Origin of the sequence: Marisediminitalea alba (genome assembly GCF_002993365.1) — a bacterium.
Classification (GTDB): Bacteria; Pseudomonadota; Gammaproteobacteria; order Enterobacterales; family Alteromonadaceae; genus Alteromonas; species Alteromonas alba.
Window position 1 is genome coordinate 1 of the sequence record NZ_PVNP01000053.1, and the last position, 85,954, is coordinate 85,954.

Consider the following 85,954-nt stretch of genomic DNA (forward strand, 5'->3'; position numbering starts at 1 on the left):
CCTAAACCGCTTCCTGTTCGTCAGGCCAGCATTTTGCCTTCGGCTTCCTTCAGATTTCACCTCACGATGAACACCCTTGCCGTTCGGCTAGCACTTCCCCTTGCCGGGTGTGCAGAGGACTTCCACCTCCAAGTCATCAACTCACCACCACAGTGAGTCGAACAGTGCTAAAGCACTACGCGCCATGCCCGGCGCACCATTAAAAAAGGGTACGTCCAAAAACGTACCCTTTTTATATTCTCTGCAAAATATTACTTGCTGGCGTTAGCTACCGCTTCTTTAGCCAGATCGGTAATGCGGTCCCAGTCACCATTCTTGATAGCGTCGTCTGGTGCCAACCACGAACCACCTACGCAGCGTACGTTAGGTAACGCCAGGTACTCGTTGTAGTTATTCGGGCCGATACCGCCAGTAGGACAAAATACCGTTTCAGGGAACGGACCGCTGATAGATTTAATGGCTTTCACACCACCAGACGCTTCAGCCGGGAAAAACTTCAGGTAGGTATAACCTGCATCTTTCGCTTTCATCAGATCAGAGGTTGATGAAATACCCGGAATAAGTGGGATTTCAAAATCGTGACCCGCTTTTAACAGGTCATCAGTCATACCAGGACTGATTGCAAACTTAGCGCCTGCCTCAACAACCTGCTTTAACTGCTGAGCGTTAGTCACAGTGCCGGCGCCAATTAACGCATCAGGAACTTCATCTGCAATTCGCTTAATCACATCCAGCGCAGCCGGGGTACGTAAGGTCACTTCCAGTACTTTAATGCCACCTGCCATCAGAGCATGAGCCAGCGGCACCGCTTTTTCCACATCTTCAATAACCAGTACCGGCACTACCGGGCCTGCGGCAAAGATGTCTGCAGGTGAACTTTTCCAATTAGTCATAAAATCAACTCGCAATCTGTTGTTGTAAATACGCTGATGCGCCTAATAAACCATGGTCCGGTTCATTAATCAGGTATGTCGGAACATCTTTAACGTAATGTTTCATGCGTCCTTTGGCTTCAAAACGGGCTCTGAAATCGCTGTTAGTCAGAAACTCCGTGAAGCGGGTAGCGATTCCGCCACCAATGAATACGCCGCCGGTTGTGGCCAGATTCAGTGCCAGATTACCGGCGAAACTTCCCATGATCCGACAGAACTGGGTCAGTGCAGATAAACACACTTCGCACTGGCCATTTAATGCCTGTTCGGTCACCTGAGCCGGATCGGTAATTGCCGGCTCTACACCCTGATGCAAAGCCAGAGCACGATAGATATTGAGTAATCCACGACCAGACAACACGTCTTCGGCAGATACCCGGTCGAGTTCGTTTTGCAGATGACGCCACACCACGATGTCTGTTTCATCAACCGGCGCAAAATCCACATGACCACCTTCACCGTCGAGTGTTTTCCACCCTTCAGCAGTGTGCATCATGTGCTCAACGCCTAAGCCGGTGCCGGCACCAAAAACGGCAACGTTACCTTTATCAACCGATTGACCGGTGCCTATCTGGATAAGCTGTTCTGCGCTTAATACCGGCAGTGAATGAGCAACTGCGGTAAAGTCGTTAATTACAAACAAATCGTTAAGATTGAGCTGCTGCTTCAACGCACGCTGCGAAAAAGTCCAGCTGTGGTTAGTCATTGCTACTTCGTCACCGGTAACCGGACAGGCTATGGCGATACAGCCCGCACTGAAGGTTTCACCGGTATCAGAAAAATACTGTTTCAGAGCAACATCAATGCTGGCAAAGTCATTACACAGATACTTCTTAATATTGCTCAGGCCGCTTTCGGTTATGGTGGCAACACGAATGTTCGTGCCGCCTACATCTGCGACAAACCAGGCGCTCATACATTTTGCTCCTGCGTGTAAAACAGCGTACAGGCACCTTCTTCTGCGCCGGAGATCACACCGCGCATACCGCCAAATAATTCGCGGCCCATGCCTTCATGCTGCATGGTCAGGTCGGCAACCGCTGCAGTACGTTGCGCCAGTGTTGCTTCGTCAACGTGCAGAGTTAATGAACCGGTTTTGGTATCCAGCTCAATAATGTCGCCACTTTCCACTTTTGCCAGCAAGCCGCCTAAGAATGCTTCCGGGGTAACATGGATAGCGGCCGGTACTTTACCGGATGCGCCAGACATGCGGCCATCGGTAACCAGCGCTACGTTGTAACCACGGTCCTGCAGCACACCCAAAGGTGGCGTTAAACGGTGCAGTTCCGGCATACCAATCGCAGCAGGCCCCTGGAAACGAACAACCACAATACAGTCTTTATCCAGTTCACCTGATTTAAACGCAGCGTCGAGCTGATACTGATCTTCAAATACCACAGCGGGAGCTTTAAGTGTGCAATGCGGGTTACGCAGAGCAGAGGTCTTGATCACTGCCCGGCCCAGATTACCTGACAGCACATTCAGGCCACCGTCTGGCTTGAAGGGTTCTTCAACACTGGCAAAAACTTCTGTGTCGTGAGATTTAACCGGACCGTCACGCCAGGTAACTTCGCCGTCTTCCAGGGCGGGTTCCTTGGTGTACAGATCCAGTCCGTCACCGACGATGGTTTTGACATCGTTATGGATAAGCCCGGCATCGAGTAATTGTTTGAACAACAGCGCCATGCCGCCAGCTGCCACAAAATGGTTGATGTCAGCTGAACCATTCGGGTAGATACGGGTTAACAGTGGTACCGCATTCGAAAGCTCTGAGAAGTCATCCCAGGTAACGATAATGCCGGCAGCACGTGCTACAGCAATTAGGTGCATGGTGTGGTTTGTTGAACCACCAGTAGCCAGCAAGGCTACAATACCGTTTACGATCGCTTTTTCGTCAACGATATGGCCGATTGGCGTGTAGTTGTCACCCAGTGCAGTCAGACGTGTAACCTGACGAGAAGCCGCTTTGGTTAACGCATCACGTAATTCTGTGCCCGGATTAACAAAAGACGAACCCGGTAAATGCAGACCCATCATTTCAACCACTAACTGGTTACTGTTTGCCGTACCATAAAACGTACAGGTACCAGCTGAGTGATAAGACTGAGATTCTGCTTCAAGTAGTTTATCGCGGCCAACCTTGCCTTCAGCAAAAGCCTGACGAACCCGGGCTTTTTCTTTATTTGGCAAGCCACTTGGCATCGGACCGGCTGGTACAAATACCGTTGGCAGGTGACCAAAGCTCAGCGATCCTATCAGTAATCCCGGGACAATTTTGTCACAGATACCGAGCATCATGGCGCCGTCGAACATGTTATGAGACAGAGCAACTGCCGCCGACTGAGCAATGACATCACGGCTCATCAGGCTCAGTTCCATGCCCGGGTTACCCTGAGTAACACCATCACACATGGCTGGCACACCGCCGGCAAACTGAGCCACACTACCCACTTCCTTCACCGCGTCCTTGATAATTTGCGGATAGGTTTCGTAAGGCTGGTGAGCTGACAGCATATCGTTGTATGACGAGACAATCGCAATGTTGGCTTTCGTCATGCTGCGCAGATCTGATTTATCACTGCTGCTACAGGCGGCAAATCCGTGCGCTAAGTTACCGCAAGACAACACGCCTCGGTGTGGACCCTGTCCACGGGCGCGCTCGATTTTTGCCAGATAGGCCTGACGGCTGGCTTTACTGCGCTCAATAATGCGCTGCGTAACTTCGTTTACCTGTGTATTCATTACTGACTCCTACGGTGCCCATTTCAAGGTCACTTGTGCTGCGTTAATCACAGCAACAATTGGCTTTTCAGTGGCCGTGGCATTGGCAACTGCGTCTTCAAGTACCTGACGTTTCTTATCACCGGTCAGGTGTAGATAGATATTTCGGCTGGCGACAATCGCCGGCAGCGTCAGCGACATCCGCTGATGCGGGGCCGTGGTCGGCTGCGTAGCAATGCATACACGGCCGCGGTTCATGGCCAGACCATCTTCGAGTTGTTCACAGCACGGGAACAATGAAGCGGTATGACCGTCTTCGCCCATACCCAGGATCAGCACATCAAATGGCTGTGACATGGCCGATAAACGGCTTTCGCAAGCTAACGCTGCATCGGTGGCATCAGCCTCGGCTGATTTTATTTCGATAAAGCGCGCCGCGCTGGCTTTGCCAACCAGCAGGTTTTCTTTCACCAGGCGGGTATTACTCGCGTCACTGCTTTCTTCTACCCATCGCTCGTCAACCAGTGAAACATCCACACTGGCCCAGTCGATATCGGTTTCGCTTAATGTTTTAAACAAAGGTAACGGTGTACGACCACCGCTGACCATCAGACTTGCCCGCCCGCGCTGAGCAATGCCCTCGGCAAGCTTTTCAGCAATCTCCGCGGCAAACTCTTCGTTCAGCGCCTCAGCACTTTCATATAATGATTGTGTTAATGGCATAATTACTTTTTCTTCGTGATTTTGCTTTCGTACCAGCTGCGGTCTTCACGCGCCAGCAATCCAATCGAAGCCACCGGGCCCCAGGTACCTGCCTGATAAGGCTCTGGCGGTTCGTTACTGGTGCGCCATGCTGCCAGTATTGAGTCGACCCAGGTCCACGCCTGTTCAATTTCGTCACGACGTACGAACAGCGCCTGGTTACCAAGCATCACTTCGAGTAACAGCTTCTCGTAGGCGTCCGGGATACGGTCGTCGGAGAACTCTTCAGAGAAACTCAGGTTCAATTTGGATTTTTGCAGATCCATAGAGCCTGAACTGGTCAGCCCCGGCACCTTGTTCATTACGGTGATTTCGACACCTTCATCAGGCTGCAGACGAATTACCAGCTTGTTAGGTGGTAGTGCACTGAAGCTTTCGGTAAACAGATTGTGCGGCTGGCGTTTAAAGTAAATAACAACCTCTGATACCTTGGTAGGCAGACGCTTACCGGTTCTCAGATAAAACGGCACACCGGCCCAGCGCCAGTTGTCGATTTCAGCTTTAATTGCTACGAAAGTCTCGGTTTTACTAACCGTGTTGGCGTCATCTTCCTCAAGATAACCGGGGACTTCCTTACCTTTAACAAAACCAGCGGTGTACTGACCACGTACGGTCACGTCATTAACGTTACTGGCATTGATTGGGCGCAGCGCTTTCAGTACTTTTAGCTTTTCGTCTCGAATGCTGTCGGCGTTTAGGTTCGCTGGCGGCTCCATGGCAACCAGCGACAAAATTTGCAACAGGTGGTTTTGCACCATGTCACGCATCTGGCCGGCATCGTCGAAGTAACCCCAGCGGCCTTCAATGCCCACTGACTCCGCTACTGAAATCTGCACATGGTCGATGCAGTTATGGTCCCAGTTAGTGGTGAAGATAGAGTTAGCGAAACGCAGTGCAATCAGGTTAAGTACCGTTTCTTTACCCAGGTAATGGTCGATACGGTAAATCTGGCTCTCGTTGAAGTATTCAGCCACCTGTTCGTTGATAACTTTCGATGATTTCAAATCGTGACCGATTGGTTTTTCAAGCACCAGGCGCACACTTGAATCAATAATATTACAGCCGTGTAAACCGCGGCAGATGTCACCATATATAGCTGGCGGAGTCGCCAGATAACAAACCATGGTGCGATCCGGATTAACATGGGGCTCCAGCGCTGCGTAGCTGGCGATATCTTTCATATCGATTTGCGCATACGCCAGTCTTTCTTTAAATTTGCTCCAGGTATCTTCGCAAACCGTTTCACCGGCAAACTCAGCCAGCGCATTCTTTACTTCTTCAACGTAATCTTCAGAGGTCAGCTCCTGACGAGCCACACCTACGATAGTTGTATCCGGATGCAACAACCCTGCTTTTTCGAGTTGGTATAAAGACGGCAATAACTTGCGTCGAGAAAGGTCACCTTTGGTACCAAACAACACAAAATCGCAGGCTTCAAAAGAACTATCCATCACCATGAATTTGGCCTTATTTCAATTTATACAGTGGGCTGCTGTGATACAGCATGCCATCGTGGTAATTTGTTGCCATATAGTTAACAACAAATGTAGTAAAATTACAACTTTTGTTTCGCATTTGAATTTACAAAAAACTTTCTTCGCAGATTCGCACCTCAACCCATGCTTGGTGCGGACTTAATCGTGTAAGTTTAGCCTAAATACGACCAAAGTAGTAATCAATAAAAAGGGCCGGAAACCGCCTTTTTACCCGGCCAGTGACCTCACACCCCGACACCATTGTTTGTTAGCAGCATCAGTCTCTTTTGCTCTATATATACAGCAAGTAAGCCAATTTACTTTGCCATTGGTCATACAATATTAATTTTAAGGCGTTCACTAAAAACCGCCATTTTTTGAATTTGATCATCCTGAAGTTTAATTTCGAGATGAAATACCGCAAATCATGTTAATAAATTACATTTTTCTTGTACGATCTTTCATATTCAGTAGTATAGCGCTTGGGAGAACACACTTTTCACACTCAGTGTTATTGAAAATAATATGAATATTTTAGAAAAAATCACACAGCACAAATCTGCGTTCAGTAAATCGGAGCGAAAGGTGGCAGAAGTGATACTGGCGAATCCTCAATCGGCGATCCATTCCAGTATAGCAACTCTGGCAAAAATGTCAGATGTCAGCGAGCCAACGGTTAACCGTTTTTGTCGTCGTCTTGATACCAAAGGCTTTCCGGATTTTAAACTGCACCTCGCGCAGAGCCTGGCCAACGGTACGCCTTATGTTAACCGGCATGTAGACGAAAACGACGGCCCGGACGAATATACCAATAAGATATTCGAGTCGACCATGGCGTCGCTGGAAGTGGCCCGTCAGTCTGTTTGTGTAAACACCGTCAACCGCGTGGTAGACCTGTTAACCCAGGCACAGCGTATTTCGTTTTTTGGCCTGGGTGCCTCAGCATCTGTAGCTCATGATGCATTGAACAAGTTTTTCCGTTTTAATGTACCAGTGGTGTATTTCGAAGATATTCTGATGCAGCGCATGAGCTGTATGAACTGTAACTCAGGCGACGTCGTCATGTTGTTTTCACACACCGGCCGCACCAAAAGCCTGGTAGAAATCGCCCAGATTGCTAAAACGAACGATGCAACAGTGGTTGGCATTACATCGGCTGACAGCCCATTGGCTAATGAATGTACCTATGTATTATCGCTGGAAGTCCCGGAAGATACCGACATGTATATGCCCATGGCCTCAAGGATTGCCCAGTTAACCCTGATAGATGTACTTGCCACCGGGTTTACACTGCGTCGTGGCAATAAGTTCCGTGAAAATCTTAAGCGTGTTAAAGATACGCTGCGTGGCTCCCGCTACGAAAAACGCGGCAACGAAGCCTAATCCTCTCCAAGAGGGCGGATTCTTCTGCCCGCTTTTTTACATCGCGTAAAAATTTTTTTTGATATCAGTTACCACCTTCCAATCCCTTCACCCACTCGCTAGCGCAGGGGTTAGCGGTTCATTTGTGTTACTTTTTATTGCCACCGCTGTTCAGACCATCATAAAGAATCTTTAATCAACCATTCACAATTTGGTCAAATTCGTCTACTATTTTGTAATTAAATTACGAAATAGATTTTCAGCTATACTTAATCACTGGTTGTCCCACATAAACTATTAACAAGCGATAACACACATGACTAGAAGAACGAAAATCCTGGCTACTTTAGGGCCTGCTACAGACACGCAAGAAAAAATTGAAGCGATTATTGCCGCCGGAGCAAACGTAGTACGCATGAATTTTTCCCATGGCCAGGCCGAAGATCATATTGAGCGCGCCAAGCGTGTACGCGCAGCTGCTGCCAAGCTGGGCAAATACGTAGCGATTTTAGGCGACCTGCAAGGGCCAAAAATCCGGGTTTCACGCTTTGCCAACGATAAAGTTTTCCTTAACGAAGGCGACCCGTTTGTGCTGGACGCAGAGCTGGACCGCGATGCAGGTAACGAGCAACAGGTTGGTATCGATTATAAGGCGCTGCCTGATGACGTTAGCACCGGCGATATCCTGTTACTCGACGATGGCCGTATTCAATTAGAAGTGACCGGCGTTGATGGCCGTAAAGTACTGACTAAAGTAACCGTAGGCGGCAAACTGTCTAATAATAAAGGCATCAACCGTCTGGGTGGCGGTTTATCTGCTGAAGCGCTGACTGAAAAAGATAAGCGTGACATCCTTACTGCCGCTGAAATTGGTGTTGATTACCTTGCTGTCTCTTTCCCACGCAGCGGTGCAGACCTGAACTATGCCCGCGAACTGGCCGAAGCAGCCGGCTGTAAAGCGAAAATCTGCGCCAAGGTAGAACGCGCTGAAGCCGTTGCTACTGATGAAGCCATTGATGACATTATCAGCGCATCAGACGCAGTAATGGTTGCCCGTGGCGATTTGGGTGTGGAAATTGGTGATGCCGAGCTGGTTGGTGTTCAGAAAAAACTGATCGCCCGCTCTCGCCAGTTAAATAAGGTGGTTATCACGGCAACTCAGATGATGGAGTCGATGATTGAAAGCCCAATGCCTACCCGTGCAGAAGTAATGGACGTGGCTAACGCCGTACTGGACGGTACCGATGCGGTTATGCTGTCAGCAGAAACTGCAGCAGGTAGCTATCCGGTTGAAACGGTAAAAGCCATGGCCCGTGTTTGTGAAGGCGCAGAAACCCACCCAAGTGTAAAAATCTCCAAGCACCGCATGGACGAACTATTTGGTTCAGTGCACGAGACTATCGCTTTATCAGCGGTTTATGCTGCTAACCACTTACCGGGTGTAAAGGCTATTGTAGGCTTAACTGAAAGTGGCAGCACGCCGCGTCTGATGTCGCGTATCACCACTACCCTGCCTATTGTTGCTATGTCACGTCACGAAGAAACGCTTAATCTGATGGCGTTATATCGTGGCGTAAAACCGGTTTTCTTTGACTCTCGCGACAGCGCACCTGGTGAGCTGCGTAAAGATGTTGTAGCTCTGCTGAAAGAGAAAAACCTGGTGGAAGACGGTGATATCGTGATCCTGACCCACGGTGACCGCATGGAAACTATCGGTGCTACTGACGCAATTAAAATTATCGTCGTAGAATAGTACGAGTAATACGCTGAATGCTGATGCCGGAAACGCCAATGGTGTTTCCGGCATCACTGTTTTTAATACGCCATAACCATCTAAGCCTCTGCACCTATAACACTGTTCATCAAGCACCAAAGCTCCCGGCAACTAATTACTCCAAACCGATTAATGCCAATTTTCGATTGAGCAACTTGTTAACGTCTGCCATTTTCAACAAAAGTCACCCGCCACTGACGCTGCCATAGAATATTAGCCCCCTGTAATTTTGCATAACATCCATGCTATCACCGTGAAAAATTGCGACACATTTAGCAAGCGTAACCAGTCTACGCTTATAAAATCAGCTCAATTTTTCAATAAGTGATTGTTTAATATTATGATTTACAACCTGGCATAGCACTCGCTTTATAAGTTATGACATTCCCCGTAATGGGGTCATTCATCAAATTGGAGTGTATATATGACACGACTTGCAAAACTCATTGCCTTAACAACGCTTTCTCTTACCACCGGCGCAGTTTCTTCGGTTTACGCAGCCCAGAAAGTGCAGGACAACGAAAAAGCAATTAATCAAATTCAGACTTCTGTTGAACAACAACAGTTTGATGATTCAACGTTAGAAAAATTTACCGTGGCGATGTATGCGGTACAAGATGTTGCGAAAGAGTTTGAGGTTAAGCTGCAACAAGAGCAATCCACCGAAAAACAGCAGCAACTGCAAACCAACGCGCGTGAAGCGATGGTAGACGAAATAAAACAAGCTGGTCTGGAGGTAAAAACTTATACCACTATCGCTCAGCTGGTGCGTCAGGATGAAGCGCTTCGCCAACGGATAATGAACATCGTTAACGATCAGGATAATAGCTAGCCTTTCCTATCAGCAATGCGCCACCGACAGGTGGCGCTTTTTTTCTCAGTAAAGAGCAGGGTCAGAATAGCCGTTATGCAAAGACAGTAAAGTAGTCTTGCGGTTCAAGTTCTGGCTTGGGTCCTGCGTCTTGTGCTGGCGTACCCAGATATAAAAAGCCAACAATTTCGTTGTCGGCAGATACACCCAGCCCTTCTTTTACAATATTGCAATGGGCATAATCGCCGGTGCGCCACATGCCCTGAAAGCCCTGGGCAACCGCAGCCATTTGCATGGCCATAGCCGCACAACTGGCCGACGCGAACTGTTCTACCTGAGGCACTTTTTCGTGTTCCTGATAGGCCGTGGTGATTACAATAATCATCGGCGCACGGGTAGGTAACTGCGGCGCGCGCTGTATTTCACGTTCCGTTTTATCATTATCAATAGCAGACTGCTCAAACAGTGCACCGAGCTTGTCGAGTCCTTTGCCCTCACACACTATAAATCGCCATGGCTTAAGTGCCGCGTGATCCGGCGCCCGCAAAGCCGCGCGTTTAATATTATGCAACGCCTCGCCAGCCGGTGCCGGCGCGGTTAGTCGGGGCTGTGAGCGACGATTGATAACAAGTTCCAGTGCATCCATGGTGCTCTCCTTCTGGCAAAATAATTAGTTTACCCGTGCTGATACGGGCTATTTCACAAAAAGACCAGCATACTGGCAAGCGATTTTAGTGCAATCCCTGCAATATAATTTATTAGTGATTAAAATGCCGCGCCAGATAATAATCAATACTCACATAACGCCCGCCACCAAAGCAGAACAGCACCATAAGCATAATAAAATAAGTAGCGGCAAACTCTATACCGTTATTCAGGATCACAAAGTTACCACTGGATGTCAGCCAGTCGATATAGCCGTGTTCGTTAAGAATAGCTTTCGCTGCAGAGAGCTTCTCAGGGGCCACCATGACAGATTCATTTGTTAACAGCGTACCATCGGCCAGCCAGCTGCCTGCATCGGCAATAGCCGGCCATCCGTGCTGCCAGTGAACGGTAATCATGGCCACTACCATGGTTATCATTAAAGGGATGGCGGTTAGCCGGGTAGCCAGGCCTAGCACTAAAAACGCAGCCCCAATAAACTCACTCAATGCAGCCAGGCCAGCCAGTAAAAATGGCAGCGGCAACCCCAACCCGTAGTCCGGATTACCAAACCAGTCTACCGTGCTGTCGAAGTTAGCCAGTTTCTGCCAGCCCGCCTGAGCCATAACCGGAGCCAGATATAACCTTGTTAGTAACAGGGGAATACCGTTCAGGGATGCTGCCATCCCATTTAATTTAGTATTTAACTTACGGATAATTGCGCTCACCACGGTTTACCTCAATAATGCCAATTACGATTAAGACCGCGGGGTAACGTTATTTCTTTCAATCGATGAGTCGTTTTTCTCAATTAATGCAAAAGGGTCAGCGCAAGGTGAATTACAGGCAACGTCAGGGACGCCTGCTAATGACACTGTCGGATGACCAGCACAAAGCCATTGCCAGGTTGATTCAGCAATGGCTGGATGATAGTGCAGATCAACCTGCTGCATCCGCTGCCAAAAAGAAACCTCATAGATAAAGGCAATAACATTTCATTACAAAATTAACTCGCGATAATTTTTTGAATCGATAACATTAGGTTGTTTTGTTAATTAGGTAAGTAGTCAGTATGGCCGAAAAAAGTAAAAGCTGGACCAAAGCGCTGTTTGTGGGGTTATGGACCGCCCTGAATTTTTGTCGAAAATTATTTTTCAACGTGGTGTTTCTGGTCATTATCATAGGCATTATCGCCGTGGCCAGCCGTGAAGAAAGCGTCCCACAGGTAACCCCTGGCAGTGCCCTGATGCTTACCCTTAATGGCGCACTGGTCATTCAGAAAACCGCGGTAGACCCGGTTTCTGAGTTTCTTCAGGAAGCGTTTGACGAAGAGCCGGATAACCCCGAAGTACTGGTTCGCGATGTGGTTAAAGTGCTCGAAAACGCCAAGGCTGACAAGCGTATTAAAGCGGTAGTACTTAACCTGCAGGGCTTACGGGGTGGCGGCCTGGATAAGCTACGTACCATTGCAGAAGCCATCGACGATTTTAAAACCTCCGGCAAACCTGTACTGGCCGTTGGCGACTATTACACCCAGTCTCAATATTACCTGGCAGCCCATGCCGACAAAGTGTATCTCAACCCTATCGGCGGAGTCTCAATTGACGGTTATGCCAATTACGGTATGTACGTAAAACGGGCGCTGGAAAAGCTCAAAGTGAATATGCACATTTTCCGTGTAGGTACGTTTAAGTCGGCGGTTGAACCCTATATCCGCGAAGATATGTCTGACGCAGCCAAAGAAATGAATGAGCGCTGGCTGAATCAATACTGGGAGCAATATAAAGCTGATGTTGCGGCTGCGCGCGGTGTTGACATCAATAACTTTGACGAGAGCCTTGAAGTGATGCTGGAAAATTTCGAGCAGGCTGGTGGCAACTCTGCCCAATACGCAATCGAGAAAGGCTGGGTTGATGAAGTCAAAACCCGTGAGGAAGTGCGTCAGGAAATTATTGCCCTGGTCGGCCAGGACGAAAATAACCGTGCCGGTTTTAAACTCACCACCTACCGCAACTACAACCGGGTGATTAATCCGCCTATGCCCATGGTTGCCCGTCAGGGCGATAAAGTGGCAGTGGTAGTGGCTAAAGGTACTATTATGGACGGTGAACAGCGCGCCGGAAACATTGGCGGCAACAGCACCGCACAGTTACTGCGTCAGGCCCGACTTAATGAAGAGGTTAAAGCGGTCGTGCTGCAGGTTGACTCGCCGGGAGGCAGTGCATCGGCGTCTGAGATTATTCGTCAGGAAGTGCTTAATTTACGTAGCGCTGGCAAACCAGTAGTGGTTTCAATGAATACTTACGCCGCTTCCGGGGGTTACTGGATTTCGGCTTCAGCGGATAAAATATTTGCCAGTCCAAGTACCATTACCGGTTCGATTGGTGTGTTTGCTGCATTAGCCACCTTTGAGGATGCCGCTGATTACCTGGGCGTTGATACCGACGGTGTCGCCACTACAGAAATGGCCGGATTCTCTACCCTGCGCGGCATTGACCCGGTGTATAAGCAACTTATTCAGCGTAGTATTGAAAACAAGTACAGTGAATTTTTGACCCTGGTTGCCAGTGAACGCGGTATGGATGTCAGTGCCGTTGATGATATTGCCCAGGGCCGTGTATGGATTGGTACCGACGCGCTGCAGATTGGCTTAGTGGATGAGCTGGGTACGCTGGATGATGCTGTAACGGCGGCTGCCGACCTGGCCGGTGTAGAAGATTACGATACCGTTTATGTTACCCGTAAGCTGTCTGAGAAAGAGTTGTTCTGGAAAGAGTTTTTCGGTCAGGCGGTTATCTACGCCCTGAAGCTCAATCTGATTGATAACAACAATATTCTGACAGGTCTGGTGCGTGAAACCATGGCGCAGGTTGATCTGATTTCATCGCTCAACGATCCACAGAACATTTACACCCTGTGCGTACGCTGCCGGGTGATGGATAACCATTGATATCCGCCAGCGATAAGCAGTTACTCAATGACCGTCTCGAGGAATTATACCTCGGGGCGGATAGCTATTTCAGGCGAACGTTTGTACGCCCTACCCTTACCTTCAGACGCAGTGGCCGCCATGCAGGCACGGCGTTTTTACAGCAGAACAGGATAAACCTACACCCTGTGTTATTTGCTCACAATCAGCAGGCGTACTTTTCCGACGTGTTGCCTCACGAAGTCAGCCACTTGTTGGTTTATCAGTTGTACGGGCGGGTGAAGCCCCACGGTAAGGAATGGCAGGCCATGATGCAGGAGGTGTTTAACTGCGCCCCCGAAACCCGCCATGAATTTGATTTATCGCCGCTGAATATTCCCAGTGTACGCTATCGTTGTGGCTGTGGAGACGTTGAGTTGAGTATCCGCCGGCATAACGCAGTTGTGCGTGGCCAGCGGCAGTATCAGTGCCGCAAGTGCAGGCAGGTGCTATACCAATCTGCTTAGAAGCTTAGCCCCTCAGAGTGATCCCTGAGGGCTAGTCGAAAACGACTTAGATCACGACGCTTTCTCTGCGGCATAGTCATTCTATGTCCAGAGGACGCAACACAGATGTAAGTCGTTTTGGCCACTCCCCTTGGGCAATCCCCTGAGGGTGAGCTATCAGGCTTCCTGGCGTTGTTACGCTTGCTTGATTTGGAACCACCAACCCTGTGCAACCAAGCCTAGCCAGAAAGCCTAACAGAATTGCTGAGTGAGTAAACTTCTATGCAGATTGGTATTAAACCCGCAGCTTAAAACCACTGGCGGGTAAACGCTTTATCCAAATCTTCGAAAGCCGTTTTCAGCAAGCGGGCTAATTCGCGATAACGGGGCTTATGCTGCGGGTTTTGCACCGCACACCCCTGGGCTCGCATTTTGGTGAGGACTTCCTGATACCAGTGACGTAACTGTGGCGGCAGCGTCTGATTAGAGCGCTTGCCCAGCCACAATAATCCCTGCATTGGCATACTCAGAAAAAAAGCGCCTACGGCAAGGGCCTGAGGCAGGTAATCTGTACCAAAGGTATTAAGCATGGTAGCGCAGGCTAGTACAGCCACAGGAGGCATAAAGCGCACCGCAAACCGGGTGGCTGCCACTACACGGCAATCCGGGAACAAGGTGTAAAGCTCGCGCTTTAACGGCCAGGTTTTCATGTATTCCTGTCCGTCTTTAAGCATAGTGGTAACTGACTGGGCCATAGTGAACCTCGTAAGTGATAACCGCAACCTTGGGTGGCTATACCGTAGCAAGAGTAGATGCCTGTTTACTAATAATAGTCCGGAATGTCGAAAATGGTTTATTTAACGATGAATTTCCGGACCGCTTTTAAGATAATATCACAGCCGGGTATTGAAAGTATTCGATTCGACCGCACAATGTCTCATAATAACCTATGATTGCAGGGTGACAGGTAATCTGTAGCATACGCAACTGCGTATAACTGAGCTTATTTCGGTGCAGTGTTATTGCAAATAACCTTTCACCTACCGCATTAACCAATACGATGTGCTTGTCGCGTACTGCTGCGTCAGGCGTTAACTGGAGAAAAACATGGCAGAAAGCAGACACGTTCGTCTACTCATTCTTGGTTCAGGCCCGGCTGGTTACACCGCCGCTGTTTATGCAGCCCGTGCAAACCTGTCCCCTACTCTGATCACCGGTATGCAACAGGGTGGCCAGTTAACCACTACCACCGAAGTAGAGAACTGGCCTGGCGATCCGGAAGGTCTTACCGGACCTGACTTAATGGTTCGTATGCAACAACATGCCGAGAAATTTAATACCGATATCATCTTCGACCACATTAATAAAACGGACTTAAGCAAGCGTCCGTTCACCCTCTACGGTGATAGCGGTACTTATACCTGTGATGCCTTGATAATCGCTACCGGCGCGTCAGCAAAATATCTGGGTATGCCTTCAGAGCAGGCGTTTATGGGTAAAGGTGTTTCTGCTTGTGCAACTTGTGACGGCTTTTTCTACCGTAACCAGAAAGTGGCTGTAATTGGTGGCGGTAACACCGCTGTTGAAGAGGCGCTCTATTTATCTAACATTGCTTCTGAAGTACATGTTATTCACCGTCGTGACAGCTTCCGCAGTGAAAAAATCCTGGCCGACCGTCTGCTTGATAAAGCAGAAAACGGTAATGTGGTGCTGCACCTTAACCGCACCCTGGACGAAGTACTTGGCGACGAGATGGGCGTAACCGGCGTACGGATCAAAGCTACCGACTCTGATGCCACCGAAGAACTGGATGTAATGGGTCTGTTTGTTGCCATTGGCCACAAGCCTAACACCGACATCTTCGACGGTGAGCTGGATATGAAAGACGGCTACATCACAGTAAACAGTGGTACTAACGGTATGGCTACACAAACCAGCGTACCAGGCGTATTTGCTGCCGGTGATGTATCTGATCATATTTATCGTCAGGCGATTACCTCAGCCGGTACAGGCTGTATGGCGGCGCTTGATGCGGAGCGTTTCCTGGACGCACAGGAATAATCCTGACTGGCGGTGGCTGCAACGCCGCCGTCAGCCATGCTTTTAGCATGATTAGCCTGCCCTATTTAGAACCTGATACCCCCTTTCCTCCGGTCGAACATGCACTGGATGATCCCAATGGATTACTCGCCTACGGTGCCGACCTTTCGCCCGGCAGATTGCTGACGGCTTATAGTCAGGGGATATTTCCCTGGTTTAGCGAAGGTGAACCCATTTTATGGTGGAGCCCGTCTCCTCGGGCCATTATTCCACTCGAAGGTTTTCGTGCCAGTACCAGCCTACGCAAACTCATGCGTAAGCAACTTTACCAGGTCACGCTCAACCGGGATTTTGCCGCCGTAATCCACCAATGCGCGAATATCCCGCGTATTCAGTACGGCCAGACATCTACCTGGATAACCGAAAATATGATTGCCGCTTACCAGGCGCTGCATGAATTAGGCCTGGCTCATTCGGTTGAAGTCTGGAAAGATGATAAGCTCGTAGGTGGTCTGTATGGCGTAGCAGTGGGTAAAGTGTTTTGCGGCGAGTCGATGTTTCACTGGTTGCCGAATACCTCCAAACTTGCCCTGGCCTACCTGGTGGATCATATGCAGCAACACGGCGGTGATTTTATCGATTGTCAGATGCCCACAGAACATCTTATGAGTCTGGGGGCAGTGAGTATTGAGCGTGATGCGTTTATTTCCCGCCTGAACAGTAGCAATCAAACCCTTGATCAGGACGGCTATATTTGTTCAGATTATCAGCAAACCTGGTGCGCTCAGGCGTTAAGTGAATAACCTGTATGAAATTTGGCATTACCCAGACATTCGACTGTAGCTATCTGCCTCGTAAAGAAGAGCAGTTGCTGGTGTATGTGGGAAGCCATACAGACTCCGCTACGCATTATCCGCAGCTGATTCAGGCCGGATTTCGCCGCAGTGGCGAACAGGTATACCGCCCCTATTGCCAGCAGTGTACGGCTTGTCATTCTATCCGCCTGCCCGTAAACGACTTTGCGCCATCACGGAGCCAGCGTCGGTTGCTAAATAAAAATAAGGCATTCACCACTCGCACTACTACCCAAACCAGCGAAGCTTACTACCCTTTATACGAGCGTTATATCACCGAACGCCACGCAGACGGCAGCATGTACCCGCCGGACCCGGTGCAGTTTGAAAGCTTTCTGGCCTGTGAATGGAATTCGCCCCTGTTTGTTGAGGCCTATGATGGCGACAAGCTTATTGCAGTGGCCGTAACAGATATTATTGATACCCATGATCATCGCGATGGTTTTTCTGCGATGTATACCTTTTACGACCCGGATTATCACCACCGTTCGCTGGGTACCTGGATGATCCTGCAACAGATCCATCACACCCGGGCACAAAACAGGCATTACCTGTATTTGGGCTACCAGATAGATGACTGCAATAAAATGAACTACAAAAGCCGTTTTTTACCCCATGAGCGCTATTATAATCATCAGTGGCATCGCTTTGAAAATGCGCAACAGGTAAGTGAAATGGCCAGCCGCCGCAACGATTTGGTGATTGATTTACTCCGCTAGCTCAGCAATTCGCCAATTAGCTTATTTAATTCTTTACTTATATCTATGAATTGGTTAATGTCTGCGCGGCGAAAAATTTGTGATTAATTGAGGTTATTGCTTTAGATGGCGAAAGAAGATTGTATTGAAATGGAAGGTACGGTACTGGATACCCTGCCAAATACCATGTTCCGTGTTGAATTAGAAAACGGTCACGTAGTGACTGCGCATATCTCTGGAAAAATGCGTAAAAACTATATCCGCATTCTGACCGGTGACAAAGTGACAGTGGAAATGACACCCTATGACCTGACTAAAGGTCGTATTGTCTATCGCGCGCGTTAATTCATACCGGCCTACGCCAGCTTACGCGATAATGTGATAAGCATAAAAAACCCGAACCAAGTGTTCGGGTTTTTTGTTAGTTGTGTACGGCGTCCGGATTAATCACTGGACTCAGCGGCCGACTCAGTCTGATCCTCAGAGTTGTAAACAAATACCAGTTTGTCGTCTTCTAAGTCGACTCTTACATCACCACCATTGCTCAATTTACCGAACAACAGCTCGTTCGCCAGCTCTTTCTTCAGCGATTCCTGAATCAGGCGTGACATCGGGCGTGCGCCCATAGACTTGTCATAGCCTTTTTCGGCCAGGTGCGCTCTTGCTGCCGGTGACACTTCCAGCGAGACACCTTTAGTATCCAGCTGAGCCTGCAGTTCGATAATAAATTTATCCACCACCTGCAGAATGACATCAGTATCCAGGTGATTAAACCAGATAATCGAATCCAGACGGTTTCTGAACTCTGGTGAAAACACCTTGTTGATTTCACTCATAGCGTCATGACTGTGATCCTGCTGTTTGAAACCAATAGAAGTACGGATAGTTTCCTGTACGCCTGCATTGGTTGTCATTACCAGAACCACGTTTCTGAAGTCCACTTTACGGCCGTTATTGTCGGTTAGCGTACCGTGGTCCATCACCTGCAACAAAATGTTGTAAATATCGCTGTGGGCTTTTTCAATCTCATCAAGCAGGACTACCGAGTACGGGTGTTTGATAACCGCGTCAGTTAACAGACCGCCCTGATCGAAGCCTACGTAACCAGGAGGCGCACCAATCAGGCGACTCACAGCATGACGCTCCATATACTCCGACATATCGAAACGTACCAGCTCAACGCCCATAATTTTGGCCAGTTGCTGAGTTACCTCAGTTTTCCCTACACCGGTAGGACCAGCAAACAGGAATGACCCGATAGGCTTCTCTTCTGTACCAAGACCCGCGCGGGACAGGTGAATGGCATCAGACAGCGACTCAATCGCTTTATCCTGACCGAATACCACCATTTTCAGGTTACGACCCAGATTTTTAAGCACTTCTTTATCTGACGCAGAGACCGATTTTTCCGGAATACGCGCCATCTTGGCAATAATCTGCTCAATCTCGCCTACGTTAATGACCTTCTTACGCTTCGACTGAGGTAACAGGCGCTGACTGGCGCCAGCCTCATCCATTACATCGATAGCTTTATCCGGTAAGTGGCGTTCATTTATATACTTGGCCGACAGTTCTGCTGCCGCCTGCAGTGCTTTTTGCGTAAAGCGTACACTGTGGTGCTCTTCGTAGCGTGACTTCAGGCCCTGCAGAATTTTGGTCGTGTCGGTAACACTTGGTTCCGTCACGTCCACTTTCTGGAAACGGCGTGCCAGAGCTCGGTCTTTTTCAAAGATGCCCTGATATTCCTGGTAGGTAGTTGAACCAATACAACGCAGTTCACCCGAGCTCAATTTTGGTTTGAGCAGGTTAGACGCATCCATTACACCGCCAGATGCCGCACCGGCACCAATAATAGTGTGGATTTCATCGATGAACAGGATAGCGTTCTTATCACGGGATAACTCTTTAAGAATACCTTTTAAGCGTTTCTCAAAGTCGCCGCGATACTTGGTACCAGCCAGCAGTCCACCCAGATCTAACGAGTACACCGTGCACTCTTCAATCACCTCAGGCACCTGGTTTTCTACGATGCGGTAAGCAAGCCCTTCGGCAATTGCGGTTTTACCTACACCAGCCTCACCCACTAACAGCGGGTTATTTTTACGACGGCGACATAAAATTTGGATAGTCCGTTCCAGTTCGGTGTCACGGCCAATAAGCGGGTCGATTTTCCCTTCCTGCGCCTGACGGTTCAGGTTGGTGGCATATTTTGCCAGTGCTGAGCCCGACTCCTCGCCTTCAGCGGTTTCCTCACTGGCTTCATTGGATTCTGGTGCTTCGTCTTCGGCTTTGCTCACGCCGTGACTGATAAAGTTAACAACGTCCAGACGGGTTACGTCTGATTTTTTGAGGATATAAACAGCCTGGCTTTCCTGCTCACTGAAAATGGCAACCAGCACGTTAGCGCCGGTAACTTCTTCTTTACCCGATGACTGGACGTGAAAAACGGCACGCTGTAACACACGCTGAAAACCCAGTGTAGGCTGAGTTTCGCGATCGCTTGCCTGATCATCGAGGATTAACGGTGTGGTATCCTTCACAAATTCTACCAATTCGCCACGGATATTATCGATATCCGCACCGCAGGCTTTGAGGGCTTCCTGAGCAGCCGGGTTATCTAACAAGGCCAACAGCAAGTGCTCAACCGTCATAAATTCATGACGATGCTCTCTTGCGAATACAAAAGCCTCGTTTAACGTCTGCTCTAATTCTTTATTCAGCATATACATTGCCCCTGTTAGGTTTATAACTCACGCCTGTTCCATCGTACACATCAACGGGTGTTGATGTTTACGGGCATATTGATTGACCTGCATGACTTTTGTTTCTGCTATCTCGGCAGTATAAATGCCACATACAGCCTTGCCCCGGTAATGAACAGTCAGCATCAGTTGGTTTGCTTTTTCAGCATCCATCCGGAAAAAACGCATCAAAATTTCTACCACGAAATCCATTGGCGTGTAGTCATCGTTATTCAATAGGACCTTATACATCGGAGGCGGTTCAGTCTTCTTCCTCTCCTGCTCGAGTAAGCGTTCCTTATCGATACTAATGGCGTTACCTTTACTCATAATTTAATCATAGTGCGTCTGCAAGCAATTTATTATCTTTTTTACCATTAATTTGTTCGGAAAAAAATAAAATGCACTTGCATAATGCGGTCAAAATATCTACAGTTTTAGTATGTTTTGTGAGTGACGCACAAGACTAGCTGTCCCATGCCTTAACTGTATTGTGGGGGCAGTTTCCCGTGAGTTCAAGGATTAAGAGGAAGTCGAAGTATGGCGGTTGGCAAAGTTAAATGGTTTAACAACGCGAAAGGGTTTGGATTTATTGTGCCCGAGGAAGGTGGCGAAGACATATTTGCTCACTACTCAACAATACAAATGGAAGGCTATCGATCATTAAAAGCAGGTCAGGAAGTCACTTTTGAAGTACAGCAGGGCCCTAAAGGGCTGCATGCTGAAAACATTGGTATTGTCGAGGACGAAGAGCGATAACGCACCTCCCCAAGAAATAGATTAAGTAACAAGCCTTACCCGGTAATCGAGTAAGGCTTGTTTATGCGACCACCAAAAGGCTGTTTTTTATATATGCCTTATATCTTTTTACGTCTTATTAGTTTTTATTAGTCTTATTGCCTAAGGTTTTGCCTGGCTTTTTAGAGCTACCTCCGCCCGCCCCTCATTTATCATTAGGTTTCTGCTATGGGTGAGTTCAATCACTCAGTGCACAAAGCGATATTATTCAGCTAAGCTGGCAAGAAACATAAATCACTAACTAATCAGTTCCATTTATAGCGATCGCCGGTTGCTTAGCTTTTATCGACAAAGCATTAATAGACAAATCCTGCGCGGTTAAACCCCGGTTAATATCAATGCCTGTATACCACCATTCGTGGGCATCAATACTAATAGGCCCGCGTACACGCTCAAAGAAGTGTGTGGGGAAGGTAAAGCCATCTATTTCAGTGTATTTAAGGTAAGTGGTATCGGCATGTGCACCCTTTGTGGCATCAAATCCATCCAGGGTGATGTGTACCCGATAAGTTAACGCAGATTGTTTATTTACCCATAGCGTAACGAAATCGCGTTCTGACAACCCAAAGCCGGGGGCTAGCCTTGCGTTGATCCGGTAATACCCGTTACCATCTTCAGTTGCATCCGGCAGCCTTTGCCAGTTCTTTACCTGTTCATGTAAGGCTAATGGCCCAAGGGTGAACAAGTAAAACGCATCAGCGGTAAGTGCTGCAGCCGCATTTTTCTGCTCGTCTCTGGTTATTTCCCCGTTGTACGCCACTTTTATCTCGTTCTGCGTTCGATATACCCGCTTGTTTCCACAGTCCCCCTGATAGTTTGCAAAGTATAATTGCTCATTTAACAACAACCTTTCTTCCGATTGTTGCCGATAGTCGGCATCTGCAATTAACGGCTGAATTTGTGTAACCAGAAAGTGCCACTCTCCATCAATTGCCACGTTTAAATCATTCAACTCATCAAGGTTTGCGCCGCCATGTTTCTCAAACGTAAGGGCGAAGATATCATCAGCAGTGCGATTGTCCGGCTGTCGCTGCAGTACCTGCTCAAACTGAGGTGAGGTTTTAGCACAACCGCCACAAGCTATTACCAGCGCCAGCAGCACATATTTATTTTGCAAATTATTTAAAAAACCGGTTAGAGGAAACCCCATTTCGAACCTCTTTAACTGTAATGCGTGGGAGTGTGTCTTATACAGCGAAGCAGTGGTTGTGGATTATTAACGTTAGTTGATGATTACGGCCGTGGTAACGGCAAAACTGACTCAATAGCCTATGCAACAGGCTTTTCTAAATTTCCTGTTGCAAACACAAATGAATAAACTGTTTTTAACCACTCACGTGTAATGGCTGTCACGTGAATTTTCGGGTTCAGACACGCTCGGGTATTGGCTGGTCGATTCCGTGATTATTAACCATCACGCTCGACTTCAACTGTTGCATCTTCAAAAATGGGGACAAAATCATCATCGTTTTGAAGCTTTAAAAGTATTGAAAAGTTAAAACTTTGAATATCGGCTGGTAAATTATCAAAGCCAGAATTAACAGAGAAAACGAAGTTTCCACCATTTGTATTCGTCAACAGTTGCTGGACTTCCTGAAAATTTTGAACAGATTCTGCGCTCAAATTTAAAATATATTCATTTTTGGCTTCGTCAAACGCGAACCAACCTTCTTTGGCAGGAATGGCTCGCCTCTCAAGTAGCGATAGTGGAAACTTAAAAACCCTGTCTCCCTGCTCAGTTTCTACCTCAAGACCTAATTCGACTTTTTCAATATCAATTTCGATTGGTTGGTCGAGTATGATCTTTGCTCTGATATCCGCAGGTTTTATGGCAACAAAATCACTCTTTTGATATGAGCTAAATTTCAACATTGTACTCAGCGGTATACTCGCGCACCCACTAACAATAAATACGATAAAAAAACAAAATAACTTCATTTAAAACATCCTTGTTATGGCTAACGCGATTGCTTGATTGGGTAACTAATAATGGTAGGTGACAGACACATCTTAATACTGGTCTTCCTTGAGGTGAATCGAAACTAATCACACCCCTAAAATTTCAATATAATTTATTGATAACAATACCTTACACCTAATTATAAACTCATTTCCAATGATTTATTTGGATGCGCGAAAACAGACTGTTTATGGTGAGCCAGCCTTTCGAGGTGATCCCTGATACCGCTCGGCGATTCAGGGATGACAAACTTGGGTAGTCTCAGCTAATAGAAAGGGTGCCTATGGTGACGTATTTACTGTAGATATTAATCCTAAGAATTCTGGAAGTGTATGAGTCACTATCCCCAGATTATAACTTCGGTACAGTTAATCGGGCAATTTCCCATCATTACTTACATCAGGAGTAAGTAGCCGAATCATGGTTTGCAATCCGGCCATACTTACCCCTCACACATAAAAGCGCTCCCTGCCCTGTCTGCGCTTAATTGTTTGGGCTGGTTACATTTGGCAGCACAAAAGATTTCACGTTGCTGTGTAAGCGGATCCACAAACCAGGATTAGCATTCAGTAAGCCTGCCAGTTCCTTTTCATCCTGTGGTAATGAGGTTTGCCTTACTTTCGCGTAGGTGCTGATTTTCGCCGGGGCTGTATCTGCATCCACCACCGATTGCACAACTTTTTTAGCGCCCAGTATGGCTGCAGGCCCCAGGGTAAGGATGTATTGCGCAGCGCGGCACTGAGCTTCATCCTCGGCGCTGATTTCGCTGCCGCCGGCTTTGAACTTGCTGATATGGTGCTCAAGTATGGAACTGGAGATGGGAATAATACCAGCCATATGATGAGCTCGTGCGCCGGATAAGGGTTTAATGTATGCCAGGTGAGACGCGTCATTGGCCTCTGGCCCGTGGCCAATAAAGAAAATATCCAGGCCACCTAAACTTTCGAGCTTGTTAAGGTAATCAGTTAATGTCCCCTCCAGATCCGGGGTATCGGTTTGCATAGGCGTAAAGCTTTTAATTTTTGCAAAAAAGGCTTCGCCGAGGATGCGTTCAAAATCACGCACAAAACTCAGTCCGTTACCCATGGCCAGCGGCGCCAGGGCATCCTGGGTAAACACATTGAGCCTGGCTAATAGTTCATCGATTTCGTTGGTAGCGGCTTTCTCACCGAGCAGGCGGTGTAATTGCTGGGCACCACGCCCACCAAGCAAAGCAATGTTAATGTCGCCGGTTTTCGCTTCTGCCGTGCTGAGCAGCTCCTTAAACATGGCTTCGCCCACTTCGGCTTCAGACGGTAACACCATGGGCTCAATGCCATAATCAGTGGTTGAGGCAAGAACCGGCTCATTGAGTGCCAGCCACATGTTGCCATTTTTATCTTCGCGTTGAAAAAGAGACGTTGCTGTGGTCATTATTCACCTGTTGCATTGTTAGCAAAACGTAAAATTAGTCGGTCAAACGGTACCAAGAAGGCATTTAAAAAACCAGTGCCACCGGTAGCATTTTCACCTAACAAAAAACCGGCCGAAGCCGGTTTTTTATATAAATCAAAAACTAATGATTTAATTAAGCGCCAAGAATTTCGTTAAACGTGGCACTTGGGCGCATTGCTGCGGCAGTTTTCGCTTCGTCAGGCAGGTAGTAACCACCGATATCCTGAGGCTTGCCTTCAGTTTCATTGATTTCTTCAATGATCTTATCAATGTTCGCCGCCAGCTTGTCGTAGATTGGGCCAAACTGAGCAGCCAGTTCGGCATTTTCTGTTTGCTTGGCCAGCTCTTCGGCCCAGTACATTGCCAGATACACGTGGCTACCACGGTTATCCAGTTGACCGGCTTTACGCAGCGGCGACTTGCCGTTGTTCAGCAGTGCCTCTGTGGCTTTATCCAGTGCAACGGCCAGTTGTTTGGCTTTTGCATTACCGTGTTTGATAGCCACGTCTTCAAGCGATACCGCCAGTGCCAGGAATTCACCCAGTGAATCCCAACGTAAGTGACCTTCTTCAACAAACTGCTGAACGTGCTTAGGTGCAGAACCACCCGCGCCAGTCTCATACAGGCCACCACCGGCCATCAGCGGCACGATAGACAGCATTTTCGCGCTAGTGCCCAGCTCAAGGATTGGGAACAGGTCGGTCAGGTAGTCACGCAGTACGTTACCGGTAACAGAAATAGTATCCAGGCCACGGATAGCGCGTTCCATGGAGTAACGGATAGCACGAACCGGTGACATGATTGAAATGTCCAGACCATCTGTGTCGTGATCCTGCAGGTATTTCTCTACTTTCTTGATCAGCTGTGCATCGTGCGCACGCTCATCGTCCAGCCAGAATACCGCCGGCATGCCAGATTGACGGGCACGGGTAACAGCCAGTTTCACCCAGTCCTGAATAGGCGCGTCTTTGGCCTGACACATACGCCAGATATCGCCTTCTTCCACTTCATGCTCAATCAGTACGTTGCCGTCCTGATCAACAACCTGAACGGTACCGTCTGCTTCCATTTCGAAAGTTTTGTCGTGTGAACCGTATTCTTCGGCTTTCTGCGCCATCAGACCAACGTTAGGTACTGTACCCATAGTAGTTGGGTCGAAGGCACCGTGGGTCTTACAGAAGTTGATTACTTCCTGATAGATAGTCGCATAGGTACTTTCCGGGATAACCGCTTTAGTATCGTGTGGCTTTCCATCCGGACCCCACATCTGACCAGAGTTACGGATCATCGCTGGCATAGAAGCATCTACGATTACGTCGCTTGGTACGTGCAGGTTAGAAATACCTTTATCTGAGTTTACCATCGCCAGTGGCGGGCGATCGGCGTAACACTTGTTGATGTCGCGCTCAATCTCAGAACGCTGAGACTCAGGCAGAGTTGAAATTTTGTCGTAAACGCTGCCCAGACCGTTGTTCGGGTTAACACCCAGTTCGTCAAACAGGTCGCCATATTTTTCGAACAACTCTTTGTAGAATACTTTAACGCAGTGACCGAATACGATGGGGTGAGACACCTTCATCATGGTCGCTTTTACGTGCAGAGAAAACAAGATGCCAGTGTTTTTAGCATCTTCAATTTGCTCTTCGAAGAACTGACACAGGGCTTTTTTGCTCATGAACATGCCGTCGATGACTTCACCAGCCAGCAAGTCAACTTTTGGCTTCAGGGTCTTTTTGCTACCGTCTTTGCCGGTAAATTCAATGCTTACATAGCCTTCTTTTTCAACGGTTACTGATTTTTCACCTGAGTAGAAGTCACCGCCACGCATGTGCGCAACGTGAGTTTGTGAAGCCTGGCTCCACTCACCCATGCTATGCGGGAATTTTTTCGCATAATTCTTAACTGCAGTTGGCGCACGACGGTCTGAGTTACCTTCGCGCAGAACCGGGTTTACTGCAGAACCCAGCACTTTACCGTAACGCTCACGAACGTCTTTGTCTTCATCAGTTTGCGGATCTTCCGGGAACTGAGGAACGTTAAAGCCCAGGGCATTCAGTTCCTTAATCGCTGCGCGTAACTGAGGAATAGACGCACTGATGTTTGGCAGTTTAATGATATTGGCTTCCGGATCCTGCGTCATTTCGCCCAGCTCGTTCAGGGCATCAACCACTTTTTGGTCGTCAGTCAGATAATCAGGGAAATGGGCCAGGATACGTGCGGCTAGAGAGATATCACTTACTTCAACATCGATATCAGCTTCGGCGGCAAAGCGACGAATAATGGGTAACAACGAGTAGGTGGCCAACATTGGCGCTTCATCGGTTTTGGTATAAATAATTGTAGACTTACGGTTGGTCATTATGTACCTCAATAGTTGCAGTAGCTGGCTGCGTTTTTTCCATTCAACAAATTCCAGCCGCTTATTTCAGACTATTACGTTCTGACAAGAGACCGGATCTCGTGATTTTCCTGCGTACCTACATGTGTCAACCTGAAGGGAGTATCGATTCACGCACGCAAAATACTCAGTATCCACTTTACTGAGTATTTAATTCACTAGTTTTACAGGTTGACGCTGGCCATGTAATGCACATGAATCATAAGGTCTTTAGTATAGGGTCAAGCGAACCAGTTACAAGTCATACCTTTGTCTTAATTACGAAAAAATGGTTAATAAATTAGTTTTCATGGGTAATTATTCAACAAAGTGCACAAAAACCCATCACCAGCAGGTTGCCGGTGTGATTAAACAACAACTTTGATAAACTGTTTACTCAAATCTCACCGGCCAGCAATAGTTGCATGACTTCAACCGTAATTCTGTTTAATAAACCCTACATGGTGCTTTCGCAGTTCACCGATGCTGAAGGCCGTGAAACCCTCAAAGATTACATTCAGGTTCCCGATGTCTATGCAGCAGGACGGCTCGACCGGGATTCAGAGGGGTTACTGGTGCTTACCGATAATGGCGCGTTACAACATAAGCTCGCCCACCCGAAGGCCAAAACCAGCAAAACTTACTGGGTACAGGTGGAGGGCGAAGTATCAGATGAAGCCATTGAAGCGCTACGCAAGGGTGTGGAATTAAAAGATGGTTTGACCCGCCCAGCCAAAGTACAGCGCATGGCAGAGCCAGCTGTGTGGCCTCGCAACCCGCCTATTCGGGAGCGGGCGAATATTCCAACCACCTGGTTATCCATCACCATCAGCGAAGGCCGTAACCGCCAGGTGCGTCGCATGACGGCCCATGTAGGGAATCCTACCCTGCGACTTATCCGCTACCGGGTAGGAAACTGGACGCTGGATGGCATTGCCAATGGTGAGTACGTCAGCCTGCCCGGCCCGCCAATGAAACCGGTCGATAAGGCAAATAAACGCCCTGCCCGACGAAGCCGGCCCAAACAACGGCAAAAAACACGTTGAGCGCCGCAAAAAGGCGCTTTTAGAGGTGCCAAAAGTTGCATTTTCTGGTAAACTCCGCGCCCCGTAAATAACATGAGAGTGCACAGTAAAATAATGTCTCAGCTTGCCACTTCGGCCCCCAATAAACAAAAAGTCATCGTCGGTATGTCCGGTGGTGTGGACTCTTCTGTTTCTGCTTATTTGCTCCAGCAACAAGGCTACGAAGTTGAAGGCCTGTTTATGAAAAACTGGGAAGAAGACGACAACGACGAATACTGCGCCGCGGCTGAAGATCTGGCCGATGCCCAGGCAGTTGCCGATAAGCTGGGTATTTACCTGCACACCATTAATTTTGCGGCCGAGTATTGGGACAATGTGTTTGAGTACTTTCTGGCAGAATACAAAGCCGGCCGCACGCCAAATCCGGATATCATGTGTAACAAGGAAATCAAATTTAAGGCTTTCCTTGAATACGCTGCCGAAGACTTAGGTGCCGACTTTATTGCCACCGGCCATTATGTGCGCCGCCGAGAAGTTGACGGCCACTGGCAGATGTTGCGCGGTCTGGACAACAACAAAGACCAGAGCTATTTCCTCTACACCCTGGGCGAAGAACATGTTGCCAAAACCTTGTTCCCGGTGGGCGACATCGAGAAACCACAGGTCAGGGAGATTGCCGAGCAACAAGGCCTTGTTACCGCTGACAAAAAAGACAGCACCGGCATTTGTTTTATCGGCGAACGTAAGTTTAAAGACTTCTTAAGTCAGTACCTGCCGGCTCAACCCGGTATCATCGAAACCGCCGAAGGTGTTGAAATTGGCCAGCATGAAGGGCTTATGTATCATACCCTGGGGCAGCGTAAAGGCTTGCACATTGGCGGCCTGGCCGAATACGGCGACGATCCCTGGTATGTGGTAGACAAAGACGTTGAACGCAACGTGCTTATCGTTGGTCAGGGCGCTAACCATCCTCGCCTATACTCAGACGGCCTGATTGCCAAGCAATTGCACTGGGTTAACCGTACAGTGCCAACCGAACCATTCCGTGCCGCAGTGAAAACCCGTTACCGTCAGCAGGATATTCCCTGCCTGGTTACGCCCATTGGTGACGATCAGGTAAAGGTAACCTTCGACGAGCCACAAAAGGCGGTTACACCTGGCCAGTCAGCGGTGTTTTATCAGGACGAAGTCTGCCTGGGTGGCGGCATTATTGAGAGTTACCTACGCTAATGTTGGATGCAGCCATCGAAAAACAACTGGGTCTGGCGGGTGTTTGTCAGGCCGCACGACTGGTGCAGTCGATTGCCCGTACCGGTGAAGCCGATAAACAGGCAGTAGAAGCAAGCTTATCCAGTATTCTGGTCACCGATTCAGACACCACACAGCAGGTGTTCGGCCAGTTGGAAAATTTAAAAACCGGTTTTCAGGTGATTGTGGCGCAATTAGGCGATCATAACTCCAAAAAAGATACCGAGCTGACCCGTTATATCGCCAGTGTGCTTGGACTCGAGCGAAAACTGGCACGCAACAGCAAAGCCATGAATGAGCTGGGTGAGCGTATTTCCCACGTGCAACGTCAGCTGGCGCATATGGACTTTGAGAGCCCGCAGATTTTATCGTCGCTGGCGAGTATTTATTCAGACGTGATCAGCCCGTTGGCACCAAAGATTCAGATTGCCGGTAATCCCAGCTGCCTGAGTCAGCCACTCAATCAACACCGGGTTCGAGCCCTGTTGCTGGCTGGTGTGCGCGCCGCCGTCTTGTGGCGACAGCTGGGCGGTCAGCGCCGACAGATTTTATTTAAACGTAAAGCAATTCTACGCAGTGCCCAGCAGGCACTGAGATTAATGAACTAATTGAGGAGCAAAAGGTGGAACTATCCCAATTAACGGCAATTTCTCCGGTCGATGGTCGGTATGCCTCTAAAACAGGCGAGTTACGGTCTATTTTTAGTGAGTACGGCCTGCTTAAATACCGGGTTGAAGTTGAAGTCAGATGGTTACAAAAACTGTCCAAGCTGGACGGTATCACCGAAGTCCCTGACTTTTCTCCTCAGTCGCATAAACTGCTCGACAGCATTGTGGCAGAATTTTCGGTAGACGATGCCCGCCGCATTAAAGAAATCGAACGTACCACCAACCATGACGTAAAAGCAGTAGAGTATTTCCTTAAGGAAAAAGTAGCAGATAACAGCGAACTGAACGCTATCAGTGAGTTTATCCACTTTGCCTGTACCTCAGAAGACATCAATAACCTGTCGCATGCCCTGATGTGCACTGAAGCCCGCGATACCGTTATCCTGCCTTACTGCGATAAGTTAATCGATGCGCTTAAAGATCTGGCTCGCGAATACCGCAGTATTCCAATGATGGCCCGTACGCACGGTCAGCCGGCATCGCCAACGACCATGGGTAAGGAAATGGCTAACGTGGCCGTGCGCTTACAACGTCAGCGCGACCAAATCGCGGCAGTAAGCCTGCTGGGTAAAATTAACGGTGCAGTAGGTAACTACAACGCTCACCTGTCGGCTTATCCAGAGCTTGACTGGCACACCATCTCTGAAGATTTTGTCACCAGCCTGGGCATTACCTGGAATGCATTTACCACGCAAATCGAGCCGCATGATTACATTGCCGAGCTGTTTGACGCCATTGCACGGTTCAACACTATCCTGCTGGACTTCGACCGTGACGTCTGGGGTTACATTGCGCTGGGTCACTTTAAGCAAAAAACGGTTGCCGGCGAAATTGGCTCCTCTACCATGCCGCATAAAGTTAACCCTATCGACTTTGAAAACTCGGAAGGTAACCTGGGCATCGCTAATGCGATTTTCGATCACCTGGCGGCCAAACTGCCGGTATCACGCTGGCAGCGTGATCTGACCGACTCAACGGTACTGCGTAACCTGGGTGTTGGCGTTGGCTATGCCGTTATCGCTTATCAGGCAACACTTAAAGGCATCAGCAAACTGGAAGTTAACGAGCAAAGCCTGCTTAACGAGCTGGACAATAACTGGGAACTGCTGGCAGAGCCTATTCAAACCGTTATGCGTCGTTACGGTATCGAAAAGCCATATGAAAAGCTTAAAGAACTGACCCGCGGTAAGAAAGTGAACGCTGAGGTAATTGCCGAGTTCATCGATAACCTTGAATTACCACAAAGTGCCAAAAACCAGCTGAAACAGCTGTCTCCACAGACCTATATTGGTGACGCAATCCGTCTGGTAGATCAGTTACTGGGCGAATAAGTCTTTGCTACGCTTGGCAACTCCTACATTAAGGAGTTGCCATGTTACCGCTAACTACTTCCCTTACCGCTTCTCAGCGTACTTCTGAACAACTCAGGCAAACACTTAATCTTACTCTGCTGCTATTTACGGTAGCCATGCTGTTACAACTCCCGGCACTGTATTATTTTGCGCGTCCTGACTCATTACAAAGCTACAACTGGCTGGGTCATTTTCTGGCCTTACTCGCACTGTTACTGACTCAGCGACTAGTAAGGCTAAACCACCTTAAAGTAGCTCTGTTTATGCTTTATTACAGTTACCTCACATGGGTATTATTGTTGTGGCCAGGGCTATCTAATACCCACTATTACTACCTGCTCGCTGTGGTGATAAGCGGGTTTGTGTTTACCCGTGCTGAACGACTGGCGCAATGCATTGTGCTAACTGGCGCAGTATTCCTATTCAGTCTGTTTAGTATTCTTCACTATCAGCCACAACTGGAGTTTGGCATCCTGCGCCTGACCAACGACCTAACCCTCGGCGCCCTGAGCCTGGGTATTTACCGGGTGCTTCGCCAACGAACCGTCAACCGCTGGCAGGGCTTACGCGACGCACACAAATCCTCAATGAGTACCCTGAGTCAATTGTTACCCAAGGATCCTGAACAGCCCGCCAGTTTCTGGCAGCCCGGAAAAACCCGGCGCTATCCTTTTGCCTGCGTGTTATTTGCCGATCTCAGCGGCTACACTACCCTTAACAGGCAATACGGTGACCGAGCTATCCTCACCGGCCTGAAACGCCTTTATTCACACATCGATAGTTTGTGCGACCAGTTTTCAGTAGAGAAAATCAAAACCAATGGCGATCAGTATATGGTAGTGAGCAAGTTACAAATCCAGACGGATCAGACTTGTTGTGTGCATATGTATCATTTTGCCAGTGCATTGCACCGCATGATTGCTCGTTACAGTGATAATCACCATCTTAACTGTACGGTGCGCATTGGCATCGCTACAGGCCCTTTAACCGCCGGCATTATCGGTAAAAACCGGACGTACTTTGATGTCTGGGGCGAAACGGTCAATCTGGCTGCCGGCCTGGAGCAGAATGCTGACAGAGAGTACATTGCGGTATGCCCTGTTACCGCGAAACATCTTCCGGCTCACCTGATAGCAGCCGAAGCCAGCCTGGCAAGCAGCAAACACCCTGATACAAATATTTATTACCAACTGAAAATCGCCTGACAACTTTGGGCTGTGGGTTTTAATCCACCGCCAACCCGGGGATAATGGCGCAAATGCAAAACGATAATGATAACTGTGCTTAATTTAGATATTGCCGCTTTTTTACAAACTTACTGGCAGAAAAAACCTTGTGTTATTCGCAATGCCCTGCCTGATTTTACCGACTTCATTGATGAACACGAGTTGGCGGGCCTTGCTATGGAGCCAGAGCTTGATAGCCGGGTAATCAGCAAACAAGCCGAACAATGGTCTGTTCAGCAAGGGCCTTTTGAAGATTTCTCAGCTTGTCAGGGACAATGGACGCTGCTGGTTCAGGGTGTAGACAGATTTTGTGACGACGCCAGCGAGCTTATGCAGAAGTTTAATTTTATTCCCAACTGGCGGGTTGACGATCTGATGATCAGTTTTGCGGTACCTGGTGCCGGTGTGGGCCCCCATGTTGACCAGTACGATGTATTTTTGCTGCAAGGTAAAGGCAGCAGGCGCTGGCGGGTGGGTTCGCCCGAGGGCCTCACCAGCACCCAGCCGGTTAAAGGGCTGTGTCAGGTGGATGACTTCACACCGGTGATTGATTGTGAATTACAGCCCGGCGATGTTCTCTATATCCCGCCTGGCTGGCCCCATGACGGGATAACCCTCAGCGACAGTCTGACTTACTCCATAGGCTTTCGGGCACCGGATCAGGCTCAGCTAGGCAACTATCTGGCCGAGCATTTACAAACACAGTCAACCGGCACGAAGCGCTATACCGACCCGGAACTGGTCCTGTCAGACTCGCCGGCAGAAGTGTCGCGCAAGGAAGTCGATGCACTCAAAGACTTGTTGCACCAGGCCATCGATGATGACAGCTTCAGTCAAAACCTGTTAGCCATGTTAAGCGAGCAAGGTATCGAGCCTGAGATCAATGAACCAGTTGATAGCCAGTCTCTGCAGGAGCACCTCGAATCAGGGGCTACACTGGTTAAATTGCCGGGTTGCCGGCCACTGTTAAACAGGCAATTCCCGGATTGTTTATTTATTAATGGTGAGGTAATTAAGTTTTCTCCCGAAAATTACCCGTTAATGTGCCAGCTTATGAGCAAGGCCGACATTGATCGCACTGATATGGCACCCGCCCCGGATAAACTGGATATTTTTTACACATTCACTACACTGGTTAATATGGGTTACTGGGAACTCTGACCTGAAAAACCGCTGTACAGGTACAGACAACTCACCGGGATTACCTGCTGGCAACTCTGCCAGCAGAGCAACATGGGGGGAAGTATGGCGTATAAAGTCCAACAGGTACTTTGGCAAGAGGCCTGTGATCAATTGAAAACACTTAGAAAAGCAGTGTACGTACTGGAATGGCAACTTCCGGAAACCACCGAATTTGACGATTTAGACAGTAAAGCCGCACACGTTTTACTGTTTAGTGATCAGGACACCCCTATTGCTACCGGTCGTCTGACCCCAAGCGGCGAGCTCGGCAGAATCGCTGTCTTACCCGGCCACCGCACCCTGGCGGTTTATAAGCTATTGTTCGCAGCCCTCCTCAAACACGCCGAATTGCAAAACATCAAACAAATTCAGTTACAGTCCGAACTCGCCAGTGTCAAGTTTCATCAGGCCAAAGGGTTTAAGCCAGTTGGTAAGGTGTTTATGGAAGCCGGCATACCCATGCAAAAGATGGTGTGTAACCGGCAAAACTTTGATATTCCGGATGTACGGCATATTCATTAATGCCGCACGGGCCCGTGATTGAGGCTAAAAGGTTGGGAATTAGTATCAGGTAATAGAGACTAACCCCAAAGCCTTTCGTTTTCTTGCAGCAGGTAGATTTTTTCCGCGCGGTCTGCCAGCAATTGTGCATAGGACGTTTGGCTGGCATCTCCTTTGTCGTTATTCTGCAGTAGATTTTCAGCTTTAATTTGCCAGCGCATCGAAAAATAGCGCAGCGCACCACGAGCATCCTCAGCGTTATCGGCAAGAGTAAAGTCGGTTGGCAAATCACCGGTTACTACCCAGTACATCTTGCTATCCATGGCTTTAATTTTCCACACCGCTACCAGCGGTGCCAGATAACGGCATTCTTCGGTTACCACGGTGTCAAAGAGCACGCCTTCCTTTGCCAGAAACTGGTTTGCTTGCTGAAAGGCTTCGCGGGCCCAGGTCTGGATTTGTTCTTCTGTTAGTTGTTCTGTCATAGCGCTTATGTTCTTTTAGTTAGACACTGCAATAACACTTGCAGCGGGTGTTTTGGTTTAAACTCATCGATTCGGTTTACCTGACTGCGGCAGGAATAGCCGCTGGCCATTATTTGTTGCGGCTGGTAGCGGGCTACTGCTTGCTGCCAGCTCATTTCATAAATGCCCAGCGAGTTGGCTTTATTGACCGCTTCATGACCGTAATTGCCGGCCATACCACAACAGCCCACTTTCACGATGTCAGTTTTTTGTCCGACTCTGGCAAAGAGATCCTGCCAGATTTGTTCGGTTTTCGGTAACGCGGTCTTCTCGGTGCAGTGGGCAAACAATGCCATCACCGGTGCTTCAGATGTGGCATCACCACTCTGCCAGATTGACTCTGGGAGGCTTGCCAGCCATTCATGGACAGTATGCACAACAAAGTCGCCGCGCGCGGCACCAATTGCTTTGTACTCATCCCGATAACACAGTACCAGTGGCGTATCGACCCCAACCATTGGCATATTCAAAGCCGCCACCTGGTTTAAAAAGGCTGCGGTATCCGTTGCGGTGCGGGCAAATTTTTCCAGAAAACCGGTTACGTGCAGGGTTTTGCCATTGGGCTTAAATGGCAGCAATACCGGCGTTTTTCCAAGCGCTTTGATCAGGCGACCAAAGTCGGTGACCACCTCTGCATCATAATAACTGGTGAAAGGATCCTGCACGATTAACACGTAATTTTCGCGCTGTTCGGCATCGAGCTGCTCCAGTTCGGCCAGATCAAATGGTTGCATTATCTCTGCTGACTGTTCGGACAGTGTAGGAACCGACATTGGCGGTGCATCCACATAACCGGCTACCTTTTCAAGCAGCGATTTTGCCACACCGTTATTCATCAGGGCATTACTAACCCTGGGCAATTTGGCCATCAGTGGGGTAAGCGATTCTACATTGGCCACCAAATGATGTTTGAGTGGCCGCAGATAACGCTGATAGTAAACATTTAAAAACCGGGCTCTGAATTCTGGTACATCTACTTTAACCGGGCACTGACTGCTGCAGGACTTGCACGCCAGACAACCATTCATGGCTTCCAGCACCTCGTGGGAAAAATCTTCGGTATCAGCCCGGGAGTTTTGCCAACGTGTCAGCCAGCTACTTTTATACTGACCATTCATCAATGCCTGATGATCCACGCCCTGGTTAGCCAGCAAACGCAGCCATTCACGAATTAAACCGGCCCGGCCCTTAGGGCTATGACGGCGGTCGCGGGTGATCTTGCTTGAAGGACACATAGGCGAGGTCGTGTCGTAATTAAAACACAGGCCGTTACCGTTACAGTCCATAGCGGGCTTAAAGGTTTCTTTAAATGCCACGGGTATGGTGCGGTCGAGGGTCGCCCGTTTCGGATCGCTTACCTTCACCAGCTCATCATCACTGTCGATTGGCGTACAGATTTTTCCCGGGTTCATTTTATTGCCCGGATCAAAAGCGCCCTTTATGCGACGCAGTTCGGCAAATAATGACTCGCCGAAAAACGCCGGGCCATACTCACTGCGGAAGCCCTTGCCGTGTTCGCCCCACATAAGACCACCGTATTTAGCCACCAGAGCAACCACTTCATCGGAGATCTGATGCATCAGCTTTTCCTGCTCCACATCGCACAAGTCGAGTGCCGGGCGAACGTGCAATACGCCGGCATCCACATGGCCAAACATGCCGTACTGGAGGCCGTGACCGTCAAGTAACGCACGGAACTCCATAATAAAGTCAGCGAGGTTCTCAGGCGGTACGCCGGTATCTTCGGCAAAGGCGATCGGTTTTTGGCTACCTTTAGTATTACCCAGCAGTCCCACCGACTTTTTGCGCATCGCGTAAATTTTATTGATATCCGCTTTGTCAAAGGTGAGCTGATAACCAATCACGCCATATTCACCTTTTTCAGCCGACGCCGTAAGTTCTTCCTCTAATCGGGCAATGCGTTTTTTAATTTCATCCAGGTCATTACTGTTGTACTCCACCATATTCAGGCCAAGCATTTCCTTACCCGGAACATCTTCAATCAGATTAGAAATGGAATGCCAGATAATATCAGTGCGGGCCAGATTGAGTACTTTACTGTCGACGGTTTCCACCGACGTCGCTTGCGCAGCAATCATGCGCGGCGCATGGCGTAGGGCAGACTCAAATGAATCGTATTTAATGTTTACCAACGCCGTATGCTTTGGAATTTTGGTCAGCGATAATTTGGCTTCGGCAACAAACACCAAGGATCCTTCAGAACCGGTGATCAGGCGGCTGACGTCAATTAACTGCTTTTCTTCATCAAACGCATGCTCTAAATCGTAGCCGGTTAAAAAGCGGTTCATACGCGGGAATTTAGCCAGAATGTCTTCTCGCTTACCGCAGCAGGTATTTAGCACCTGACGCAGAATACGTCCGTAGGTATCGCTGCGGGTAGCTTGCTGTTCAGCTTCGGCAACCGATAATGGCTGGGTTTGCAGTATTTCACCATTAGCCAATACCGATGTTAAACCTAAAACGTGATCGCTGGTTTTACCGTATACCAGGGAACCTTGCCCTGATGCATCCGTGCTTATCATACCGCCCAGTGTGGCTCGGTTACTGGTAGATAAATCCGGCGAAAAGAAAAAACCATAAGGGCGTAAGGCGTCGTTTAGCGCGTCTTTAACCACCCCGGACTGAACTTTTACCCAGCCTTCTTCAGGATTGATCTCCAGTACTTTGTTCATGTGCCGGGACATGTCCACAACAATTCCATCGGTCAGGCTTTGGCCGTTAGTGCCGGTACCGCCGCCCCGGGCACTGAATTTTACCTGCGGATGCTGGTTAGCCAGCTCACCAATGATCTGTAAATCGTTAATGCCTTTGGGATGAATTACGGCTTGCGGTAACTTCTGATATACCGAGTTATCTGTTGCCACTGCCAGGCGGCTGCCATAACTGTATTCAATGTCGCCGGAAAAAGAGGATTTCTCCAGGCGTTGAAGGTAGGTTCTGTAATCATCAGAAACGGTCGATTCAACTGGTACAACAGGTAAATTCAAAGCTACGCTCTCACTGGTGAATAGGCGGCTAAGTATACCTAGGCTAACGCAGGGTCTCCACCGTTACAGGTTGATTTTTTATCACCTTTTATTTGGCGATATCACCTAACCGCTTGCAAATGAATTTAACCAATTATAATGTCAGGCTATAATGAAGAAAATTTAAGCAGGATTTCATTCATGGCATTTTCATCGAACCTCAACACTTTAGATCGTTCTATTCGAGGCGTTATTGGTATTTGCGTAACCGCCTTCGCGTTGTTTAATGGTGATATGATTGGTGATGTGTTTATTGAGGTCTTGTTGGGGATTTTCGGAATACTTAATCTCATTTCCCTGTTTTCGGGCTGGTGTCCGGTTTACCACCTGGCAGGCATTGACACTCGCAAACACTGAATAACACCGCGGCACCTATGCAGCAAATTGCCAAAATAAAACAGGACAAGTCAATTAGGCCCAGGCTTATCTGGGCGTGTTTGTCTGTAGCTTTGCTGGTGTCAGCCATTTATGTCACGGTGTCTTACCGGCTGACAGCCGATATCACCGTTCGCTCAGAATTAAAGGCGATGGGCCACATCACCAGTTTAGTCAGTAACGAACTTAGTCAGGTAAAAGACACCGATGAGGTAGACAGCACCTTAAATGAGATTCTACTCTCGGCGGTCAACAATCCTGCCTTTATTACCGTAACCACCCCAGCACAACAGTGGCACAAAAACCTACTGATTTCTTCTGCTAAGCGTAGCACTCTATTGCAGTTAGTGGCCGAAGCCGAAGACAATGCCGAACCCATCGAGGTAGATGGCAACACGTTCCTGTGGCAACAGCATAAGATTGGTCAGCATAAGATTGGTCAGTATCAGATAACCTTTGTACAGCAAACTCAGGCGCTGGACATCACCCTGGAATTTGTAGCCAAACGACTGCTGGTTACCTCCATCATCGTATTCTGGATAGCGGTCTGGCTGGCACTTACCCTTGCTTCTTTAATCGCCAGGCGGGCAGAACAGGTAAATGAGTCGCTGGCGTATATTGCCACACATGACTCACTGACCGGACTGCCGAACCGCCTGTACCTGATTGAACTGCTTGAAAACTCACTGGGCCCGACAACTGACGCTACCAACACGCCGGTTGACGAAGGCTGCTTGTTGATTATCGACCTCGACCGCTTTAAAGAGGTTAACGATTCATTTGGTTACGCTGCGGGGGATACTTTATTAAAAGAAATTGCCCGGCGCGTGAGCGTGTTAATCAGGGCACCGGCCGAACTTATCCGCACCGGCGGCGATGAATTTTTTATCTGGGCCCCCGACTACACCATTGAACAAGCTAAAACACTGTCTTTAGAGATCGTCAATTCCTGTAATTATCCAACCCTCATTAACGGACTTACCGTTAATAGTGGCGCCAGCATAGGCATATCTCATTACCCCAGTCAGGCCAATGATACCGCTGGCTTAATTGTCTGCGCGGATACCGCAATGCATAAAGCCAAAGCCATGCGTAGCGGCTGGCAGGTGTATGACAACAAGAAAATCGCCGACTACAAAGACATACTGCAATTGCGCGCTGAACTCAGTGACGCCCTCGCCCAACAACAAATTATTTTGTATTACCAACCCAAGGTAGACTTAGCTACCGGCGAAGTCACCGGTGCCGAAGCACTCTGCCGCTGGCAGCATCCGCGGCTGGGATTACTTGGTCCGGGCGAATTTATCGACCTGATTGAACACTCCGGAAAGGTACAGGAGTTTGGACGTTACATTATTGCCAGCGCAGCGGCTCAGGCTGTGCAGTGGTATTCAGATGGTCTGCTAGTGCCTATCGCCATTAATCTCTCGCCCTACAACCTGCTGGACCCGGGGCTGGCGGATTTTATTGGGGAAACGCTTAACCGCTATCAGATCCCGCCACAGTTTATTGAAATAGAACTTACGGAAAACGAAACCTGCATAAACATTGACTATATCCAGTCTGCTCTGGCTCAAATTCGCGAGTTAGGCGTTAGCCTGGCGATCGATGATTTTGGTACCGGCATGAGCTCGCTGGCGTATTTGTCAGAGCTACGGGTAAACGTGTTAAAAATAGACCGGGCGTTTATCTGTGACCTGACCACTAACCAGGGGCATCGGGCTATTATTGCCGCTGCCGTCACACTCTCACAGTCATTCGGCTGCGATATGGTGGCTGAAGGGGTAGAAACCCAGGAACAGGCGCGTCTACTTTACGAGATGGGCTGTCGGGCTGCCCAGGGCTTTCTGTTTGCCCGCCCAATGCCTGCAAAGGCATTCCGTGGCTTACTATCCCAGCAAAAGCCGCAATTTACCGATGCGTTTTAAGCCTGAACGAAAAAGCGATATATTTTATTACATTTATGATTTTGTACTCTTTGCATAACTGACTAAGATAGTGGGTATATATTAACCATTTTGCATCCAGAAAAATGAAAAAGACCATCCGATTAAGCCTTGGCGCCATACTTTTCCTGACCGGGATTGTGCTTACCCTGTTACCAGGTTCAATTCTGCTGGTGATTGGTGGGTTAGTGCTGCTCAGCTATGACTGGCCAAGAGCCCGTTTGTGGTTGCGCTTTTTCCAGAATCAGATGGCCCGCTCTGCCCGCCGTCTGGACCAGTTATTACTTAACCGCAAACTCAGCAGATCACGTATCAGATAACTACCCTCTGAGGATCCCGGCCAACTATGATTAGCCCTATCCCCCCGACACAAACACGCTAACACATGAAATCTCTAGCCGAATAATTTGTGAGGTCAGTTATTGCCGTACAAAACGGAGAATGTGTCCTTTAAAAACGGTGTCCAGATAAATCGTATTGTCAGGTTTAATTAACGACGATTGGTAACCCAGTCCCATGAGCTTTTTGACGAGCTTATTTTTCCTTCCCCGACCTGGATCAACAAGAATAACTTCACACTGTGGTTTCGCGTGCGCATGAATAAAATCTGACAGCAGCGCTATATGCTCATCTTCGTACAAAAGATCACTACCAATGATTAAATCAAAGAGCCCTAAACTATCGTTATCATCTGCCCACCCCGTCCGCTCAAAAGGAATTGGGGTGTCACCATTGAGGCTGGCGTTTCGCTTTAAAAAGAGTTCAGCTTCAGGATGATAATCCGTGGCAGTAATATCAGCATGTTGTTTGTTCAGGAGCAAACTGCTCAAAGCCATGCCGCAACCCACCTCTAAAATGCGCCTGGAGCCAATTTTGATGGATTGCATATGGTGAGCCAATACTAAGGCAGACGGCCAGATGACACCGAATATAGGCCAGGTAGCAGAGGATATTCCCAACTCACTGGCTACACTTTCGGGATCATAAAACTCTTGTTTATCCCGCAAAGTGCAAAGGTGAATATCAGTTTTCCCAAACTCAATGGTTTGGTAGCGTAAACGCAGATTTGTCATTTGGCTATCTCAATGATTGAGCGCTCAGCCAGCTATCGGAGATAAATGACAAAACGAAGAGGCCTTAGAGTATAGCGATCCCCGAAAATAGCAATGAATATAATTCAAATGCAGGACGTAGAGGCACGTTTCCCAACGGCCGCTCTCTCATCCACCCGGTCAGCATCACCTGCAGTGGAACAGTAACTGGCACAGGCACAAAAAAGCCAGCTTGCGCTTAATGCCAGTCAGTTAAGAACTGACTGGCATTTTTTTCTTTGAGGGGTATTTAGCCGGTCTATTCCTTACCACTCGTGGATAATACCTGTCAGGTCGTTTGTCCGGTAACCTCATCATCCTCAACGATTCCATCAGGTATTCATAGTGAACTGGCAGTTTGGTCACTGTGTCTGGGATAGTGGTCAGGAAGAACACAATGATATGTCTCATGCAGAGTCCGAAGCTAAGTCGAGAGGGAGATAAATCCGGTATGTCTTTTACTGCATCTAGCATCATCATCCTAATCAGGTTGTAGGCGAGCAATAGTCCCCACAGTTCCTGACGCACCATCTCAGGTTTCTTACTACGAAGCGTTAGTTTTGCCTGATGCAGAGTCTGTTTCATTTCCCTGAAGCCCAACTCTATTTCCCAGCGCTGAACATACACATCAACAACGTCTTCATAGGGAAACTGCATCGCATCAACCATTGAACTAAGCACGCGATAGGTCTTTCCGTCGATTTCGTAGCTGGTCAGTCTCGCTTCGATGGTTTCCGGTAAACCATCGAACTTCTTCCTAGCCTGAGGAGAAGTTTTCAGTGTGACAATAGCATCATCTTCACTTAGTTGATGTTTTACTGTGTATTGTAAATCTTTACGTGCAGGGAGCATCCAGTGCGTGTTGACCCCTTTAGTCATCCACAAGTAGAGTAATCCCAGCGAGTAATAGCCTCTGTCGAACAGGGTCAGAGAGTTATCAGGCACCGAAGGGATAAGCCGTTCAGCGAGGGACATCTCTCCTACATTACGACTATCAAATTCACTGGCCAAAAGAAGGTGGCTGGACGTTTCCATCAGGCTGCACATGCGTACCTGCGGGTACGGATTATCACCCTTGGCATTCCGGTCACAACCAAATGCATTAAGGTTCTCCGTAGTATCCTGAGTACGAAACATCACGCCATCAACCGCCAGTACATTTAAACCACACCACTGCTCAAAAGCGTACTCACCAAATGCCCGCTGTGCCATCAGTTTAAAAGTGTGCCCGACGGCATCTTCCCCCAGTCGTTGGCGCGCTTGTACCACCGCACTAGGCGCAACAAAACGATTTTTACCCGGTAGTGAAACATCGAGTTTATTCGCAATGTCCCAGACAGGGTCGTTACGGAAAAGACTCATACCAACAATAGTAAAAACAACCGAATCCAGAGGTAATCGTCGACGCCTGACGGTCGCTACACCCGATAATTCATAAGCTTGCTGGAGAAGTTCGGGGTCAACGAAAGACATCAGTTTATCGATAGCATTCAAATCTTCTGCATGACCAAATGTATCATCGAGGTGTGTAAGTAAAGACATAAAAAAATCCGATACCAGAGACTGATATCGGATTGTGAACCCGTAGAAAGATCGGTCAACCGATCAGTATAAATTTCTTAACTGATCGGCATTAAGCTTGCGCTGGCTTTTTTTATACACGCACTGGTTATCCTAGTTTTTCCGCCAGGTATAACCAGGTTTCAACAACCGTATCCGGGTTAAGAGATACTGAGTCAATGCCCTGCTCTACCAGCCACGCTGCGAAGTCTTCGTGATCTGACGGTCCCTGACCGCAGATACCCACGTACTTGCCACGTTTTTTGGCCGCCTGAATCGCCATAGAAAGCAGTGCTTTAACTGCATCATTGCGTTCTTCAAACAAATGAGCAATCAGGCCTGAGTCACGGTCCAGACCCAGGGTAAGCTGCGTCATATCGTTAGAGCCAATGGAGAAACCATCGAAGATGTCGAGGAACTGATCAGCCAGTAACGCATTGGAAGGCAGCTCACACATCATAATAACGCGTAAACCATTCTCGCCTTGCTTAAGGCCTTGCTCAGCCAGCAGCTCTATAACCTGACGCCCTTCCTCCACGGTGCGAACGAATGGGATCATGATCTCAACATTGGTTAAGCCCATCACATTGCGAACACGCTTAATGGCTTCGCACTCCAGTGCGAAACAATCGCGGAAGTCTTCCGATACATAGCGGCTGGCACCACGGAAACCCAACATTGGGTTTTCTTCGTCCGGCTCGTACTGATAACCGCCCACCAGGTTGAAGTATTCGTTAGACTTAAAGTCAGACATCCGCACAATCACCTTTTCTGGCGAGAATGCCGCACCAATAGTGGAAATACCTTCTACCAGCTTCTGAATGTAAAACTCTTTAGGCGACTCGTAACCGGCAATCATATCGCTGATTTCTTCTTTCAGCTCTTCTGGCTGGGTATCGAAGTTCAGCAGTGCTTTAGGATGCACGCCAATCATTCGGTTAATAATGAATTCCAGACGCGCCAGACCAACCCCTTTGTGAGGAAGACGCGCAAAATCGAACGCGCGATCCGGGTTACCCACGTTCATCATTACCTTGGTAGGTGATTCCGGCATGGAGTCAATCTGTGACGTGGTGACATCAAACTCCAGTTCCTGGTTGTAGATATAACCCGTATCACCTTCTGCACAGGAAACAGTAATGGCGTCGCCGGTTTTAATGCTGTCTGTGGCGTTACCACAACCTACCACTGCAGGAATACCCAGCTCGCGGGCAATAATGGCCGCGTGGCAGGTACGGCCACCGCGATTGGTGACAATCGCCGAGGCTTTCTTCATGATCGGTTCCCAGTCCGGGTCAGTCATGTCGGTAACCAGCACATCACCTGCCTGAATCTTGTCCATCTCATCAATGGAGCCGAGCACTTTGGCTTTACCTGCACCAATCTTGTGACCAATTGCACGACCTTCACACACAATACCCGCTGAGCCTTTAAGCTGGAAGCGTTCGATAGATTGTGCGTCTTCACGACTGCGCACGGTTTCAGGGCGGGCCTGAACGATGTACAGTTGGCCATCGGCGCCATCTTTGGCCCATTCAATGTCCATTGGACGGTCGTAATGTTGTTCGATAATTTGCGCTTGTTTCGCCAGAGCCATCACTTCATCATCGGTTAATGAAAAGGTTTTGCTGTCGGCCGGGTCGATATCAACGATGGTAACCTGGTTACCGTGACTCTGATCTTCAGAGTAAATCATCTTGGTTAATTTGCTGCCCAGGTTACGGCGCACAATGGCTGGCTTGCCGCTGTCCAGGGTAGGTTTGTGAACGTAAAATTCGTCGGGATTAACGGCACCTTGCACTACCATTTCGCCCAGACCAAATGAGCTGGTGATAAATACCACGTCTTCGAAACCTGATTCGGTATCGATGGTAAACATAACACCAGACGAAGAGATATCACTGCGCACCATACGCTGCACGCCGGCAGACAATGCAACGCCTTTGTGGTCGTAACCCTGGTGAACGCGGTAAGAGATAGCGCGGTCATTAAACAGCGAGGCAAACACGTGCTTAACCGCCACGATAACCGCATCGTAACCTTTCACATTAAGAAAGGTTTCCTGCTGACCTGCAAAAGAGGCATCGGGCATATCTTCTGCTGTGGCTGAAGAGCGTACCGCAAATGACGCTTCGTCACCGGCGTCACCCTGCAGGGTAACAAACGCAGTGCGGATTTCTTCTTCGAGTTTGCCCTGGAAAGGGGTATCGATAATCCACTGCCGAATATTTTTGCCTGCTTCGGCCAATGCCGATACATCGTCTACATCTAACGAGTCGAGCACTTCATGAATTTTAGCTTCAAGTCCGCTTTGTTCTAAAAATTCATTAAACGCGTAAGCTGTTGTTGCAAATCCTCCAGGTACTTTTACACCCGCGTTCGCCAGGTTTGAGATCATCTCACCTAACGAGGCATTTTTACCGCCAACACGATTCACATCGTGCATGCCTAACTCTTGATACCAAAGTACGTATTCTTGCACTTTACAGCCTCCAGCTTGTCACTTTTTCTTTACGCTCACTTAAATGTGAACTTGTAGGGTAGAGGTTAAACCACCATTGAAATTAATTCAGGCTGGCTTTTCCATAGGGAAATTCTAAAATGCCGATTATAAGAAAGTAAAATTTTATTTCATTTCGTAATAAATTTACGACAAAGTTAAGGAGTTGTTGTGCGCACAGCATTTTACATTTCGGACGGTACTGCCATTACGGCAGAGGTGTTTGGCCACGCTTTATTGTCACTTTTCCCTACAGAATTCAATCACAAGACAATTCCTTTTGTTGAAACTGAAGAACAGGCTTATGCGGTAATTGAAAAAATATCTGAAAGTTTTCAAGATACCGGGGAGCGCCCGCTCGTTTTTTACACAGTGGTAAACCCAGATGTTCGGCGAGTTATCGCAAGATCCGTAGGAATTAACTACAATTTTCTCGACCAATTTGTGGCGCCGCTGGAAAAAATTATTGGTGTGCCATCCAAACCAGAAAAACATCGTACCCACAGTATTCACGAAAAAACTTACGATATTCGTATTGAGGCAGTTAACTACGCGCTGGCTAATGACGATGGATCAAATCTTAAGGATTATAAAGAAGCAGACATTATTTTGGTGGGTGTATCACGTTCCGGTAAAACACCAACCAGTCTGTATCTGGCCCTGCAATATGGCATTAAAGCGGCCAACTACCCATTTACCGAAGAAGATATGGGTGACATGCTGAAACTGCCGCCGGCCCTGCGCCAGTTTAAACAAAAGCTGTTTGGCCTGACTATTGAGGCGTCAAGGCTCAGCCAGATCCGCTCAGAACGCCGCGCGAACAGCCGCTATGCCTCTATTCAGCAGTGCCGTATGGAACTTCGTGAGGTAGAGAACTTATATCGAAAAGAGAAAATACCATTCTTAAACAGTACCAAATACTCCATCGAGGAGATCTCAGCAAAAATACTCGCTGAGACTGGCCTGCAACGACGTAAATACTAAGCGCGGAAGCGTTTAAGCAGAGGGCCAAGGTGCGCTTCAAAAGGTTGCCAGCGCCCCTGCCCTTTGCGATTAATCGGTTGGCGAACCTGTTCGGCACTGGGCGTTTTGATGAGGCGGTCGGTTTGGTGGAAGTCCAGGCAAGCCTGCTCGAAAGGCACGCCAAGGTAATCCAGCATTCGCTTAACCTGCCCGCCTAAATCATCCAGCACATCTTCGTGCTGAACACGTAATACCGCTCCGGGTAAGATTGCATCCCAGTGGCCCATAAGCTTTTCGTAAGCCTGGTAATAACGCGCCACTTCTTCCAGCCCGTAAGAAAACTCCTGTCCTTCACCAAACAGTTGCTTAAAGTTACTGAAGCAACAATCCATCGGATCACGCCGGGCATCTATAATTTTTGCATTGGGCAGAATGCGTTTAATAAAACCCACATGCATAAAGTTATTCGGCATCTTATCGATAAAAAACGGTGCTGAGCCCCGGTAATAACGGGTTTGCTCAATATACTGCTTACCCAGCTCATAGCATTGTTCAGCTGATAGTTCGGCAAGTGAATAAGGATATGGCTTGCCGCTTTCGCTTAACTGCGCGCCAACTGATGAAGCCAGACTAAGAATATTATGCAGCTCCATGGTGCCGTCGATATCAGAGTGAGATGCCAGGATCTGTTCCAGCAAAGTAGAGCCTGCCCGCGGCATTCCCACAATAAAGATAGGCTCCGGTGACGGAAAGCCGCCATGCATATTTGCAAAACTGTCGCCGCGACAGGCTTCAACCTGCGCAGCAATCGCCTCTTCTGTACGCGCAATATCGTAGCCGGTAGAGATAAGCTTTAAGCGATTACCTTTTTCATAGTAGGTAAATGACTTTTCAAACTGGCCGGCATCCTCAAATCCTTTGCCCAGAGCAAAACACAGATGTATGCGGTCTTCAACGCCGATGGATGACTGTGCTTCAATATCTGCCATATCCTGCAGCGCCTCACCGTCAAACGTATACGACTTCATATTAGCGAGGCTCCAGTAGGCATCGCCAAACTGCTGATGATAGTGGGCCGCTTTGAGATAAGCCTCAACCGCTTGTTGTTTGTTACCGGTGGTTTTGTAGGCGTGGCCTAATGCCAGCCATACGCCGGGCCGGTCTTCGTCAGCGCTCAATAATTCTGTAAATATAGTGATGGCGTCTTCGGTACGGTTAATTCCCAGTAGCGCATTGGCTTTGGCCATCAGAATTTGTAAGTTGTCCGGATAGGCAGAAAGCTGTTCATCGCTGATTTCGACCACTCGCTGATGTTTACCGAGCTTAGCCAGCAGGCCAAGATAGGCAATCACGGCTCTGAGATTATCCGGATAAAGGGCAACGCAACTTTCTAATAAGAATTCGGCATCGTGATAAACCTTGAGCTGAATGCCCAGTTCTGCCAGTAACAGCATGCCTTCGGGGTGATGTTTATGTTGTTGCAAAAACTGACGGCAGACTTTCTCTGCGGTCGCCAGCTGTTTTTCATACATCAGATCGTACGCGCCAAGAATGGGTGGCGGAAGTTGCTCCAGATGAGCAATATGCTGCAAAGCCAGCTGCTCGGCAGTGGTATCCTGATGCTGCTGATAAATTTTAAGTAGTTGTTTCCAACTGGTGATCAGCGCCGGATTATAGTGGGTAGCGCGAAAAAATGCGCTGGCCGCTTTATCCTGCTGATTCAGGGCTAAAAAATTATACGCCTGTTCCTGGTATGCCCGTCCATGTTCGGGCCGCAGATGTAATAACTCGTCGAGTTCCTGCAAAGCCTGGTTGAACTGATTTGCCAAACGCTGTGTTACTGCCGATAAATAAAGTAGCTCAATACGCAGCGCAACCGGAAGTTCCACCGCTTTCAAAGCGCTTATTTTTTCCATTGCTGCGGTAAGGTTTTTGGTTTGCAGCGATTGCTTTATCGCCTGGAACTGGTTTGAAAAATCTTGAGTCATAACGGATGCTGTATTTTTAACTGACGACGAAAAAGGCAGGCTTACGCCTGCCTTTTAGCTCTTATTATGTATTAATATCAGTTATTAATAATAATCGAAAGAGAAACGTACACCCATTGTGCGTGGACGGTTAGTGACCACCTTAGGTGTGAACTGCTGAGTATCGATGTTCAGGATAGCGGATTCATCGAACAGGTTGTCGATAAACAGTTCTACTTTCCAGCTATCATCAGACATGCCCACCGACACGTTACTGATCACGTAGCTTTCCTGTACATAACGACCACCGCGGAACGCATTACCGTCACCATCGGTGAAAGTAGCACCTTCGTATACGGCTGCTTCGTCTTCGATTTTAAGACCAGAGCCCATACCGTAAATGTGACGGGTGGCATCTTCCATTACATAGGCGTCCATTACCATGCCGGCTAAACGGTCACCGGTGTAAGCAACTGAGGCATTAACAAAGCCTTGTTGGCCGCCATCCAGCTCAAAGTAGTAACGCGCATTGATGTTACCAGAGAAGCTTGCAGTGTAAGGCAGTTCGCTACCTACACCAGCAGCAATGCCTTCAAGCTCTGGGTTAACACGAGTCAGCTCGGTATCAATCATGCTGAAGGCTGCGTTAACGACTAAGTCGTCAGTGGCCAGCCAGGTGATATCAGCATCCAAACCTTTAATCTCAGCATCACCTACGTTATCGGTAAATACCAGGAAGCTGATGTTTGTGGGGTCGAAGCGTGAAGTTTGCAGTTCGCCGATTTCAGAGTAGTAAGCCGTGGCGTTGATGCGCACGATACCGTCTAAGAAATCACCTTTCATACCCACTTCGTAGTTATCCAGGGTATCCGTGGTGGAGTACACAGGGATACGGAAGCCTTCAAACGCGCCAGACTGGTTGTTTGACAGACCACCACCTACACGGTTAGTCACCGGCGGACGGAAACCTTCTGAGTAGTTAGTGAATAACAGCACGTCATCACTTACCTTCCAGTCCAGACCAAACTTAAAGATAGTGTCGTCTACGGTTAAAACGCCGTCAGAGCCTAAATCGCCAACTTCAAGCTGGCCGCTGGCTACAGCTGCCGCTACTGCATCCGGGTCAAGACCAACGGCTGCCAGTTCGTCCGGATCCATTGAGCCGAACGCTTTAACACGGCGGGTTACGTCAACGGTAGTGGTTGAACCGGTGTAGATATCGTCAATCTGATACCAGCGTGCGCCTAAGCTCGCAGTTAAGCTGTCGGTGATGTCATATTCCATCTGACCGAATACCGCAATCTGCTCGATTTTGTGGGTAATGTCGTTAGCAAAGCTGATTTCAGACGGGAACGGACCGCCGTCACTGTTGATACCTTCATTGCCCACCAGGGTGCGCTGCAGGTTATCAAAGCCGAAGGTGGTCATTTCGGTGTTAGCAATCTTAAACTGACCGACTGTAGCCACTTCCTGCTCGTCGTAGAACAAACCGGCAGTGATGCGGAATGGCGCGTCGAACTTAGTGTCGATACGGAATTCGTGCGTCATGCGGGTGCTGGTAGTGTCTTCTTTGTAGTATTTAACCGGGTCCAGACAGCGGATATCAGCAGGATTATCCGGCGTGTCGTAGTGGTTACACAGGTAGTAGGCTGAGAACAGACCACCGTTGGTGTAGCCGGTGTAATCGGTAAGGGTATCGATTTCACGATCTAAGTAACCACCGGTGTACACCACATCAAGTTTGTCTAAACGGCCGTCTACGGTCCAGGTGGTTAAACCAAACTCATCTGAGTTTTCATCAGCCTGGAAACGAATTGCCTGGTCTTCAGCGACTGTTGGGTCGTAAGCAAATACGCCTTCTGTATCCAGCGATTGCTGCGTGTGCTGAACCAGTAAATCCCAGTCTGAATTAATGTGGTAAGACAAACCAAAACGCGCACCGGCATACACTGCGTCGTTAAAGTCATCTTCAACATGCTGGCTGTTGCGTGGTGATACCACGGCAGCTGTGCTTGGCGTAATGCCGTTGTTCACGATACGGCGAGAATCCATCTCAGCCGGATCTGCACCGTAACCGGCCAGTACACCGCCAGAAATGCGGTCTACTACCACAGCACTACCGATGTAACCGCCGTTACCCGGATCGTTTTCGATATTATCAATCCAGCCGCCCTGCTTGTCGTTATAAGCAACCACGCGCAGCGCTAAGTCATCGGTAGGCGTTAAGTTAATGTACGCCTCAACCGTATTGCTCATTTCACCGCCTTTGGTGGTGGCGATGGCGGTATCAAAACCAGCCGCAAAACCAGCATGGTCTGGCTTACGGGTAATTAAACGTACAGTACCGGCCTGTGAGCTGGCGCCAAACAGGGTACCTTGTGGCCCCGGCAGGACTTCGACACGCTCAACGTCGGTCGCGAAGATATCCAGGTTACGACCGGCCATGGAAACCGGCATTTCGTCCTGGTAGAACGCAACCGAAGGCTGCAGTGCCTGAACTGACGACAGGGTGATGCTTGACTGAGTAGTCGCAGCACCACGGATGTAGATTTCGTTTTGCCCGGGACCGGTGCCCTGGAACACAACATTAGGTAAGAATTCTACGTAGTCCTGGAAGTTGTCGATACCCATGTTCTCCAGGGCATCGCCACTTAAGGCTGATACGGCTACCGGCACGTCCTGAATAGATTCAGTACGCTTGGTGGCTGTAACTTCGATGGTTTCGATGGAAGCCTTTGATTCGCTTGCCTGAGCAAGCACGCCATTAGATGCTAGCGCAGCAATGACTGCACAACTAAGGTGTGTTTTTCTCATAGAACTATGTTCCTACTTTATTTGAAGTGAGCTGAATTATTTATTATTGATTCATTTTTATTGTGATAAAGCTTAGCAGAAATAACTTTAAATTTCTGTACTAACTAATAATCTGCCAATAATTTAAGTTTTAAAACAGAATCTCTACGAAAATCAATGCAAGCAGGATCACACATTTAATTCCACACTAATTATTTGTAAGAAAGTGTTTTGACAGGTCGGTTTGCTGTATATTGTACGTAAATTGTTTTATTTATCTTTCAATAACAGGATATAACTTGAGTCAGACAACAACGCCCAAGCACGAAAATCCGGCACCAGCCAAGCTAAATAAACCTGTCTTTTACGCAGCCTCCGGCGCAATTCTTATGCTGCTGTTGTTTGCGGTAATCATGCCCGAAACCGCAGAGAGTCTGTTTTCGACCATGCAATCGTCTGTAGTGGAAAACGGCAGTTGGTTTTACGTATTTACCGTAGCGACTATTCTGATTTTTGTTGTTTATATCGGGTTCTCTGAATACGGTGAAATCCGCCTCGGCCCGGATCACGCCAAACCCGAATTTACTATTCTTACCTGGCTTTCCATGTTGTTTGCCGCTGGTATGGGTATCGGTTTGATGTTTTTCGGCGTAGCTGAACCGTTAATGCACTTTATGGCGCCGCCAACCGCAGAAGCGAATTCAGTGGAGGCAGTTAAAGAAGCCATGCGAACCACCTTTTTCCACTGGGGGCTGCATGCCTGGGCAATCTATGCCGTGGTAGCCCTGGTGTTGGGCTATTATGCCTTCAGACACCAGTTACCCCTGACCTTGCGCTCCACCCTTTATCCGCTGATTGGCGATAAGATTTATGGCTGGCAGGGTCATGTGGTAGATGTTCTGGCCGTTACAGCAACCATTTTTGGTATTTCTACATCGCTTGGATTTGGCGCCAGTCAGATTAACGCCGGTTTGAGCTATGCATTTGGTATGCCTAACACCACCTTTACACAAATGGCCCTGATGATGTTTGTAGTAGGCCTGGCCATCATTTCCGTAATGACCGGTCTGGATAAAGGGATTCGCCGCCTTTCAGAAACCAACATGATACTCGCAGTAGTCTTGCTGGTATTCATTTTGGTACTAGGCCCCACCGTATTTCTGTTACAAGCGTATTTACAGAATACCGGTGCTTACGTGTCGGATATTATCCGTAATACATTCAATCTGTTCGCTTACGAAAAGACCGACTGGATTGGCGGCTGGACCATTTTCTACTGGGGTTGGTGGTTAGCCTGGGCGCCGTTTGTAGGATTGTTTATTGCCCGTATTTCGTTTGGCCGAACGCTGCGCGAATTTGTATTGGGTGTATTACTGATCCCCACTGCTTTCACCCTGTTCTGGATGACTATATTCGGCAACGCCGCAATAGATATGGTGTTTAGCGAAGGTTTTGATAAGCTGGCTACCATGGTAAAGGATGATACCTCGGTTGCCCTGTTTGTCTTCTTAGAGCACTTCCCGTTCAGTGGCTTTATCAGTATTATTGCGCTGCTAATGGTGATGGTGTTCTTTGTTACATCCTGTGACTCAGGTGCCATGGTAGTTGATATGCTGTGCTCCCATGGTCGTAACGACACGCCATTATGGCAACGCGTATACTGGGCTGTTGGCGTAGGACTGGTTGGCGCAATCTTGCTTTATGCTGGCGGACTCAACGCCTTACAAACCATGACTATTGTTGCAGCATTACCGTTTTCGATTATTTTGCTGGTAGCGATGTACGGCTTGCTTAAGTCGCTGCGTATCGAGAAGCATAAACGGGATAGTTTGGCTATTACTGCCATGCAGACTGCCGTGGTGGAGCATGATAAGCCCTGGAAAGAACGGTTAGGTGAAATTGTTACCTTCCCGGACGAAAAGAAAGTCTCCGGCTACATGTTACGCGTGGTTTATCCTGCCCTGCACGAAGTGTGCGAGGAGTTTAAACGCCGCCAGTACGATGCCAGCTTACAGTCCAGTGACACACACGTAGAGCTGACGGTATTGGTAAATGGTCAGAATGACTTTACTTATGCGGTATACTTAACCGCTACACAGCAACCCGATTCAACACTGACCAACGAAACGGCAGAAGAAGCCAGCGCGATTCAAACCTACTATCGCGCCGAAGTTCATCTGTCTGAGGGTGGTCAGGATTACGATCTGATGGGCTGGTCGAAAGACGGCGTGATCAATGATGTGCTGGATCAGTTCCAGAAACATCAGCACTTTTTGCATCTGCTTAATTAATGCATTCAGGAGTATTACTATTAATGCGTAAAGAAGAAGAATTACTGGTAGCGTTACGACGTGTGATACGTGCGGTAGACTTACGCAGTAAACAGCTGAGTAAAGATGTGGGCATTACCGGCCCACAGCTACTCGTATTACAAAATATCGCAGCAAAACCAGGCATTATGGTAAAGGAAATTGCTGACGGGATTAATTTGAGTCCGGCAACAATTACCAATATTCTTGACCGCCTTGAATCGCGCGACTTAGCGCATCGTATTCGCAGCACTCAGGATAAGCGTAAAGTAGGTGTATATCTTACCGAAGCGGGTGAACAGGCGGTGTCAACAGCACCGCGTCCGCTGCAGGAACACTTTGTTGAGCGCTTTAATCAGTTAGCCGAGTGGGAACAAAGTCAGATGATAGCCACCATGCAGCGCATTGCGTCGATGATGGATGCCGAATCGATTGACGCCTCTCCGGTTCTGGCGGTTGGTACGCTTACCGAGCGTCACGATTAAACCTGGCCGCTTAGCGGAAAACTTCTACGAAAAAGGCCGATTAATCGGCCTTTTGTTTATCTGCTTTTAACGGATTGGGTCGCCCGCCGGTGACTTTATCGGCTCGCCCTTCCTGAACTGCCTTTTCGGCTCTGCGCTTACGCACTTCTTTGGGATCTGCAATTAGCGGTCGATAAATCTCTATGCGATCACCGTCTTGCAGTTCTACCGAGGGTTTACACACGCGGTTCCACACGCCCACTTTGGCGGTTTTCAATTCGATTTCGGTGTGGATATCTGTAATGCCTGACGCCAGGATCCCCTGCTCTACCGTTGATCCTTTCGGCACTGTCAGTTCAATTAACGACTGCTTTGCAGGCGTGGCATAAGCCACTTCAATATTAATCGGTTCATCCATCAGACGTACACTACTTTAGCGCGTTGGGTAAAGGCGTTAACCATGCTTGCGGCAAGCGAATTAAACACTTTACCAAAGGCGAGTTCGATCATTTTGTTTTTAAACTCAAACTGCAGGCTTAGCTCTATTTTACAGGCCGACTCCGACAACGAAGAAAATGTCCAGCCGCCACTCAATTGCTTAAACGGCCCGTCTACCAGGGTCATACTGATACTCTGAGCAGGTTCCAACACGTTCTGAGTTGTAAACCACTGCTTTATTCCCGCTTTGGAAACCAGCAATGCGGCCTGCATGGCGTTACCCTGCTGGCTCACAATTTTGCTGTCGCTACAGCCGGGCAGAAACTCAGAATAAGACTCAACATCATTAACTAAATCAAACATGGATTGCGCACTGTAAGCAACCAGAGCGCTGCGCTGTATTTTCGGCATACGAATTTTGTACTCCTGCAAGTTGCTGCTGAGTTTACCATAAAATTTATTTTGAAAATAAGCTGTTGTGGATCACATAAAATGCCAGGAAATTTTTATCGGCCAGCGCAGGAAATACGAGACAACATTTATGTAATCAGTATAATAGCCGCCATGAAGAAAAATAAATCCAATACCTCCGGTACCATCGCGCTGAATAAAAAAGCGCGTCACGATTACCACCTCGAAGACAAAATGGAAGCCGGCATTGCACTGCAAGGCTGGGAAATCAAAAGTATTCGTCAGGGCAAAGTGAATATCACCGATAACTACGTGATCATCCAAAATGGTGAAGCGTATCTGGTAGGTGCCCGTATCACGCCGCTTAATCAGGCCTCAACGCATGTTATTTGCGAGCCTGAGCGAGCCCGGAAGCTACTGCTTAATCAGCGCGAGATAGACCGCCTTATTGGTGCGCGAGACCGCCAGGGTTACTCCATTGTAGCCACCGCCATGTACTGGAAAAAGTGCTGGGTAAAACTTGAAATTTACCTGGCGAAAGGTAAGCAGTCTCACGATAAACGCGACACCATTAAAGACCGCGACTGGGAACGTCAGAAAGCCCGGGTGATGAAACACAAAGCGTAAAACAACAACTGAAAACAGGGTGCCAAGGCACCCTGTTTTATTTCTACTTATTGTAATGTTTGTGCAAACCACCGCACGGTTAATCGCAGAAGCTGTTCGTCCTCTCCCGCCTGTTCGTTGAGCACATTAAAAATGTGACTGGCATCTTTGATAATAACGGCCTGCGCGGGGTATGCACTGGTGGCCTCAATCAGCCGTAATGCGTTTTCGGCCGGCACCACTTTATCGGCGCTACCCGCAATCGCCAGCAATGCACCGTTGTAAGTAGCCATATTGGTAAGTGACTTATTGGCTTTTACCTGTTCAAACCATTCAAGGGAAATATCCAGTGGTGCCCGCCAGGTGTATTCCTGGGTAACATAACCTTGCTGTTTGGCCTTTTGGTACATACTGTCGAACATCGGTCTGAAGGCGCTCACGCCGTCGCTGGCCACCGAAGACCATGCCACAAAAGAGTCGAATACCGGCGATTGAGCAATGAGTAGCTGGGCTATCAGACCGCCCTGACTAAAGCCCACAACGCCTAACTTTTCAGCATTTACCCGAGGTTGTGCCTGCATATAGTTTAGTGCCACGGTGGCATCCCGAACGGCGCTTTCGAGCGTGTAATGCCGATAACTTACTTCACTATCACCGGTACCGGCAAAATCGATACGTATTGAGCCAATCCCCACATCTGCCAGCGCTGCTGCCAGGCGCACATAGAGGTTGCCGACTTCATTTTTGTGGGATGCCGTACCGTGTAATAACACCACAGCCGGCACCGCCTGTTCAGAATCAGGTAAGTTTGCGATAGCAGGGATTTCGTACTCGCCGTTATTTAAGCGTAAAGAGACTTCACCCGCATAGGAAACCAGCGGCAGCACACTCAGCATTACGGCAATCAGCCAGACTTTCATGAAAAAGCTCCGAGAAAACAAAGAAGTGAATAACCTACCATGAAATGAGTTCGGTAGGTGGCAATTAATCCGGCTGGCGATACGCGCGGACGATATCTGCCATCACGGCGAGGCCAATCTCCGCGGGCGTTTTACTGCCGATATCCAGGCCAATAGGCATATGAATATGGCTTAGCTGTTCATCAGTGAGCTGCCCTACCCGCTGCAGGCGTTCTGCCCGCTTGGCTGATGTACGTTTAGAACCCATCACGCCAATATAAAAAGCTTCGGTATGCACCGCTTCCATCATAGTGAGATCGTCCACGCGCGGATCGTGTGTTAACGCCACTACAGCTGTGTGACTGTGTACGTTGCCTGACTTCATAATATAGTCGGCGGCAAAATCCGGCACAAACCGGCAACCTTCTATATTGCACAGTGCCTGTTCCGCTTCACGGTGCTCACAAATAATCACTTCAAAACCGAGAGACTGAGCATAACGGGCGCAATATTCTGCGACCGGCGAATAACCAGCAATAACCAAACGCCTGGCCGGACCAACACGAAGTGCAACATGGCTGGCATCAGCCTGCCAGCTAACCGCTGGCGTATGCTCCGTCACCTCACTCAAACGGCTCACACCCGTAGCCGTGTTCACTTCTCGAACTTTCACATCCTTGCCTAACAGACAATTCAGATACGCTGCAAAGTGCGTACTTTGGTTTTCATCCGGCGTGATCTTCTCTACCAGCACATCAAGGATCCCGCCACAGGGTAAACTGATAGCCTGCTGCCCGCCTTCTTCGCCGTAACGTACTATCTGCGCCTGGGCACTAAACTCGTTAGCGCCCAGTCGGGACAAAAAGTCATCTTCCACGCAACCGCCGGACAAGGAGCCCACCCAGTCATCGCTGGCAGCCGCTGCAAACAAACTGCCCGGCTCCCGCGGTGAAGAGCCCCAGGTAGCCAGCACCGTACAAAACCAAAACGGTTTACCCGCTGCCAGCCAATCATTCACCCGGCTTAATACCGAGACATCCATGGGTTGCATAATTAACACTTCTTAAGATTACTTATTGATAATGTAAGCAATTAAGCCCAAAACACCAACATAGATCATATCACTGCGGTAAATCCAGCGATAACCAGCACTTAGCTGCTCAGCAAAGCAGCAACCAGCCGCCATAAAGGCGTTTATATTTGTACTTCCCCCTTGAATAAGTTAGTATCCGCCCAATATTAGACAGTATTCAGAGGGTAAAAACTCTCTGGTTTAATAGTAACGATCTCCGGGGCTGATTAGGATTCGACAGGATCTAGGAAGCTGGAGGTGCATGCAGAGGAGCGGTTTGCCTCTTAAAAAGCCGCATTTAAATAGTCGCAAACGACGAAAACTACGCACTAGCCGCTTAATAACCGGCATAGGCCCTTCCACCTAAGCTCTGTCTGCTAGCCAGGATTTTGGAAGGTCATATAAGTAGACTAGCGAGGGAAACTCTCCTGAGGTTGAACCGCGAAATAGTATCAGGACAGCTACCAGGAACCCTGTTTGTCGGGGTCTAAAGTAGTTAAATAAAAGACAAACTAAGCATGTAGTACCAAAGGTAGACATTTTCTGGACGCGGGTTCAAATCCCGCCAGCTCCACCACTACGATACCACTACAGCCCAACTACGACGCGGGCTGTAGTGGAATCACCCACTACTCACCCACTAGCTGTCAACAACTAACCGCACATCTTCTGCACACCTTGATTTTAAAGGGCTGCGGGTAATTATACTTGTTCAACAGATTGCGATATCGAGAAGGTAAACTACACCGTCTTATAAAATCATTTGTGCCACTCTCAATCGCCACTATCGCACCTCTCGGGGAAATCTATGGACTCCAAAGCGATTATTCCGAATGCTCCAAAGAAATGGATTTTTCGGATTACATGGTTTAGTTTGGGCTTTGAAAAGTTAATCACCCCCTTTTTGATTCTGCTTATCAACCACACAACTGGTCATACCAGATGACCTCATTCCCTATCTTATACTTGGTAAGTGTTTAATATTACAACAACACACTAACTGAGTATTATGAAGAGCTTACTAAATTCAGATGCTGACAATTTATTCCAACGTCGCCTAGAGGAAAAAGAAAGGCAGCGTATGGATAGTTATGCTCAGCGTAAGGCTTCTCCCCGACAGTTTAACTCCAACAATCGCAGAGTGTCTCGCGCTAGTTTTGGTTTTGCGTAATTAACCATTGATAGACCCTTTCGATACCCTCCACGAAGCTGAAAGACTATTATCTAAATTGCCACAAGACTTGGCAGATAGGATTGTATTAATCGGCGGTCAGGCTTTGTTACTCTGGGCTGAGCACTACTTAATTGACCAGTTAACAGGTTTACAAAGTGAATCTCTTAGTAGTGATGACTTAGACTTAATGGGACGAAGGCCTGAAGTCATTGAATGCGCAAGGATATGGGGTGGTGAATACAGAATTCCAGAAATGGACGACCACTCTCCACAATCAGGAATAGTGTTTTTAAATAATAAAGGAACTATCGAGGATTCTGAAGCTGTAGATTTTCTTCCCACAGTATATGGGCTAACCCCAAAAGAAGTACATGCTCATTCTGACAAAATGCGATTTGGAGAAAATGAAGTTGTCGTAAAGGTAATGTCTCCTCCCCTATGTTTGAAAAGCCGCATTGAGAATCTTAATGGTCTTCATTACGGAGAAGAAAAGGCACAACGCGAAATACTGCGAATTACTTCAGCCACATCAATAATATACCACTGGCTAATAGATTTTTGTAACAACACAGAAGACCATAGACCCGTGGCAAAAGCAGTCACATATATAATGGACAATATTCTACTGAGCCCTTCTTCAATAAAGATATGTGCTAAGTATTCAATAGACCTATCATGTTCCTTTCCACTAGAAAGGCTAAAGTCAAAGTATCCACCATTAGTAGATGAATATCTCAACCGAAAACTATCTGAATATGAGTCCAGATTAGCTCGGCGAGCCAAAGCAATAAACCGACACAAACAGCCTGTAAATAACTAACGAGTTTACAATACATTTTGACGATGTCATTGTAACTGTAGAAACGGCTATCGAGCTTTAATCGGACTAACGAGGCATAATATTGAAAGATATGGACATTCGTATATTAGCCAATCAATTAGCTAAAGAGGCCAACTCTGGGAATGAGGAAGCTCGAGCTTTATTGTTGAAACTTATCTCCCAAACCAAGAGCCTGTCTAAGTTAAAAAAGAGAGTTGATAAAAAGCAAGTTAATAAAAAGCGCTTAAAGAAAGGAAAACTCAGGGGAAGTGTAATGTCTGGACTTAAAGGGAAAACAAGCTCTAGAAACTGGAAACATAGCAAATAATAAAGGGTAATTTTTTACACTATAAAAAAGGGTATTTTCAGACATCTACCACGCGCGCGAGAACAGGTAGAACGTGGTTAAAGCACCCTATATAGCACCCCAATACTGCTCCACAAATTAGAAGAATATTTTAAATCAACACATTAAAACCATAATTCAAATCCCGCCAGCTCCAAATAAAAAAAGCTTGCCAATCGGCAGGCTTTTTTATTTGTGGTGATTGTTGGGTGCTGAAAACGATCACGGGTTCACCAAAACGTCCGGAACGTTTTGGGACATGCTTTAGCATGGTCCGCAGGACGCAGACCATGGATGGTCTGCGCAAATCCCGCCGAAATTACCAACCGGCAGGCTTTTTTACTTGTGGTGATTGTTGGGGGCTGAAAACGATCCCGGGTTCACCAGAACGTCCGGAACCTTTTGGGAAATGCTTTAGCATGGTCCGTAGGACGCAGACCATTAATTGTCTGCGCAAATCCCGCCGAAATTACCAACCGTCAAGCTTTTTTTATTTGTGAAGGTTGTTGGGTGCTGAAAACGATCCCGGGTTTACCAAAACGTCCGGAACCTTTTGTGACACGCTTTAGCATGGTCCGTAGGACGCAGACCATGAATGGTCTGCGCCAATCACGCCAGCTTGTTTCAGTTTATAAACCCAGTTCTTTATCCAGCACTTTAGCAAACTCTTCGAAACTCATATTCGACATTAGTTTACCGTTTACCACAAAGCTTGGCGTTGAGCGGATCCCATCGGCTTTGGCGTTTTGCTGATACCAGTTAATCAGCCTTTCAGATTTGGCTTCATCACCTAAACATGCCTGCAGCTGTTCGTCATTCAAGCCCACAGACTTACCCAGTGTTACCAATTCGTTTAGCATGGTATTACCGTCGCGACTGGCCATCCACTGTTGCTGCTGTCCAAACACCTTATCTACAAAGTTAAAGTAATCTTCACTATTGCCGGAACAGCGGCCAATCATCGAAGCAACCAGGCCAAACTGATCGAAATAAACTTCGCGAAATACAAAGCGAATTTTGCCGGTATCAATGTAGTTTTCTTTAAGCGGCTTAAAGGCATTATTATGAAAAGATGCACAGTGCGGGCAGGTAAAAGAGGCATATTCTACTACCTGAACCTGAGCCATGGGATTGCCTAAAGCCATATCTTTGACTGTGGCTTCAGCCGGGTTCACCGGTGAAGTTTGCGACTCAGGGCCCGCCGGGATGGTCGTAACCGGGGCACTGTTATCCTGCTCATACACCATAAAACCAATACCCAGTGCCAATACCAACACGCCTACGGCCAATAATACTACCCGCAAATTCATTTCTACCTCTGAAGTTAAACTAGATACAAAACATAGGTTACCACTTTCCGGCGGCGAATCAGAAGGGAGTTTAACTCGGAGGCGCTTTTATTTACCTCAGGCGGCACGCCTCCCGGTGTCACGCTTGCGTGTTATTGGTCCAATTCCGGGCCGGGCGCGTAACTATCTATGAGACATAAAAGCACCCAAGGAGGCAACTATGTTTACTCAACAACCCGGTATTAACGATTTATTCGTGCAGTTAGGTTTACCGTCTGACGAACCGGCTATCGAAAAATTTATCAGTGAGCATCGCGGACTAAAGTCTGCCCAGCCGCTCGCCGACGCGCCATTCTGGAACGATGCCCAGGCCAGTTTTCTGCGCCAGGCGCTGGCCGAAGATGCCGAATGGGCAGAAGTAATAGACGAACTCAATACCCGATTGCACTAGGTTTTAATTTTATCTCAGGGCGTAGCATCGGATAACGGTGCTGCACCTTCCTACTTTCTTCGCACTACTTTTTTGCATTTATTGTTGCTTGATCTGGCGCTATACATAGGCTTAATAGGTTACTTATACTAAAGTAACAGTACTAAACTATTATAAATGTATAAAAAAGGGCGAAGTTTACGCTATGACACAATGGTTTTGGCACACTTATGATGTAATTGAAAAAACGTTCTTTTACACTCTCACCCGAAAGATAATCGGCAATATCAGCTTTTTGTTTTTGTTCCAGCTGGCAAATTTCTACCTGTTTTACGCCCTAATGAGCAGCCCGGCTGAGTCGCAGGATAGCTATCAGTCTACGCTGATTACACTGTTTATTCTGAGCACACTGAGTTTTGCCTTTACCATTTTTTACATGCATCACCTCATAGTGAAACCAGTAAAAGCTTTGCTGAACACCCTTAACGATATCAACCATACCCAGGGCGACCTCTCTACCCGCCTACCCGCTTTTACCTGTGATGAATTCAGCGAGTTGTCGGCGGCTTATAATAAATTTGCGCACAACCTTAGTGAGCTGATTGAACAGGTTTACAAAGACGCCGAACGTTCCAGCGACGCCAATAAAGAAGTCTGCGCACTGGTTAAAAACGTTGATAGTCAGGCCGCTACTCAAAAGCACCTGAGCGACAATATCAGCCAGTCGTCACAACAGGTGGGTCATAGCATTCACGACATTGTGTCGGCCTCAGAACAGGTTTCCACCACCAACAGCCAGAACCAGGCCAATGCTACCACCGCCAATCAAACGCTGGTTACCTCAAAGCAGCAAATTGAGCGGATCACCCAATTACTTAATCAGTTTTCAGAAACGGTTCGCGGGTTACAGAACAACGCCGATAACGTGCGCAATATTCTGAAAATGGTTGAGGGTTTTGCCGATCAAACCAACCTGCTGGCCCTGAATGCCGCCATTGAGGCAGCACGAGCCGGTGAAGCAGGCCGCGGCTTTGCAGTGGTGGCCGATGAAGTACGCAGCCTGTCGGCTAAAGTGGCCGATGCTACCCAGCAGATCAGCAGCTTCCTGAATGAGATGGAAACCCTGGTGGGCGAAACCCAGCAGGAGTCCAGCCGCCTTATTGATGCGTCTGGTCAGATGCAACAAAGTATCAGTGACACCTCCTCAACGTTTGAGCAAATGATGGACGACTTCAAACAAAACATGGAAGCCTTCCAGTTGATCATGAACTCAGTAAATGTGCTGGAATCTCAGCAGGCCCAGGCTACCGAAATTGCCGGCCAGATCACTCAGCTCAGTATGGATATTCAGCACTCGATGGCGTCGAGTGTGGAACAGGCCGAACATGCCCAGTCACTGGCCAGCTCAACGCGTAAAGGCCTGAGCCAGTTTGTGGTAAATTAAACCAATCCAAACTCCGTAACACCGCGTATTGGTGGCATTAGCAGGAGAGATTGCATGCCATCAAAACATCAGCTTACCGACGCCACCCTGTCTCGTATCATCGAAATGGCCTGGGAGGATCGTACCCCCTTTGAAGCCATTGAAAAGGAATATGGCCTGTCTCAGGACGGCGTGATTAAACTTATGCGCAGTGAACTGAAACCCGCCAGTTTCCGGCTCTGGCGCAAGCGCACAGCCGGGCGCACCACCAAACACCTTAAGCTTCGCTCACCCGATATCAACCGCGGTTACTGCCCTACCCAATACAAACAGCGTTAGTTACTTATGCGGCTATCTGTGATTAACTCAAGCCCTGTTGGCTTGATGGCATAAGGACATCACAGATGATTACATTGTATGGATTTGGCCCGGGGCTGGGCATGTACGACCCAAGCCCTTTTGTACTCAAAGTCGCTGCGTTTTTACGCCTGGCAAACATTGACTACCGTTACAATGGTAACGTTAATTACGTATTTAAGGCGCCCAAGAAAAAGCTGCCCTACCTCGACGATAATGGCACCATCGTGTGCGACTCCACTTTTATTATCTGTCATCTTAAAGACCGCTACGCATCTGATTTCGACAGTCATTTATCGCCGCAGCAACAAGCTGTAGCCACACTTATCAGTAAATCGCTGGATGAGAATTTTTACTGGTGCCTGGTGTATTTTCGCTGGATTGATAGCGCCAGTTGGCCAACCGTGAAAAACGCGCTGTTTGGTAAGCTGCCCTTCCCGCTTAGCACCATTGTGCCGCTGGTCGCTCGTCGGGGCGTTAGCAAGCAGGTTTATCAGCAGGGAACCGGTCGCCATAATTAAGGAAGAAGTGCTGAGTATTGCCCGGCAAACGCTCGATGCGTTGTCGGTACTGATAGGCGATAACCTTTTTTGCCTTGGCGACAAACCTAGTTCACTGGATGCAACGGTTTATGCCTTTTTGGCCGAAGCCATTTTAGTGGATTTAGATAACGACTTTACCCGTCTGGCCCGACAGTACTCAAACCTGAACGACTACTGCCAGCGTATACAACAACAGTATTTTGCCGGCTAAATGCTATTTGCCAACGGGTAACTGCGTGGCCAGACTGCTCACCAGCAAACCAACCGCAATGGTCAAGGCAAAACTGGTGAGTGTACCTAGCATCACATATTCAGTGAGCTTTTTATCTTCACTCTGGCGCAAATCGCCAAAGCGAAACACCGATTTTGCCGCCAGCAAAAAACCAATTGCAGCAAACTGATTCAGCAAAATAAAGGTCAGTACCAGTACTCTTTCCAGATAACCGATGTTCTGCCCGGCGGCCTGCAAAGTGGTTTCACTTTCCTCATCGGGTTTATCGGCTTCTATGGCATTGCTCCAGGGCGCAAGGATCTGCTTGATAACAATCGATACCGGCCGCAGCACTAGCAGGTAACCAGTCATAATCGCCAGTGTTTTGTAGTTAAGTGACTGTTTGAGCCAGGCACTTATCGTAGCTTGTTCGGGCTGCCAAACCAGCAATACTACAAAGCCGATAACCACAATATGCGCCAGCTGGTCGGCCAGAAACGCTTTCATGGATGAGCCGGCGTAAGATTTCAGACCGTCGATAACAATATGTGAGCCGCCTAACAACAGCGCGTAGGCAGCCACTTTTAGCGGATGTAAATCGGTTAACAAGGCCAGAGTAAGCGCAGCTATCAGGCCGTGAACCCCACCATGCCAATACAGACAGGGAGCAGAAAAGTGACGTTGGGTACGCTGTGATATCCAGTGTGAGGGCTGCAGGTAAAAATCGGCCATAATATGGCCGGCAATCAATAATACCAACAGCGTCATGGTAGTCATGGGGCAAAGTCCTTTTTCACCTGGGCGGCAAAATGCGCCAGATAGTCAGTAATTAAATGGTACTGACTGGTATTTAATATCCGTGTTACGTTACTGCGCTTTTTATCCAGCACCCGTGCCAGATGTTCATGGGATTTATTATCCGCCATCAGATAAGCCAGTACAACCTGAGCCTGAGTAGCTGTTAAGCGGTCCAGGTGGCTGTCGAAAAAACGGGTAAGCAGTTCACAGTGCTCCGTAAACGCTTTGTCAGCACTGGCAATAGTCAGCCCACGGCCTTTGAGTTTGTCCAGACCGTGACCGGAAAGTACGTAAGCTTCGCCGGTTGCGGTTTTGACGTTTTGCCCGGGCGCTTCTCCCTTCCCTAGTCCAATGCATTGGCGTACCGCAACTGCGGGTTCACCACTGCGTAAGGATAAATCAATGATGGTGGCTAATCTCGCGGCCAGCGGCGGCGCAACCACCAGCTGAAAACTGTCACCCCGAAAGATATCAAAGGCCGCGTCGTAACGGGCCCGAAAGGATTTTAGCAAGCGCTCCAAGTTTAAAATGACCTGGCTGAATGCCTCGCCAGATAATTTACTGGAACCAACCAGATCGCCGGTAATCACCGCTATTAGTGCTGAATTTTCGGCATTTTCAGTACTTTTCATCGCATTGTCCTCAGCGTTAGCGTATCCCGGTATTTAGTCACTTGCCTTAAAGTTACTATATTTAATCACATAAATCAAAGTGACTATATTTAGTAACAACTAACCCAGCACGCGCTGAGCAAACCAAAAACCGGCGAGCAGCGCGATACATACCGAACCACCGCGGGTAACCATAGCAGTGAGGCGAGAAAAACGCTTGATCAGTTTCATTATCACAAAGGCAAGTATCACGATACCCAGTTGAGCAAACTCTACCCCAAGGTTAAAGCTAACCAATGCTCCAACGTAACCCGACGATGGAATACCCAGTTCCTTTAACGCCTGGGCAAAGCCCAGCCCGTGCACCAGACCAAAACCGAATACCAGCATAAACCGCCAGACCGGGTGAGGCTTAAATAACAGGTTTTCAATCGCAATCCAGGCAATCGACAGCGCAATCACAGGCTCAATAATGTGCCCGCTCACCACAATAGCGCCATAAGTCGCCAGGCCAAGCGTTACTGTATGGGCCAGGGTAAAGCCGGTGATCAGCAATGCCAGTTGGCGCAGTGAAGCCACGCCTAAAAACAGTCCCAGAACAAATAGCGCATGATCCCAACCAAAGGGCACAATATGCAGCATGCCCTGTTTAAGGTAGTTGGCCCATAGCTTTACATCAGCACTGGTAAGACCTTCTGCCGGTGGCTGCGCATCGAAATAAAAGGCCGGACTGGCCTGATTACGCACCAGCCAGCGACTTAAAGTAACCTGCTCACTGTTATAACTAATGTTGAGCGCAATAGGCTCTTCAAATTTAAACGCATCGGTGAACACCGCAACCAGAGCACTCCGGGTAAAATTATCCGGCAGGTCCAGCGTAAATACAAAGCGGGTCATGGGCCAGGCCAGCCCCGAGGTAAAATCCTCCGCTGGCGCATCGGGCCAGCTTACAGCGCTAAACTGCCAGCTGAGCTGTTTGTCGCCCAGGCTAATTTGGCTGGCTTGTTCAAGCCCGGCAAGCAGCTGGGCAAAGCGTGTCGACTGTTGCGGCTCGGTAGTCCGGGTTAAGGCATAGTAAGCTTCCCCGCCCTCCATGGCTTTGGTTAAATCCACATCCATGGTCACCACGGCCTGACCTTCGTCACTAACGGTAACGTTAACCCGGGTCATATTCAGTAGGTGAGCCTGAGCTACTCCGGGCAGGCAGAGCAGCATTAGTAACACCCTTAGCATACCAGTCATAATGGGCCTGGCTTACCAGATGATTTCGTGAGTATTGCCGGTGGTTACGTCCACCAGACCGCCCGGATTCCCCTCATAAGGCGCTACCAGTTGCCACTTCCACGGCGCTGCGGTTAAAAAAGCAAAACGCATTCTTTCCGGTAATCCATTGGCATTAATCCAGGCCATTTTATCGGCCTGATGATGAAGCTTTTCCATTTCTGCTGCGACCTCATTTACCGGCCGGGCTGTCATTAATCCGCCAACGTCCAGGCGCACCGTGGCAACCACCTTGCCATCATTCACCAGCGCCCAGCCGCCGCCCATATTGGCTACGGTGTTAGCCGCCAGCGCCATGGCATAATCGTCGTTACCCATAGTCCAGATATTGTGCAGATCATGAGACTGCGAACTGGCCAGTGCCGAACCCGGTGTTTTAGGCCCCACGTTTTGCCAGATCATTTTCGACACCGCCGCCGTACCATGATACCGGTCGACTACGGCCACCTTAATCAGGCCTGCTTCCGGGTCGGCTTTAACGGTGCCATCCTCAGCCACAGGCAGCTCTTTGGTGATAAACTCCGGCTCAAACCAGAACGGCTCCAACACTGCAGCTTTCACCGTTTCACGACCCTCAGGAGCGGTTATAACAAAATCTGCGGCTATAAGTTCCCGTCCCACATTCATGGTATCAGTTGCCCACTGTGGGTATTCTATTTCGGGGATGGGTAAAAGGTATTCGCCGTTATCAGCTGCCAGCTGACCATTGGCGTAAACCCGCTCAATCGTCACAGTTTGCGGATCGGACAACAATACAACATCGGCATAACGCCCCGGGGCCAGAGCACCAACCAGGTGGTCGATATTGAAATGGCGGGCCGTATTATAACTGCCCAGCTGGTAAGCAATTTCAAGCGGCACGCCCAGTTCAATAGCGCTGCGAATATTATAATCCATCGAGCCCAGCTGCAGGGTGGCAAACACGTCGCGATCGTCGGTAGTTACCGAAACATTGCTCCAGTCTTTCAGGCCAATTTCCAGTAATTTCGGAAACAAAGAGTCCATGCCAGCCTGTTTAATTTCTAAAAATACGCCGCGGCGTAATTTCTCAATTCCTTCATCAGCCAGTCGTACCTCGTGATCAGAGGCCAGCCCTGCCGCGGCGAAGGCACTGATGTCGGTTTGTGAGGTAAGGTTCATGCCATGGCCTTCTACTACACCTCGGTAGTCGTAGGTTGCCTCAATCATTTCCCAGATACGCTGGTGACCACCGTTATCGGCATTGATGACTGCCGACCAGTCCATCACTTCACCCAGCGCTACCACACGCGGATCATAGGTTAAGAAATCGCGCATCTCGTTATAACCGTAATAACCACCGCCCGATTCATAAACCGTTGGCGGCGTGGCCGAACCGATAGCCGGGAAGATTTTCAGCGTGCTGCCTTTGCGTTCTGCCTCAAGCCAGAATTCGGCGTTACGATTACCCACCACATTGGATATCTCGTGAGAGCCTTCCACCGTCCAGGTATTGCCGTGAGGGATCACCAGCGCCGCTTCATACTCCGGCGTCAGGTAAGAGCTTTCTATGTGTTTATGCGACTCGCCAAATCCCGGTACTGCCCACAGCCCGTTTGCATCATAAGAGCTTTGTGTTTCGCCCGGCCAGCTACCGGTATCTCCCACCCAGGCAATACGGTTATGCGCAATAACGATATCCTGTGCGGGTAGCCACTCCTGGGTAAACACATTAAGCAGCGTTACGTTTTGGATCACCAGCTCGGCTGTTTCCCGACCAAGAGCAACCTGCGTTAATGCCTGGCGGGTTTTCACTTCCTCTTTAAATACATGAGTGTCAACCGGTGCATCGGTATCTGACACGGCTTCCTGCTTAGTTTCATTCCGGGGAGTACAGGCACTAAGCAAAACACTAATAAACAGTGTCGCGGCGAGAGGATAACGGGTGGCAGACATAACAATACTCCTGACTGGCAAAGATAATGAGTGGCAACGGGTAACGCCGCAGGCTGGCAATGGTCAGCTTCTTTATCGACTGATTGCAGCGGGCTAACAACTATGGGCAATGTAGTAGCAATTGTGGTGCCAGATACCTGACCAAACAGTCAAGCCCTGAATATGTAGCGGCAGACGTCTGTATTCATCGCAATCGCTATGACAAATGCGAGATACGTGCACCAATTGGTTACATCCTTGCACTGCGCGCTTGCAGATATATTTTTCTGGCAGGCAATCTCTACGGCCTGCTCTCACGTATAGCTCAACATGAAAAACAAGCCCGCCAATAAGCATCTATGACAACATCGGTACCGCCCAAGCTCACTGTGGTGTGGTTTAAGCGTGACCTGCGATTACAGGATCACGAACCGCTTCACCATGCAGTATCTGTTGCTACCGATAAGGGTTATCCGGTGCTACCGCTGTATCTTTTTGAGCCGGATATCATGGCCGACCCGCATCATTCAGAACGCCACTGGCGGTTTGTGTGGCAAAGCCTGCTGGCCATGCAGCGCACGTTACAGGCGGCCGGGGGCGAACTGCATGTCAGCTACGATAACGCTGTGGCGTTTTTTCGCCGGCTGATAGCAGCACACCCACACATCGAAGTGGTGAGTTATGCCGAAACCGGGCTGCATTGTACCTTTGAGCGGGATAAGCAACTCAGTGCGCTGTTTAATAGGCACGACATCAATTGGCGGGAATTTCCCTATGCCGGGGTGCAGCGCGGTATTACTCACCGGCGCACCTGGCATCAGCGGTGGCAACAACTGATGGCCCAACCCGCTTTATCGACTGATCTGCATCACCCACACTGGTACGTTAATAAATCTATGGTTAACCGGGTACCCGGCGACATTGCCGCGCGTTTGCATCAGCCCGACGATAGCAAGCAGCCCGGTGGCGAACACCACGCCCATAAACTGCTGGCAAGTTTTCTGACGGACCGGCACACCCATTATCACCGTAATATCTCCAGCCCGCTGGCCAGTTTTAACAGCTGCTCCCGGCTGTCGCCCTACCTCGCCTGGGGCAATATCAGCCTGCGCCAGGTTTATCAGGCTTTAAATAGTGCTGGCAGCAAACGCCCGCGTTCGTTAAGCGCTTTTGCGTCGCGATTACACTGGCATTGCCATTTTATTCAGAAATTCGAAAGTGAGTGCGAACAGGAATTTCGTGCGGTCAATCATGCCTATAAGCACTTTCCTTATCGCGATGATGACAAGGTTGAAGCCGACCTCGCGGCATGGAAAACAGGCACCACCGGCATACCCATGGTAGATGCCTGTATGCGCTGTGTTAATCACACTGGTTATTTAAACTTTCGCATGCGTGCCATGCTGGTGAGCTTTCTAACCCATTACCTGCTGATCGACTGGCGGCTGGGCGTGCAGCATCTGGCTCGTCAGTTCCTCGATTTTGAGCCGGGAATTCATTACCCGCAATTTCAGATGCAGGCAGGCGTAACCGGCACCAATACCCTGCGAATTTATAACCCGGTAAAACAGGCTGAAGACAACGATCCCGACGGCAGTTTTATTCGCCAGTGGGTACCGGAAATTGCCCATCTGCCAAACGAGGAACTCTTTGCGCCCTGGCTAATTCCGCCACTCACCCATATGGCAATGGAGCAACCGGTACCAGAGCGTTACCTGCACCCTGTTGCACAGCCGGATGAGGCCATTACCCGGCACCGGGGTTTATTATGGAATTGGCGAAAAAGAGATGATGTTAAACGGGAGGCGAGACGGATCCTGCATCGCCACTCTATACCTGCCAGCCAGGTAAAGCCTAATCGCTGACTGAAACGCTGGCGTGGAGCTGCGACTGGTCACACTGGCTCAGGGTAAGTCTGGCTGGCGCCAACTCAATACCCAGCGGTGCGGCACGACTAAGCAGTTCCATGCCCAGAATGTTGTGCTCATTGTTCATCACCGCCACGCTGACATTAGTAAACTGGCAATCGTTGCTCAGGCTTAGCAGCGGCACATTATACAGCTTCACCTTATGCTGACGGCCATTCGCCAGCCTGGCGATAACCAGACCATCTTCGGTGACCTGCTGAGTTTGTTTGATGCGGGCAAAGGTTGCCTTATTAAGTACGGTAAGCGAGGAGCCTGTATCAATTAAAAACAGCGTATCAGACTCGTTATCCACCTGACTCTGCAGATAAAGCGTGCCGCCTTCACTGGTAGTCAGTGCAAAGCTGTTGGCCTGAGCTGTAGTGAGCAGAGCAAGATTGGTGCTTACCAGCACTGCCATGGCGGCAAACAGGGTTTTGACTGGTTTAACAAACATACGCATTCTCACTCACTGACTGATTCAGGACTTACCGGGGTGAGTTCATCTTTTGAGACTCAGTGAGTAGTCAGCAAGTTAAGCACCAAAACGTAGGTGATTGTTTTCAATGGTATGCGCTCAGCAGATCCGCCGCCAACGCACAAAATAAGTGCCACACCGCACCAAAACATAACAAACCAAACCAATCCTTATCACCAAATGAAGCGTAACACTTAATATTGATAGTTAATTACTATCACGAGATGGTATTACTTTTTATGAAGAGCTTAATTACACTCGTATTGCCTATAAAAAATGCTAAAACTGTTTTAAATCTTCAAGGACACTACAATGAAATTATCACTTTTGCCTTTATTAGCTGTTTCCTGCTTGTCATTTGCCCATACTTCAGCCCAGGCTGCACCAGAAATTAACAACACCGATACCACCATGGTTGTTGAACGCTCTGGTAAACCGCCTTTTAAGCGTACCTTTGTACAAGCCCGCACTGTTGATGTGGCCCAGTTTGAAACCAGCACGCAATGTGAAGACGTAAAAACCGTAACCCTGCGCGGCAAACCACCGTTTAAACGCTCTACCGAATGTGTTCGGGTTGTTGACGTTGCACAGTTTGAGGTCGGCTCAGAACAGTCAACCACTGACTTTAGCGGTAAACCACCGTTTAAGCGTCACTAATCCGCTCTGTGCTTCTTCCCCGGGGCCTGCCAGTCGGTTACCCGGGGATACTCTAAAAACACTTTTGATCCCCGCCCGCCCCGTCATTCGTTTATACCGATTAATCAATAAAATTTATTTCATCAATGGTTGTTGTTCCGGTACGGTAAATTAACGGTGACAGCAAAATAAACGGAATTGCATTATGAAGCGTGCCCTCGTTGTAGAAGGAGGCGCCATGCGTGGGATCTTTGCCGCCGGCGTCCTCGACAGTTTTCAGCAGCAACAGTATAACCCTTTTGATCTGGTGGTAGGCGTTTCTGCCGGCGCTACCAGTGCAGCAGGCTACCTGACAGGTAATGCCGAACGTAATCGCCGCATTATCTTACGCATGGCAACCCAGCGGGACTTTTTTAATCCACTGCGATTTGTCATGAAAGGCCATATGACCGACGTAAAATGGCTGTGGTGTGAATCCCGTGATCGCTACCCTCTCAACGTGGACGCACTGAGCCAGCAGGTACCGCTGCAGGTGGCGATTACCAATATGCATACTGGCCGAGCCGAGTATCATCAGGCGACTGCAGAAAACATTGATGAACTAATGGAAGCTACCTGCGCCCTGCCGCTGGTTTACCGTACACCGCCACAACTGGAGGATGATTTTTATGTGGATGGTGGCGTGGCCGACGCTATTCCGGTACAACATGCTTATCAGCAAGGCTGTCGCGACATTACGGTTATTCTGTCGCAGTCCTGGGGCTATCAGAAACCAGAAGAAAAAACACCGTGGATGACCGACAAGATGTTTGCCGATTATCCGGCACTGATCAATACAATCCACCAGCGCAGTGCCACCTATAACGAGACACTGAAGTTTATTGCCAATCCGCCGGCCGATTGCAAAATACAAATAATCGCGCCGCCGGCAGACTTTCCGGTAAAACGTCTGACCATGAATAAAGCCAGGCTGATTAAAGGTTACCGAATGGGCCGTCAGTGTGCGCAGCAATATTTCAGTCAGTATACCCGGGCCGCTTAGACAAGCTGACTGATGGCATATTCAATAGTAAACAGCACACCGCCAATCAGGCCACCAACCAGGGTGCCGTTAATACGCACTTTCTGCAGGTCCTTACCGATATTTAATTCAATCTGACGCGCCATGTCGGTGGCATCCCAGCTTTCAATGGTGCGGCGAATATGGTCGGTAAGAAAACCGGCCAGTTCCGGAGCGATATAACGGGCAGCTACGCCAATATGATGATTTACTGCTGCTTGTAAGTCTTTATCGGCTAAAAGTCTCGCGCCAGTGTCGCTGAACAACCGGCTCAGTCGGTTTACCACCTGACCGTCGGCGTTGGCCAGATCATCACTTAACCACTGATGAATATCCTGCCAGATGCGCTGCAGGTAATTGTGCAGAGCCTCGCTTTCCAGTAGCCGGTTACGGAAATCTTCAAGCTTTTGCTGCGCCACCGGGTCCGTTTCCAGACCGTCGATAAAGCGGGAGATTTGTTCGTTTAACGCCTGCCTGACCGGGTGCGCCGGATCGTTATTTATATCCTGCAGAGTGTGGCTAACGGCACTAACGGCAATTGCTGCTCCCTGCTCACTTAACCAGCCAGAAGGCAGTATTTTCTCCAGCCGGCGATACTCGGTTTTCAGCCAGATGTTGAGCTTATCGGCAATAAGTGCCTGGGTTTCTTCGCTTTGTAGTGCGCCGGCCAGCTTATCGATGAGCTTATCCACCAGCTGTTGGTGACGGTTATCTCTGGTCATCACTCTTAGGGAACCGGCCAGCAGTGCAGCCATGGGGATTTTGCGCAAGCCGCGGTCTACCGAGCGGCGCAGAGCTTGTTGAATGGGCGTGTCATCAATCACGTTTAATAAGCCGGTAAGACTGTCGGCCACATAATGGGCCAGGCGTGCAGCATTGTTACTTTGCGATAACCACAGGCCCATGGCTTTTGCCGGAGAACTGCGCGCCACCAGGGATTCGATAGCCTGTTCATGAAAGAACTTTTCCTTCACAAACTCGGCCAGGTTGGCGGCTATCGTGCGCTGATTGCGAGCCACAATATTGGTATGGGGGATCGGCTTAAAGGCCGGAATAGGCCGAAATAACGCGCTTACGGCAAACCAGTCAGCCAGCCCCCCTACCAACGCGGCCTCGGCCATCATTTTAATTAAGCCCAGAGCAGTATGGTTACTCATCGATGGTTGTAAGGTTTGCCACACACTGATGCAGATAAACAGGCCCGCCGCGCCGAGTAACCAGAGTCCGGCCTGTCGTTTTGCCCGGCTCAATTGTAGCGCTTTATCCATAAATTCCATCCCTGTTCACGGTCGGTTGCTGGTAATGATGTATAGGCAAATAGCCGTTAAGCAAGGGAAAACACACTGATCCCCACACTTTATTTATACCTTTAAATTTTTTAAAAATTTATTTTTACTATTTTGCATCCAGTCTGGTAACTCGCACGTTTGGCTAATGACGGCTGCTTTAAATCACCCTGCAGTATGGCAGTCTTACTCATTACAAGGAGATACGGAAAATGAATACAAAATATCATTGGAGCTTAGGCCCGTCGATCATCGCCCTGTCACTCACCCTGGCACTTGGCGGCTGCGTGGATGACGGTGATACTGGTCCTGCAGGCCCGGCTGGAATGGATGGCGCGGATGGTAGTGATGGAAGCGATGGCGCACCGGGATTACCCCAAGGCGTGTTCTTAATTGCCAACAACGGCGATTCAAATCGCGGCACCCTGACCCGGGCTGACCAAAATGCGGCGATGTTAAGCCAGTTCACCAGTGGCAATAATGAAGGTGTGATGCTCGATAGCACTGGTAATCTGTTTCAGGCTGGCGACAGCAGTACCGGAAGCTTACGAACGGTGTGCCGAATGACATCCCGCTCCGGCGGCATGTATATGCCTTCTTATGACAAAGATATCACCGGGGCCAACACCGGCCTTACCAACCCTAAAGGGATCCATCTGGCCGAGCACAGCGGCATGGTGTTTGTGGCGGATTTTAATGGCATGCGGATCAGCATTTTTGGCAGTCAGGCAGCAGGCGATGTAACGCCGGTTGCAGAAATTCCGCTGTCGGCCAAGCCATGGGATGTCACGTTAGATGAAGTTAACGACCGGATGTATGTGGCTCTCACCGACGGTACTGTAGCCGTTTATGATAATGTCATGGGGTCTGGTTTTGCGCCTACAGTCATGCGTTCTATTGTACCGGCAGATGCCGATGGAAATCAGCTCTCAGTAAACTTGCACGGTATTGTTTATGACGCCGGGAGCGATCGTCTGGTTGTATCTGATGTGGGCGATGCGGCCGTGGCCGATGATGGCCAGCTGTTTGTGATCAATAATGCTGCAATGGCGGATGGTAATACATTACCTGCCCGTCAGGTTGGCGGCCCGATGTCGATGCTGGGTAATCCGGTAGACATTATTCTTACCGGCACAACTTTGCGTGTGGCAGAAAAGTCGAACGATGCCATCCTTGTTTTCACTAACATTTTCGATGGGCCGGATGGCGACATGGCCCCCACCCTTGCAACCACTACCAGTAAACCAGAGTCTCTGGCTCAGGTGATGCCGGCGATGGACCTGATGGATGCATCGGACAATGCGCTCACCGCCACAACCATCAATGGCATTGTGGTATCGAGTAATCCCTCGGCAGCGGGCCCGACCACCGGCCAAATCTCCCGTTACAGTGCAGTACTCAGCAGTACCCTGGGCAGCTTTGATGCGGGCATGAGCATTGAAAGTGTTACCATAGACGCCTTAGGCGATGGTGCCGTTACCTTCGATGATATCGATTCAGCCATGGGTGGAGTACTCATCATCAACCGCCTGGCCAGCATGCGGGATGACGACAGTTACACAATGTCTCAGGATCACATGATTATGGGAGCCAATACAGGTTTGGTTACACCGAAGGGGGTGGACGTGTCGTCTGCTCACGGACTGGTCTTTGTGGCTGAGTTCAATCCCGATACCCCAGCGGTGCAGGTATTTTCGTCTTGCGCGACGGGAGATGTAGCGCCACTGCTCTCACTGGTTGCCGGTAACGATGCGCGCCCGTGGGACGTTGACTACGATGCTGCCACCGACCGTGCCTTTGTGGCCCTGACTAACGGTACTGTAGCGGTATTTGACGAAGTCACCCGCAAACTCATGTCGGGCATGACAACGATTACCGGTGAAGACCGCTTAATTACGCCAGCTATAGGCGGAGCGCCCATCACTGCGCCAACTAACATTCATGGCATAGACTACGATCCGCAGTCTGATAGTCTGGTAATTTCTGATGTGGGCAGCGCCGCCAGTGCAACCGACGGTAAGCTCTATGTTATTCCGGCAGCCGGTATGGCAAATGGCTTAGCTGAGATGAGTGTAATGATTGCCGGACCGAACTCTATGCTCGGCAACCCGGTAGACTTAATGCTCAGCAATGGCCATGTGTATGTTGCAGAGAAGTCTAACAACGTGATCATGCGCTTTGATAATATTCTCAATAGCGCCAGTGGCGACATCGCCGCGGATTACAGCATGAGTTACACCGCGCCGGAATCGGTCGTTGTGGTGCCAGTTGACTAATCTAACTGTCAGTAACCAAAGCGCCCAGTCCCCGGGCGCTTTTTTTATTTTCAATACTAAACCACCTACTAAGGTAGGTGGTTATCGCTCGAGGTATGGTTTTGACTGCATAGATATAAGCTAGCTAGGAAAGTTGTTTATAGGTCTTTGTCGGAATCGCCGACCGCGACCAGAGGGTGTTGTGCGACCCGGTGACCGTGAACCACTCTGGACTCCCCGCAGCCCTTATCAGTGAACAGCGTCATCGTCGCTGGCAGAACAAACTAGACCGTCAATGACGGCACATCCATGTGCCGCATCGACTGAATCCTCATCCATTATGATTCTTCTAGTTTGTTATGTATGCCAGCGACGATGACAACACTGAAGAAGGGCACAAGTAATATTCTTTCTCCGATGTAAATATTCCATTAAAGGGATAAGGCAAAACCACATTCTTCAGAAAGTGGATACTTTACTTTTAGGAATAGGTTACTTATACAGCTCCACCACGCCGTTTTTACCCACGCCTATACAGCCTTTCTCAGCCTGACAGGCCAGGCTCCAGATATTACTTTGGCTGACTATTTGCCATTTATCGGCGCCAGGTTTTAATACTGCCACGCCCTGAGGATTACTCACCCAGTACTCAACGCCTTCGGTTGTAGCCAGTAAAGCTGAGCCATATACAGCGCCTTGTAATGGTAATTCAGGTAATGCCTGCCAGGTATCACTATTAAAGAAATATTGCCAAGCACTGGCCGGAGCGCCAGCAAGCTTAAGACTGCCGCCACTGACAAACACGGTATTTACTGTTGCCTGCACAGAGAAAATCCCACCAGCCTCGCCGCCGGCAATCGGGCTTTCAATACTTTGCCATTGGTTTCCCTCAAGCATCAGTAGCCGCGGCGTATCACCATTACCGGTGCCAATCACAACTCCTCTGCCGGGAGCCTCATTGAGGCAGGTACCGCTGGAGGCAAACCCGCCCTCTGATGACTGGGCTTTGATGGGCAGAGACTGTCTTTGCCAGTTTAGTCCGCCATCGCTGGTGGCCAGCACAAACAAGCCCTGCTCATCGGAATCGCCATACAGCCAGCCCATGGTCAGCGAAGTCATATAAAAGCAGTCATAAAAGGTGCTTTGCTGCTGCCCCTGTGACACCTGCTGCCAGTGCTTGCCGTTATCATCACTGATAAACATGCCGGAATCCGGCCCTTCCCCGGCACTCATCACCAACAGGCGGCCGTTAGTAAGCCGTTGATTATCACGAAACTGCCTGTTATCAGAGCCTGTTGGAGCGGGTATCTGCTGCCAGCTTGCGCCATCATCGCCAGACAAATAAATCCCACCAGAGGTACCGGAAGCTACTGCGTAATTATCCTGCCAGGTGACAGCCTGAAACGAGACATTTTCATCTAACTGATGAACGGTTACACCGGCTCTGGCCACTGGCAACAAACTGGCATAAACCAAAACAGACAAGAGGAGTGTTTTCATAAGCGGGGCAGAAATCCTTGGTTAAATTTGCTAACATTAAAATTATCATACAATTAGAAATAGCATTCTATGGCAAAGCCAAAACCCATAATAGAAATAGTCACTTATGGTATTCACACCAAGTGGGATGCCGACGCCAAAGCACTACCTAAAATTAAGACGTTCACCAATCATATTCCATTGGAGCTGGATATAGAATTTGGCTTTATTGTTAACATAAAGCGCGCCAAAAATCAGCAGGTTCGCTATTGCATTTATCATCCCGACATTCCCGACGAAGACGGTATTCCAATGCCGCCCTTCGACGGCGAGGAGTATATTCGCTCCAATGACTGGGATTTCTATCTGGGCGATACGCTTTGGCAACCGCTGAGTAACAAAGTGGGCGACTGGCGAATGACCCTGGAACTGAATGGCCGGATCATTGCGGATAAAACCTTTACCGTCGAAGACGACCTGCCTTACGACGGCGCGCAGTTCTGGCAACGGGGTAAACCCAAACTTCGGCGCTAATCCAGATCTGGTGGCTTGCCATGTTTTCGGGCAATTTTGCACCGTTGTGACACATTCGGCCGGCCATCAGGAATAACAACCTCTGTTTAAACAATCGGTTAGATTTTTACCTGCCAGGGAATAATCCTTGCAAAACATACCTGAATGATCTCCACAAAAACCCGATGAATACCATCTGACAAGAATACGGAGTGTGTATGCAAGCATTTATCGAAGGTATGCCAAAGGCAGAGTTACATGTTCATATTGAGGGCACGTTGGAACCCGAACTGAGCTTTGCGCTGGCGAAGAAAAATAACATCGAACTCCCCTACGATACCCCTGAAGCACTGATCGCTGCTTACGATTTCCACGACTTACCCTCTTTTCTGAAAATTTATTATGCCGGAATGAGCGTGCTGATAGATGAAGACGATTTTTATCAGCTAACCTGGGATTACCTGGAAAAAGCCGCGTCGCAGAATGTGGTGTATACCGAATTATTCTTTGACCCCCAGGGCCACACCAGTCGCGGGGTTAGTTTTGATACGGTGATCACCGGGATCAGAAAGGCGCAGACAGCGGCAGAAGAAAAGCTGGGGATCCGCAGCCAGCTCATAATGTGCTTTTTGCGCAATATGTCGGCCGAAAGCGCCATGGAACATTTAGTTATGGCCAAGCCTTACCTTGGCTGGCTGGTTGGAGTGGGACTTGACTCCGATGAGCACAACAACCCACCGGTAAAATTTCGTGAGGTGTTTAAGCTGGCCAAAGAATGGGGCCTCAAGCTCACCATGCATTGTGACGTGAACCAGAAAAACACCCTGGAGCATATTCGTCAGGTCATCGAAATTATCGGCGTAGACCGCATTGATCACGGGGTTAACTCGCTGGAATCTGATGACCTTTGCGAACTGATTAAAAGCCACAAACTGGGGCTCACCGTGTGCCCGGTATCCAATCAGTTTGTGGTGCAGTCGTTAACCTCCAACGAAATTCGCCAGATGCTCGATAAAGGCATGCTGGCCACCATCAATTCCGACGATCCGGCTTATTTTCGGGCATATATGAACGAAAACCTGATTGCCTTGCAGCAAGAGGGCGACTTTAGCCGAGAAGAACTTAAAACGTTGATGGCCAATGCCTTTACCGTGACCTGGTTACCCGAAGACGATAAGCAAGTCTATCTGGATCAGCTCAACGCGTATTGTTAAAGACGACCACCAGAGGCCGACCCTGAAGCATTTTATTAATGAAGAATAACGCTGGAATTCATTAGTCGATGGCTTTAGGGTACAGACCCATTGTATTCGTCTTCTTCAGTCACCTTATGTGACCTCTGTTCAAGGAGTTATCATGAACCTGCCTTCCCCTTATTTACTTTTTATCGGCAATGCTACGGATCCGCTCAGCATCAAAATGGCTAAGAGCGCGGCGGACTGGAGCCCTGAGATGTGCGTGGGCGAATATTCCCTGCCAGGCTGCAGTGTGACCACCGGCCTGCCAGCCATGACCATCGAAGAAGGTGCGCAACAAGGCGCCAAAGCATTTGTACTGGGTTTTGCCAACAGCGGCGGCGTGCTTGACCCGTCGCTGGTTGCTTCCATTATTACCGCCCTGGAAGCCGGCATGGATATTATTAATGGCCTGCACGATAAACTGGCTGATATTCCTGAAATAGCTGAAAAAGCCCAGGCACTCGGTCGCCGCCTGATAGACATTCGCCACCCCACCACCAAATTTAAAACCGGTACCGGCGTCAAACGCCCGGGCAAACGTTTGCTGACCGTAGGTACGGATTGTTCAGTGGGTAAAATGTACACCACACTGAGCCTGGCCCGAGGCATGCAGAGTCAAGGCATAAAAGCCACCTTCCGGGCCACGGGCCAGAGCGGTATTCTGGTTGCCGGTGAAGGCGTAGCCGTCGATTGCGTAGTCTCTGACTTTATCTCCGGTAGTGTTGAAGCACTCTGCCCGGCCAACGACGATGACCACTGGGATTTAATCGAAGGTCAGGGCTCGCTGTATCATCCGGCTTTTGCAGGCGTTAGCTTAGGACTGTTACACGGCTCGCAACCTGACGCACTGGTTATTTGCCACGCATTGAACCGTGACCACATGCGCGCCCTGCCTGGTCGTCCACTCCCCAGTCTTGAACAGGTGATTGAAATGAATCTCACCGCCGCGCGGATCACTAACCCCGATGTGAAGGTGATTGGCGTATCGGTAAACACGTCTTCGGTCAGCGAAGATGAAGCCCTGGTCTATTGCAATAGCGTGACCGAGCAGCTTGGCCTGCCTTGTGTCGACCCGATCCGCCACGGCGTTGGCGCGTTAGTGGAGGCATTGGAATGAGTCTGAGTTTTAAAGCCTTTACTGAGTCTTTTCCGCTGGCCCGTGAGTTTCGCATTTCACGAGGCGCAAAAACTCAGGCCGATGTGATCACCGTACTGGTAAGCGACGGCCATTATTATGGCTGGGGTGAATCTGTCCCCTATGCCCGCTATAACGAATCAATCAAATCCGTGTTAGCGCAACTGGAAGACATAAAGGGCGCCTTTGCCAGTGTCTGTGATACCGAGGATTTACTCACCCTGCTACCCGCTGGATCTGCACGCAATGCGCTGGACGCAGCACTGTGGGATTTAAAAGCCAAGGTAAAGGGTAAATCGGTGGCCAGCCTGGCTAACCTTTATACGGTACAGCGTTGTTACACTGCGCAAACCCTTAGCATCGATACGCCAGAGGGGATGAAAAACCAGGCACTGGAAATTAAAAATGCGCCGCTAATTAAAATTAAGCTGGATGAACATCAGGTGCTGGAACGTCTGGCCGCCATCCACGAAGCCTCACCACAAAGTCGGCTGATTGTGGATGCCAATGAAGGCTGGCAGGTAGCGATGCTGAATGAATTGCTGCCGGATATGGCTAAGCTTGGTGTTGCGCTAATAGAACAGCCGGTTCCTGCCGAAGCCGATGAGGAACTGGCAGGGCTTAACAGTCCCGTAATCCTTTGTGCCGATGAATCCTGTCACGTGAGTGCCGATATCGAGCTGCTGGCAAAGTACTATCAGGCGGTCAATATTAAACTGGATAAAACCGGCGGCTTAACCGAAGCAATTCGCGCTTACCACGCGGCTAAAGAGCACAATCTGCAGATCATGATTGGTTGTATGGTAGGCTCGTCGCTGGCTATGGCGCCAGCCTATGGCCTGTGCGCGGATGTGCAGTTTGTCGACTTAGACGGGCCGCTACTGGTTGCTCAGGACCGTGCCGATGGCTTTACCTTCGACCAGGGCCGCATGATTCAACCGGAGCCTTTCTTGTGGGGCTTGCCGGGGCAATACGGCCAACAAGGCCTTGCCCGCCTGTGGAACGAACTGCCGGATTAAAGCTGACGTCCGGCCAGCTCGTTTAAAATGTGCCATTCGCTTTCTGTTACCGGCATTACAGACAAGCGATGGCCTTTTTTCACCAGTCCCAATTCGGTAATTTGCGGGCAGTCTTTAATCATACCCAGCGGTAGCACGCGGGCAAACTTGCTCACGTACTTTACATCCACACTAAACCAGCGCGGCTTGTCAGGCGTTGCTTTCGGATCGTAATAGTCCGACTCCGGATCAAACTGGGTTGCATCGGGATAACCGGCTTTAACTACCTCGGCAATACCTGCAATACCCACCGTTTTACAACTGGAGTGATAAAAAAACACCTTATCCCCCACGCTAACCTCATCGCGCAGGAAATTACGCGCCTGATAGTTACGCACCCCGTCCCATGGCTCGGTTTGGTCAGGTCGTTGAGCCAGGTGGTCGATACCAAACACGTCCGGTTCCGATTTAAACAGCCAGTAACGCATGAATGCTTCTCCGTAGTTATCCGGCGCAGAGTATAAGTCACCGGGAACCACAATTCAGCCCTTGAGAAAGGGGAAAAGCGCACAACATATAAGAAATAGCTTATAGGAGTAAAATCATGAGTGCTATTCATATCGTTTGCCCCCATTGTCAGGGGCTCAATCGCAGTCCGGCAGAGCGTTTAAGTGACAACCCGGTGTGTGGCAAGTGCAAACAGGGCCTGTTACCCGCCCACCCTATCGATTTAAAACAGGCGGATTTTGCGCGCTTTATCGAGAAATCAGACCTTCCGGTGATTGTGGATTTTTGGGCCGACTGGTGTGGCCCCTGTAAAATGATGGCCCCGGCATTTGCCCAGGCTGCTCAACAGTTACAAGGTAAAGCCATCTTTGCCAAGGTCGATACCGAATCTAACCCCATGTTAAGTCAGCAATTTACTATTCGCAGCATTCCCAGCCTGTTAGTGTTTAAACAAGGCCGTGAAGTCAACCGCCAGGCCGGTGCGATGCCAGCCGGACAGCTTATCCAGTGGGCACAGCAGGTAATTCGTTAACCGGCTGTATTTTTATTGTGCAATTTGCTTCACGGTTGTGAGCTGTAAATACTGACTTAGCTATTTTCGCCTGCGGATGTTTGCTATAATTCAGCCGTTTTCACAACCCTCTGAAGAATTCCATGCAAGCAACCATAAAAGCCGATCGCGGCCTGTTTTCTTATCCTAAATACTGGGCACACTGCTACGGTAGCGCGCCTTTTTTACCCATGTCGCGGGCCGAAATGGACGAACTGGGCTGGGATAGCTGCGACATTATTCTGGTCACTGGCGACGCTTATGTCGATCACCCCAGTTTTGGTATGGCGATCATCGGGCGCTTGCTGGAAGCACACGGTTACCGGGTGGGCATTATTGCCCAGCCTGACTGGCAGAATAAAAACGACTTTATGAAGCTGGGCAAGCCCAATCTGTATTTTGGTGTGACCGCCGGCAACATGGACTCCATGATTAACCGCTACACCGCCGATAAAAAGCTGCGGCACGACGATGCTTATACGCCCAACAACGAAGGCGGCAAACGCCCGGACCGGGCGGTAACCGTTTATTCCCAGCGTTGCCGCGAGGCGTATAAAGACGTACCGATTATTATTGGTGGTATTGAAGCCAGCCTGCGCCGTATTGCCCACTACGACTACTGGTCGGAAAAAGTGCGTCGCTCAGTGCTGTTTGATGCCAAGGCCGACTTATTGATGTTCGGTAACGCTGAGCGTCCACTGGTGGAAGTGACTCATCGACTGGCCGCTGGCGAAGCCATTAGTGATATTACCGATGTGCGGGGCACTGCCATTATTGTTAAACAACCCTTGCCAGAATGGCAGGGCGTTGACTCAACGTCACTCGACCGCCCCGGCAAAATTGATCCTATCCCCAGCCCCTACATCATGGAGCCGGACTGCGAGGGTGAAAACGAAAATAAAAACAGTCAGCCGGTTACCGAAGCGAAAGCCCAGCCAATTGTGGTACAACCGGCCGAGCGCCGTAAACCCTGGGAACAGGTCTATGTAAAATTACCGGCATTTGAAGTCGTGCGCGATAACAAAACCCTGTATGCCCATGCTAACCGCATTCTTCATCAGGAAACCAATCCGGGTTGTGCCCGGGCGCTGTTGCAGCGCCACGGCGATCGGCACATTTGGATCAATCCGCCGGCCATGCCGCTGGAAACCGAAGAAATGGACGCGGTGTTCGATTTACCCTATCAACGTGTGCCCCACCCGGCCTACGGCAAAGCAAAGATCCCGGCTTACGATATGATCCGCTTTTCGGTTAATATTATGCGTGGCTGCTTTGGTGGTTGTACCTTCTGTTCCATCACTGAGCACGAAGGACGTATAATTCAGAGCCGCTCAGAAGACTCGATTATTCGTGAAATTGAACAGATCCGCGATACGGTACCCGGCTTCACCGGGGTCATTTCAGATCTGGGGGGCCCTACGGCCAACATGTACCGCCTGCGCTGTAAGAGTGCCAAAGCAGAAGCAACCTGTCGTCGACCGTCCTGTGTGTACCCGTCTATCTGTGCCCACATGGATACCGACCATAAACCGACTATTGATTTGTATCGTCGGGCCCGGGATTTACCCGGCATCAAGAAAATTCTGATAGCTTCGGGCGTGCGTTACGACTTAGCCATTGAAGATCCAAACTACGTTAAGGAGCTGGCCAAGCACCACGTTGGCGGTTATTTGAAAATTGCTCCGGAGCATACCGAAGATGGCCCGTTAAGCAAGATGATGAAACCGGGCATGGGCACTTATTATCGCTTTAAAGAGTTGTTTGATAAGTATTCCAAAGAAGCGGGCAAGGAACAGTACCTTATTCCTTATTTTATCGCCTCGCATCCTGGTACCACTGATGAAGACATGCTGGCGCTGGCTATCTGGCTGAAAGAAAATCGCTTTAAGCTCGACCAGGTACAAAACTTCTATCCGTCGCCAATGGCAACGGCCACCACGCTGTATCACACCGAGGTTAATTCGCTGCGTAAGGTGAAAAAAGACAGCGAGTCCGTGCCGTCGGCGAAAGGTGAAATTCACCGTCGCTTACATAAAGCCATGCTGCGTTATCACGATCCTAAAAACTTTGCGCAAATTCGTAAAGCGCTGGTCAAAATGGGCCGGGAAGATCTTATCGGCCGTGGCCCGCAACATCTGGTGCCACCTGAGTCAGCCAGCGAAAAACGCCAGAAGGCCGGCAAGGCCCGCCGTGGCGAGCGCGCGATGACCAAACATACCGGCTTTAAAAATGCAGCGAGTCCGAATCCGCGTGGCAAAAAGCGGCCGTTTAAAGCCAAACGCAATGACCAGCAAAGTCACTGATGAATCGGGCGGGTTTTCCCGCCCTTTTTGATGATCCACACCAAAACCATGACCTGAATCAAGGTAACATCGAGGCTGTCAAAGTAGACTTAAGTGAGTGGAAAGGCCACTGTTAACAACCAGATAAGAGCTACTATGACTATTGAAAAACATGATCTCGTCCATGAATTCCCTGATCATCAGCACACTATTCGTCATTTAAAAATGAATGACCGCCATTTCGCCAGATTATTTGAACAATACAACGAACTCGACAGCCTTATTCACAAAATGGAAGAAGGCGCAGAGCCAACGTCGGACGATATTTTAAACGAGAAGAAAGCCGAGCGAGTGCAGCTAAAGGACGCTCTGTTTATGTTTATCAAAGAAGCAGAAGCTGTTAGTTAATTTGAATTAATTCTAAAAAAGTAACACCCAACCGTTCGCCGGAGTATTCTTGCTCCGGTTTTTTTATTGGTGAATAAACATTCTCCCCCCGTTATCAATCTGGCATTTGGTGATTCGAAAGCACCAAAAAACGAAGAGACGTTGCCATCCCTTCGCTTTTACCATTGGGCTTCGGTTACTTACCGGTTGTCATACTTACGCTGATCTCAACGGGCACATCACGACTGGCAGTAACGTCCTTAATTTCGATAATCGCATTAGGATACGTGTACTTTTTCAGCAGTGTATAGGTGTCGCTGGCACCATAGTAACGGGCAAAGGCAGCGAGTTGCATACCATTACAAACCAGCCCGTTAGCCAATACTTTATAAGTCGACGTATTTATTCTGCTTAAGGGTGTCAGTTCTCTTACGGCCTGCCGCAACCCGGAACGATCATCCTCAGCCGCATTTCTGCACACTGAAATAAGGTCTTCCTCAAGTTCTTTGGGATATCCTTCGGCCATGGCGGTGCCACATACTGCTGATAGCGATAACACCGTCAGGCTAACAGGTAATACCAATTGACTTAAAAGTTTGATCTAATGGCGCTATTCATATTTGAGTGATTTTCATATGCATACAGCCGACGACTTTAAACAACTAGCAAAGCATACCTCCAACGGGCGACTGCGTACCCGCTATTTAGCGTTATATCATTTCAAAAAAGGGGAAACGCGTACTCAGATAGCCGCTTACCTTGGGGTTGCCAGAGGCAGTGTTAATACGTGGGTATCCAACTACCTGGCTTACGGACTTGAAGGCCTGCAATCCAAACCTAGCCCGGGTAGACCCTGCCAGCTCTCCGTCTCTCAGCGAGAACAGGTCGCACATTTTATCGAAGAAAACGCGGTCAAAAAGGAGGGAGGTCGTTTGATTGCACAGGATGTACGACAATACATTAGCGACACCTTCCAAATCGACTATCAGTTGCGAAACGTCTACCGCGTCATGGATGCGCTCGGTTTCAGTTGGATAACCAGTCGCTCTAAACACCCTAAACAATCACAGCAAACCCAAGATACTTTTAAAAAACTTCCAGTTGGA

Annotated in this window: 78 protein-coding genes and 1 other RNA gene; 44 read left to right on the forward strand and 35 right to left on the reverse strand. The window is 48.9% G+C overall.

The window, feature by feature from the left end:
- Nucleotides 1–251: 251 nt before the first annotated feature.
- From C6Y40_RS06845 to zwf, 5 genes are read right to left on the reverse strand one after another with little or no spacing between them, the layout of a single operon-like run.
- Entirely contained in the window at nucleotides 252–893 is a 642-nt protein-coding gene (locus C6Y40_RS06845; protein ID WP_105933951.1) for a bifunctional 4-hydroxy-2-oxoglutarate aldolase/2-dehydro-3-deoxy-phosphogluconate aldolase, read from the reverse strand.
- Between the two features lie 4 nt (nucleotides 894–897).
- Nucleotides 898–1,848 (reverse strand): glucokinase, encoded by a 951-nt coding sequence (locus C6Y40_RS06850; protein ID WP_105933952.1) that lies wholly within the window; start codon nucleotides 1,846–1,848, stop codon nucleotides 898–900.
- Nucleotides 1,845–3,674, reverse strand: a complete 1,830-nt coding sequence (gene edd, locus C6Y40_RS06855; protein WP_105933953.1) for a phosphogluconate dehydratase — start codon at nucleotides 3,672–3,674, stop codon at nucleotides 1,845–1,847. The genes C6Y40_RS06850 and edd overlap by 4 nt, the downstream gene beginning before the upstream one ends.
- A gap of 9 nt (nucleotides 3,675–3,683) precedes the next feature.
- Nucleotides 3,684–4,376, reverse strand: a complete 693-nt coding sequence (gene pgl, locus C6Y40_RS06860) for a 6-phosphogluconolactonase (protein ID WP_105933954.1) — start codon at nucleotides 4,374–4,376, stop codon at nucleotides 3,684–3,686.
- A gap of 2 nt (nucleotides 4,377–4,378) precedes the next feature.
- Nucleotides 4,379–5,872 (reverse strand): glucose-6-phosphate dehydrogenase, encoded by a 1,494-nt coding sequence (gene zwf, locus C6Y40_RS06865; RefSeq protein ID WP_105933955.1) that lies wholly within the window; start codon nucleotides 5,870–5,872, stop codon nucleotides 4,379–4,381.
- Between the two features lie 543 nt (nucleotides 5,873–6,415).
- Between zwf and C6Y40_RS06870 the strand changes: the two genes are divergently transcribed.
- The 3 genes from C6Y40_RS06870 to C6Y40_RS06885 all read left to right on the forward strand — a co-directional run bounded on the left by C6Y40_RS06870 (nucleotide 6,416) and on the right by C6Y40_RS06885 (nucleotide 9,858).
- Nucleotides 6,416–7,273 (forward strand): MurR/RpiR family transcriptional regulator, encoded by an 858-nt coding sequence (locus C6Y40_RS06870; protein ID WP_105933956.1) that lies wholly within the window; start codon nucleotides 6,416–6,418, stop codon nucleotides 7,271–7,273.
- A gap of 295 nt (nucleotides 7,274–7,568) precedes the next feature.
- Nucleotides 7,569–9,005 (forward strand): pyruvate kinase, encoded by a 1,437-nt coding sequence (pyk, locus tag C6Y40_RS06875; protein WP_105933957.1) that lies wholly within the window; start codon nucleotides 7,569–7,571, stop codon nucleotides 9,003–9,005.
- 445 nt (nucleotides 9,006–9,450) lie between these two features.
- The gene (locus tag C6Y40_RS06885) at nucleotides 9,451–9,858 is read left to right on the forward strand and encodes a DUF4168 domain-containing protein (protein ID WP_105933959.1); all 408 of its coding nucleotides are present in this window, start codon (nucleotides 9,451–9,453) and stop codon (nucleotides 9,856–9,858) included.
- A 73-nt stretch (nucleotides 9,859–9,931) separates the two neighbouring features.
- On the opposite strand, the gene C6Y40_RS06890 is transcribed toward C6Y40_RS06885, so the two are convergent.
- Nucleotides 9,932–10,483 (reverse strand): NAD(P)H nitroreductase, encoded by a 552-nt coding sequence (locus C6Y40_RS06890; protein ID WP_105933960.1) that lies wholly within the window; start codon nucleotides 10,481–10,483, stop codon nucleotides 9,932–9,934.
- 112 nt (nucleotides 10,484–10,595) lie between these two features.
- A complete protein-coding gene (locus C6Y40_RS06895) occupies nucleotides 10,596–11,168 on the reverse strand; it encodes an HvfX family Cu-binding RiPP maturation protein (protein ID WP_105934021.1) in 573 nt (190 codons plus the stop codon).
- A gap of 386 nt (nucleotides 11,169–11,554) precedes the next feature.
- On the opposite strand from C6Y40_RS06895, the gene sppA reads away from it, so the two are divergent.
- Both sppA and C6Y40_RS06910 read left to right on the forward strand, forming a co-directional pair.
- Nucleotides 11,555–13,432, forward strand: a complete 1,878-nt coding sequence (gene sppA / locus C6Y40_RS06905) for a signal peptide peptidase SppA (protein ID WP_105933962.1) — start codon at nucleotides 11,555–11,557, stop codon at nucleotides 13,430–13,432.
- Nucleotides 13,429–13,917 carry a SprT family zinc-dependent metalloprotease gene (locus tag C6Y40_RS06910; RefSeq protein WP_240621869.1) on the forward strand — a complete coding sequence of 163 codons (489 nt, stop codon included), beginning with the start codon at nucleotides 13,429–13,431 and terminating at the stop codon, nucleotides 13,915–13,917. The genes sppA and C6Y40_RS06910 overlap by 4 nt, the downstream gene beginning before the upstream one ends.
- 287 nt (nucleotides 13,918–14,204) lie before the next feature.
- Here the strand turns inward: C6Y40_RS06910 and yfbV are convergent, their stop codons facing one another.
- Complete coding sequence (yfbV, locus tag C6Y40_RS06915) at nucleotides 14,205–14,651, reverse strand: terminus macrodomain insulation protein YfbV (protein WP_105933963.1); 447 nt, start codon at nucleotides 14,649–14,651, stop codon at nucleotides 14,205–14,207.
- A 352-nt stretch (nucleotides 14,652–15,003) separates the two neighbouring features.
- Here yfbV and trxB point away from each other — a divergent pair, with 352 nt between their 5' ends.
- The 4 genes from trxB (at nucleotide 15,004) to infA (ending at nucleotide 17,833) form a co-directional block, all read left to right on the forward strand.
- Nucleotides 15,004–15,957: a thioredoxin-disulfide reductase gene (trxB, locus tag C6Y40_RS06920; protein WP_105933964.1), complete on the forward strand. Its 954-nt coding sequence runs from the start codon at nucleotides 15,004–15,006 to the stop codon at nucleotides 15,955–15,957.
- A 47-nt stretch (nucleotides 15,958–16,004) separates the two neighbouring features.
- On the forward strand, nucleotides 16,005–16,739 hold the full coding sequence (aat, locus tag C6Y40_RS06925; protein ID WP_105933965.1) for a leucyl/phenylalanyl-tRNA--protein transferase: 735 nt from the start codon (nucleotides 16,005–16,007) through the stop codon (nucleotides 16,737–16,739).
- A gap of 5 nt (nucleotides 16,740–16,744) precedes the next feature.
- A complete protein-coding gene (locus C6Y40_RS06930) occupies nucleotides 16,745–17,509 on the forward strand; it encodes an arginyltransferase (protein ID WP_105933966.1) in 765 nt (254 codons plus the stop codon).
- 105 nt (nucleotides 17,510–17,614) lie between these two features.
- Nucleotides 17,615–17,833, forward strand: a complete 219-nt coding sequence (gene infA, locus C6Y40_RS06935) for a translation initiation factor IF-1 (RefSeq protein WP_014949333.1) — start codon at nucleotides 17,615–17,617, stop codon at nucleotides 17,831–17,833.
- 98 nt (nucleotides 17,834–17,931) lie between these two features.
- Here infA and clpA read toward each other — a convergent pair whose 3' ends face one another.
- Both clpA and clpS read right to left on the reverse strand, forming a co-directional pair.
- Complete coding sequence (clpA, locus tag C6Y40_RS06940) at nucleotides 17,932–20,211, reverse strand: ATP-dependent Clp protease ATP-binding subunit ClpA (protein WP_105933967.1); 2,280 nt, start codon at nucleotides 20,209–20,211, stop codon at nucleotides 17,932–17,934.
- Nucleotides 20,212–20,238: 27 nt separating this feature from the next.
- Nucleotides 20,239–20,559: an ATP-dependent Clp protease adapter ClpS gene (gene clpS / locus C6Y40_RS06945; RefSeq protein WP_105933968.1), complete on the reverse strand. Its 321-nt coding sequence runs from the start codon at nucleotides 20,557–20,559 to the stop codon at nucleotides 20,239–20,241.
- 210 nt (nucleotides 20,560–20,769) lie between these two features.
- Between clpS and cspD the strand changes: the two genes are divergently transcribed.
- A complete protein-coding gene (cspD, locus tag C6Y40_RS06950) occupies nucleotides 20,770–20,988 on the forward strand; it encodes a cold shock domain-containing protein CspD (protein WP_105933969.1) in 219 nt (72 codons plus the stop codon).
- 280 nt (nucleotides 20,989–21,268) lie between these two features.
- Here cspD and C6Y40_RS06955 read toward each other — a convergent pair whose 3' ends face one another.
- The 4 genes from C6Y40_RS06955 to C6Y40_RS06970 all read right to left on the reverse strand — a co-directional run bounded on the left by C6Y40_RS06955 (nucleotide 21,269) and on the right by C6Y40_RS06970 (nucleotide 26,780).
- The gene (locus C6Y40_RS06955; RefSeq protein ID WP_105933970.1) at nucleotides 21,269–22,177 is read right to left on the reverse strand and encodes a hypothetical protein; all 909 of its coding nucleotides are present in this window, start codon (nucleotides 22,175–22,177) and stop codon (nucleotides 21,269–21,271) included.
- A gap of 257 nt (nucleotides 22,178–22,434) precedes the next feature.
- Nucleotides 22,435–22,965 carry a hypothetical protein gene (locus tag C6Y40_RS06960; RefSeq protein ID WP_105933971.1) on the reverse strand — a complete coding sequence of 177 codons (531 nt, stop codon included), beginning with the start codon at nucleotides 22,963–22,965 and terminating at the stop codon, nucleotides 22,435–22,437.
- A gap of 505 nt (nucleotides 22,966–23,470) precedes the next feature.
- Nucleotides 23,471–24,400 carry a hypothetical protein gene (locus C6Y40_RS06965; protein WP_105933972.1) on the reverse strand — a complete coding sequence of 310 codons (930 nt, stop codon included), beginning with the start codon at nucleotides 24,398–24,400 and terminating at the stop codon, nucleotides 23,471–23,473.
- A gap of 154 nt (nucleotides 24,401–24,554) precedes the next feature.
- A complete protein-coding gene (locus tag C6Y40_RS06970; RefSeq protein ID WP_105933973.1) occupies nucleotides 24,555–26,780 on the reverse strand; it encodes an NADP-dependent isocitrate dehydrogenase in 2,226 nt (741 codons plus the stop codon).
- A gap of 443 nt (nucleotides 26,781–27,223) precedes the next feature.
- Between C6Y40_RS06970 and C6Y40_RS06975 the strand changes: the two genes are divergently transcribed.
- The 7 genes from C6Y40_RS06975 (at nucleotide 27,224) to C6Y40_RS07005 (ending at nucleotide 34,021) form a co-directional block, all read left to right on the forward strand.
- A complete protein-coding gene (locus C6Y40_RS06975) occupies nucleotides 27,224–27,844 on the forward strand; it encodes an rRNA large subunit pseudouridine synthase E (RefSeq protein ID WP_105933974.1) in 621 nt (206 codons plus the stop codon).
- A gap of 93 nt (nucleotides 27,845–27,937) precedes the next feature.
- Nucleotides 27,938–29,053, forward strand: coding sequence for a tRNA 2-thiouridine(34) synthase MnmA (gene mnmA, locus C6Y40_RS06980; RefSeq protein WP_105933975.1), 1,116 nt, complete (start codon nucleotides 27,938–27,940; stop codon nucleotides 29,051–29,053).
- Nucleotides 29,053–29,679 carry a high frequency lysogenization protein HflD gene (hflD, locus tag C6Y40_RS06985; RefSeq protein WP_105933976.1) on the forward strand — a complete coding sequence of 209 codons (627 nt, stop codon included), beginning with the start codon at nucleotides 29,053–29,055 and terminating at the stop codon, nucleotides 29,677–29,679. Before mnmA ends, hflD begins: the two co-directional genes overlap by 1 nt.
- Before the next feature lie 14 nt (nucleotides 29,680–29,693).
- The gene (gene purB, locus C6Y40_RS06990; RefSeq protein WP_105933977.1) at nucleotides 29,694–31,070 is read left to right on the forward strand and encodes an adenylosuccinate lyase; all 1,377 of its coding nucleotides are present in this window, start codon (nucleotides 29,694–29,696) and stop codon (nucleotides 31,068–31,070) included.
- A gap of 41 nt (nucleotides 31,071–31,111) precedes the next feature.
- A complete protein-coding gene (locus C6Y40_RS06995; RefSeq protein WP_105933978.1) occupies nucleotides 31,112–32,296 on the forward strand; it encodes an adenylate/guanylate cyclase domain-containing protein in 1,185 nt (394 codons plus the stop codon).
- Nucleotides 32,297–32,362: 66 nt separating this feature from the next.
- Nucleotides 32,363–33,478 carry a cupin domain-containing protein gene (locus C6Y40_RS07000; RefSeq protein ID WP_105933979.1) on the forward strand — a complete coding sequence of 372 codons (1,116 nt, stop codon included), beginning with the start codon at nucleotides 32,363–32,365 and terminating at the stop codon, nucleotides 33,476–33,478.
- 84 nt (nucleotides 33,479–33,562) lie between these two features.
- A complete protein-coding gene (locus tag C6Y40_RS07005; protein WP_105934023.1) occupies nucleotides 33,563–34,021 on the forward strand; it encodes a GNAT family N-acetyltransferase in 459 nt (152 codons plus the stop codon).
- Between the two features lie 59 nt (nucleotides 34,022–34,080).
- Here C6Y40_RS07005 and C6Y40_RS07010 read toward each other — a convergent pair whose 3' ends face one another.
- Together C6Y40_RS07010 and ydiJ are read right to left on the reverse strand one after the other, a co-directional pair.
- Complete coding sequence (locus C6Y40_RS07010) at nucleotides 34,081–34,485, reverse strand: DUF4826 family protein (RefSeq protein WP_105933980.1); 405 nt, start codon at nucleotides 34,483–34,485, stop codon at nucleotides 34,081–34,083.
- 5 nt (nucleotides 34,486–34,490) lie between these two features.
- Nucleotides 34,491–37,532 carry a D-2-hydroxyglutarate dehydrogenase YdiJ gene (ydiJ, locus tag C6Y40_RS07015; RefSeq protein ID WP_105933981.1) on the reverse strand — a complete coding sequence of 1,014 codons (3,042 nt, stop codon included), beginning with the start codon at nucleotides 37,530–37,532 and terminating at the stop codon, nucleotides 34,491–34,493.
- A gap of 180 nt (nucleotides 37,533–37,712) precedes the next feature.
- On the opposite strand from ydiJ, the gene C6Y40_RS07020 reads away from it, so the two are divergent.
- The 3 genes from C6Y40_RS07020 (at nucleotide 37,713) to C6Y40_RS07030 (ending at nucleotide 40,212) form a co-directional block, all read left to right on the forward strand.
- Nucleotides 37,713–37,928, forward strand: a complete 216-nt coding sequence (locus C6Y40_RS07020) for a YgaP family membrane protein (protein WP_105933982.1) — start codon at nucleotides 37,713–37,715, stop codon at nucleotides 37,926–37,928.
- Between the two features lie 17 nt (nucleotides 37,929–37,945).
- The gene (locus tag C6Y40_RS07025) at nucleotides 37,946–39,874 is read left to right on the forward strand and encodes a putative bifunctional diguanylate cyclase/phosphodiesterase (protein ID WP_105933983.1); all 1,929 of its coding nucleotides are present in this window, start codon (nucleotides 37,946–37,948) and stop codon (nucleotides 39,872–39,874) included.
- A gap of 104 nt (nucleotides 39,875–39,978) precedes the next feature.
- Nucleotides 39,979–40,212: a PGPGW domain-containing protein gene (locus tag C6Y40_RS07030; protein ID WP_105933984.1), complete on the forward strand. Its 234-nt coding sequence runs from the start codon at nucleotides 39,979–39,981 to the stop codon at nucleotides 40,210–40,212.
- A gap of 99 nt (nucleotides 40,213–40,311) precedes the next feature.
- Here the strand turns inward: C6Y40_RS07030 and C6Y40_RS07035 are convergent, their stop codons facing one another.
- From C6Y40_RS07035 to ppsA, 3 genes are all read right to left on the reverse strand, one after another.
- Entirely contained in the window at nucleotides 40,312–40,965 is a 654-nt protein-coding gene (locus C6Y40_RS07035; protein WP_105933985.1) for a class I SAM-dependent methyltransferase, read from the reverse strand.
- Between the two features lie 231 nt (nucleotides 40,966–41,196).
- Nucleotides 41,197–42,525, reverse strand: a complete 1,329-nt coding sequence (locus C6Y40_RS07040) for an IS4 family transposase (protein WP_105933986.1) — start codon at nucleotides 42,523–42,525, stop codon at nucleotides 41,197–41,199.
- 127 nt (nucleotides 42,526–42,652) lie between these two features.
- Nucleotides 42,653–45,025 carry a phosphoenolpyruvate synthase gene (gene ppsA, locus C6Y40_RS07045; protein WP_105933987.1) on the reverse strand — a complete coding sequence of 791 codons (2,373 nt, stop codon included), beginning with the start codon at nucleotides 45,023–45,025 and terminating at the stop codon, nucleotides 42,653–42,655.
- Between the two features lie 189 nt (nucleotides 45,026–45,214).
- Between ppsA and ppsR the strand changes: the two genes are divergently transcribed.
- Nucleotides 45,215–46,027, forward strand: coding sequence for a posphoenolpyruvate synthetase regulatory kinase/phosphorylase PpsR (gene ppsR / locus C6Y40_RS07050; protein WP_105933988.1), 813 nt, complete (start codon nucleotides 45,215–45,217; stop codon nucleotides 46,025–46,027).
- Here the strand turns inward: ppsR and C6Y40_RS07055 are convergent.
- Both C6Y40_RS07055 and C6Y40_RS07060 read right to left on the reverse strand, forming a co-directional pair.
- Entirely contained in the window at nucleotides 46,024–47,994 is a 1,971-nt protein-coding gene (locus tag C6Y40_RS07055; protein ID WP_105933989.1) for a tetratricopeptide repeat-containing sulfotransferase family protein, read from the reverse strand. The genes ppsR and C6Y40_RS07055 overlap by 4 nt on opposite strands.
- A gap of 84 nt (nucleotides 47,995–48,078) precedes the next feature.
- Nucleotides 48,079–50,787, reverse strand: coding sequence for a TonB-dependent receptor (locus C6Y40_RS07060; protein ID WP_105933990.1), 2,709 nt, complete (start codon nucleotides 50,785–50,787; stop codon nucleotides 48,079–48,081).
- Between the two features lie 278 nt (nucleotides 50,788–51,065).
- On the opposite strand from C6Y40_RS07060, the gene C6Y40_RS07065 reads away from it, so the two are divergent.
- Nucleotides 51,066–53,057 carry a BCCT family transporter gene (locus C6Y40_RS07065; RefSeq protein ID WP_206427215.1) on the forward strand — a complete coding sequence of 664 codons (1,992 nt, stop codon included), beginning with the start codon at nucleotides 51,066–51,068 and terminating at the stop codon, nucleotides 53,055–53,057.
- A 23-nt stretch (nucleotides 53,058–53,080) separates the two neighbouring features.
- The gene (locus tag C6Y40_RS07070; RefSeq protein WP_105933991.1) at nucleotides 53,081–53,560 is read left to right on the forward strand and encodes a MarR family winged helix-turn-helix transcriptional regulator; all 480 of its coding nucleotides are present in this window, start codon (nucleotides 53,081–53,083) and stop codon (nucleotides 53,558–53,560) included.
- 40 nt (nucleotides 53,561–53,600) lie between these two features.
- Here C6Y40_RS07070 and C6Y40_RS07075 read toward each other — a convergent pair whose 3' ends face one another.
- Nucleotides 53,601–53,960: an RnfH family protein gene (locus C6Y40_RS07075; protein ID WP_105933992.1), complete on the reverse strand. Its 360-nt coding sequence runs from the start codon at nucleotides 53,958–53,960 to the stop codon at nucleotides 53,601–53,603.
- Nucleotides 53,957–54,388, reverse strand: a complete 432-nt coding sequence (locus C6Y40_RS07080) for a type II toxin-antitoxin system RatA family toxin (RefSeq protein WP_105933993.1) — start codon at nucleotides 54,386–54,388, stop codon at nucleotides 53,957–53,959. Before C6Y40_RS07080 ends, C6Y40_RS07075 begins: the two co-directional genes overlap by 4 nt.
- Before the next feature lie 153 nt (nucleotides 54,389–54,541).
- On the opposite strand from C6Y40_RS07080, the gene smpB reads away from it, so the two are divergent.
- The gene (smpB, locus tag C6Y40_RS07085) at nucleotides 54,542–55,015 is read left to right on the forward strand and encodes an SsrA-binding protein SmpB (protein ID WP_105934025.1); all 474 of its coding nucleotides are present in this window, start codon (nucleotides 54,542–54,544) and stop codon (nucleotides 55,013–55,015) included.
- Between the two features lie 47 nt (nucleotides 55,016–55,062).
- Here the strand turns inward: smpB and C6Y40_RS07090 are convergent, their stop codons facing one another.
- Both C6Y40_RS07090 and C6Y40_RS07095 read right to left on the reverse strand, forming a co-directional pair.
- Nucleotides 55,063–55,914 (reverse strand): alpha/beta hydrolase family protein, encoded by an 852-nt coding sequence (locus C6Y40_RS07090; RefSeq protein ID WP_105933994.1) that lies wholly within the window; start codon nucleotides 55,912–55,914, stop codon nucleotides 55,063–55,065.
- 64 nt (nucleotides 55,915–55,978) lie between these two features.
- Entirely contained in the window at nucleotides 55,979–56,944 is a 966-nt protein-coding gene (locus tag C6Y40_RS07095; protein WP_105933995.1) for an XdhC family protein, read from the reverse strand.
- A 240-nt stretch (nucleotides 56,945–57,184) separates the two neighbouring features.
- Between C6Y40_RS07095 and ssrA the strand changes: the two genes are divergently transcribed.
- From ssrA to C6Y40_RS07110, 3 genes are all read left to right on the forward strand, one after another.
- Nucleotides 57,185–57,542, forward strand: a transfer-messenger RNA (tmRNA) gene (gene ssrA / locus C6Y40_RS07100).
- 601 nt (nucleotides 57,543–58,143) lie between these two features.
- Nucleotides 58,144–58,959 carry a hypothetical protein gene (locus C6Y40_RS07105; protein ID WP_146129517.1) on the forward strand — a complete coding sequence of 272 codons (816 nt, stop codon included), beginning with the start codon at nucleotides 58,144–58,146 and terminating at the stop codon, nucleotides 58,957–58,959.
- A gap of 82 nt (nucleotides 58,960–59,041) precedes the next feature.
- Nucleotides 59,042–59,287 (forward strand): hypothetical protein, encoded by a 246-nt coding sequence (locus tag C6Y40_RS07110; protein WP_105933997.1) that lies wholly within the window; start codon nucleotides 59,042–59,044, stop codon nucleotides 59,285–59,287.
- 647 nt (nucleotides 59,288–59,934) lie between these two features.
- Here C6Y40_RS07110 and C6Y40_RS07115 read toward each other — a convergent pair.
- Nucleotides 59,935–60,615: a DsbA family protein gene (locus C6Y40_RS07115; RefSeq protein ID WP_105933998.1), complete on the reverse strand. Its 681-nt coding sequence runs from the start codon at nucleotides 60,613–60,615 to the stop codon at nucleotides 59,935–59,937.
- Between the two features lie 199 nt (nucleotides 60,616–60,814).
- Between C6Y40_RS07115 and C6Y40_RS07120 the strand changes: the two genes are divergently transcribed.
- The 5 genes from C6Y40_RS07120 to C6Y40_RS07140 all read left to right on the forward strand — a co-directional run bounded on the left by C6Y40_RS07120 (nucleotide 60,815) and on the right by C6Y40_RS07140 (nucleotide 63,557).
- The gene (locus tag C6Y40_RS07120; RefSeq protein WP_105933999.1) at nucleotides 60,815–61,045 is read left to right on the forward strand and encodes a DUF2789 domain-containing protein; all 231 of its coding nucleotides are present in this window, start codon (nucleotides 60,815–60,817) and stop codon (nucleotides 61,043–61,045) included.
- 184 nt (nucleotides 61,046–61,229) lie between these two features.
- Nucleotides 61,230–62,468, forward strand: a complete 1,239-nt coding sequence (locus tag C6Y40_RS07125; protein WP_105934000.1) for a methyl-accepting chemotaxis protein — start codon at nucleotides 61,230–61,232, stop codon at nucleotides 62,466–62,468.
- Nucleotides 62,469–62,522: 54 nt separating this feature from the next.
- Nucleotides 62,523–62,786: a TIGR03643 family protein gene (locus tag C6Y40_RS07130; protein WP_105934001.1), complete on the forward strand. Its 264-nt coding sequence runs from the start codon at nucleotides 62,523–62,525 to the stop codon at nucleotides 62,784–62,786.
- 65 nt (nucleotides 62,787–62,851) lie between these two features.
- Entirely contained in the window at nucleotides 62,852–63,325 is a 474-nt protein-coding gene (locus C6Y40_RS07135; protein WP_105934002.1) for a Tom37 metaxin N-terminal-like domain-containing protein, read from the forward strand.
- A gap of 7 nt (nucleotides 63,326–63,332) precedes the next feature.
- Nucleotides 63,333–63,557, forward strand: coding sequence for a glutathione S-transferase C-terminal domain-containing protein (locus C6Y40_RS07140; protein ID WP_170308431.1), 225 nt, complete (start codon nucleotides 63,333–63,335; stop codon nucleotides 63,555–63,557).
- Nucleotides 63,558–63,560: 3 nt separating this feature from the next.
- On the opposite strand, the gene C6Y40_RS07145 is transcribed toward C6Y40_RS07140, so the two are convergent.
- From C6Y40_RS07145 to C6Y40_RS07160, 4 genes are all read right to left on the reverse strand, one after another.
- On the reverse strand, nucleotides 63,561–64,334 hold the full coding sequence (locus C6Y40_RS07145) for a DUF3307 domain-containing protein (protein ID WP_105934004.1): 774 nt from the start codon (nucleotides 64,332–64,334) through the stop codon (nucleotides 63,561–63,563).
- Nucleotides 64,331–64,987 carry a hypothetical protein gene (locus C6Y40_RS07150; protein WP_105934005.1) on the reverse strand — a complete coding sequence of 219 codons (657 nt, stop codon included), beginning with the start codon at nucleotides 64,985–64,987 and terminating at the stop codon, nucleotides 64,331–64,333. The genes C6Y40_RS07145 and C6Y40_RS07150 overlap by 4 nt, the downstream gene beginning before the upstream one ends.
- 99 nt (nucleotides 64,988–65,086) lie before the next feature.
- A complete protein-coding gene (locus C6Y40_RS07155) occupies nucleotides 65,087–66,181 on the reverse strand; it encodes a HupE/UreJ family protein (protein WP_170308432.1) in 1,095 nt (364 codons plus the stop codon).
- 39 nt (nucleotides 66,182–66,220) lie between these two features.
- On the reverse strand, nucleotides 66,221–68,161 hold the full coding sequence (locus tag C6Y40_RS07160) for an adenine deaminase (protein WP_105934007.1): 1,941 nt from the start codon (nucleotides 68,159–68,161) through the stop codon (nucleotides 66,221–66,223).
- Nucleotides 68,162–68,499: 338 nt separating this feature from the next.
- Here C6Y40_RS07160 and C6Y40_RS07165 point away from each other — a divergent pair, with 338 nt between their 5' ends.
- A complete protein-coding gene (locus tag C6Y40_RS07165; RefSeq protein ID WP_105934008.1) occupies nucleotides 68,500–70,005 on the forward strand; it encodes an FAD-binding domain-containing protein in 1,506 nt (501 codons plus the stop codon).
- On the opposite strand, the gene C6Y40_RS07170 is transcribed toward C6Y40_RS07165, so the two are convergent.
- Nucleotides 69,995–70,501, reverse strand: coding sequence for a retroviral-like aspartic protease family protein (locus C6Y40_RS07170; RefSeq protein WP_170308433.1), 507 nt, complete (start codon nucleotides 70,499–70,501; stop codon nucleotides 69,995–69,997). The two genes, C6Y40_RS07165 and C6Y40_RS07170, sit on opposite strands and share 11 nt — an antisense overlap.
- A 333-nt stretch (nucleotides 70,502–70,834) precedes the next feature.
- Between C6Y40_RS07170 and C6Y40_RS07175 the strand changes: the two genes are divergently transcribed.
- Both C6Y40_RS07175 and C6Y40_RS07180 read left to right on the forward strand, forming a co-directional pair.
- Nucleotides 70,835–71,179, forward strand: coding sequence for a hypothetical protein (locus C6Y40_RS07175; protein WP_105934010.1), 345 nt, complete (start codon nucleotides 70,835–70,837; stop codon nucleotides 71,177–71,179).
- A 184-nt stretch (nucleotides 71,180–71,363) separates the two neighbouring features.
- On the forward strand, nucleotides 71,364–72,200 hold the full coding sequence (locus tag C6Y40_RS07180) for a patatin-like phospholipase family protein (RefSeq protein ID WP_105934011.1): 837 nt from the start codon (nucleotides 71,364–71,366) through the stop codon (nucleotides 72,198–72,200).
- Here the strand turns inward: C6Y40_RS07180 and C6Y40_RS07185 are convergent.
- Nucleotides 72,197–73,486, reverse strand: coding sequence for a DUF445 domain-containing protein (locus tag C6Y40_RS07185; protein WP_105934026.1), 1,290 nt, complete (start codon nucleotides 73,484–73,486; stop codon nucleotides 72,197–72,199). The two genes, C6Y40_RS07180 and C6Y40_RS07185, sit on opposite strands and share 4 nt — an antisense overlap.
- A 230-nt stretch (nucleotides 73,487–73,716) precedes the next feature.
- On the opposite strand from C6Y40_RS07185, the gene C6Y40_RS07190 reads away from it, so the two are divergent.
- Nucleotides 73,717–75,780, forward strand: a complete 2,064-nt coding sequence (locus C6Y40_RS07190; protein ID WP_105934012.1) for a hypothetical protein — start codon at nucleotides 73,717–73,719, stop codon at nucleotides 75,778–75,780.
- A gap of 471 nt (nucleotides 75,781–76,251) precedes the next feature.
- Here C6Y40_RS07190 and C6Y40_RS07195 read toward each other — a convergent pair whose 3' ends face one another.
- Entirely contained in the window at nucleotides 76,252–77,259 is a 1,008-nt protein-coding gene (locus C6Y40_RS07195; protein WP_240621870.1) for a beta propeller repeat protein, read from the reverse strand.
- 69 nt (nucleotides 77,260–77,328) lie between these two features.
- On the opposite strand from C6Y40_RS07195, the gene C6Y40_RS07200 reads away from it, so the two are divergent.
- The 4 genes from C6Y40_RS07200 (at nucleotide 77,329) to dgcA (ending at nucleotide 81,143) form a co-directional block, all read left to right on the forward strand.
- Nucleotides 77,329–77,772, forward strand: a complete 444-nt coding sequence (locus tag C6Y40_RS07200; protein ID WP_105934013.1) for a DUF3859 domain-containing protein — start codon at nucleotides 77,329–77,331, stop codon at nucleotides 77,770–77,772.
- A 197-nt stretch (nucleotides 77,773–77,969) separates the two neighbouring features.
- On the forward strand, nucleotides 77,970–78,965 hold the full coding sequence (gene add / locus C6Y40_RS07205; RefSeq protein WP_105934014.1) for an adenosine deaminase: 996 nt from the start codon (nucleotides 77,970–77,972) through the stop codon (nucleotides 78,963–78,965).
- A 142-nt stretch (nucleotides 78,966–79,107) separates the two neighbouring features.
- A complete protein-coding gene (gene dgcN, locus C6Y40_RS07210; protein WP_105934015.1) occupies nucleotides 79,108–80,106 on the forward strand; it encodes an N-acetyltransferase DgcN in 999 nt (332 codons plus the stop codon).
- The gene (dgcA, locus tag C6Y40_RS07215; protein WP_105934016.1) at nucleotides 80,103–81,143 is read left to right on the forward strand and encodes an N-acetyl-D-Glu racemase DgcA; all 1,041 of its coding nucleotides are present in this window, start codon (nucleotides 80,103–80,105) and stop codon (nucleotides 81,141–81,143) included. The genes dgcN and dgcA overlap by 4 nt, the downstream gene beginning before the upstream one ends.
- Here the strand turns inward: dgcA and C6Y40_RS07220 are convergent.
- Entirely contained in the window at nucleotides 81,140–81,610 is a 471-nt protein-coding gene (locus C6Y40_RS07220; RefSeq protein WP_105934017.1) for an EVE domain-containing protein, read from the reverse strand. The two genes, dgcA and C6Y40_RS07220, sit on opposite strands and share 4 nt — an antisense overlap.
- Before the next feature lie 116 nt (nucleotides 81,611–81,726).
- On the opposite strand from C6Y40_RS07220, the gene trxC reads away from it, so the two are divergent.
- The 3 genes from trxC to C6Y40_RS07235 all read left to right on the forward strand — a co-directional run bounded on the left by trxC (nucleotide 81,727) and on the right by C6Y40_RS07235 (nucleotide 84,869).
- Nucleotides 81,727–82,161, forward strand: coding sequence for a thioredoxin TrxC (gene trxC / locus C6Y40_RS07225; protein WP_476726843.1), 435 nt, complete (start codon nucleotides 81,727–81,729; stop codon nucleotides 82,159–82,161).
- Between the two features lie 122 nt (nucleotides 82,162–82,283).
- Entirely contained in the window at nucleotides 82,284–84,482 is a 2,199-nt protein-coding gene (locus C6Y40_RS07230) for a YgiQ family radical SAM protein (protein ID WP_105934018.1), read from the forward strand.
- A gap of 135 nt (nucleotides 84,483–84,617) precedes the next feature.
- On the forward strand, nucleotides 84,618–84,869 hold the full coding sequence (locus tag C6Y40_RS07235; protein WP_105934019.1) for an HP1242/YdcH family protein: 252 nt from the start codon (nucleotides 84,618–84,620) through the stop codon (nucleotides 84,867–84,869).
- Between the two features lie 175 nt (nucleotides 84,870–85,044).
- Here C6Y40_RS07235 and C6Y40_RS07240 read toward each other — a convergent pair whose 3' ends face one another.
- Entirely contained in the window at nucleotides 85,045–85,374 is a 330-nt protein-coding gene (locus C6Y40_RS07240) for a DUF3718 domain-containing protein (RefSeq protein ID WP_105934020.1), read from the reverse strand.
- A gap of 109 nt (nucleotides 85,375–85,483) precedes the next feature.
- Here C6Y40_RS07240 and C6Y40_RS07245 point away from each other — a divergent pair.
- Nucleotides 85,484–85,954: helix-turn-helix domain-containing protein (locus C6Y40_RS07245; RefSeq protein WP_146129519.1), on the forward strand; the 471-nt coding region annotated here is incomplete at its 3' end.

Coding starts and splice junctions, on each gene's coding strand:
- C6Y40_RS06845 (WP_105933951.1), bottom strand. CDS start 893: ATGACTAATTGGAAAAGTTCACCTGCAGACATCTTTGCCGCAGGCCCG.
- C6Y40_RS06850 (WP_105933952.1), bottom strand. CDS start 1,848: ATGAGCGCCTGGTTTGTCGCAGATGTAGGCGGCACGAACATTCGTGTT.
- edd (WP_105933953.1), bottom strand. CDS start 3,674: ATGAATACACAGGTAAACGAAGTTACGCAGCGCATTATTGAGCGCAGT.
- pgl (WP_105933954.1), bottom strand. CDS start 4,376: ATGCCATTAACACAATCATTATATGAAAGTGCTGAGGCGCTGAACGAA.
- zwf (WP_105933955.1), bottom strand. CDS start 5,872: ATGGTGATGGATAGTTCTTTTGAAGCCTGCGATTTTGTGTTGTTTGGT.
- C6Y40_RS06870 (WP_105933956.1), top strand. CDS start 6,416: ATGAATATTTTAGAAAAAATCACACAGCACAAATCTGCGTTCAGTAAA.
- pyk (WP_105933957.1), top strand. CDS start 7,569: ATGACTAGAAGAACGAAAATCCTGGCTACTTTAGGGCCTGCTACAGAC.
- C6Y40_RS06885 (WP_105933959.1), top strand. CDS start 9,451: ATGACACGACTTGCAAAACTCATTGCCTTAACAACGCTTTCTCTTACC.
- C6Y40_RS06890 (WP_105933960.1), bottom strand. CDS start 10,483: ATGGATGCACTGGAACTTGTTATCAATCGTCGCTCACAGCCCCGACTA.
- C6Y40_RS06895 (WP_105934021.1), bottom strand. CDS start 11,168: ATGGCAGCATCCCTGAACGGTATTCCCCTGTTACTAACAAGGTTATAT.
- sppA (WP_105933962.1), top strand. CDS start 11,555: ATGGCCGAAAAAAGTAAAAGCTGGACCAAAGCGCTGTTTGTGGGGTTA.
- yfbV (WP_105933963.1), bottom strand. CDS start 14,651: ATGGCCCAGTCAGTTACCACTATGCTTAAAGACGGACAGGAATACATG.
- trxB (WP_105933964.1), top strand. CDS start 15,004: ATGGCAGAAAGCAGACACGTTCGTCTACTCATTCTTGGTTCAGGCCCG.
- aat (WP_105933965.1), top strand. CDS start 16,005: ATGATTAGCCTGCCCTATTTAGAACCTGATACCCCCTTTCCTCCGGTC.
- C6Y40_RS06930 (WP_105933966.1), top strand. CDS start 16,745: ATGAAATTTGGCATTACCCAGACATTCGACTGTAGCTATCTGCCTCGT.
- infA (WP_014949333.1), top strand. CDS start 17,615: ATGGCGAAAGAAGATTGTATTGAAATGGAAGGTACGGTACTGGATACC.
- clpA (WP_105933967.1), bottom strand. CDS start 20,211: ATGCTGAATAAAGAATTAGAGCAGACGTTAAACGAGGCTTTTGTATTC.
- clpS (WP_105933968.1), bottom strand. CDS start 20,559: ATGAGTAAAGGTAACGCCATTAGTATCGATAAGGAACGCTTACTCGAG.
- cspD (WP_105933969.1), top strand. CDS start 20,770: ATGGCGGTTGGCAAAGTTAAATGGTTTAACAACGCGAAAGGGTTTGGA.
- C6Y40_RS06955 (WP_105933970.1), bottom strand. CDS start 22,177: ATGGGGTTTCCTCTAACCGGTTTTTTAAATAATTTGCAAAATAAATAT.
- C6Y40_RS06960 (WP_105933971.1), bottom strand. CDS start 22,965: ATGAAGTTATTTTGTTTTTTTATCGTATTTATTGTTAGTGGGTGCGCG.
- C6Y40_RS06965 (WP_105933972.1), bottom strand. CDS start 24,400: ATGACCACAGCAACGTCTCTTTTTCAACGCGAAGATAAAAATGGCAAC.
- C6Y40_RS06970 (WP_105933973.1), bottom strand. CDS start 26,780: ATGACCAACCGTAAGTCTACAATTATTTATACCAAAACCGATGAAGCG.
- C6Y40_RS06975 (WP_105933974.1), top strand. CDS start 27,224: ATGACTTCAACCGTAATTCTGTTTAATAAACCCTACATGGTGCTTTCG.
- mnmA (WP_105933975.1), top strand. CDS start 27,938: ATGTCTCAGCTTGCCACTTCGGCCCCCAATAAACAAAAAGTCATCGTC.
- hflD (WP_105933976.1), top strand. CDS start 29,053: ATGTTGGATGCAGCCATCGAAAAACAACTGGGTCTGGCGGGTGTTTGT.
- C6Y40_RS06995 (WP_105933978.1), top strand. CDS start 31,112: ATGTTACCGCTAACTACTTCCCTTACCGCTTCTCAGCGTACTTCTGAA.
- C6Y40_RS07000 (WP_105933979.1), top strand. CDS start 32,363: ATGATAACTGTGCTTAATTTAGATATTGCCGCTTTTTTACAAACTTAC.
- C6Y40_RS07005 (WP_105934023.1), top strand. CDS start 33,563: ATGGCGTATAAAGTCCAACAGGTACTTTGGCAAGAGGCCTGTGATCAA.
- C6Y40_RS07010 (WP_105933980.1), bottom strand. CDS start 34,485: ATGACAGAACAACTAACAGAAGAACAAATCCAGACCTGGGCCCGCGAA.
- C6Y40_RS07020 (WP_105933982.1), top strand. CDS start 37,713: ATGGCATTTTCATCGAACCTCAACACTTTAGATCGTTCTATTCGAGGC.
- C6Y40_RS07025 (WP_105933983.1), top strand. CDS start 37,946: ATGCAGCAAATTGCCAAAATAAAACAGGACAAGTCAATTAGGCCCAGG.
- C6Y40_RS07030 (WP_105933984.1), top strand. CDS start 39,979: ATGAAAAAGACCATCCGATTAAGCCTTGGCGCCATACTTTTCCTGACC.
- C6Y40_RS07035 (WP_105933985.1), bottom strand. CDS start 40,965: ATGACAAATCTGCGTTTACGCTACCAAACCATTGAGTTTGGGAAAACT.
- C6Y40_RS07040 (WP_105933986.1), bottom strand. CDS start 42,525: ATGTCTTTACTTACACACCTCGATGATACATTTGGTCATGCAGAAGAT.
- C6Y40_RS07055 (WP_105933989.1), bottom strand. CDS start 47,994: ATGACTCAAGATTTTTCAAACCAGTTCCAGGCGATAAAGCAATCGCTG.
- C6Y40_RS07060 (WP_105933990.1), bottom strand. CDS start 50,787: ATGAGAAAAACACACCTTAGTTGTGCAGTCATTGCTGCGCTAGCATCT.
- C6Y40_RS07070 (WP_105933991.1), top strand. CDS start 53,081: ATGCGTAAAGAAGAAGAATTACTGGTAGCGTTACGACGTGTGATACGT.
- C6Y40_RS07080 (WP_105933993.1), bottom strand. CDS start 54,388: ATGCCGAAAATACAGCGCAGCGCTCTGGTTGCTTACAGTGCGCAATCC.
- smpB (WP_105934025.1), top strand. CDS start 54,542: ATGAAGAAAAATAAATCCAATACCTCCGGTACCATCGCGCTGAATAAA.
- C6Y40_RS07090 (WP_105933994.1), bottom strand. CDS start 55,914: ATGAAAGTCTGGCTGATTGCCGTAATGCTGAGTGTGCTGCCGCTGGTT.
- C6Y40_RS07095 (WP_105933995.1), bottom strand. CDS start 56,944: ATGCAACCCATGGATGTCTCGGTATTAAGCCGGGTGAATGATTGGCTG.
- C6Y40_RS07115 (WP_105933998.1), bottom strand. CDS start 60,615: ATGAATTTGCGGGTAGTATTATTGGCCGTAGGCGTGTTGGTATTGGCA.
- C6Y40_RS07120 (WP_105933999.1), top strand. CDS start 60,815: ATGTTTACTCAACAACCCGGTATTAACGATTTATTCGTGCAGTTAGGT.
- C6Y40_RS07125 (WP_105934000.1), top strand. CDS start 61,230: ATGACACAATGGTTTTGGCACACTTATGATGTAATTGAAAAAACGTTC.
- C6Y40_RS07130 (WP_105934001.1), top strand. CDS start 62,523: ATGCCATCAAAACATCAGCTTACCGACGCCACCCTGTCTCGTATCATC.
- C6Y40_RS07135 (WP_105934002.1), top strand. CDS start 62,852: ATGATTACATTGTATGGATTTGGCCCGGGGCTGGGCATGTACGACCCA.
- C6Y40_RS07145 (WP_105934004.1), bottom strand. CDS start 64,334: ATGACTACCATGACGCTGTTGGTATTATTGATTGCCGGCCATATTATG.
- C6Y40_RS07150 (WP_105934005.1), bottom strand. CDS start 64,987: ATGAAAAGTACTGAAAATGCCGAAAATTCAGCACTAATAGCGGTGATT.
- C6Y40_RS07155 (WP_170308432.1), bottom strand. CDS start 66,181: ATGCTGCTCTGCCTGCCCGGAGTAGCTCAGGCTCACCTACTGAATATG.
- C6Y40_RS07160 (WP_105934007.1), bottom strand. CDS start 68,161: ATGTCTGCCACCCGTTATCCTCTCGCCGCGACACTGTTTATTAGTGTT.
- C6Y40_RS07165 (WP_105934008.1), top strand. CDS start 68,500: ATGACAACATCGGTACCGCCCAAGCTCACTGTGGTGTGGTTTAAGCGT.
- C6Y40_RS07170 (WP_170308433.1), bottom strand. CDS start 70,501: ATGTTTGTTAAACCAGTCAAAACCCTGTTTGCCGCCATGGCAGTGCTG.
- C6Y40_RS07175 (WP_105934010.1), top strand. CDS start 70,835: ATGAAATTATCACTTTTGCCTTTATTAGCTGTTTCCTGCTTGTCATTT.
- C6Y40_RS07180 (WP_105934011.1), top strand. CDS start 71,364: ATGAAGCGTGCCCTCGTTGTAGAAGGAGGCGCCATGCGTGGGATCTTT.
- C6Y40_RS07185 (WP_105934026.1), bottom strand. CDS start 73,486: ATGGATAAAGCGCTACAATTGAGCCGGGCAAAACGACAGGCCGGACTC.
- C6Y40_RS07190 (WP_105934012.1), top strand. CDS start 73,717: ATGAATACAAAATATCATTGGAGCTTAGGCCCGTCGATCATCGCCCTG.
- C6Y40_RS07195 (WP_240621870.1), bottom strand. CDS start 77,259: ATGAAAACACTCCTCTTGTCTGTTTTGGTTTATGCCAGTTTGTTGCCA.
- C6Y40_RS07200 (WP_105934013.1), top strand. CDS start 77,329: ATGGCAAAGCCAAAACCCATAATAGAAATAGTCACTTATGGTATTCAC.
- add (WP_105934014.1), top strand. CDS start 77,970: ATGCAAGCATTTATCGAAGGTATGCCAAAGGCAGAGTTACATGTTCAT.
- dgcN (WP_105934015.1), top strand. CDS start 79,108: ATGAACCTGCCTTCCCCTTATTTACTTTTTATCGGCAATGCTACGGAT.
- dgcA (WP_105934016.1), top strand. CDS start 80,103: ATGAGTCTGAGTTTTAAAGCCTTTACTGAGTCTTTTCCGCTGGCCCGT.
- C6Y40_RS07220 (WP_105934017.1), bottom strand. CDS start 81,610: ATGCGTTACTGGCTGTTTAAATCGGAACCGGACGTGTTTGGTATCGAC.
- trxC (WP_476726843.1), top strand. CDS start 81,727: ATGAGTGCTATTCATATCGTTTGCCCCCATTGTCAGGGGCTCAATCGC.
- C6Y40_RS07230 (WP_105934018.1), top strand. CDS start 82,284: ATGCAAGCAACCATAAAAGCCGATCGCGGCCTGTTTTCTTATCCTAAA.
- C6Y40_RS07235 (WP_105934019.1), top strand. CDS start 84,618: ATGACTATTGAAAAACATGATCTCGTCCATGAATTCCCTGATCATCAG.
- C6Y40_RS07240 (WP_105934020.1), bottom strand. CDS start 85,374: ATGGCCGAAGGATATCCCAAAGAACTTGAGGAAGACCTTATTTCAGTG.